Genomic DNA, 115343 nt, shown 5'->3' with positions numbered 1-115343 from the left:
CGAACTGCCGCGTCGCGACGAACCAGCCACGCGCGTTGCGCGCAACGGTGATCGGCGCCTCATGCGCATGGCCATTGGTCCAGCTATCGAGCATCGCCGCTGTGGCCATAGAGAGATGAGTGGTGGCAAGGACGCAGTAACGCCCGATTTCCGCCCCTGGCAGCGCTGGGAATTCGCCGTTCGAACTTCGCAGCTCTGGATGGGTTCCGGTTGAGGATGGAGAAGCTGACAATAAGGATGCCAGCCCGCGTGAGGAACGGGACATGGGAATTGCTCCGGATTTGAAGGGTCCGACACAGAGGTAGACGGCGGGACCGATCGCGGGAGATCGATCCATACTTCTCAGACCTGCCTGGCAACAGCGCGTCGCCGCAAATCAGGGATCAGCGCGTTATCATAGACGCTCTCGCCCGAGCGTTCGAGCGCATGCTGTTCGGCACGATACCAGTTCGGCGCGTCGATCGTGTAGAGCTCCATCCCATATTGCTCGTCGCCGCTCAGGAACTGGACTTCGACAATGAAGGTCTGGATTTGAGGGGAAGCGCCCATGGCGGTATCCTTTCGCAAGAGAAATTGCGGCCCCGGCGGGCGCCGGAGCCGAAGCGGATCGAAAAAGCGGATTTACGTCGGGCGCTCAGTGCGCCTTTTCGAGGAGCTTGCGCCCCTTGGCCTCGAGGTCGAGGCGATTGTCCTGATTGGATTTCGTCCGCGCGTGGGCGGTGATGCCCTGGACGAAATCGAAGAGACTGGCGGGCGGATGGCCTTCCTCGGCCAGCACCGTGGAAATGATCTTGCCGGTTTCGGCCTTCGAAAAACCCTGCTTACGCAGGAACGTTTCGCGATCCTCGTCGGTGCGCGCCACGATCCGCTCGCGCGCGGTGCGAATGCCATCGATAAAGCTTCGAGGGGAGGAATCCGCGAAATTTTCAAGCGCCGGCGCAGTTTCATGGGCGAAGCGATTGGCCGCGAATTTGGAGTGCCGGATCGAGATTTCCTCGAAATTCTCCGCGCCCCAAATGTTCCTGTTCATGCATACCGCGCGGAGGTAAAACGTCGCCATGCCAAGGGTTTTGGAGCCGACCTCCGAATTCCAGCAATAAAATCCCCGGAAAAAGAGATCTGGATCGCCATTGGCAAGACGGCCCGCCTCAATCGGATGGGTGTCGTCAACCAGGAACAGGAAGACATCGCGATCGGACGCATAGAGGGTCGTCGTGTCGCGGGTCACATCGACATAGGGGTTATAGTGCATGCTGCCCCAATCAAGTACGCCTGGAACTTTCCAACGCGTATCACCGACACCATTACCCGCGATCTTCATCACCGCGGAGACCAATTCATAATCCCAGATACGGCCGTAATCCGGCCCGGTAACGGCCCGAAGTTCCGTGCGCCCCTCTTCGGTCTGGAGCAGCTTCACCTGTTCACCGCGATGAGCGAGCAGGCCGTGCTGGAGATTGATGCCCGCTAGGGCCGCCGGCAGTGAGCGGAGATAGGAAGCCGGCGCGCCGACCAGGCTCGAAAGCTGGCCAAAAGACCAGTTGGTGGGCGCAACAGGGCGATCGTCACCGGGAACGAAAAGGCTGAGGCGCTCGGCATCTTCGGACCGCGCCTCGACCCGAACCGCCCTGCTTTCGACGATCCGGGTCGTGGCGCGATCGGCGCGGGCGCGGACGCTGTCATAAAGGTCGGTCAACGAGAGGAACTTCTCGTCATCGGGTCGCGAATACCATTCGGAGGAAACCCGGCCGATATTGCGGCCCCGTGAGATATCGACGCGATAGGCACCGCCAACTGGCGATGCATCACTGTGCTGGACGAGATTGGACATGGGATGATCTCCTCATTCGAGTTGGACCTCGGGCGCATCCACACCCGGTCCGCATCCATCCCACCCTCTTCCCTCCCGTTCCTGTCTCGCTGCCCGGCCTGCCCGGCCTTACAGTCCGCCCGGTTGCTCGGGCATGCTGATCGCATCGGCTTGACACTGATCGGTCGGGAGCCATTCATACAGGAGATGGGCATCAGGTTCATGTTCAGAGCCAATTGCGATGCGGATAAGCCTGCCATCGCAGGCAAAGGCGCCGGCGCGAGGGAAGTCCATGAAAGTGCGGCCTTCGAACACGAAATCTCGCGATCTGATGGCTGTGACGGTCCGCGTCGTGCCGAGCGCCCGATGCCCCTTTGGGCCGTACAGAAGCGTCATGCGATCACCGACCTTGAGTTGCTTGCGAAAGGCGGCAAGCGAGATGCGGCTGACAACGGGATTGGCAGCACCACGCCGGGCAGACAGGGCCGCCCAATAGGCCCTGCCGATCCTGATATCGGTATAGAAGGCGCAACTCATAAAGTCCTGAAGGAGGTTGGAACGGGTGAAGCCGAAGCGCTCGACCTGATCACGGATCATCACGATGAAAGCATGACGCGCTGGTGGGTCGGTGAGGTCCGCCGGCGCATCGAGCAACTCAACGATGATCTTGCGACCGCCGGTGAAGACCTGGCTGCTCACCGAGAAGCGGGCGCCTGCAATCAGCCCCAACAGATGCTGCTCGATACGATGACACAGCGCCGGCAGCGCTTCACCCTGCCGGTAGAGATCGCCCTCATAATGGAAATTGCCCCGGCTGTCGGGTTCTGTCTGACTGTAGGAAAGGATCGGCGCAGGGAGGATGTTTGGCGCTACGGACATGGACGCTTCCTTTTGCGGATTGAGGGGACGGACAGGCGGATGCGCAAACCCTTGCGACACGCGCGCCGCACAATGTCGCCACACCCACTTCCCTCCTCAGGCGAGGTTCCCCGATGCTGACTCGTGAGATTGCCAGAGGAGGCACGTCGGGTCGGTGCCAATATTCAGGCGAGGAGCGCAGGATCGATAGCTTCATCCTCCGCGAAGTCGGTCGTCCAGATTATGGCATCGACAAAAGCCATCCCACACTCGATGACTTCGACTTCAGAAAGAAGGATGATTTCGCCCTCGGCATTCTCAATGAGACAGAAGGGTTCACCATTTCCACGGGAGCGAACCATCGCCCGCTGCTGCATATGGGGAATGATCATGATCAGATTTTCCTTAGTAGCATCCAGATAGGATGCTCTTCCTTCTGGGCTGTTGCACCGTTCGACTTGGGATGATCAATTGCGACGGATATTACCTCACCCTATCGCCTTTCCTTTGACTCATTGAACTTAACGCGGCATGGTTTTACCGTTTCGCAACTGATCCGACTCCAGGGTCAATCCATTCTCAATATTCCAGGAAATGTCCTCATGGCCGACACCCAACAGCCCGACTACACGACTTTGACGGTTCAACTGCTGAGCGCTTTTGTTTCGAAGAACAGCGTCTCCAGCGATGAACTTGCTGGTCTCATCCATGCGACCCGGACGGCCTTGATGACTGATACAGCGCCTGTCGTCGAGGACGCGCCCCAATATGTTCCGGCTGTCAGCATTCGCAAAAGCCTTGCATCCCGCGAGCATATCATCAGCCTGATCGACGGACGTCCATACAAGACCCTCAAGCGGCATCTCGCGAGCCATGGTCTGACGCCGGACGAATATCGTGCCCGCTATGGTCTGCCCCAAAGCTATCCGCTCGTTGCACCGAGCTATTCCGATCAGCGCCGTGAAGTCGCGAACAAGCTGGGCCTGGGCCGGCTCCCCGCCACTGCCAAGGTGGCGGAGGCCGCACCGGCTGCAAAGGCAGCGGCGCCAGCTTCCAAGCCCGCCACCAGCAAGAAGGCAGACACCAAGGCCGCCGCCGCGCCCGCGAAGAATAATGCCACTGCCGAACCCGCCAAGACACCGGCAGTTGTGACAGTCAGCGATAAGGTTCCGGCCAAGGCAGCGCCGAAGGTGGTAGCGCCTTCGACTTCCAGCAAGGCTCCCGCCAAGACATCGAAGCCCAAGGCGCAAGCGAAGCCCGCAAAGGCGGCTCCTGAAAAGGCGGCAAAACCAGAGGTGAAGGCGAAGGCGAGCCCGGCCGCCGCGAAGACTGGCAAGAAGCTGGTTGCCGCCAAAGCAGTCCCTGATGCCAAGGCGACGACGCCTGCGGCGGACACAACCAAGTCGGCACCCAAAGCTGCGCGCAAAAAGCTTGGCATCAAGATTCCCTCGGACGAGCCGACATCATCGGCGAGCGGCGAACCGGCGGCAGCAGTAACCGAAACCGCATGAGGCTGAATGCCGCCTTCGGCTGTTTCAACGGGTCGAAGGCGGCATGATCGGGATGAAATCCGAGCGGCGGCTGTCAGGATCGTTCAACGATAATAGCGTTGAGGATTGTTTCCGCCTTCTCGGGTGGCAGAAATAATCTCGTCTTATACTGGATGATTTCACTGAACGCGCCGCGCGCCTTCAGCCATTCCCTGTCATGAGGCTGGAAGTCCCGTATCTCTATTCTGCGACTGCCGTTGACGATCGACGATATCAGTCTCGCCCCGCCAAGGCCGGGGACAAAAGCCCCCTCTCCATTTTGCGCCGCGGCAATCAATTCTTCAGCGCTCAGCTTCATGGCCCGTTCAAGCCCAAACGCCGATTGCAACTTGTCGAGGGCCGATGGCCTGATGATACGGCCCAGCACCGATAATCCCGTGCCATCGTCGATCCGCCAGACACGAACGTCGTCTTGCGGCAATTTGTGCCATACAGGTAACAGCAGACCGGTAGCGACGCTGATGGTTTCCACGTCGAGCCGTGCCTCGGTCTCAGCGACTTCAGCATCCCAGAGGTCCTTGAACGTCGGGCGGCTGATCACGGTCCAGTGGCTATGCCCAAGCGCTGCGATTTCCATGCGTGATGTACCGGTCGGCCGGACCAGCTGGCACATGGCAATGGGCCGCCCGTCCTCGTCCGTGATCGACCAGGATGGCACGCGCAAGGCGACGCGACCGGACCGACCGTTGCGCAGAAAGGCGATGTCGCGGGTCTCTTCCCAGAGATGCATGAGGCGGTTCCAACTGGTCGCGTGCGGACGCAAATGGAGTTCCAGGCGCATGAGCTTTGTTTCCGCGCCCGTCACCGGATCGGTCCGAAGGACCTGATCCGACAAGGTGACGATCTTCTCCGCACGGATCGTTTCGACGCCAAGATCCAAGGTGCCCGCCTCACGCGCAGCGTCCACGCGGGCCTGGATGAGGCCCATATATTCTTCGAAGATGGCGTTCTGGGTCGCGATCCGCAGAGCCAGGATGCGATTAAGCCAGCGCTGGATCGGCGGGAGCCGTTCGAGCAATGCGCCGCCATCGTCGACAAGCTTGAGACCGGTCATGTCCATGAAGTCGTTGAGGGTGACACTGGCGAGCTTTCCCGCGCCCAGCAGATGATACCATTGCGTCAGCGCTTCGCGCGCATAATCGCTTTCGAGATTGTCGGCCGGATCGAAGAGATTTTGTCCACCGGTCTGACGCTGGCCGCGCGTCAAAGCGCCCAGGCTGTCGAGGCGCCGGGCAATCGTGCTGATAAAACGCCGCTCGCCTTTGCAGTCGGTCGTCACCGGCCGGAACACCGGTGGAAACGCCTGGTTGGTACGGTGCGTGCGCCCCAGGCCCTGGATCGCAACGTCCGCGCGCCAGCCCGGTTCGAGCAGGAAATGAATGCGGCGCTTGTGCGCGCTCTTGCAGGCAAGATCGGCATGATAGGATCGGCCGGTCGACCCGGCGTCGCTGAAGACCAGGATCGACTTGATCCCATCCATGAAAGCCCGCGTTTCCGCAATATTGGCGCGGGCACTGCGGCGCTCGACCTTCTGGCGGCCATGGCTGTCGATGACTATGCGTCGTGAGCGGCCTGTTACCTCGGCGACCATATTGGTCCCGAAATGCGCGATCATGGCATCGAGCGCGGCGGGCACAGCCGGCAGGGAGCATAGTTCCTCGATCAGGGCTTCACGCGCCGCGATCGCCTCCTGGCAGTGAACCGGCCGCCCCTCGGAATCGGCCATAGGCTCCGATCGCATGCTGTCGTCGCTCGCGCGGAAGACCCGCATCTGGCGCGTGGGGAAGGCGGATGTGAGATAGTCGATAAGGATCTGAAGCGGTGACAAATCCAGATCCAGCGTAGCGCGTTCTTCCGCCGACAGGCCCGCAAGACGACGATCCAATATAGCTTCCGCAGTGGTGACGAGTTGGACGACGACCGCGTGCCCTGCGGCGATCTCGGCCTCGAACGCCTTGATCGCCGTGGGCATCTTCATGGAGATCAGCAGCTGCGAAAAGAAGCGTTGCTTGGCGCTCTCAAACCGGCTGAGCGCCGCCCCCTTGGCCTGGGCGTTGAGGGTCGCACCCGACATGCGGTCGACGATGTTGGAGGCTTCCAGGACTTTCTGGAGTCCGCGATGGACGATCGCCCAGCTATCCGCGTAAGCGTCGTAGATCGCAATCTGATCTGCGGTCAGCTTATGTTCGAGCGGCTCATATTCGACGCCGGCGAAACTCAATGCCCGGGCGGTATAATGCCCCATGGCTTTCAAGTCGCGGGCCACGATTTCCATGGCGGCAATGCCGCCGTCGTCCATGGCAGCCATGAAGGCATTGCGATCGGTAAAGGCGGTGCCCGGTCCCCACAGACCAAGCCGCGAGGCATAGCTCAGATTTTCAGGCTTGGTGGCGCCGGTCGCCGAGACATAGGCGATGCGTGCGCGGGGGAGCGCATTTTGGAGCCGGACGCCAGCCAGGCCCTGGTCCGAGCCCTTTGCGGTCCCGAAATCATTTTCGGTCCCGGCGGCATTGCCCATGGCGTGGGACTCATCGAACAGGATGACCCCCTCGAAATCCGATCCGGTCCATTGAAGGATCTGTTGCAGGCGGGTGGCGGTCTCATGGCGCGCGGAGCGCAACGTTGCATAGGTGAGGAAGAGAATGCCCGAAGCCATGCTGATCGGCTGCCCGATGGGGAAAGCGTCCAGGGGCTGGATATCGATGGGAAGGCCGCCAAGGGCGCTCCAGTCCCGGCGCGCATCCTCGAGCAGGGCTGCGCTCCGCGATATCCAGATGGCGCGGCGATTGCCCCTGTTCCACTGGTCGAGGATGCAGCCGGCACCCTCCCGGCCCTTGCCGACGCCCGTACCGTCGCCGATGAAATAGCCGGAGCGGTAGAACCGCCCCTGCGCATCCTCATGAAGCTGGTCGCCGGCGCTATTTGGGGTGAATGTGCCAGGCAGGTCCCTCGCAAAAGCTTCACCGGCGTGGATGATTGTTTCGAGCTGCGCCTCGGACAGCTGCGTCCGGGCGCTGCGCTGAAGCATCGGCCGCCAGTTCGGCGCGGGCGGCAGGACCGACGCCATGGCCATGGATTCGACAAGCTGGTCGGGATGCCGCGTTGCCCCCTCAATTGTCATCCGGGCAAGCCGCCAGGGCGTATAGAGCCCAACCGGCTCACCGGGCGGCACGGGCTCGTCCAGGATCTGATAATCTAAGGGTTCCGGATCATCCTTCTCGTCAGGCCATCGCGCCGGTGGAGCAAGGCGCGGCGATGCAAGCGCACTGAAAAGCGGCGACGGGGCAGCGCCGCGTGGCGGCCGAGGCCGGAATCTTGCCACGGGCGCGGATGGTTCAGGTAGTGAAGAGCCGTCCAGCCTTGGCGGCAGTGCCAGGACAGGGGCCAGCGCCGCGCGGATATCGGGCGCGCAATGACAGGTTGCAGACCCCGTCCAACCCTTGTCGAACAGGAGCAGGCGGACGGCGATGCTCGTCCCGTGTTTGGCATAGGGCGATCCCAATATCGTGATCTCGGCGCGGGGCGGCACTACCTCTGCCACCGAAGCATAAGCCGCCGCGCCGCTGCCATCGGCGGCAAAGGTTGAAGGCATGATCGCAACGCAGCGTCCACCTGGCGCCAGGCGCAATAGTGCCGAACGCAGATGGCGGGCGCCGCCATGTCGGTCCCGGCCCCTGCCCTCGCTGCGGCTGAAAGGCGGATTGATGAGGATGACGGAGGGACTGATGTCCACCGGCAAATGGTCATGGATGAATTCAGCGTCATGGGTGGTGACTGCCTGCCCCATGACAAGCGCGAGCAGCGCGGCGCGGGCCGGATCGCGTTCGTTGAGCGTGATTTGCGCTGGTGCCGCCCCGCAATGGGCCAGCAGCATGCCTGTGCCGGCCGAAGGCTCCAGGAGGCGATCATCGGTGCCGATCCGGGCCGCCTGGTTGACGAGCCAGGAGAGGGCAAGCGGCGTGCTGAACTGCTGCATCGCCACCTGATGTTCGGACCGATAGCTGTGGGTCGGAAGCCGGTCCTGGAGGAACAGCAGATCGTCAAATCGCGCTTCAGCCGTCCGGCTTTCCGCTTCGCTGGCCCCGCTCTCGCGAAGGAAAAGGACCTGAGCGGCTTCGAGTGCGTCATAGGCGTCACGCATCGACCAGTCGCCCCATGCATCGCTGGTTCCAAAGCTTTGCGTCATCAGCCGCTTGAGCGTCTGACGGCTGGGCGGCCGGGAGGCCGCCAGCAATGCGGACACGGCTTGGGCAACGTCGAATAGCTGCCGGACCTTTTGAGGCACATCTGCATCGGGCGCCTCGACGGGCGCGAAGAGTGGAAGGGTCATGAAATTTTCCTGGCTGGGGACCGGTTCGGTCGGTCGGCATCCACCTGCGCCGGACATGCGACCGGACAGGGCGGATGCAAAAAGGGGCCGCAGCGCAAGGCGACAGCCCCAAGGATGATCAATGCAGGCTGTCAGGCTGCCTGGGCGATGTCGTCGTTCTCAGCCGGGGGCAGCACTTGCGCATCCGCGGCAATATCTTCACCGCTTGCGCCCGGTTCGATGTCGTCTTCATCCGGCTCAACCGGCGGGCTGAAGCGCATTGCGTCGGGCAGCCAGGCCAACGCCTTTTCCTTGAGGTCAGCCTCGATGATCAGCGCGCCGGAGAAAAGCTTTTCGGCCGACAAGGCGAGATCATGCTTTTTCGAGGCGCTGTAACGGCTGCTGAGTTCAATCCCGCCAATCCCCTCGAACTCCGACAGGATCGACGCCTTGCTGATCCGGTCGAAATAGTTGTTCGCGGTGGGCCGCCACCATGAAGCGACGTCGATTTCCAGTTTCTGACCCAGGTGATCGATAAAGTGACTCCCGGATTGACCAGCAGGAACGGCCTGCATCGTACGGGCAATCAACCAGCCGAACCAGGCGGCTCGGGCTTCCTCAGCAAGCGCGCAAAAGGCGTCATAGCGTTCCCGCTCATCGGTAGGTTCGGTCCAGCTGCGATCAAGGCTGGCGTCGCACTTCATCCACTCCTCGGCTGCCGATGTCCCACTCTTATAGTCGGTGAGCCGGGAAAAAGGCGCATTGGCACGCAACTCGGTGGCAAGATCACTGGTCCGATATTTCCGGGTCGCAGCGTCAGCCATATAGAAGGTGGCGAGATCGAGCGCGAAGCGGGGATCGCTGGCGACATGGATACGGAGCAGCTCGGCCTTCATCTCAGCCAGTTCCTCGGCCAGACGCTGGCTGATGCGAGGCTTGGCCGAAACCTCTTCATCCGATGCGGCCTCTTCCTCCGCATCCTCGCCGGATGGCTCTTCCTCCTCATCGACAGGCTCGGCCGACGGGGCGATGTAGAGCTGCTCATGGATGCGCGGCTGCCCGTCCTGCCCGATCACAACATAGGCCAGAGCGGAGGCCTTCTGTTCTTCGGTCAGAATCGGCGCGCGTTGCTGGATCGCCTCATATTCCGCATTCAGCCGATCATAACGTGCCTCGGCCTCTTCCTCGCTTTCGTCGGTGTCGGCGGGATTTTCGAAGCCTTCAAGTTCCGTTTCGATGTCGGCCAGACGCTGTTCCTGCTCCTGCGTCAGCGGCGGTTGCTCACCATCGACAGGCTTCAGACCCCAGGTGGCGCTATAAGCGATATGGGTGGTCGGCACGACGCGGATTTCTCCAAAGCCTTCCCGTTCCTGGATCGCCTCGGCGGCCTGCGCCAACTTGTCACTCGCAATTTGGCTGAGCAGATCGCCATCGATCCACATCTCGGTGGCGTTGTCGGTGAAGAGATCGCTGTCGATCCGGCCACCAGCGGCGAGATAGGCCTCGCGTCCGACGAGTAGGGCTTTGGGATCGCTGCCCCGATAGCTGCCCTGTGCCAGCTGACGCCGAATCTCGCTCACATTGGCGCGGTAATAGCCCTGGCCCAGCTCTTCGAAGACGTTCGCTTGGCGCGCGGGATCGGGGCTACTGCCATAAGCCATGGCCACCTCGATGCTGATTTCACCATCGCGCAGTGCGTCAAACACGCAGGGCGCCAGATCAGCGAGGCGAAGCCGGCCAAGCACGAAACGCTCGGTCAACCCGAACCGTTTGGCGATCTCGGCCGGCGTCTTGCCCTCGGTCTGGACGATATCCTGAAAGGCCTGGCAGGTGTCCGCAGGCGACATGCTTAACTTGAAGAAATTCTCTTCAAGGCTGGTCGCGATCGCATCCTTGGCTTCGCGAAGGACGAGGACGGGAACCTGATAATCCGCCGCGAAGATGCCCTTTTCGATCAGGCGATGGACTGCGTCGAGGCGTCGGCCGCCCGCAGCGATGCGGTAATGGCCCTTCTTGCGGGAGACGGGCAGGCCGATGAGATTCTGCCTTATGCCCTTGGCAGCGATATTGGCTTCGAGCTGAGCATCGGCGACGGGGTCGCTGGCCTTGCGGACGTTAGACGGCGATTTGGTAAGGTTCGCTGCGGGAACGAGTATAGGAAGCTGGTTCATGGAATAGTTCTCCTGGCGAGGGAACCTGACCATCAGGCCCCCTCTCGCCACCAGTACCTCCCCCACTTCCCTTCCATCTTGTGGACATCGTTCCAGTCGTTCATGCCCATGGGCGGCCAGATCGTCTGTACCATTCGGCCAGGGTCTTGATAGGCGATAAGGGCTTTGGCCGCGCTCAATTGCCCGGCCCGATCATTGTCGGGAAGCAGGATGAGGCGCGTCACCCGAGAGGGCAGCGCGATATTATGGAGACGTTCGCTGCCCAGCGTTGCCCAGACGGGGATGTCGAGCAGGGCCATGGCCGAGATTGCAGTCTCGATGCCCTCTGCCAAGCCGAGCGTATCCGTCGCTGGAGCCAACATGACCGCCCCCTGTCGCGGTCCTCCTAGCATCTGCCGCGGATTGATCAGATCAGGTGCGAGACAGCCAGAATGCGGGTCGAGGAAAGTCCGGTGGACGGCAACGAAGCGGCTGCGGTCGTGCAGGGCTGTGATGATAGCCGGCCTGAATGTGCATGATTGTTCCCTGCCGAGGGGTGTTCGGGGATGGAACCGCAGGGAGCAGGGAGCCGCCTGGATTGCGCGGCTGCGGAGATAATTTTCCCCGATCGTTCCAGCGAGGGGCATGCTGGACTGCCAGAGATCATGCGCGCGCTGCAGATTCCAGGATGAGGGCCGCGACCGGGTCGGCGAAGGGATGGCTATCGATTGTAGGGTGCCGCGATCAATAGCCCGGACGATCCGCAGCACGTCTCTCGTGTCGCAGCCAGCGAAACATTTGAACAGAAGCGCTCTCTCGCCGACCCGCACGGATAGGCTGGGCGTATGGTCATCATGTGCGGGGCAGCGGCACATTCCACCTTGTGGTGTCCATATTCCACCCAGCTTCTCGACGATCCTGCGCCCTTGCGCGTCCAGCAGCGAAACCATCACAGGTCAGCCGGGAAAATCCATGCCCTCATGCGCAGACGACTGCGCAACGGTGCGGATCGCACGCCGCAGGTGCATGCGTATTTTCCAGCGAGGGATCGCAAATCGCTCGGTGATTGCATCGACTCCCATGCCATGATGCACCCGAAGAGCGAGTATCGCCGCAGTCAGCGGAGGCATGGCATCAACCGCCGACTTCAGCACTGGGTCCAAAGGCCGTTCTAATCCGGTTTCTTCCTTCACCCTCCGACACATTGGGTCGCTCCTAACGAATGGAAGGTCTTCGGGATCGTGGGCGCAGACTCGGTCACAGGGATCCGTCAGCACCGATCGCGGCCCATTTTGATCATGCCGATTGTGACTTGCGGCGGTTGCAAGATAGACCCTGATCGCCCGCGCTACCGCAGCGTCGCTACCAGAGCCGCGACGCCAGGGACGGACCGACATCAGACCACGCAATGCCTGAAAACCCAGCCACCATCTCATGGGAATCTCCGAGTTGAAGGAACGAGTGCAACCCAATGGCCGCATCACTCCCCCTCCCCCTTTCCTTCCCATGGCTGGGCGGTATCCAGATTCCTAGATCATGTCGGCCATCGGCCTCGCGTATCCCACACCATGGCGGAAGAATTTGGCAGGCCCGTTCTGCGCCCATTCTCCGTTGCTTTTGTGTTTCAGTTTCATGACACTGCAGCCATGCGACACCGACCGCGCATGGATGTCCGGGGCGAATTCGAGACGGTCAGGATGTGGAGGTAGTGACGAACATGCCGCTCGACCCTGACGCGATCGACTGGGAGCCTCATCGAGAGCAACTCGAACGCTTTAACAACCTTGAGCGCGAAGTGCTTAAAAGGTCCGGGCATGGATTTAGCGCGAAGCAAATCGCCAAGCAGGTCGGCACTAGCCAAAACATGGTCACCAAGGCGATCTTCACAGGACGCACGCGCCTGGGCGGCCAATATTCAAAAGCTGAAGCGGGACGCATTGTGATTGCCTGGGAAGCTGCCATGGAGGCGGCCAAGAAAGCGGCCGAAGAAGGGGTACATTCTTTATACCCCCAAAAATTATACCTTCCGCAGCGCGATGATTTCGGACCAGATGAACCCGCTGATGTCCAAGCGGATGCACAGATTCCACATGCAGAGCCACCGGCGTTGGAACAGGATGCTTTGTCCAGCTTCCTCCGCCGTCTGGCCCGTCGGAACATTTTGATGCTCCGCACAAGCGGGAGGCAAGATAATGACCTGAAGCTATTATTGACCCTGGCCGTCATTGCGGCCGTTGCCGTCCTCGCTCTTGTCATGGCAGGGTCGGCCGCTTCGCTGCTTACAGCGCTCAATAGCGCATATACTTAAGGCAGCCTTTTCCACATCGTCAAATGCAACGACCCGCTCCGTCCGGACGCGGGAAGGAGAAATCATGCGCTCACAACGTCAAACCATCGCCAAATCCGTGGCCGGAAAACTCTTTGCCGCCGAAGAGGCCATCGACATCGCGGCAGCCAGGATTGCAGAGCTCAACGCCGCCCTGCCGATTGCCAGGCTGGATGCCCGCTTTGCAGCAGCCATCGGCCAGAATGCGCTCGTCAGTTCGGCATCGGCTGTCATGCTGATCGCCCAGACGCGGCAGGAGATCATCACGACCCACGCCAATCTCAAACAGACCAACGACGATGTCGGGCTAGCAGAGGTGGGCTATGGCGACCTGTTCAAGGCCGAGCACAAGCAGCAGCCCCCAGAGGGTCGCCATCTGCGGGCGGCATGATCCCAGCGGGCGGCAGCGGTTGACGGGTGGAAGCAGTTATGTGCTTTTCATACTGTTATGACACGACAATCTGGATTTCTACTGCTGCTGATCCTGAGCTGCCTCTATGCAATGATGAGGGGCGGCCGACCCGAAAGGATCGGGGCGGCCACCCTCTTCGGCGGCGCCTGCCTATCCGTGATCGTCGTTGATCCGTTTGGCGGGCGGTTTCGTCACATTGAGCCGGGTCTGCTTTTGACGGACTTTGCAATGCTGGGCATTTTTCTATGGCTTTCAGTCCGAAGCACGAGATTCTGGCCGCTCGGAATCGCGGGATTGCTGCTGGCGGAAGTGATTGTTCATGCCGTGCGGGGAGCGATGCCGAACATCGTTCCCAAGGCCTATATCGATGCGGTCGGCTTCTGGAGCTGGTTCGCGCAATTATTTTTGGTGGTGGGGACATGGCGGCACGGAAAACGCATGAGACAGCGGAATGTCGACAAACCCTGGAAGAGCTGATCAGGCTTACCTGCCCGGGTCGCGCGAATGAACTGTCCAATCGGCTGGTGGATCGCTTCGGTTCGCTGGGCGACGCAGTAGCAGCGCGCACGGCAGACAGAACCGCAATCCTGGATGGCGTGCCCGAGGTGGAACGGACCATTCAATGCCTGCGAAAGGCCATGAACCAAATCCTGCACGGTCGAATCCAACAAAGGCGCGTCATGTCGAATGAGAGGGCGCTGCTCGATTATCTCCGCATGGCCATGGCGTTCGAACCGATCGAACAGTTTCGGGTCATATTTCTGAACGCAGCCAATGAGTTGCTGGCGGATGAGATACTGGGAATTGGAACCGTGTCCCGAGTCCATCTCTATCCGCGAGAGGTGATGAAGCGCTGCCTCGAAATTGGCGCCACGGCCATCATCCTGGTGCACAATCACCCAGCCGGAACCGCTGAGCCGTCACGGGCCGACCGGAATTTAACGCAACAGATGATGGCCGCGGCGCAACCGCTCGCCGTCACGGTTCATGACCATCTGGTGATCTGCCGAGATGGATATGTGAGCTTTCGTAAAGCTGGTCTGATGTAGGTTCCGGCGCCCTGGCTGGGTATCGCCCCAGCCCCACGCGGCACCATCAGCACGCACCAACAATTCGTCATGAAATGGGAATTCAGCTTCCACGGGAAGGGAGTGCGCAAATGACGCAGATGATGCCAATAAACCGCAGAACGGCGATGTGCCGCAGGCTTATCGATATGCGGAATGCCGTTGGCGACGCGCTCGGCTATGAATTTTGTCCCAGCCCGATCTGGGACATGCTCCTCGATCTGTATCTCGCGCGGCACGAAAATCGAGGCGTCTATCTTTGGTCCCTGTATATGGTCGCGCATGTTTCGCCGTCGACGGCGCAGCGCAGGGTTGTGGAAATGGAGCGGCAGGGCCTGCTCATGCGGGAGTTGTCCGACCGCGATCGCCGCTGCATCGGCGTCGAGATGACGGAAGGTGGCGTTGATAAGATGAACAGCCTGCTCGACCGGCTGATCGGCATCTGTCACACCTCGCCCTTATGACATGGCGGAGCGGCCCGGTCCGGTCAGCCCGTCCGACCAAAAGCGCCATGAACGCGGTGAAGGATTTTTGTTGGCCGCAATAGTGAGTTGCGGCATGCACGTTTTCGCCATGGCTCAGTCGTCGAGCGTGCGGGCGAAACGAACCACGCGGTCGATTTCCTCGGGCTTGCCTCTGATCAGGTCGATCCGGCGCCTGCCGTCGAATGCCGGTTCTCCCCCAACCAGAAACTGGAGGATCGCCCATCCACTTGATCGGGGCGCTGCAGCAAGAAGCTGTGGGATGGCGGGCCGAACGCTGTTGCCGTCGAATTGAAAGCTCGAGAACAGCTTCACACCCCCGTCGTCCAGCATGAGCAGGCGGCGCTCGCGCGCAGCCTTGTAAACCGCCTGGACGGTCTTGTGGCCGAGCAGCTTGCGGACCGACTCCGCGCTGAGGGCCTGTCCAGCCGCCTCCATCATCTGCCGCTTGAAAGTGATTGTCCGGCCGAGTTCCTCGACAATGTCCGGGTTATCGACCTGGGTGGCGGGAATGCCTCGCGCCAGGTTGAGGATGAATTCGGGCAGATCGACGCTTTCGATGGCGATCTTCTTGGCGGCGACCGGCATAACCTTCAGCAAACGTTCGGCGCTCGCCATGATGCGCGCGCGAAGCGCTTCATTCAGGTCGATAGAATTGCCGGTTGTCGGCCATACCATAGGATCACCTCGTTTAATGGAGATGATATTGCATGGAAAGGGGACGAATTCAACGAACGGCCAGAGACAGTCAACTCGGGATTACATCAGGATCGGCTCTTGCCCCTCCCGGTTTCCCGAAGCATAGCGGTGGCGATGAACGAAGAGCTGGCAAAAATTGTGCTGACAGTGCTGCAGCGGGCGCCCGAATGGATTCGGCACGATCTTGGCGCAAAGGACAACAGCCTGCGCGCGCGAGCCGAAGAGGTTTTGGCAGCGATGGTGGAAGCTGCGGTCCGGGAGCACGACTTAGCCTCGTAATCGATCGGGTTGCTCACCATGGAGTAGCAATTCTCCAACTGCTTCACGTGGTCCGGTATCATTGAGGCTCGTTGCGGCCACCCGGGGATGACAGGCACATGTGAGCGGGTGTGCAATCGCAGTTTGATATATCGATATTTTGCTAAGTCATACCTTCTAAAATGAATGATTTTCAAACTGGACTTCGGTTTAAAAATATTCCAAAATACCAAGTATGGCTTATCCTTCGAAAAGAAAGCTAAACCGCCTACAGCAGCTTCCCGAAAGCGTGCTGGTTGATGCCGCGTGGCTTGAACGCCACGGCTATTCGTCATCGCTGCGTAGCCAATATGTCAAACGGGGCTGGCTGCATCAACCAGCGCCGCGCGTTTATCGCCGAGCTTCCGGCCAGCCCACCTGGCAGCAGGTCGTCACATCCCTCCAATCGTTCATGGATTACCCTCTGACTGTGGGCGGCCGCACCGCGCTCGAGGAACAGGGCTATGCCCACTATCTGGGTGAACGGCGCGAAGTACACCTCTATGGTCCGCAAAAGGCTCCGGGCTGGCTTGAGGCACTGCCGCTCGACATCATGTTTCGCCGGCATAACAGTCGCCGGCTTTTCCCGGATAGTCCCGAACTGGCGCCGGCTTCGGCGCCCCCCGAAAACACGGATTCGCTACTGCCCGGCGGCTTCATGGCGACCGCTGGCACGATGCAATGGCCACTGCGCCTGTCCTCGCGTGAGCGCGCCATACTCGAATTGCTCGACGAGTTACCCACCCACGAAAGCTTCCATCAGGTCGATATGCTGATGGAGGGGCTCACCAACCTTAGCCCTCGCCACCTGCAGCCGCTTCTCGAAAGCTGCCAGAGCGTCAAGGTAAAGCGCCTGTTCTTTTTCTTTGCCGACCGTCACCGCCATGCATGGCTGGATGGCCTCGACAAGAAGGCCGTCGATTTGGGTTCCGGCAAACGCCTGCTGGTCAAGGGCGGCAAGCTTGATCCGACCTATCTCATCACCGTTCCGGGGGACCTCGATGGCCTATCTTGACCAGTATCGCGATCAGGTCGCCCTGCTCGTGCGCGCCATCCCGTTCGTTGCTACTGAAAATGATTTTGCGCTCAAGGGCGGCACGGCGATCAACCTGTTCGTAAAAGACTTGCCCCGCCTCTCGGTGGATATCGACCTTGCATATCTGCCGGTCGCCGATCGGGCCACATCGCTCGCGGCGATCGACACGGCCATGGCACGTATCGCCGATCGCATCGAAAAGGGCATCCGGGGCGCTCGCGTGACGCCGAGCCGGATGCGCGCGGAGAATGTGATCACCAAACTGGTCGTCAGGCTGGACAACGCGCAGATCAAGATCGAGGTGACACCCGTCTTGCGCGGCACGGTCTATGACCCCACCGAAACCTCCGTCACCTCTCCCGTCGAGGATGCATTCGGCTTTGCGCACATGCAGGTCGTTTCCCTCGCCGATCTCTATGCCGGGAAACTCGTCGCGGCGCTGGACCGCCAACACCCCCGCGACCTGTTCGATGTCCGCGAACTACTCGCGGGCGGCGGCGTCGACGATGCGCTACGCCGCGCATTCATCGTTTACGCCATCAGCCATGATCGCCCCCTGTCGGAAATCCTCGCTCCCACCCGGAAACCGCTCGAAGAAGAATTCGCGCGCGGCTTCGATGGAATGACGCGCGAACCGGTAGCACTCGACGCGCTCATCGAGGCGCGCGAGGCGATGATCGCCACCATGATCGCGGACATGCCCAATGCGCACCGGCATTTCCTGATCGGCTTCAAACAGGGGGAACCAGATTGGTCGTTACTAGACGTGTCCAACGCGTCGACTCTTCCCGCCGTGAACTGGAAAATGCACAATCTCGGCAAACTCTCCGCCGAACGGCGCAACGCCCTCGTGGAAAATCTGCGAAGCGTGCTGTTTTCCGAGTGAATGCCGTCCACAGCATATCGAAGAAGGGAGGAATTGGCGCCGGACGCAGTTCCATACAGCGCGCCCTTCAATCTTGTTTGAGCTCGTTTCGTTCGCCACGATGTGCCAACATTTCCCGAAGATAAAATGTTCTCGGTCTTTGATTGGCGAGTCGTGCGCATGACACCGGAAAATCGTCAGACAGTGCCTATTCTGCTGAGCGATCTCATCGACGCGCTCGAATTTGTCAGCACTTCCCAATATGACGAACATCACGCCTATATTTGCAGGCAATCGGGCCGCATCCTTTTTCTGGCCGACAGCGTCGACATGGACGATGCGGCGGAGCTGCCTGACGATCCGGAGGCCGCAGGCTATATCCTGGTGCCCCATCGACGCGACCTCGACCTTGGGAAAAAGCTGGCGCTCGCATTCGCCGCCGAGGAACTGCCAGAAGCACAGATGGACGTACGGGACATTTTCAGCCGGAAAGGCGCCTACAGGCGTTTCAAAAATCTGCTCGAGGCGAAGGCCGTGCTTGAAAGATGGTATGCCTATGAAGAACGCGCGGTCGAAGCGGCCATGTGCCGATGGTGCGACGATGTTGGCTTGACCTGGACCCGCGATACCCATCCAGATGAGACAGGCAGGAGTTGAGCGGAGAATGATGCCGCGCATATCATGCGACGAATGCCATAGCGGCGTTCCAGACTTCGAAATAACGCATTTCGGGAGCCTCGAGGCCGGTTACCGGGATCTTTGCAGCCGCTGCCATAACGAGGAGGTCGCCCGCCGGAACGGGCTGACCTTCACCCATATCGCCTTCCTGCCAATGGAATTGCTCGATGCGAACGGGGCCGGGCATCGGTTCCATTTTGTGCTGCGGCTCCTTGGCATGATGCTGTCGCTTGAGGCTGTCGAGGTCAAAGGCGGACAACGGGCAGGTTACGAATTCCAGGTGCATGGCGCTGCGAACGCGGATCCCTTTGATCTCATGACGCGCCTGCTCGAACGGATGCGGCATGATCTTGCCACGACCTACCTGGTCAAAGGCGATCTGGGGTTGGCCATTTCGGGAATGACAGTTCGAGGCCAATTCACCTGCGACCCTGAATCCGCCGATTATATGCCGCTGCTGGTCATCGATGGGCGGGAGGTGAGTTGGGAGCAATTTGGTCGCATGCTCATGACCTTTGAGGGATGGCGAATCCATCTCGAAATCCAGGACCCCAGCGAGGAAGTCTGAGAGTATCGGTCTTCAATGATCCAATTCCATGAACCGCAAATATCGTGCATGGTTGGGAACGATCAGGCAGCCGCTTTCAAATCGGAAAGCGGGATCATGAGCGTCATCTCGTTGGTGGGTGATTGCAGGAAACCGCACGCCAAGTAAAATTGCTTCGCGTCATCACTGATTGCATGGACGATCATGCCACGGACGCCGACAAGGTCAGCGGCGGCAATCACCCGGCGGCCGGCGTCGCGGATGAGAGCCCTTCCAAAACCTTTGCCGTGTATGGACTGGTCGATCGCCAAACGAGCCAGAGTTATAACCGGAATGGGATCTGGCATATTTCGGCGGAAGCGGCCTACGGCCTCCGCACAGGCGATCGAACTGGAGGCCAGCGAATAATAGGCGATGACGCGCGCGTCATCGCACAGGACGAAAGTTCTGCTGGCTCCGCTTTCATGATTGGCACGCGCGCGGCGCCTTAGCCAATCGTCAAGCGAAGCCGTGCCGGAGGTGAATTCGTCAAGCAGATGACCGTCATCGAGCGGCACCGGAGCGATGAGCGTCACTGGGACTCCCAGGGCGCGGGCGTCTGCATGGTTTTGCGAAGCTGCTCATTCGCTTGCGCGGGGCGGTCGAGCATGGCCAAAAACTCGCCATAGGCTTCGGGCGATACAGAAATGACACGTTGGTCGAGGATGGCATCCTCGGCAGCCTTCCTGGACGCAGCAATCATGAAGTCGGAGCGGGTGCGGCCAAGCATGTTTGCCGCCCGATCGATCAGGGACTGCGTGTCCTTTCGAACACGCAGATTGACGGCCTGAAGTGGCGTTTCCGAGGAGGCGGTGGTACGTGGCATGCCCTTGATCCTTTAAACCTCTCCCTACCATGAAAGATACACGGTGTGTATCTATTATTTTGGAATGCGGGATCGCAGACGAATTTCCGGATCGGGAATGGTAAATTTCGGCATTTAACGGCGATGAACGGCGCGTTGCCGAGCGGCCGGACTGATCCCCTTTGGAATGACATCACTCATACTCACGGTACTGGCGAAAAACAGGCTTAGCGGCGCTGCGCTAGCCACCGTGAGCAGAAATGGTGTATTATACACCACCCGACAAATTCGAGCTTGCTTCAAGGCGTTAATCGCGCAAACTAGGCCCGCTTCCGGGAAGAGAACGGAAGTGGGGCGTGGAAACCCCTTCACCTTGCTCGGTCACAGTTTTCTGGGGCCGGGTGGCATGCGCGCATGTCCAACCGGCAACGGTAAAGGCGTATGCGCCTGTGGTGAACAGGTTTCCAACATCCGGCTTAGGCCGTCGCCCCGAGTGGACATAGGTGCGACGAATGAGCCAGGGCCAATCACGACCGGCGCGGGACCGGTCTAATCCGGGAATATTTCCCTTTCACGACGACCGCTGCGGGAAGCCATTCCTGCGATGCGGTGCGCATATGATGAGAATGCCGTCATGAGCGTCTCTCCCCAACGACGCGCGTCCCTCGACGATGACGACGCAAATAGCGCAGCCCCTCCCACCCATGATTTTGCAGACGTGTACCGGCGGGAAAAGCCCCGTCTCCTTCGCTATTTCCTGCAAAAGCTGGGAAATCGCTCGGATGCTGACGATATGGCGCAGGAAGTAATGACCAGGTTCCTGGGCGCAACGCCTCCGGTCGCGGTGGTAACCCCGCGGGCCTATATCACCCGCATCGCCACGAACATGCTGCGGGATCGCGCCGAACGGGGATCGACGCGCCTGTCGCAGCTGTCGGTATCCCTCGACGAAGGATTGCACAAATCCAACGGCATCGACCCGCATCGCGAAGTCGAGGCGCGGCAGGAGATCCAGCGCTGGCGAGCGATCTTGCAGCAACTGCCGCCGCGCACCCTGGAAATTTTCCTTCTCAATCGTGTCGAAGGCTATAGCTATCGGGAGATAGCGACTGATCTGAGGCTCCCCTTGTGGAGGGTGCAAAAGCATATGTTGAAGGCCATCCGGCATATCGCCGCCAATATGGGAGGCGATCATGAATAAACTCTCATGGTGGGATCGCCGTACCGCTTCGCGATGGCTCATGAAAATGCAATGCGACCCTGACAGGCATCGCGCGGGTCTCCGCCGGTGGATGGCAGCCAAGGATGGCCGTCAACATTTCTATGAAAAATTGTCGGCCAGCGTCGGCGTCGCAGCCGGCGCCGCGGCCGTAGCGCCCATGCATGTCGAGAAGGGCGTCGCGCAAATGCCAGGATGGCGGCCTGCGCTTGCCGCGGCAACCGTCATGACCCTGATCACCGCCGCCCTGGTCATGATGTTCTTCTACGCCCCATTCGCGCGCACGGATGCTCTGGGCGGCGGCAAGCTCGCAACGAGGATCGGCGAAGTACGCGAAGTCCGGCTGGAGGATGGATCGACGCTCATCCTCGACACCGGAACGAGCATCAATGTCGATCTCTCGGCGGAGCAACGTGTTGTAAGCCTGGAACGCGGGCGGGCAAGGTTCAGGATCGCGCATGATGCCGCGCGACCGTTCATCGTGCGCTTCGGCCAGAATGAAATCCTGTCCCCCGGCACGATATTCGATGTGACCTATGGCCATCGTATCGCCATTCATCTCCTTGAAGGAAGCGCCGACGTGAAGGTGCATGGATGGCGTTCCAGTGCTCGCTCCGAGCGACTCTTTCGTCTCCATCCCGGGGAACAATTAGCCTTCCTTGATGGACAAGCCATGTCGCCTTCTGTCATGTCCGCAAAACCTACCGACGAGCAATGGGTCAGCGGCGTGAAAGATCTAGATGATGTTCCGATCAGCGAGGTAATCGCCGAAGCCAACAGTTACAGCACGACGCAGATCGTGCTCGCTGATCCAGGGCTTGGTAGCCGGGAGATATTCGGCTCGGTTCACATCCGCGACATTGACGCCGTGGCGGAGGCAATTGCCGCATTCCTGGAGGCGAGGATCGATCGTTCCCATCCAGGAAAATTGATCATCACCAAATAAATTTTAGCCAAGCCAGCTTCAACTTTTCCTTCCCCCGTCTTTTCCCGTTTGCCCTGTCCAAGAAGGGCGCAGCGAAAATGATGGGGGAAGCATCATGGGTTTCGGCAAGACGGGATTTCTGATTGGCGCAGCGACCGCCCTGGTCGCGATAAGTCCGCATGTCCTGGCTCAGGACAGCGAAAAGCGATCCTATGATCTTCCGGCGCAGGATCTGAAATATGCGCTTCGTGCCGTTGCCCGCAAGGACGGCTATCAACTGATAGCGGATTCAAGAGCACTTCGGGGCAAGCAGGCAAAAGCCCTCAAGGGCGCCTATACAGTCAGCGAGGCTGTCAGCCTCCTTGTCGAGGGCAGCGACCTCATAGCGGAAGTCCGCAACGGTTCGATCTTCGTTCGGGGGCGAGGCGAACCATCGCGGGAGGCGATAAACGGCACGGCGGAAAATAATATCATCGTCACCGGGTCGCGCATTCGCGGTGGCGCAAGCGCGTCGCCCGTGATGACCAGGACACAGGATGATATTCGCACAGCCGGACTTTCCAATCTCGGCGATTTCGCCCGCAGCCTGCCTCAAAGCTTTGCCGGCGGGCAAAATCCCGGGGTCACGGTCGGCGTGGGAGGTATCAGTAACGAGAATGTAAGCTCCGCTTCCAGCCTCAATCTTCGCGGACTTGGTCCCGATGCCACGCTGACACTACTGAATGGCCGACGCATCGCCTATAATGGCGTGGCGCAGGCCATCGATATTTCCTCCATTCCCCTGGGCGCGGTCGATCGCGTGGAAATCATCACCGATGGTGCTTCTGCCGTTTACGGTTCGGACGCGGTCGCTGGCGTCGCCAATATCATCCTCAAGCGCAGCTATGATGGAATGGAGGCATCCGCCCGATTGGGCGCGGCAACCGATGGCGGCGACGAGCAGCAGCAATATAGCGTGGTGGCGGGAAAGACCGGACGCAATCTCGGCTTCATGTTCACCTATAGCTATGACCGCAGCACGGCCATAAAGGCCGGCGACCGTTCATTCACCAACAACGCCTTTCCCAGCACGACCATTCTCCCGGCCATGAGACAGCATAGCATAGTGGCGACCGGATATTGGGAACCCACCGACCACCTCACCATCAGCACCGACGCGCTTTTCAGCAATCGTCATTCCATCACCATTCAGCCGCTTATCAGCAACGATTATCGGGATCGAGGATATCGCCGGACACCGCGGAACCAATCCTGGTCAATATCCCCAAAAATAGAATGGAAGCTGCCCGCCGACTGGCTCGCCACATTCATGGGTACCGCAGCACAGGACAAGCTTGAAATCAACTCGCGCCTCTACACAGCAGGTCTGCTGAATTTCGCCTCGGTCGGCAGCTATACCAACAAGTCCCGCATATTGGAGATGAACCTGGAGGGCGCACTCGTCGATCTGCCGGCTGGCGACTTGCGACTCGCCCTCGGTGGCGGCTACCGATCGAACAGGCTGATCGCCGATCTCCAGACGGAAAGAGCGACCGGGACAACGCCTACGGTACAATTTTCAAAAAATCGCAGCAGCTATTACCTCTTTGGCGAAGCCGCCATTCCGATCGTGGCGCCAGAGCAGGACATTGATTTCATTCATGCGCTGTCTCTCAGCGCCGCAGCGCGCTATGAAAGCTATTCGGGCGGAATGGGGCATGTCACGACGCCCAAATTGGGACTCGTCTACGCCCCGTCGAAAGATATCAATCTCAAATTTTCATGGGGCCGCTCGTTCAAGACACCGACGCTCTACCAACAGTTTCTCGATTATACGGCGCAGTTGGTGCCGATCAGTGATTTTGGCGGCAGTGCCTACCCCGCTTCAGCTACGGCGCTCTACATCTCTGGTGGCAATGCTGATCTCAGGCCCGAGCGGGCCACCACAATGGCCGCGACGTTTGAGATACATCCGGCCGCGCTGCCTGGGCTTAAGATGAGCACAAGCCTCTTCCACATCCGTTACAAGAACAGGATCGCCACGCCGATCGCCTCGACGACCGGTCTATTGTCCAACCCCGCCTATCAGTCCCTGGTCAACCTTAGTCCCACCGAGGCACTCATCGAAGCTTTCATATCGGGATCTCCCACAGGTCTTACGAACCTCACCGACGCGCCTTTCAATATCGACAATGTGGCGGCTATCGTCGACAGCCGATACGTCAATATCGCCCAGCAGACAGCGAAAGGGATCGATCTCGACATAAGCTATTCTGTCAGATTGGCCGCTGGGGATATGATCCATCTGACGGGAAATCTGACCTATCTCGAGAGCCGCCGGAAAGTCACGCCAGTTTCCGCCGCGGTCGATGCGGCCGGCACCTTGTTTTTCCCCCCGCATTGGCGCGCCCGAGGTGGCGCGGACTGGTCTCATGGCGGTTTCAGCCTGGGGATATTCGGCAATTATATCGGTGGGCTCAAGGATCAACGGCTGGCAGCCGCCTCATCGATCGACGGCATGACCACCGTCGACCTGTCCGCGCGATACCGCACCTCCGATGGCAGCGGCATCCTGAACGGGATCGAGATCAGCGCCTCAGCACTCAATATCTTCAACGACAAGCCGGATCGGATCCGGACCACAGCTCGCTACTATCCGACCTTCGACTCCACCAACTATTCCGCAGTGGGGCGCTTCATCAGCCTGACGGTGACGAAGAGGTTTCAATGATCCGCGCGATCAAGGGTCTGACGCTTTCGACAGCGGCGCTGGCCTTTGCCGCCGGCACGCCCGCCCTTGCCGGCGTGCCGGCGGATTGCAGCGATCTGAAACCGGACACCGTCTCCCACGGAACACGACAGGCTATCACGCCAGAGAAGCTGCTTCGACTGCGGGATGTGGGACTGCCCGCCGCCGCGGCCGTCTCCAGGCCCGGGGCGATAACCGTCTCGCCAGACGGGAAATTCGTCGCCTTTCAAATCCGTCGTGTCGATCGGACGGCGAGTGCCTATTGCCTCGGCATGTTCGTCACAGCCCTCAACGGCGCGCATAGACTGATCGCGGTGGACAGAGGCGGCGAACTCATCCGGATGACGATCGAGCGGACTGGCATTACCCGTTTCCCCACCGGGGTACCCCAACTCATCACGCCACACTGGTCGCCCGATAGTCGCTGGATTGCCTATCTCAAACGCATCGATGGCGTGACACAGATATGGCGCGCCCAGGCAGACGGCCAGGGGGCCGAGCAGCTTTCCTCGTCGCTGGACGATATAGAGGATCTTACGTGGTCGCCCGACGGAACGACGATCATTTTCGCGAGCCGGCCGGATTATCGTAAGATCCAGCAGCAGATCGACCAAGAGGGCGAGGCCGGTTTTCATTATGATGCCCGGTTCGTTCCCAAGGCAGGCTCCCGCCCCTTTCCTTATGCATCCATTGATCGCGTCTATCTCGCAATCGATGTCACATCCAGGATAGCCCGTCCCGCCACGCGCGAGGAAATCAATCTGCTCCAAATGCAGAACGGCAGGGCAAAACCGGTCGGCGCCAATCTCTTCGCGCACGGCCCAGACGGCGCACGCGCCTGGACCGCCATTCGGCCATCGAGCGGCTACATGCCCCAATTTGACCTCCATGTCGCGCTTGCATCGGGAGAGCAGTTCAGTTGTCGCTTTGACACTTGCGAGGGCATCCTGGGTCTATGGTGGCCAGTGGGCGGCACGAGCCTCCTTTTCCTGCGTCGGGAAGGCTGGGGTAACAGCCAGCTCGGTCTGTATCGATGGAAACCAGGTCCTTCCAGACGGCCGGTTCGGCTGTTCGCGACAGAGGATATGTTAGCAAGCTGCGAACTGGTGGGTGAGCGGCTGCTATGCCTTCATGAAGCCTCCAACCAGCCGAGTCGGCTGGTGTTCGCCGGTCTTGACGGGCATCTGGAGCCGGTGGTCGACCTCAATCCGGAGTTCAGGGCGTTGACTTTCGGACCCACCCGCCGCCTGAAATGGCGCAATGCCTTTGGCGTCGAAACCTTCGGCGATCTCGTCCTGCCGCCCGACTATGACGGGAAGCGACGGCTCCCCCTCATCATCGTCCAATATGACAGTCGCGGATTCCTGCGCGGCGGCACGGGCGACGAATATCCGATCCAGCCGCTCGCAGCGCGCGGTTTTGCAGTATTGAGTTTCGAACGACCGCGCTTCACCGGGTTCGGTCGCCCCGCGAAAGATGGTGATGAATTGTTCCGGCATAATCTGGAGGGATGGTCAGATTTGCGCAGTGTCCTCTCATCGCTTGAAACCATCACCGATCAGCTTGTGACGCAAGGGATTGCCGATCCCGCGAGAGTGGGCATTGCCGGCCTGAGCGACGGCACAAGAAACATCCAATATGCGTTGGTCAACAGCGACAGGTTCGCGGCAGCTTCAGTCAGCAGTTCCTTCGAGGAGCCGGGCACCTTCCTTCCTCTCGCCGGCCCGGCCGGTGCGAACAGCTATGTCGCGTCCGGCTATCCCAGGATGGAGGACATGGCGCCGGATTTCTGGAATTGCTATTCGCTGGTAAGGAATGCAGCGCGTCTTCGCACTCCGGTCCTCATGCAGCTTTCCGATGATGAATATCTGGGGGCCCTGGAACCTTTCGCCGCCTTGCAAGACAAGGGCATTCCCAGCACGCTCTACGTCTTTCCTGGCGAGCATCATGTCAAATGGCAACCGCGCCATCGTCTCGCCGTCTATTACAGGAACATCGCCTGGTTCGAACATTGGTTGATGCCGGATCATCCCTCTTCGCTTGCCGTCAAATGGCTACCAGGCGATGTCGCGCAATCGACTGTACTTTCTCGCGCAATGGGAGACGTCGCCGCACCGGCCCAATGCCGGGCCCAGGCCTCCGCATCCACGAGCGCCAGCAAGCGCAGATAGTCATCATCGCGCTGCGGCCCCTCATAGGCCAAATAGGCCGACACCGCTTCGCGATCGATCACATGATGCTGCGCCAGCAGACCATCCAGCAGCATTTCCCGATATTGGCTTCGGTAGGTATCGAGCAGTTCGACACAAAAAGCGGACGGACCGCCCTTGCGAACCCGGCGCATATTATCATCGCCAAGGATCCGGCGATAGGCCTGGCGTGCAACCGCTCGGTTGATCCCGCCCGAAATCCAGAGCCAGCTGGGAATAGAAAGGCAGAATTCGACAATGGGCTGAGACAATAGCGGACAGACCAGTTCCAGTTCATCGTCCCGCGCATAGCCTTCGGTGAAGCGCTGCACCCGCGTCGCCCATAGGCCATGGATGATGCGGCCTCGAGCAAGACCCGCCGGCGCATCAAACCAGGGATGAGCGTCGAACATTTCCCGCGTCGCGTCGCGCGCGACCAGGAAACGGTCCTCTATCTTCATGGCGAAGGCCACTGGCGAACTATCCCTCCTGCGGCGGAGGGCGGACAGCACCTGCGGAATGCTGCTGTCGGTCATGCGGCAAACATCGGCGAGGGTTTGCAGCAGGCCGCCGCGAGCGCCCCGCGTTTCCCAACGGTCCAGAATTGGCGTCACATTCTGCATGAAACAAAATACCGCATCACCGCCATTCCCACGAAACAAGGTCTTGCTTCCCACAGCTCGCGCAAGCTCGCGGATGACATGGTCATAGCTCTGGAGAAAGGGTTCGCCCGTGGGCCGCGCCTGATGCGGGGCACTGGGGCGCGCCGGATCGACATGCCGGGCAGCATAGAGTGCGCTGTCGAAGGGCAAGCCCAGCCTCACGCATACCCCGCGCGCATAGCTGCGTTCATCGCCATCGGGGTGACTGGTCGCAATGCTGATACCATGGGCGCCAAATTCGACCTCGCGCAGTGCCGCGGCGATGATCGATGAGTCGAGTCCGCCAGAGACACCGATCAATATAGGGCTTGCCGTGGATCGGCCCAAAGCTTTGATGCATTTGTCGGTGATGTCCCGCAAGCGAAGCGCCGCCTGATCCAGGCCCCCCTCAAATCTGCGGGCGGCATGCTTCCATGGTGACCATAAAGATGTTTCCGTGGCCATCGCTCCCTGCCAATCCAGCACGAACCCTGGCAACACTTCCCTTGCACCGACCAATGCTGTCGAGGGGGATCGCTGATTGGGATATCGGAACTGATGGAGAATATAGTCATAATTGACCGCGGGGCGCAGCAAACCGGCGACAACGAGCAATCCGACATCCGATGCCGCCGCGTGGCAGCCGTCCCCGCTCACATGGTAGCAGGGCAAGCCGCCTGAAGGATCGCGCAGGATCTGTGCGCCTTCGCGCCCATGCTTCACCGCGACATATTGCCCCCATCCCTGCTCGAGCAGATCGGACAGAGGGGATGTTCGCTCATTGCCGTCGGTCCATTTCGCGAGGTCCATCGGCCGGAAGTCCATTTGCGAAAAAATGCGCCCGATGCCGATGAAGTTCACCCCTTCGACAATCTGCACAGGTGTGTCGTTCGACAGGAAGAGCATGAGTTGGTCAGATTGCCAGGCAAGCTTCAGTCCCCGGCGACCAACAGACGCGGCAATGGCGCGCCGTCGGTCCGAACAATCGGTGCTGGCGATGAGATAACGCGCCGCCATCAGAGGCTCACTATCGGACTGAACGTCCGAATCCGCTCCACCCGATCGTTCAAAAGGAGATCCCCTCGCTGGACCCAGGCATGGGCGGAAAATGGGCTGGCCGTAACGCCAAGCACGAGCGAGGCTGCGATATTGCGACGGCGCAGCAGTCTTGCAAGGGCAAGAGAGCGAACGAGGCATTGGTCCGCCCCGGTCATGATGAAAGCCGATTGCACGAAAGCCCATCCCAGGCGGTTTGCGATTTCACCAGCCCTCAGAGGTTCACAGGCCTTCACCGGCGATGCGGCGACCTCCTTTGCGAGGCAATGCATGCCATGATGCCGCAAGTCCCGGCAAGCCTGCCACTGCGACCAGGCCACGCGCGCGGTCAAATAGCTGCTTGCTCGTTGGGGTCGCTCGTCGAGAAGGGATCTGATCGGCATTATGGGTACTGCGCGAAGGGATTCCTCCGCGGCTTTCTCCGATGGCTCGATTAGCCGGGCATCTCGCAGCCGCTGCACCTCGCGCAGGTTGATGGAGCCGTTCTCTCCCCGAACGATAGTACGAAATGCCCGATTCCAGGTCGAAGGAATCGTGAAATACCGGCCAGACGACACATCCAGAAAGATGATATGCTGACCAAGATCAGAAAAATGCAAATTCTCTCGCAAAGCGTAAGTCATCGCCACCTCGGATCGTGATGGGAGGGCACGCATAGCCTATGTGTGCCCTCCCGGGTCGGATCACTCGTCCAATATACCCATGCCGGTCAGGGGCGACTGGTCCACATCGCGCGCCTTGCCCTCGATCCCCTTGGTCTGCTCGACAGCCGATCCGAGGTCGATCAGCGCTTCATTCCGTTCGAAGTCACGTTCCATGATTGCTTCCTTCAGATACCGCTTGATTGCGGCCTGATGATTTTAGGGCAGGATGAAGAAACGGCCGACCATATACGTTCCCAATTTGACAACATATATGCTGGACATTGCAGAGTGATTGTGATTCTCGCCACGATAATAGCTGAATGATACGGATTTCCGTTCTCATTCTATGAATCCATTCTTCATCATGGCCGAAAAAATCGTCTCTACGTTCAACAAACGTCGGCGATGATAATGCCAAAGGGCCGTTCTGATGGAATGTTTGTTCCTCGAACGCACGAGATTCCATAGGGATTCCAACTCGGAAAGACACCGCGGCAGCACATTTTCATGGATCCGAATCAAGTGCAGCCGCGCTTCCAGGGCAAGGACAGCGTGGAGATGTTCCGGATTATGCGAACATGCCGCCAATGACGCGAAGAGCTCATCAGCCAGGTTCGCCAGATGATGATGTTCATCGCTTGTCTTACCTTGATCATAGACCGGAAACTCGCCGATCTCGATGGGGTCATTGATAGCGCGAACAATGATACGAAGAAGATCGCCGTGCCAGGCATAAAAACAGCTTATGCGGTCATGCGTGAGAGGAGGAACGGCAAATCCCCCTCCGCCTTGCATCTCGAGAAGACGTTCGCCGACCATGCGCAATATTGCGTCGCGTACCGGAGAGACACTGGTTCCAGCGCTATCAGCAATCTGGCTCAGTATAAGAACTGCTCCTGGGCGCAATTCTCCTACCATGATTTGCCGCTTCAATTCGCGATAGACGCGATCGGCCGTAACAGCATCGGGCGACATGGCGCTCAGGCCTCCCTGTCGATGCCCTCATCCGTAAGTGGAATCGGGATTGAACGGAGGAATGGTTTCAGACGATAGCTCGCAATAAACTCGATGCATCCAGCCTCCAGTTCATGCATGTCCTCATCGAAAATCTGTCGTGGAAAGTGCATCTGATGCTCCAGAAACAACATTGGCAAGAGGAGATGCGATGCCGACAATCCAAGACCGTGCGCGCACCGCAAATGGTCGTCGAGCCGGGACTTGGGACTTCCCGATTCGACTTCCCGGAGCCAGCGTTCACCCATCCCAACCTGGGCTGCCAGCTGCTTCTGCGTCATGCGCTTGTCCCGCCGCCTTTCCTCGATGCGGCGGCCCGAGATCTGTTTGACCTCGGCTAGAATAGCGGCGCGGCTACCCGGCCGCCTGCTCTGAGTCGACATCATCAGGTTCTCCCTGAATGTTCCTCAAAGCTTCCATGCACATTCCGACTGTTTCAACTTGTTGTGTGAAACCCTCGGTGCGTCAAATATTATCGTTCTCATTTTGGGAGCAATTACCGTCAGGCTCTTCGATGACCAAAGCCTGATCCTGCTCACTTATCTGCCAGAAGATCGCTCATTCGGCTATACGCCGCTCGCAGGGTCTTGTCCTCGCTGGCGGCCATGAGCGCGATACAGGCTGCATAAAGGGCGTTCTTTGTTGGCCGATCGCCAAGATGATCCGATCTTTCCAGGCGATCGCTGATCTTGCCCGCGATTCGCTGCAATCGATCGGACGCCCCGACAAAATGCTCCCTTTTCCCGATCAGCCGTCGCAAATGGGGGAGTTCGAGTTCGGCAGCAATCTCCGATGCATCCGACGCTTCCGCGATCAATATGGCTACATACAGTGTCGAGCCATAGGAAATCAGGCTGTTCGCGAGTTTTGCCAGACGTGCATGGCAAACCAGGAAGAGATCGGTGCCCTCAGGCGAAAGGCATAGTTTGTACGTTCTCGATTGGCGTTCTGTCATGATGTCTCCCTCATCCGATTCGAGGTTGGTACTCATGATGATGACGACCCGAACGGAGAATAAAGCCGATTTTTGACAAGGAAAGCGGCATTTATATGCCGCTTCCGGAAGATGAATGCCGCAATCGGCACAACAGTGCCCTGCCCCTTGCGCGCCTTTTCAAGCTGTGAACAACTCGTCTCACGGTCGATGACTGGGAAGCATGTTCCGGCAATTTGTACAGAGCTTCCGCCCACCGATCCCGCCCTCAAAAAAAGGCGTCCGAGAGGATTTGCCGCTTGCCTGGAGTACCGTCATGGTCCAATCTCCGCCTGTCCTTGGCGCCTGCCTGAGCCTGGCGCTCGCCGCAAACCCGGCGAGCGCAAAACCACTCCGCTTGGCTTCGACGGATCTGCCCGACCGACTGCGCATCATTCAGGCGAGCGACGCATTCCAGATCGTTGCCCTCCCAGCTGCCGAACCGGCATTCACGCCGCCCGGCAGCGCAATGGCCGTCGGCAGCAGCATCCGCATCGATGCCGATATTGCTCGCGCGATCACGCAGAACAGCGGAGGCACGCAATGAGCCGCCGGATGAGTTTCTCACAGGCGGCCGGCGCGGCCCTGCTCCTAGGCGTCAGCATCGGCGGCGCCCAAGCCCAGGCAAAGCCCGACGATGTGCAGCTGCTGCAAAAAGCGGCGCAGGACGCCGAGCAGAAGCTCCGCCAGAGCTTCACCAACCTTCAGTTCGAGGGGTTCGAGCCAGCGCCGGTCAAGGGGCCGATCTACCAGGCAAGCGCGGGCAGCCGCATGCTCTATTATGCTCCGGAGAGCGAGCATATCCTTTTCGCGACGGTCTATGACCGCAACGGCGTCAATGTGACGGCGCTGGCCCAGGATGCGCGAGCGCAGCGGCAGCTTGCCGCGATCGATCCCAAACAGGCGCTGGAGATTGGCCCAAAGGACGCGCCTTCGGTGATCGAATTCACCGATCCCGATTGTCCCTATTGCCGCGCGCTCGATCGCTTCTGGACGGCCAAGGCAGCGGAAGGAAAGCCCGTGCGGCGCCTTGTCTATTTCGTCTCAGGCATCCACCCCGAGGCCGCGACCAAGGCGGAACATATCCTCTGCGCGCCCGACAGGGAGGCTAGCTTCAAGGCCCTCTATGCCGGCGCGAAGCCCCCTGCCCTGCTGACATGCCCGGAAGGTCGCGCCAAGGTGGAAGCCGACGCGGCACTGGTGAAAAAGGTGGGCGTCAGCGGTACGCCGACCCTCATCGTGGGCGGCAAGATCATCTCGGGTTTCGACCAGGCGGAGATCGAGGCGTTTCTCGGACAAGCCTATGCGGCGAAGGCGTCCACCCATGCGCAGCGCTAACCCTTCCCCTTATCTGGCGGCTGCCTGGACCACGCGGCGTCCCGCGTGGACCATGCGGAACGGAATGCCGGCGATCGCGGCCCTCAGGAGCCGTCCGACACGATCATCGGCAGCCTACGAGGTCCCTCGCCGGCACATATCCCAAGCGGACGGCTCCTTCTTGCACATGGAGTATGACATGATCAAAGCCCTTGGACGACGCAGCCTTTCCGCTGCCGACTATTCGATCGCCGCTCTCCTGGCCATATTTGCGGCCACGGGGATCGCCCATGCTTTCACGGCGCCCGCCGCCGGCGACCTTGGCTACGACATTTACGACATCGTCGTGAACCAGGGCGTCAAGGGACCGCTGGGCTTTGTCGGCGGCGTCGCGGCCTTCCTGTTCGGCGTCTCGCGCCTCTTTTCCAACATCATGATCGGCATCCCGACGATCGTGGCGGCGGTCTGCCTCATCAAGGCGGATTCGATCCTCCAGACCTTCGGCATGACCATCTGAACTGATCGGCGCGGGTCGCCACACTCTCACGCAACCCACGCCCCCGAGCCTGGAAGCCAATGATGGCTCCCGGGAAACCCCGAGCTCATGCCGGGGAGATGAAGCAGGAGGAGAAGGGACAATGGACGAACGCCTGCCCCAGTATCTGCATCGGCCGGTCCAGATCCTATGGTTCGGATCGGACGAGTTCATCCTGGTGGTCTCGACCATCTTCGTCGCCGTCATCGTCGGCGGGCTGATCGGATGGGCGCTCGTCTTTGCCCTTCTCCTTTTCATCCCCTGGAAGCGCAGCACACCCCGCGGGTTTCTGGCCCATCTCGCCTGGCGCTGGGGCCTGCTTGGCTTCCGCCATTATCCAGGTCCAACCCAGACCCGCTTTTATGAGTGAGGCTTAAAGCCATGTCGCTCTTTTCAAACCGAACCGGCTCCGAGGTCGATCCGCTCCTGGGCAAACCAGCGAGCTTCGGCATCCACCGCTATCTCCAGGGCTCCTCCAATCTCTTCGAGGAGAACCGCCTGCTCAAATTCGCGATTGTGGGCCTGTTCGGCATCACGGCGGTGCTGGGCGCGGTGGTCTATTCGACCGACCAGAACCGGCGCACCGTGGTCGTGCCCTTTGGCACGGGCGGCGATCTCTATGTGACGGGCTCGAAACCCTCGACGGACTATCTGCGCACCATGACGCGCAACATCGTCGCGCTCTCGGGCACCTATTCCGCCTATTCGGCAGATCCGCAGTTCCAGGAGCTGCTCTCGATCGTCCATCCGAACGCCTATAACAGTATGCGCGACAGCCTCAACGCAGTGCTGGACGAGCTTTCCAAAAACCCGACCCTGTCGATCGCCACCTATATCCGTCCCGACCAGCCGGTCAGCTGGACCGACAGGGACATCATCGTTCCGGTCGAGAAGGTCCGCATCATCGGCGGCGTGATCCGCAAATTCCGGGGCACGCTGCGCATCGGCTACGGCGTCGAGAACGGCCGCTTCTGGATCACCCGCCTTTCGGAGGAAAAATTCGATGCCGAGCTTCGGTAAACCCCTGCGCGCGTCCGCCGCCCTGCTGGCCATGATCGCGTCGGCGCCGGTCTTCGCCCAGTCCATCGTCGCGCTGCCCGATCAGACCAGCACGATCCGGCTGTCGAACCGCGACGTCAATCATGTGATCTGTACAGGCGGCGAGATCGAGGACGTCAAATTCTCGGCGGAAAAGGCGATCGCGGTCGAGAAGGGCGGCGCGGACGCCTGGATCAAATTCCTGGTGAAGGAAGTCGATGACGCCGGTGCCGTCACGCGCAGCTATGTGACCGCGCCGTCCGAATTCTTCATTTCCTGCAATGGCGCCATCTATCCGCTCTATACCGAGCCCTCGGACATTCCCGCCCAGACCGTCACCCTGGTGCCGGGCAGCGCGCAGCGCGCCAAGGCCAATGACGAATTGCTGGGGCCGCTGGTCGAGGAGGAGCGCGCCGTCTCGATCACGCTCGCTATGCTCCAGGACCGTATCCCGGCGAGCTTCACCGCCGTCGCGCCCAAGGCCGAGCGGGTCGTGCTGCCCTCCCTTCCCGCCGCGCGAATCATCGAACGCCGACGGGTCGAGATAGAGGGTTCCGGTCTTTCGGCATCGGAATATCGGGTCGAAGCGGACGCGGACCTCGGCCTTGATGAGCGGCTGTTCCTCGACCGCGCCTTTGGTGCCCGCGTCTTTGCGGTCAGCGCCGATCGTCTTTCGCTCAAAGCCGGAGAGACCGCCCGCCTCATCATCGTACGGCGGGGAGCAAACCAATGAACGAGAAGAAGCAAGGCGGGAAAGAAACCCCGCAGGATCTTGGCGCCCCGATCAAAGGCTTTTCTCGCCCCCCGAAAGATCAAAATGAGGCCAGGGACGGAAAGCAAGGGCAAGCAAAGGATCAGGGCGCCGTTCGCGGCCCGGCCCTGCTCGACCTGAAAACCCACTGGCGCGCCATGTCGGCAAGACAGAAACTGCGCGCCAAGCAGGTGGGCGTGGGAGCAGCGGTCGCGATCCTGGGCTATGGTCTCTACACAGCGTCCAGCGGTTCCTCCGACGACAAGCCCGATCTGCCCGCAGCCTCGAAGCTGGACATGGGCGCGGGCCTGCGCGGTGATAGTCTGGAAACCAAGCTGCGCGGTGACCTGCAAAAGGTGCTCGACGGCCAATCCCTGCTGGGCGATCGCATCACCGCGATCGAGGAGGGCAAGGTCATGCCCGGCAGCAAGGTCGGCGGCACGTCGACCGATGGTGGCGATCTGCCGTCGGCCATGACGGGCACATTGCCGGCCTTCCCGCCGCCACCCAGCGACGCGGAGCTGGACAGCGCGATGGGGTCGATCCCGCCGCCTGTACCGCCGGTCGCTCCGGCCGCGCCGCCCGCGCCCCCAGTCGAGAAGACCGTCGGTTCGATTGGCGCTGCCACCAGCGCCATCATCCCCGCCGCAAACAAGGAGGGCGCCGGGTCCGGCAACGGAAAAAAGTCGCGGACCATCTATTTACCGCCTGGTTTCATGAAGGCACGGCTCCTGACCGGGATCGACGCACTGGCCAGCCGGGACGCGACCTCGAACCCGGAACCGCTGATCGCCCGCGTGCAGGCCCCCGCCGTGCTGCCCAATGATGTGAAAGCCAATCTTGCCGGCTGCTTTGTCATCGGCAATGCCACCGGCAGCCTCGCCAAGGAACGGGTCGAGGTCCAGCTGGTGTCGCTCTCCTGCGTCGATTTCGACGAGCGGTCCGTCGTCGATCAGCCCATCAAGGGCTTCTTCGTCGACACCGATGGAAAGAAGGGGCTTTCGGGCAAGGTCGTGACCCGCGCCGGCGCGGCGCTGGCCCGATCCTTCATCGCCGGGACCGTGAGCGGCTTTACCAGTTCAGTCGAAAACAGCTTCGGGGACCTCTCCACCTCCGCCCTGGGTTCGGTCCGCACGCTCGATGCGACCGATGCCGCAAAGAGCGGCATTGCCGGCGGCCTTTCCAAATCCTCCGACAAGCTCACCGATTTCTATCTCGACCTTGCGCGCCAGGCTGGCCCCATCGTCGAGGTCGGCGCCGCCAAGGAGGTGGTGGTGGTCATCCAGGAGGGCGTGACCCTCGACATCAAACCCAGCGCAGGGAGCAAATTCTGATGGCATATCGTCTTTTGAGGGGCATTCGCCCCATGCCTGACACGCCCGTTGGTGCTGCGCGCCGGGCTGGATCGCCAGCGCTGCTCGGCATGGCTCTGCTGCTCGCGGGCTGTTCCACCATTGGCTCGGTCATGTCGCCCTACAGCGAGAAGTTCAGCTGCAAGAATAGCGACCATGGGCAGTGCATCCATCCCGACAAGGCCTATGCCGATGCGGTGGCTGGCGTGCCATCCCGCTCCGATCCCGCGGTCACCCATGACAAGGCTCTTCTCAGCCAGGGAGACGGTACCGGGACAAGCAGTGCCACCAAGCGGGGCAAGACAGGCCCATCCCCCTATCTTGGCTATCGCGACAGCGTCTATCGGGAGTTGCAGGGCCTGGTCGATGCGCCGGTCACGCCGATGCTGCGCCCCGGCCGCACGGTGCGCACGCTGATCCTGCCCTATGCCGACCGCGAGCGGCCCGACCGGCTCTACATGCCGCGCTATGTCTATTCGATCCTCGAGAGGCCCCAATGGGTGGTGGGCGATTATCTGGTGAGCCCGGTCCAGTCCGCGACGGGCGTGCCGGTGCTGGAACAGGTGAGGGACAAGGGCGCGTCCGACCGCGCCGTCGAGGGCGAGCCCGCCGATATCCCCGCTACGCCTGAGGAGGCACGGCCATGATCGCGCTCGGTACCCGCCATGGCGGCGGCCTCACCCGGTCGGACCTGCATCGCGCCGTCGCGCGCGACGCCTATTCCGATTTTCTGCCGCTCGTCGCCTGGAACGAAGAGGAGGAAGCCTTTCTCTGCATCGACGATGGCTGGGGCCATGCCTGGGAGCTGATCCCGTCGGCCTATATGTTCGCTCATGTCCATCAGGCCTTGCTGGGCCTCCTCAACATCCATTTTCCCGATGGGACGGTGTTGCAGCTCCACGGTTTTGCCGATCCGCTGATCGACCATGCGCTCGATGCCTTCCTGGATATGAAGACCCGGCCCGATCCTCTGATCCAGGCATCGGCGCGGCGCACCGCCGATTATCTGCGCGCCGGAACCGAGGGGCTCGACGCGCTTCATGGCATCCCGGTGCGCAATTTTCGGCTGTTCCTCTCGATCAAGACGCGGGTGGAACTTGGCCATGACCTGCGCCGCCAGATCGAGGAACAGCTCGCCAAGCTTGGTATCCGCCGTCTGCCGCCCGAGGAACTGGTCAGCTTCTATCGCCGGATCTTCAACGGTCTCTTCGATGCCGCGCCAGGCGTGTTCGCCGATGGCAGTGACGGCCAGCCCGCCCCGCCTGTTCGCAAGCAGATCATCGATGCAGGCCCCGACCTGCTGTTCGACGGCCCGGAAGTGCATCTGGGCAATCAGGTGGCGCGCTGCCTGACGCCAAGGGCGCCGGCACGGCGCATCACCGCCGAGCGCGCCAATCGCCTGCTGGGCGGGATGCGCGGGGCGGCCGAGGACAGCGACCAGATTGGCGGCCCTTTTCTCTTCACGCTCAACATCCTGTTCGATCACAGCCAGTTCGAGATTCACAAGCGCGCCCAGATCCTCTCCGCGCAGAAGGCGGCGGGCAGCTTCGCGGTCGAGGTCGGCAAGCAGATCGAGGAAATCGGTTGGGTGCTCGATGAGGCGGGCAACAGCCGCTTCCTTTCGGTGATCCCGATGGTCTGGGTCTTCGGCCGCACCAGCGCCGACGCGCGGGAAATGGCGGCGCGCGCCAAGCGCCTGTGGGAGAGCGAGCCGCTCCCCTGGATGATGCAGGAGGAGAGCTATCTCAATCCGGTCCTGTTGCCGATGAGCCTCCCCTTCGGGCTCTATCCCGAAAAACGCACGATGCGGATGCTGGAACGCGATTTCCGCATGCCGGTCAAAGCCGCCGTGCTGCTGGCGCCGGTGCAGACCGACTTTCGCGGCGGCGGTCGCCCGGCCCTTCTTTATACCGGCCGCAAGGGCCAGCTCATCACGCTCGATCTTTTCGATCCGCGCATCAACAATTATAATTTCATCGTCTCGGCCGAGAGCGGCGCGGGGAAGAGCTTCCTCCTCAACAATCTCTGTCAGCAATATTATGCGCAAGGGTCGCTTATCCGCATCATCGATATTGGCGGCAGCTATCGCAAACTCTGCACCCTGTGCTCGGGCCGCTATATCGATATTGGCGAAGAGAAGCTCGTGCTCAATCCGTTCGACATGGGCTTCGCGCTTGATGGCGATGATCGCCAGTCCGCGATCTCCATGGCGGTCGCGATCGTCGCGGAAATGGCCAATGCCGCAACGCGCAAGGGCGTCACGACGTCGGAATGGAATCTGCTCAAGTCCGCTGTGCAGTGGACGATCGACGAAGGTCATGCCGAGGAAGGGATAGACAGCGTCCGGGCCTGGCTCGGCGCCTATCCGCAATTTGCAGCGTCCGATCTCGACCGGGTCGACCATCTGGTGCCGGCCGCGCGGGAACTCGCCTTCAACCTGCGCGATTTCGGCAGTGACGGCGCCTATGGCCATTTCTTCAACGGTCCCTCGACCTTCGACATCAGCAACGACGAGTTTGTCGTGCTGGAGCTTGAGCGGCTCAAAGCCATGCCGGACCTGTTCAACGTCATCGTCATGGTCGTGGTGAACGCGGTCACCCAGGAACTCTATCTGTCCGCGCGCGACCGGCCGCGCTTTGTCCTGTGCGATGAAGCCGCGCAGTTCATGACCCGGAGCGAGGGCCAGGACTTGTCGCGGCTCGCCGAAGCTTTCGGCCAGGGCTATCGCCGCGCGCGCAAATATCAGGGCAGTTTCGGTGTTGTCCTCCAGAGCATGAACGACCTTCTGCTCTTCGGCGGCACCGGACAGGTGATCCTCGAAAATGCAGCGACGCGGTTCCTGCTTCAGGGTTCGACCTATGCCCAGGCGGTCGAGAACAAGATCCTCGACTATTCCGGATTTGTCCTCGATCTGTTGAAATCCGTCCGTAACGCCAAACCCCATTATAGCGAGATCTTCATCGACTCTCCCCTGGGACTGGGCGTGGCCCGGCTGGTGGTGGACCCCTTTTCCTATTGGATCAACACCAGCGCGCCGCAGGAGGTGGCGGCCTTCGAGGCGCTGATCCGCGCCGGGCGCAGTCCACTCGAAGCCGTGTGCGAGCTGGCCGGGGTCGATCCCGCCGAAATCCTGCCTGCAATGCAAGATGGAGGGGCAGCATGATGCGCAAGCCTTCCACCCATCCCGATCAATTGCCCCTGGGGTTCGGCAAGGATGCCGAGATCGAGCGGATCATCGAGGCCCGGGTCGCGATCCGCGCGGAGGCCGAAGCCATACGATGGCGCTTCCGGCTGATGGTGATCGAAACCATCCTGCTGACCAGCCTGGTGATTGTGACCGGCCTGATGCTGCACCAGCCACCGATGCTGATCGCGCGCGGCGCGCTGCTGATCGGCGCTACCTGCCTCAACACAGGCCTTCTGCTCATCCTGCTCACCGGCTTGACGGGGAAATGCCTCGCAGCGTTGCGCAGCTGGAAAGCCAGGCGCTCCAATCTTCTCGCTGCCTGGAAACGGCCATGACCGGCCTCTTTTCATCCCGTCCTGGACAGCCCGCCATACGCATGATTGTCGGCACGCATCTGCTGCTGACGATCCAGGCGGGGCTGGTGCTGTGGTCGGCGACGGAACTGGACATGGGATTGCGGTGCATCGTCGGTGCTGCTGGCCTACTGGGGCTCGCCGCCATCATCACGGCGATCCGCGGTGGAGATGAGGAGGAAGGCCGGGTCTGGCGGCCCTATCGGCTGCGCAATCATGCGTGGCGTGGAGGCGGGCGGTCATGATCCACCGCACCCTCATTGCAGGCATGGCGATAGGCTGTTGTGTGCTGGTTGTTCCTGCGGCCATCGCGGACACCGCGACGATCGGGCGGACTTGGCCCATAGCCGAGCCTGACGCGCTCGCGGAGATCGAAGCGCGGGCCGCGCGACAACCTACCAATATGGCGGCTCAATTTGGTCCGCGCGCGAACTGGTCAGCGCTACGCGCTGCGTCGCTCGGAAACGCCCGACAGGACCGGACCCGCTTCGTCGTGCCCTTCTACACCCTGCCCGACGAAATCCGCCTGCCTGACGGCAAGCTGCTTTATCCCAAGGGTTTCACCTTCAACCCGCTCGACTATGTCTCGTTGCCGCAGCGTCTCGTCATCGTCCATCCGCGAAACCTTGGCTGGGCGCTCGACCATGCCCGGCTCACCGATTTCATCCTGCTGACGGGGGGCGACGCGCTCGAACTTTCCGAGCGAACCGGGCGGGCGCTGTTCATTCTTGAGGAGCGCGTGAAGGAGCGGCTGGGCCTGACCGTGGCGCCCGTCATCGTCTCCCAGGTCGGCAAGAAGCTCGAACTCCACGAATTTGAGGCCGTCGACCAGCGAAAAGGGGAGCGGCAATGATTCGTTCCAACATGCCCACCGCGCAATTGGCCGAATGCCGTCCAGTCTGCACGCGGTGTAGCGAACGGCTCAAAGCGCGTCTCCCGCGCCGCAACCTATGGGATGTTCAGCAATGCGTGGATCTTTGCGACAGGAAGGTGGAGGCGCAGAGGCACGTCGGGCAAGGGCTGGAACCCATAACGCATATAGAGCTGCTTGCGCTTCTCGACCTTCGCCGGATCGCCACAGTCGAGAATGTCGAGGAGCACAAGGGCGATTCCGACATCCATCGCGGCGCGTCCGATCCTCTTGAGAGCGTCGGCAAGCAAGAGGCCTCCAAATCCCTTGCCCTGGAAACGGGCATCGACCCCGATCATCGATATGAACGCAGCGGGTATCTGACCATGCCCCGGCCGGTTACGCGTAAAAGAAGCGGGCAGGTGGGAATAATCGACACTGTGCGCGTTCAACGTGTAAAAGCCCAAAAGCTCCCCTTCGGGAGACAGAAGGACAAACGCCCGCACATTGTCCGCTCGGGCCAGCTTGCTTGCCGTCTTGCGCAAATAATTGTCGACTTGATCAATCCCGGACGAAAAAGCCGCCCGGTCGTGCCGCACCGGATCAAGCGGCTCGATGATCATCCCCTTATCAGTCACGAAACCTCGCTCTTATCGGCTTTCGATCATCTGGTCATGCCGGGCGAAGGCTTCGCGCAGAGCATCCGAGGGCGGACCCGGATTCTCGAAGGCATTGAGAATCGATTCATAATCCTTCCGGCTCAAAATCGTACGCTCGTGCGTCTGGATCGTCTCCAGTGCCGCCTTATACGCGGCGTTCATAACGAATACGGAATCATCGACACCACACCACGCCGCAGCCTGCTGAATCGCCTGCTTGATATGCGGCTTGGTACGAAAATTCATACGCACCGTGCTCCGCTCGTTGATTGCACCCGCTGCGTCATCACACGCTTGCATCGCCAAAGCCTCATCTTCACTGTTCCGCATATCATGTACGCCTTGCGGGCGCACATTTCAAGATCGATCGACTTCATAGCGACTCGTCCGATGAAGCAGATGCTGTGCCTTGGCATGGGGGGTCTGGCTATGCTGGTATCGACGCCGGCCCATGCCTCCAAATGCGAGGCGGGAACGATCTTCAATCCCATCACCAAGGTGCGCTGGACCTGCATCTTCCCCATCACCATCGGGGGCGTCCGGGTCGGCAGCTTCGACAAGCTCGATAAGGAACTGGACGCCCAGTCCGCCTCCAAGCCGCTCTGCGCCTGTCGGAAGGGCACCACCTTCTGGTTCGGCGTGAAAGTGAGCTTCTGGTCGCCCAACCGGATGATCGACGTCGTTACAGAACCCGGTTGCATGATGGCGCTGGGCGCCGACCTCATGCCCACCGGCGGCAAGCTCCAGGGGAGCCAGAGCAGCATCGCCGACGGCACCAACACGCGCAAGATGTTCGCGCAGATGCATTATTATATTTCCCCGGTCTGGAAGATGCTGGACATGTTCACGGACCTCCCCTGCATCGAGGATGACGGCTTCGACGTCGCCATGATCACCGAGGTGCTGCCGACCTGGCAGTCGGGGACTTTGGGCGCGATCATCCAGCCCGAGGGCATCTTGTTCGGCAATCCCGCCGCAGGGCTGGCCTGCATGGCCGATAGCGCGGCGGCTGCCGCCGGCAAGGTCATCGATCCCCTTTTCTGGTGCATGGGAAGCTGGGGCGCGACCTATCCGGTCGCGGGCGACATCCATTTCGATGACTCGGTCGAAGCCTGGGCCGGCATCGCGGCGCGCGGCACCTTCATGATGGGGCGGCTCGGTGCGCTGACCATTTCTTCCGCCGATGGCTGCTCGTTCAAGCCCCAGCCGATCTGGACCAAGAGCCGCTACAAGCTCCAGATCATGGAGCCGGTCAAGGGCGGCAAATGCGTCAATATCGGCCGCCCCGGTGCGCTCTGGTCTTCGGGCAAACATGCGCCCGGCAAGGACAACGCCCAGTTCATGGCTTTTGAAAAGGTGATCTGCTGCGCGGGAGTTTCGACCCCGTGAGCCGGTCCCTTCCCCCATCCCTCGCACCGATGCGGGCTTTTGCCTGCTCTGCCCGCCACAGCCATGGTGGCTGTCCCGCGCGGCGCGAGGACGGAGCGATGCCGCGGTCCCCCTGCGGCATCGCTCCACCTATGGTCAGCACGGCCGCCGAACCCCTGTCGGCGGTGGGCAAAACCCCTCTCCGGCCCGCCGTCGTGGTGGCCGTGCTGACCACCATAGGAGGCCAGGCCGCCTTTCGCGTACTGGGTGACGTCGGGGCATCGGGCGTGTCCCACTGCTTCCGACTGCGCCGCATGTCGCGCGCCGCCCCGGATGCCGCGTCATGAAGTGTCACGCGCTCCTCCTCTCAGCGGGCATCGCCATCTGCCTTCCCGCCGTCACCCAGGCGCAGACGATGGAGGAGCGCGCACGCAGCGCGGCCACCGCATCGCGAACGAAGACCGGCGACAGCGATGCCCTGCAAAGCAATTATCTCACCCCCAGTCTTGCCGGCCAGCCGGTCAGCACCATCGACAACAGCAAGAGCTTCGCGCCGAATATCGCCTGCCAGAAGACCGCGACGCTGCTCGAACTGCTCGCCCAACCCGCCTCGACCGGCGATATCGGCACGCTGCGCATCTCGCGCGACAAGGATCTCGACGGCTCGTTCGACGAAACGCTGAACGTGCCCGTACCCGTATCGGGCATCTGCGCCAATGGCATCATCTCCTGTGCGCCGGGCAGTTGGAACCAATGCCGCCCGTTTCAATGGGAGGTCGGCAGCAGCGGCAATCTCAAGCTTGGCGAGGTCGATCTCACGGCCCTTGCCGGCTGCTATTGCGTCAACAACAGCTGCGGCGCCAATCTCTCCTGGGGCAATATGGCCTCGATCCTCAAGGATCTGGGTGGCGGCGTTGTCGGGGCGCTCACCACCGCCGATCCCCGTATCGGCGTAGCCCAGGCTTCCATCGATGGTCCACTGATCCGCTATACTGGAGCGCAGACCACGGCCTGCACGGCTCAGCCCCAGCTTTCGGCGACCAGTTATCGGAGCAACCCCACCGCGATCCAGGGCGACGCCTATTCCGTCTCGCAGGCAAGCAGCGTCTTCCAGACCCTGGCCGGTTCCGCGGCCGGCAACGGTAAAGCGCAGCAGACCCGCAACTGCGCGATCGAGCGCGACATCACGGTCAAGGCATGGGGCTTCGACGATATCCTCGCGGTGCGTGGTTCGATCGCCGCGGTCACCAGCTGCGGAACCGGCTGCCGGCGTTATGAAATTCGCGGCTCCGGCACATGTGGCAGCGTGCCCCCAATCTACAGCGCGACTTTCGATCCCCTGGCTCCGGCGCGGATACGCTCCGCGCGCATCGTTGAAATGGGCGCGGACGACTGGGTCCAGGCAAGGGTCAACGGCCAGATCGTGGGTTATGCGGGAAAGCGCCCCTGGCTGGGGGAGGCCTTGCCCTCGGGCGACTGCCGTATCAGCGACGATCCCTGGTACAACAGGTCCGCCATCGACATCACCTCCCAGCTGCGCAGCGGCGCGACAATAGTCGGCGCGCGGGTGCGGGGTGGCGGCGACGGCAATTGGGGCTATGTCACTCTCGAAGTGCAGGTCGACACGTCCTGCGAGGTCAGCGAGCGGCTGGTCGATCTATGCTCGGGCTATGCCGCCGATCCCGCCTGTCATCTTGTGAGCGAGACGGTCGATGGTGTCGTGACCTTCAGGAATGGCGTCAACACCGGCATCAAGCCCCTGCCCTCCACCCGTCTGTTCGGCACGGGGGCATGCAGTTTCCAATATACGCGCGACTTCTTCGAACGCGCACGCCAATATGCATGCGTCATCGACCAGGCAGACGCCGGCGCACCGGACCTCAGCCGCGGCGCGTATATCATCGACCACTCGACCGAAACGCTGCTGGCGGACCGGACGACCGATGCCAGCGGCATGGTTTCGGCCTCGACCCGTCCCTTCTCCATGCCCGAACGGGGTTCCGTTACCGCCTGCGAGCCCATCTGCAAGACCCGAGCGCCCAAGGCCAATAGCGATGTGGCGATAGACGGTGTCGTCGGCGTCAGGCAAAATGACCCGGCCGGCTGGGACATATTTTACCACAGCTGCTCAGCGGACAATGTCTGCCCACTTGGGCAGGGGGAAGAGCTGGTTTCGGCCTGCGGCTGTCTCGACGATTTTCCCGAAGCCGTCGTCATGATGCAGACCGTGCGCCTGGCCGGCGCTGACCTCGCCTGCACGGCGGAGACACGCTGATGCGGTGGCGCCTTTCCTTGTTGGCCACCTTGCTGCTGGCGTCCAGCCTTGCGCTCACGATGACGCCGGCCCAGGCGCAGCCACTCTGCGCCGCCGACCTCGATGGCAGCGGCGATGCCGAGACCCCGGGGGAAACCGCCCAATGTTCCGAGATGACCGACGGCAGCTATCTCTGTCCGATCCAGCAGGCCGCCTGTGTCGCCGATGCGGTCGGCGCCTATAGCTGTCCGCTGGGCAGCCAATATCCGTGCGCAACACCCATTGGCGGAGGAACGCCCAGTTGCTCGCCCCATGCCTGCACATCGGTGATCGGCGGCGGCATCGAGGAGGAGGATCCGGTCGTCGACGATCCCGGCGCCCCCAATGACGGTCCCGTCGATGCCGATGGCAACTGCCTCGGGGCGATCGAGATCTTTGCCGGGCGCGCTGTTCGTTGCCGTCCGGCGGGCCTCAAGACCACATTCTCCAACTGCTGCAAGGATCGCGGCGAGATCGTGAAGGACGGGATGGGCTCATCCATTTCCTCGATCGGCACCAAGATCGCCATCGCCAAGGGCGTCTGGACCGGCATGAAAGCCGCCTACACCGCGTTCAAGGCGGGGGCGACTGCCTCCCAAGCGGCGAGCGCCGGTGCCAATGCGATCATCGTCGGCATCGATCCGACGTCGATCGCGATCAGCCTCGCCATCAACTTCATGATGGATTTTCTCCTTTCGGGCTGTGACCAACAGGATATGGAAGTGGGCATGCTCCGTGGTTCGGGCATGTGCCATGAGGTCGGCACCTACTGCGCGTCGACTATTCTTGGCGTCTGCGTGCAGAAGGCCAAGAGCCATTGCTGCTTCAACACCAAACTCGGCCGGATCATCCAGGAACAGGGCCGACCCCAGCTTGCCAGCTTCAACGCCGTGGGGTGGGGCACGGCGAAGAAGCCCTATTGCCGCGGGTTCACCGCTGAAGAGTTCCAGGCGCTGGATTTCAGCAAAATGGATCTCTCCGAATATTATTCCGACATCGAGGCGCGGGTCCAGTCGGACATCCAAATCGATATGAAGGACAGGATCGATGCCTATATGGAGACGGTCAATCCCTAGCCGCGCGCTTCTTGCAGCGGCGATACTGGTCGCCTCACCCTGCCAGGCGCAGAGTGAAGGGGACGCGGGCAATGCCCGGCAACGCGCGCAGGCGCAGGGCGACAGCGCCTTGCAGCACCTCAAGGGAGCGGTTGCGGGCGAGAAGGATCGTGCCGAGGCGCGCGGGCCTGATCGGCTTCCCGATCTTCCAGAGGCGACACGGCGCCGCGCGTTCGAGGGCCTGCGCAACCGCAAGCCGGACCCTGTCATGGATGCACGCGCCCGGTCGGCACTGACCTCCGGTCAGGACAACCTCGCAGCCCAGCGGGAGGTCATGGCAAAGCGCCTCGGTCAGGCCCTGGGACTGGAGGCGCCGGATATCACGGGACTGGCGGGTGCCACGCCACCCTCGGCGCAACATGGCTGGGTGCCGTTGCTTTTTGTCTCATCCTCCATGCCCATCCCGATTTTGCGGACCTATGCGGCACAGCTCGAAAAAGCCGGCGGCGTCATGGCCTTTCGCGGCGTGCCGGGCGGGATGACGAAGATCGGTCCGATGGCCAGGCTGTCAGCGCAAGTGCTGCGGATCGATCCAGGCTGCGACGGCCCGGCCTGCGCGATGCGCAATGTCCAGCTGATCGTCGACCCGCTGGTCTTCCGGCAGCACGGGGTCGCGCGTGTACCGGCGCTCGGCCTGATACCGGGCGATCCGACCCAGCCCTATTGCGAGCGGGACGATAATAGCCCGGCGAGCCGCCACATCATCTTTGGCGACGCTGCCCTGTCCGGTCTGCTCGAAGAATATGCCCGTCTCGGCGGCACGAAGGAGGTGGCCGATGCTCAGGCTCGCCTGGACCGCCGCTAGGGCGGCATGGCCCGAAATCAGGGCCACCCCGCGCAAAGCAGCCATGGCATTGGGAGCGGGCGGTCCCAACACCGCGCCACAACCGCGTCGTTTCTGGCAGGCCTGCGCGATCATCCTGCCGATCAGCGCCGTCGCCTGCTCAGCCTTGCCGCGGTTCACGCTGGTCATGTCGCCCTCGATCGACGCCTGGTTGGTCCACAAGGCGCCGGGCACCATTCGGCGCGGTGACCTTGTGTCGTTCAAGCTGCGGCATCCCCTTGCCGGCCCTGCCCCGGTCGATGTCACCAAATATGTACTCTGCATGCCGGGAGACAGGATCGAGATGATTGAGAAACCCTCGATGACGCCGGGCGCGAGGGATGGCTGGTATCGGTGCAATGGTAAGCTCATCGGGATCAGCAAGCCTGTCGGGCGGAAGGGGCAGCGCCTTCGTCATTGGCGGCCCACCGAGCCACATATCCCCGCCGGCATGGTCTATGTCGGTTCCTCTTATGCGGGTGGATTCGACAGCCGCTATTTTGGTCCCGTGCCCCTGCATCGCCTCACGCGGATGGAGAAGCTGCTATGAGCTGGCATCTTCCTGCCGCTCTTGGGGCAATCTCGCTGATCTCGTCACCGACAGCCGCGCAGACCGGTTCGCCGGGATCGGAACCAAAGCAAGGCTATTGGTGGTACGCGGCGCCAAAGCCGCAACCCCGAGACGAAGCCGCTGACCCGGACAGGCTGGCGAAGCCGGTGATCCCGCCCATGACCGAGCTTGCGGCATGGACGCCGCCCAAGATCCGCAAGCTGATCGAGCAACAGCGCGATTATGCCGCCACCGTGTTGACGGTCGATGCGGTCGCCAATTTCTGGCGGTTGCAGGATTTTGCCCGGCGCAAGGCGCGGGCCTTTGCCGGCGTGACGCAGCTCGCCATGCTCCAGCATCCCGAACTGAATTCCAAGTCGGCCAATCCGATGGTGGGCGACGCACGCGACCAACTGCTGGGCCAAAAGGATGCGGTCCGCCGCACCTATTTGCGCACACACGCCGGCGAGTTCGCGCTCGTCATGTTCTCGCGGACGAGTTGCGGCTATTGCCGCGTGCAGTGGCCGATCGTCCAGCGCTTCCAGGACGAGATGGGTTGGCAGGTGTCCCAAATCGACCTCGACCACCGGCCCGAGGTTGCGCAGCGCTTCGGTGTCGATGTGACGCCCACGACAATGGTGATCCGACGGAACAGTCCGCAACGCATGGTGATCGCTACGGGCGTGGAGGCCTATCCCAACCTCGCCCAGACCGCTTATCAGGCTGTCCGCCTGCTGTCCGGCGATATCCGGCCCGAGCAGTTCCTGACCGGAGCGGGTGAGGAAGACGGTTTCTTCGACGCGCTCGCCAATGGTCCCGTGGCCGCGGCTGATCCATTGGCGGACGGGCCGCAGGATGCCAACCCATGAGATTCTGGATGATCCTTCCATTCCTGGCGCCTTCGCTTGCCATGTCGGGCGCAATGGCGAGGCCCATCACGCGCGCGGATGCCATGCGCGCTGCGATCCACCCCGTTGCGACAAACGCGGATATGCAAAGATGGCTGTCCCGCGTGCCCGTAACCAAGGATTTTCCTCCGGATTTCGCTGCGACATTGGGAGGTGAGGCCTCGCTCTTCATCATCGAGATGACGACGGCGCCCGGATGTCTGCCCTGCGCGGACCTCTGGGCAAAGTTGGCGCAATATTCCCGGCATTATCATTGGCAGGTCCGCACCATCGGCGGCGACGAGGCCTTGCTGCGTTCCGGCCGGCTCGGCCTCCCCTGGGTCGGGCATCCGGTAGCATGGATCCGTCCCGTCGCCGATGCTGATCGCATCATCCCGATCGCGATCGGCACCGACCACGGCGTCAACCTGGCGCGCAATGCCTATCTCGCGGCCAAGATGCTGACGGGCGTGCGTCCGGCGGTCGGGCTTCGCGCGATGGCCAGGTTCACCGGCATCGTTGGAGCAGTTGATCGCGTTGGCGCGACAGTGAGGTCTTCCAGATGATCGGCAGCACGCACGCATCAAACTCCAGACATTCCCAGGCGGAAGCAACCCGACCGCCTGTCCATCAACCTCGCAATTTCGGATCATTGATCCAAATTTGCGAGGTTATTTCCCACGTCCGACCATCCTTGAAAATGCCGCGCATGGCGGGCCGGCATCTTCGCCTTCTCATTCCAAGAGGAAGCCCGCCATGCCTTCGCTCCGTCCTCGCTGTGCGCTGATCGCGCTCGGCCTGCTCGCCACCTGCGGCACGACCACGCCTGCATACGCCCAGGGCTGGGCGGAAAGCTGGTTCGACAATGTGACCTATACCTCGCCCGGCTCCTTCGAGGACCAGACGCGCGGCTATGTGACGGCGGGCGGCATGTCCGGGCGGGTAGATGTCCATGACGATTATCTGATGTCGCTCACCCTCCCCAAGGTGAAAGCCGGATGCGGCGGTATCGATATGTTCCTTGGGGGCATGTCGTTCCTCGACCCGGACTATCTGGTCCAGAAGTTGGAGAGCATCCTTCAGGCCGCGCCTGCGGTCGCATTCCAATATTTGCTCGAAACCCTCGACGAGAAAATGGGCAATATCATCTCGAAGATGGAAGCGGCGACCAATTACCTGAACTCCATCCAGGTCAATGACTGCCGTCTTTCCAATCGAATGGTGCAGATCGCCAAGGGCGACGACAATATGTCGGGCATCATCGAGGAGATGACCGGCTACAAGTCGGTGAAGGAAGGTTTCGCGAAAAGCTACCAGCAGAGCCGCGAGAAGATCCAGGCGAACCAGAATAATCCGACCGAGGATCTGAAGGACGCGCTCGCCAACTGCCCGGCCGAGGTGACCGATATCTTCCGTACCGGCTCGCTTCTCTCCCATGCCGCGACGCGGGTGGGCGCGGGCGATTGGGCGGGCGTGATGCGCGCCCGGGTGGGCGACGTCTATATGCGCTGGGACGCGACCGACAAGGTGCCGATCTTCTCGGCCATCCCCGCCTGCCCGCATCAGGACAGCGACAGTCCGCAGGATTTTCTCGCAGGCAAGGTCCAGAGCCGTTCGCTCAACATACCGCCGTCTGCCGCGGACTGCGTCCCGGACGGCGGCAAAGGGGCACTGGAACTTGCCCGGACACGGATGCAGTCGATCGCCACCAAGATCCGCACGCGCGCCGCGTTGACGGCCGAAGAGCGCCAATTTGTCGCCAATGTCCGCACGCTGCCGGTCTATCGCATGCTGGAATGGGGGGTGCGTGAGGGCGTGCCCGATTCCGTGATCGCCGACACCGACGAACTGGTGGCGCTCACCCTCGCCTATCAGATGCTCAACGATCTCACCCGATCGATCGATTTTGCGGTTTCCAATGCCGAACGGGGCGCGAGCGCCGCAGGCGCGGCCGATGCCGGCAACGCCAATATCTGCCAGACCCGCATTCTCTCCAAGGGCATCGAGCAGCTGAGGGATTTGCGCGAGGAGGTGCTGCGTCAGCGCGCGCAGATGCGGCAGAGCTATATGGCCGCGCTCAATCAGGCCAACCTTTCCGCCAATTATGCCGGGCTGCTGCGCACGCGGGATCGCGATGCGCGCGACACCGCCGGCACCGCTTCGAACAACAATCGATGAACCCTTTGGAGGCACCGCCCATGCGCCGCCTGTTTCGCTCGGCCCTTGCCCTGCCGCTCGCTTTGGCGGCAACGCCCGCGCGGGCTCTGGAGTCCAGTTTTCACACCTATGACGGCTTTGCCGAAACGGTGGATGCGTTCCGCCTGGTCTCGATGATCTTCGGCGATCCGCGCTATGAAACGCTGGTGCTGATCTGCGCGGTCGTGGGGATCGCGCTCGGCGTTGTGATCGCTTCGTTCCGGGGCCAGGGCATGGGGCTGGTTGCGTTCGGGTTCCAGATGCTGATCGGCATTGGCCTCTTCGTCGGCCTGGTCGCGACCACAGGTACGGTCCATGTCTATGACCGGGTCCGCAATGCCTATCAGCCGGTCGGCGATGTCCCCAATCTCATCGTGCTGGTGGCAGGTGTCACCAACCTCATGGAGCGGGCGCTCGCCGAGACGATCGACGACAACACCACCGACCCCAACGCCAAGCTGGAATTTGGCGCGGGCGGCCATGCCTTTGATCTCTTTCTGAACGCCGTTTCCCCACGCGGCCCGATGACCGACACCTTCCTCGACGCGACCATCAAGGACTATGTCCGGCAATGCTATCCGGTCGCCCGCGTCTCGCCAGCCTATGGCGTCGATGATGATCAGCTGTTCCGGGGTACGACGGACCTGCCCGCCTCCTTTGCGGCCATGGCCGGACCGGCGACCTTCAGCACCGTCTTCACCTCGGCCGATAAGGGCGGCACGACGATGAGCTGCCAGGAGGCCTGGGATCATATACAGTCCCGCCTCAGCGATCCGACGCTGTTCGACAACTATGCCCGCCAAGTCTGCCAGAGCAGCGGCTATGATGTCGCCGATGGTAACCAGCTGGCGCGGTGCCGCACGCGTCTTGGGCAGCTCGGCGACGGGATGATGGGTACGCCCCTCACCCTTCAGGCCTTCTTTGCCGATGTGCTGCTGGGCAGCAGCGTCGGCGATGTGCTGTTCGAGGATAGTCCGGCGACAGCGGCACGGGTGATGGCGAACCGGGCGGTGGTGTCGAGCGGGCTGTCCACCATGTCAGTGGCCAATCAATGGATGCCCACGATCCGCGCCACGGTGTTCGGGATCATGCTGTTCATGATGCCGATCGCCCTGCTGTTCATCCTGACGCCCATCAATCTGCGCGTTGCCAGTTTCGCCCTTGGCCTGTTCGTGTTCGTGGCGCTCTGGGGCGTCATCGATGCGGGCATCTATCAGCTGACCCTAGGCCGGGCGATGGCGGTGCTGGCCGAAATGCGATCCAATCATGTCGCCGCCAATGCGTGGATGCTGGCGCCGTCCGCCGCGCTGAAGGCCCTTGCGATCTTTGGATCGTTCCGGACCGCGGCCGCTGGGCTGGCTGGCGCGTTCGTGTTCACCGTGTTCCGCTTCTCCGGCAATGTGTTCTCGTCCTTCACCGGCGGCGCGCTTCAGGCGCAGGGCCAGGGCACGGCGGCAGCGACGCCCCTGATGACGCGGGAAGGCTTTGCCTCGGCGCTCGAAGCCCAGGCATCGGCCTCCGGCACGATGGCCCGCAGGGGCATGGCGTCGAACTTTGGAGATTTTGGGGAGCGCACGACGTTCAGCAGCAATCGGGCGTTCGGCGCGGCCGGAACCGTCTTGGGCGAGCATAGTGGCGGCCTCGCGGGCGGCAGCGCCTTCGCGCTGGGTGGCATCGACGCCGCGCGAGAACTGGGCGGCATCTCCCCTGCCCTAGTCGGGCGCGATCTCAGCAATCCGGCAACCGCTCAAGCGGTCCGGGCGAATGCGACGACGGGCGCCATCCATAATTTTGCCGAGAAGGATGCGTTGCGGGCACTCGGCACGACCTATTTTGGCGAGGGGCAATCGGGTGAGCGAGCCTTTGCGGCGTTCGCTCAGAATATGGTGCAATGGAAGGCGTTCGGTGACCAGCGCGCCTATGACATGATGCTGTCTGGCACGCAGCGGCATTTTGAGCGCAGCGGCTATGATGCCAGGGACGCGGCGCTCAAGGCGTCGACGCTCATCGGTCAGGCTTCGGCCGATCCAACCTTCGCCAAGATCACCGCCAACGCCTTCGATCAGGAGCAGATGTTGCGGAACGATCTGACGGGCGCGCAGGTGCAGGTCGGGGCGATGGAGGGCCGCCGGGATTATGCCGGTGATCATGTGGCAGCGACCGAGCGTAGCAATGTCGCCACCGAGCAGGCCTGGCGCACGGGCAACAATGCCGGTCACCGCAGCGCCGCCTCGATGCTCGGCCTGTCGCTCGATGAAACCAGCCGCCGTATCGGGTTCATCAATGCCTTGTCTGGCGAAGCGCGCTCCACGGCCATTACGCAGCTCTCCCGCGCGACTGGGCGCAATGAGGCGCAGGTGATGCGGGCGCTTGAAAGCTATAATGCCGCGACCCAGGTCGGGACCGCCGATGGCGCGACGGCCGAAGCGGCGCGCGAGGGCACCAGCGTCTATGGCCGTACCCGCGAGGCCGCCGGATATGATTTTGCCGAGCGGTCGGGCAAGCTCGACGCGCAGCGCGAGGTCGGGCTGGATGGAACGCGGTCTGCGGCCAGGATCGGCGAACAGCGCCGGGAAGCTGAGAATTTCGGATTTGCGCAAGGCGCTGCGGCCGCCGGCGCAACGGTGCGGGAAGCGGCGCGTCTCGACAGCTTTATCCAGGCCTTGAGCCGCACGGCGGGCAATCAGGTCGATATGGCCGAAGGTGGCGCGGAAGGCGTTGCCGATCGGGCGCGCAATGAGCGGCTCACCGGCATTGTCGACAAGGAGCGTCTCACCCGCATGCAAGGCCTTCTCCGTGAGAACGGCATTGGCCTCTCGAAGCGGCAGATTGCGATGGACCAGAATGGCGATCTCAACCTTAATCTGACGCCTGATACTGCCGCGCAGATGTGGCGGGCTGGACTGATCAATGAAAGCCAGCTGGGTGCGATTGCCGGTGGCGGGCGGGCGCGGTTCAGCTTTGCCCATAATGATCTGCTGGTCTCGAGCAGCACCGGGTTCAGCCGATCGGCGCGGTCCGACACCAGCACGCGGTTCGAAGCGGGCAAGCAGGCCGGGCCAGATACGGTCGAGCATTTTCTGGGCGGGGGTGCAGAGGGGCATGCCATGATGGCCAATTGGCTCAAGGGCGGGTTCGAGATGGACCGGAAGGGCAACTGGCGCCTCAAACCGCAGGTGGCTGACACGCTCCAGCGGGACGTCCAGGCGATCATGGTGCAGACAGGATGGACACGATCGCTATCCCGAAGCGCGAGTCATCAGGTGAGCAACCGGTCATCTTTTGGCACCAACATTGGAGGATCGGTGGAAAGTACAAGCGGCGCGAACCGTAGCATGCGACAGACACGCGGTAGTGTCGGTGGCCAGGTCGGGTTTGAAACATCTGACGCAGGCACTGGGGTCACTGACGCTCGAGCGAGCACTGACATTGTGAATTACGATGTACGTGAAGCGATCGCTGCGGCCGAACGCGCGGTTTCCCGATCATCTCGACCGGCTGACGAGTTTACTCGAGAATTGGGCCACCAAATCCTTGGCAACGAGGGTCTCCGTAACCGCTATCTCATTCAAGCTGATGCGGCTCGGGGAACACTGGATCTAACGGCACCTCTAACGTCCGTCGAACAGCATCAGATTTTAAAGAGTGGACGCTTCAGCGCTGATCGCCAGTCGGGAATGGGCGACGGCGATCCTGACTTCAAAGCCCGCTAATGGATCCCTCTCACATGTTCATTTCGCCAAGCTTCGCTCATTGGATTGCCTGGGTGCCAGTAGTAACTCGAATCGGTAGGATCGGTTGGGTCCATTTTTCGAAACGGATATCCACTCCGGCCAAAGTTGCTGAAGGAATCTTGCTCCGTCCCATCACTATCACCCGCAGCAAAATTGTGGTGAATCCATTCCTTGAAAAAGCCGAAACCCAGTACCGGTACGATCACAAACGGATGAAGTAATGCGCCGACCGGCACGACAATCGCGCCTGGAAGCAGATAGCCGGGCACCGCAAGGATTACAGCCCAGAATATCGCCGCTAATCCCAACCAGAGTTTGGCGTACCATGGATGCCAAAACCAATCCCTCGCCCGGGGTGACGCGTTTCTGGGATGACCATTTTCCGCGTTCGAATGGGGCGCATTCTGCTCTGCCATGGGTTCCTCGCTTCGCCACCACGATAGCATATCAAGTCATTCAGATCACACACAATCGTTCCCAAATTCGTGCCAATCCACTCCTCCTTCCTCCTGCTCACCTTCCAACACCGGGCGGCTAGCAACCCGTTTCCGAATACAGAGAGTGACGCAGCGATCTCGCCATTGCCTGGCCAGATTGGCTTGGTCCATGGCCCGTGTCATTGCCGCGTGTGCCGCGCGCTTCTATGAGAGAAGCTGCTTTAATAATTTATTCGAGGCGAGGGGATCATGCCGACACTCCGCTTCCCGCTTTTGCAGGGGGATAATGACCGGACCGCCTTGATCGATGGTGAGCGCCGCGTGACTTATGGTGCGCTCCACGGCCTTGCGGACCGCCTTGCTACCGGATTGCTGGAGGGAAAAGTAGATCTGGAGGAAGAACGCATTGCCTTCTTCCTGCCCGCCAGCACCGACTATGCGGCTGTGATGCACGGCGTCTGGCGCGCGGGCGGGATCGCCGTTCCCTTGAATGTCGGCGCGACCATTGCCGAACTGGATCATTATCTTAGCTGCGCGCGGGTGACCCGGCTGATCGCCCAAACCGAGCATCATGCCATGCTGGGCGAATTGTGCGCGAAACTGGACATCCGTCTATTGCAGCCGGCCGAACTCATGGCCGGTGAAGCAGGCGTCCTGCCGGCTATTGCCGATGAGCGCCGCGCGATGATGGTCTTCACCAGCGGCACCACCAGCAAGCCCAAGGGCGTGGTGACGACCCATGGCAATATCCGGGCGCAGATCACCGTGCTTCTGGACGCCTGGGGCTGGTCGGACAGCGATACTATCCCCCTGTTCCTGCCGCTGCATCATGTCCATGGCATCATCAACGTACTGAGCTGCGGCCTATGGGCGGGCGGGACGGTGCATCTCTTCCCTCGGTTCGACGCGCCCGCCGTCGCCGCCCATGTCGCGGCGGGCGACTATTCGGTATTCATGGCGGTGCCGACCATCTATGTGAAGCTGCTCGACCATCTCGACAGCCTGGAAGAGGGTGAGGCGAAAAGGGTCTGCGACGGCTTTGCCGCCATGCGCCTGAACGTGTCCGGCTCAGCGGCCTGTCCGGTTCCATTGTTCGAGCAGTGGCGGGCACGCACCGGCCAGGTGCTGCTCGAACGCTACGGCATGACCGAGATCGGCATGGCCCTGTCCAACCCCCTTCATGGCGAACGGCGGGCGGGGCATGTCGGCCAGCCCTTGCCGGGAGTCGAGGTGCGTCTCTACGGTGAGAATGAGCAGCCCATCGCGGAAGAGGGGCAGCCGGGCGAGATTCGCGTCAAAGGACCCAATGTCTTCCTCGAATATTGGGACAATGAACGATCCACACGGGACAGCTTCCGTGACGGCTGGTTCTGCACCGGCGACATGGCGGTAATCGAGCGGGACTATTACCGGATCATGGGACGGACCTCGATCGATATCATCAAGTCGGGCGGCTATAAATTATCGGCGCTTGAAATCGAGGCGGTGTTGCTCGCCCATCCCGCCGTTGCCGAGGTCGCCGTTATCGGGACCGAGGATGCGACCTGGGGCGAAGTCGTGGCAGCCTTCATCGTGCCACGGCCGGGTCACAAAGCGGACGCCGAGGAGATCATTGGCTGGTCCACGGGGCAATTGTCTGCCTACAAGATCCCGCGACTCATCCATTTCGTCGACAGCCTGCCCCGCAATGCCATGGGCAAGGTTACCAAGCCGGACCTGAAGACGATACTCAGGGCCGCTTCAGCGCGAGCTTCCTAGGATGGGCCAACTTCTTGATGGAGGCGATTGCGGCATCATGCGGACGGGCCGTTTTCCGGCAAAGGCTGGGACATTCGCGACTGTCCGGTTCGGAGCAATCCTCTGGAGAATGCCGACATTCTTGGTGCTTCTATGATAACCGCTGCCGCTGACAAGCAGACCTTTCGCGATCCCAACTGATTTGCATATGCCACATCGTGGTCGTGAGGCCCTCGCATCATGATTTATTTCCGGTAGAGTGAGGAAATGTACTCCGCTGATTCATCTTTCTCATCTTCGGACTTTGCGCTGCGCCTGCCCAACACCGACAGGGGTAAGGCCTGGCTGGCTCAATTTGACGCGGACGACCAGGAAAATGCGGCACGCTTGCTCGGCGCGCTCACACTCGTTTCGCATTCCGCGTTTGAGAGAGCGGTGACGTCACTCATTTTGTCGGAAGCAGCAAGATTCTGCGGGCCTGTCGCGCTCTACGCGACGCGGGAGCTGGGAGATGACCTCAGCTACTATGAGGCTATGGCCAATCCTAACGACGCAATGGCCCCGCTGGATGCAGTGGGCAGAGGCGCGGATCTCGGCAGTGAAGCACGCATCGCCGCGATCATTCGAAACCTTTGCAAGGGCGATCCTGAAAAGCTGTTGAACCACCCATCCCTCGAAATGCTTCGCGCAACGAAAGCAAAGGCGATCATCGTCGTGGATGACATTGTGGGGTCGGGAAAAAGGACGGCTGGATTTATCAGGGCGATGTGGCGTTCAGAAAGCGTTATGTCTTGGCATAGCCGGCATCAGATCAAATTCGTCGCGCTGGCTTACACCGCGACGCGTATGGGCAAGGGGCTAGTCAGCGGCCTGAAATGCAAGCCCAAGGTTGCTCTGGTTCGCGAGTGTCCCACGTTCGGCGAAATTCCCTGGCATGGCGATATCGAAGCGGCGATCACCGCCTTATGCAATCGCTATGGCCGCCGAACGTCCCGCCGTGGGATGCGTTTCGGCTTCAAGAAAACCATGGCCGCTCTTGTCTTTGAGCATGGCTGTCCAAACAATGCGCCGTCTATCCTCTGGGCGCCCGTCGGCGAGGACAGTGACTGGCAGCCCATGTTTCCTGATCGGACCGTGCTGTTTGAAGAAGCGTCGGCATTTCCTCCGGATATCACGGCGCGCGATCCCGTCGCTATGCTCACCGAGCTCGCAGGTGACGCGGAGCCGGAGCTTCCTCCTGCGATCCTCGGTGAGTCCGTACTCGGCTTGACCACGACGATGGTCCTTGCACTTGTCGCCAGCGGCATTCGCAGTCGCGCAGCGCTCAGCTATGCGACGGGTTATGATGCACTTGAATGTGCCTCGCTGCTCGACCGATGCGTTGCACGGGGTTATCTGACGGCAACGCTTCGCTTGACCTCCGAAGGTCGTGCCGAACTGAAAGAAGAAATCCGACCGGCAGAGCGCTCGAAGTGGGTTCCCCAGCGCGGAGAAGATAGTTATTATCCGCAGCAGTTGAGGGGGCCGCCTTGAGGCTAGTGCGCGTCCAGTTGGACGCATAGACACTTGCTCAACAGGCTTGTGTCGGGGCGCGGATTTCAGTTGCCCTAAGAATAAGCCGGCGCTTGACAGGAGGTTGCATACGACCTTCTTTCACGAGCGCTTGTCTCCTAGAAGGCCGCATGCATCCGCCTGCGGCGGACATCAAAGTAGTCCTGAATGTGGTCTCCTCAACACTATCTTGAGGCCGGGCAGCAGCTCGGCCTGGACGATCAACTGGTTCAGCGGGCGGCGACGGCGATCGAGGATTTCCTTGACCGGCATCCTAAGCTACCGCCGATCCTTACGTTGAAGCATCTCGCGAGCCGAACCGGCATTGCTTGGTATCACCTGCGTAAGATAGCCATCGGTCCGCGCGCGAATGATCGGCCCCCACCGAGTGGTCCGGGTTGATTGTTAGTGCATTGTCGCCTCCGGCGCCATGGCCGGCCGCAGGTGGAGCGAAGCGGAACCGGAGGGCGGCGATGGCGCCGTCGCCGTTTCCGGGGCCGGTGGTCTATAGCCCAGCGAGCTATGCGGCCTGACGGTGTTGTAGTGCCGCCGCCAGGCTTCGATCAGGATACGGGCTTCGGCCAGCGTGTAGAAGATCTCGCCGTTGAGCAACTCGTCGCGCATCGAGCCGTTGAAGGACTCGCAGTAGCCATTCTCCCACGGGCTGCCGGGTGTGATATAGAGCGTCTTCACGCCGATCTTCGCCAACCACTGCTGGACGGCTGTGGCGATAAATTCAGGGCCATTGTCCGACCGTATGTGTGCCGGCGGGCCCCGCGTGACGAACAGCTCGGCCAGCGCCGCCAGCACGTCCTCGCTCCTGAGCCGCCGTGCCACCGGCAGGGCCAGGCACTCCCGGCTGGCTTCGTCGATGATCGACAGGATGCGGAACTTGCGGCCATCGTGAGTGCGACCCTCGACGAAGTCGTACGACCATACGTGCCCCGGATACTCAGGTCGCAGCCGGATACACGATCCGTCATTGAGCCAGAGACGGCCGCGCTTCGGCTGCTTTTGCGGCACCTTGAGCCCCTCGCGCCGCCAGATGCGCTCGACCCGTTTCCTGTTCACATGCCAGCCGGCATCGCGCAGCAAGGCGGTCAGCCCATCGCCCTCGACCATGTATTTGAGCAGCGCGGCAAAGCCGCGCTTGCGCTTCGAAATCTTGTCGCCGTAACGATCCATGACCGCCAGTTCGAGCGCAATGAGCGCGGCGAGTTCCGCAGCCTTGATCAATTCGCAATCGATCCAGCCGAGCAGGTAAAGGGTTTGCGCACGTTCGTACTTGGCACGAACTATATCGGGGATGCGGGGATCGACATCGAGACTGCCGACTAAGGCGCGCCAATCTTCGGCCTTGGTAATCTCGATGAATCCGCCGGGATTGTCCACTAGCGGCCAAGGTAGCAACAGCGGCGCCGCGCGATCTTCGAGGCAAATATAATCGGTGTTGCGCATCGACCGAACTCCTATCCTAACGGCAGGACTGAATCGGGCAGGACCACCGCCTCTAGCGACGCACCGACCCACTTGCCTTCGAACTGGTGCTCTGGACGATAATAGTGAAGTTCGCCCGCTCCGTCGGCTTTCGTCTTGCCGATCCGCACCGACATAGCATCATCCAGTGGATCGCCGGCCAGGATGAAGTCGGCCCCAATGCCGCCGGGGAGATGGTAAGTGCGGCGCTTGCGCAGAGTACGCTTCACTCGCTTCGCCCGCAGCCGTGAAAGTTCGAATGGCCCTTGCAGGAACAGGCTCGACCAGCGCTCGGACGAATACCAATGGCCGCCTGAGCTATGTTGATCGCCATCCGCGAACCAAGAAGTCGGATTTCGGTAAAGCATGCAGTCGTCAAGCCGACCGCGCCACATGCCGCGCGCCACTGGGTCATAATACCAAAGCCCACCTTGTAGATCGTGGACCCATAATTGCCATGGTGGCGCCGAGAAATGGCTGACATAGAGGATGTTTGTGCCGGCGATACGCTGAACCTTCCCGATGCGCTTTCGGATGAGAATCGGTACCCAGATCACAGCGACATCGGCGCTGAGGTAGGCGCTCGTTCGCTTTTCCAACGAAGTATAGTCGAGAGAGCTGTTCTGAACCTCGAGGGCGACGCGATAGGCGTCGTCAGGCGCGTGCAGCAACACGTCGGCACGCCGGTCGCCATCAATTGACAGCACCTCGGCCTCAACGTCGCACTTGAGGCCGCGACTGCGGTATGACGTTGCGAAATCCTCCTTCGCCTGTTGATGTTCCCACGTTTCCAATGCGGCATAAGAGCATACCTCGCCGGGCCGGTGCCCGAAATAGGGTCGACGAATACGGCCCTTCGCCAGCGTCACCGCCGTATTGCACCCCGGGCACCCATAGGACGGCCCCTTTACCGCGTGGCCAGCTTCGACGCGACTATTGTCAGCATTGTTGAGCGCGACTAGCATGGGGGCGTCAGGAGACCGCTGAAATCCCCGGCCTTCGCGATCTCTCCGATCAGTCCGGCAAGCCGTGGCTCCTTTTTCTCGGCGCGACGGAAATCTTCGGCTGTCCGCTTATCGACATAGAGTACGTCGCAATAGGCCGCGAGCACGGCGAGATGGCTGTCGTGCAGATCGCTTCCCGGCCGAAGCGTTCGGGCCTGACCATGTTTCCGAAGCGCTTCGGCGATCACCCAACTTGGCAGCACGTCCATGGGAACCCGCTTGAGCGCCTCGAAGGAATGGCCGGTCTCCGAGGCGATCACCCGAAGTTGGCTGCGGAACACACCCAACCGACTGAGGTCGGCCAGTACGCATTCATCGCGCACCTCGGCTTCGTCCAGACCCTGATCGACCAACGACGAGACCAATAGATCACGGACAGTTGTATCCGGCGGCGGAAGCATTTCGAGCACCCGTTCGAGAAACTCGTCAGCCATCGCCCGCGCCCGAACAGTGTCTCCGCCCGTGCTTTGCGTTGCTTCCTGAAGCGCCTTGGCATGAATTTTTCCGAGTTGCGTCCGCATGCCTTGCGGCGAATTGATCGTACCTTTTGAAAGTTCACCGATTGTGCGGCTTTCGTCGAAGGTGCGCAGCGGCCCCAAAGCTGCAACCATGTCAGATTCAGGCTTGCGGGCACGAAGCATGGGACGAACCGCTTCCCAGACCCAAGCCTCCTCACCGATGGCCTGGCTGCCGGTGCCAATTTTCAGGAGCAGTTCTCCGGCTCGATCACGGATGGCGATCAGGTCATTCAGCCCCTCGCTCGCGGCGATCACCTCGGCCGCTCGCACATGTGCGGCGGATCCCAGACCAACCTCGTCTTTCGCCAACCGTATCCATGCGATAAGGGGGAGCGAAATTAGCAACGAAATACGCGTGCGCGCTTTGGCGGCATCGTCTCCACCGAGCAATTCTTCGAGATGGTGCCAACACAGGAGGGGAATACGACCTTGTGAGAGGAGCTGATCGTGCAGCGATAGAGCCTGCCCGCGTCGGACGTGGTCCTCTGCGGACATCGCGTCGAGCCACTTGGCCCAATGCGAACTGTCAGGCGAGATGATCGTGGAGCTGATGAGGGCCAACTACCTTGTTCCTAATCTCTCGCTTCGTCGATTACATCTGCCTTGTTACCATCGAGCGGCGGAAACAGGCCCATGCGTCCATCGCCCCGGACGCCGGTAAACAAATGGATCGTGACATCCTGCGCAACTGTTGCCGGTGGGTCGCTATTCTCGAGGATGATGAACTGCGCGCGATCTGCCAGACTCGCAAGATGTCGATAGAAATGCTCTTGCAGTGTTGTTGCGGCCAGTGCGCGTTCGTCAGCTGCTAACTCACCATGCCGTGGAACCTGCACTGGCTCGCGATATGTAAGGAGTGGCGTGTCGAGCACCAATATACCTGGGTGTGGCAGCTTTCGCTCTTGGCATAAGAGCATTACGGCGACCTTGAACGCCGAGTGCAGGACAGCGCGAACGCCCTTGCCGTTGGCGCGACGATCCTTGCCGGCGAGACGAATGTCTTGGGATTGAGAATCGAACGAAATTGCTGGCGCGCCCGGAAATTTCCAGGCATCAAGCACGGCGTGGATTTTCACCGACAAGGCATGGCCGGTCGGTCCGTCGATGCCAACCAACAACTTCTGCTTGGGCTCGGACTTTGCGCCAGTGACTTGGGAGAGCTGCACGACGAGCCGGTCGCGATTTTCGAACAGCTTGAGATGGTCGCGCAGTTCGTCCCGCTTCTCAATGCGAGTCTCGTAGGTCTCGCGTAAACCCGATTCATGAGGTCGCAAGAAAGCCAAAAGCCGCTCTGCTGCAGCGATACGGGTTCGATGCTTCCGGAGTTGAATCCGGTGCTCGCCGCCGTCGCTTTCGAGCAGGGCTATCGTGCTGAACAGATCCTCTCGTTCTCGCTCGATGCGCGCAATTTCGGCGCGGGCAGCCATGCGGGCACGTTCCACGTCGCGTTTACCATCGTTATGATGATGCTCGGCTATAGCGCCGCAAAGCGGACAAGGCCGGTCGAGCCGAGCAAGCAGAAGATGCCCACCCTGCTCCAAAGCTCCGAGCCTCGCAATGTCCGACTCATACACTTCCATGAGCCGGCCGAAACGCGCGAGCGTCAGCTCAATCTCCCGCGCCTGCGCCGTGGTCTTGTCGCGCGCATCCAATGCTCGTCGTCGCTCTTGGGTCGCGTGATCGATGCGCCCTTGGCGCCGCATCAGATCTGCGTGCAGGGCGTTCAGCCCATCTTCCAGCCGTTTGACCTGCTCGGCGATCTGTTCGCGTGTAAGGCCCACGGCATCGATCTGCTTGTCGATTTCCGCCATCCACTGTTCGAGCAACTCGAGCTGTCCGTCCCGGCGGGCCTTCTTAATTTTCGGCGGGACCACCGCGACTACTGCTGAATCGTCTTGGCCAGTGAGCAGCAGCTTGAGGGCATTCTTCTCAGGCGTTGCACCGACAACCTGTCCACTCAGGATCGGGCTGCGCGCATCGATGATGGCGCCTTCGTCTACGAACATGAACGGATCGAGATATCGCAGGCTGAAATTATACTTCTCGCCATTCTCGTTGCGGACGATCTTCTTTCCGTCGAGACCAAGGCCCATGAGTATGAGCCGCGAGAGATTATCCTCGCGCGCGGCATCATGCTCAGGCGCAAGGGCCCGCGCCTCAACACCTTCTGGCACATCGAGATGAAGGCCGGGATATAAGCGAATGCCGCCGCCACCTATCCCCCGATACAGCGTCGTCTTGCCCGGTCCTGGAATGTCGATGCCAAGCAGGACGCCAGTATAACCTTCCATCTGTTCGATTACAGGCAGGGGCGTTGAGGCTCCAAGAACGAATTTGAGAGCAGCGAGGGTAAATGACTTGCCAGTATTGGAAGCGCCGTACACGACATTAACGCCGGCCTCGAAAGTCAGCTGTGCAGGCGCTTTGCCTTCGCCGACGAAGCTGAGATGACGGAAAATCAAACGATTGGTCATGCCGCGGGCTCGTGCAAGGTTTCTTCACCTTGGAATTCGAGAGTCCAACGACCAAGCCTCCGGTGGACGACATCGCGGATCGCCGCTTCGGGCAGCGCGCCCAGATGGTCCGCAAGCCAGTGTGCCCGGTTCTTGAGTGTCTGTGCATAGGGCACCGCTAGTAGATCGAGAAAGGAAGGAGCCTCCTCGCCGGCCTGGTATCGCATCCCTTCCTCGTCATCGACGACATTGACGAGCTCCGCCTGGAGCAGGAGGCGAACGCCTTCGTCCACGAGCCGCCGCCGCACGAGCAGTTCGCCTGTGCGCGAGGGCAGATCGGGGTGAAGGCTATCGGGCCCTTCCAGATCGGAGGTGTGTACCACTAGATGATCGAACCAGACCAACTCGCTCGTCGAGCAGGCCCTGGGATGAAGGGCGTCGAGCACCACCAAAGCCCGCAGCCCGGTTTCGAGGGCGCTATTGAATAGGGGTATTGCGCTCGTGGAATCTGGAATCATTTCACCCATGGCAGCCGTCCGCTGTTCGCAAAATGATGACAGGTTCCCTGTTTGACCGGCACACGCGCGTAGCGACCGAGCACGCCGGCGACGGCGACATTCTTGGCCTCAACCATCACAGCGGCGATCTTGGCTAGCGCGTCGGGATGCGAAAGCTGGTGGGTATCGAACACACCGTGGAAGATATCCTTTTCGAAAGCTTCAAGAACTTGAGGTTCAGTGCTGTCCCGGTAGTAGCGCTTAAAGGCCGCCGCATCGAAAAAACGCTCGCGCTGAACGCGAAAATGCTCGCCGTGTTCAGGATGTGCCAGCGCGTCGTTGCCACAAGTCAAAGCCATCGCGCCGCGCTGGCGATAAGCGGCAAGCAGTTGATCGATATAGCCCGTCTCCTCTGGCTGAAGATCCGACGGAGCCTCGCCGATCGGCGCCTCCCCAGGATCCGCCGAGAACCATTTCACCAGGACCGGCTTCATCGCGTCGTCCCGCACTAGCTTGCCTGCCTCCATCAAGGCGACATTCTCGAACGAGAAGCTGTCGATCGCCGCGCATACTTTGTCCGACAAAGGATGAACTTGCCCTTCCACCAGATGGGTCGCGCAGCAGTCGTCCCACTTCTCGATGAGCCGAGGGGCGATCTTGCTGGGCTGGGAGATCAGGGTCCGGACGGCGCGGACCGCTCCCTTTGGCGCGATAAACACATAGCTACTAGGCATGGGGAAATTACCTGCAGCCGCATGAAAGAAAATCTTGCCGAGCTCGCGCAGCATCTCGGATTCTCCGAGCGCCTTGCGCAACTGTTTGCATTGATAATTGTCCCACGCACCATCAAAGCGCAGCTTGGTGTGGTAACCAACCACGTCGCGGCCCATGTCGCCCGCGCCTGAGAAACGATCGCTGTCGGGATAGCGCGATCTCATCGATGCTACCCAATCGTCGATCAGGCGCTCTAGATCTGCATCGTCCAGCGCATAGATTTGCGCTGCATAATCAATCAAGCTTTCCCCCATCGTATCTCGCTGAGAAGCATGCACAATAGGCGAGCCCCGTGCAACAAATTGTAACTTAGATCGCACGATTTCAACATGTTTGCGGCGCCGGTTACCTGCCGGTCTGTACGATCAGTTGGAAGGCTCAAGCGCTCAGTATCGCGAACAGCTTCTCCCACCGGCCGACATAGGCCGACGGCACCGCCGATATTCCCTTCGTCAGCAGAGACTGCTTGATCTTCTTTGAAAGTTCCACCTTCCAACCCTGTTCAAGCGTGACACCCTGCCCACTGGCCCAGGCCTCGATTTGGCCGATGATGGGTGTATCAGACTTGGCGACGTCAGCGAACTCGACCTCGGCATCCCGATAAAGACGGTCTATGACGCCTGCGGTGACTTCGACCGGGATCAGGTCCTCGATTTCGGATCCGGGAATTCCCGTATGGTCGTCGATGACGATGACCCGATCCGTCGCCTCCTTGTAGAGGCTGGAGCTGATCTCTTTCGCCAGCTTCTTGCCCATTTCGTCACCGTCCAGGACGATGAGGGGCAAGGTCTCGTCCCGACCGGTGAGGATGCTCGCAACCATGCGCGTATTCTTCGTGCCCCCGGCTGGCGGGAAGACCAGTTCGCGGGCAGGCTTCAGCTTCCCCGAGGAGATGAGGAGAGTCTTGATCGTTGTGAGATAGTGCTGATCGGAACTGCCCTCCACGATGACAGGCTGGCAGCCAAGCATGAGGCTGTCTGCGACGCTCAATCCAAGGGCCGAGTGAACGGCATAGGCCGCTCCCTGCTGGCCCTCCGATCCCTTGCGCAGGTCTGACGTGGCCTTCGTCGTGCCCTGCTGGTCGACATAGACCTTTCTTGCGCGGTCGAGACGGTCGGCATGCACAAGGAATGGCGAATGAGTCGTGTAGATCAGCTGGTTGGTGGTCGAGAGGCTGTCGAAAAACTGCGAAAGATCGAACTGCGCCAGTGGATGAAGCGACAGTCCGGGCTCGTCCAGCAGGAGAACGGAATTGTTGTGGTCCCCGTCGGCCTCGCTTTCCACGAGGAAGACCAGGTAGAAGCTGAGGAACCACTGGAGGCCAGTGCTGCGACCTTCGAGTTCGACCTCCGCCGGCCGCCTGTCGTCAGCCACCCAGATGCGGAAATGATTTCCGTCAGCCTCGAAGCGGAACCTATAGTCGCCCTGCTTCCACCATTCCTTGAATTTGGAGGTGAGGGTCGTGCCTGCCGACTGGAGAAGGATCGAGCGTTCGCGCTTGTTCTCGGCAACGGCGGCGATCTCTTCCTCTGTGGGGCGTCCGGTATTGGGATTCACGGTCTCGTCACGACCGAGTTCGAGTATCTCGTTTGGAGAGAGACGGACGAAGCTGAAAAGCACGCGCAGCGTCCGCGCCTTGGCGGCTTCCTTCTCACCGAGATCGTTGCGCGCGAGATTCTCGACGACGTGCGGCAGGTAGATTTCGGAATCGAGGTTCCCATAGTTCGAGTAATAAACGAACCGGGGCATGCGACCGAGGACGTCGTCCCGGACGGTCTCGAGGTCGCCAGGGTCGGGGGCGGAGGTCTTCGCCTGTAGCTCATCGATCTGAGTTGCAAGTGCCTCCAGTCGAGGGAATATGCTGCTGGACTTCGCAACCGCTTCCGGCGCCAGTGAGCGAAGGCTCACGGCCAGACCTTCCAAATCCGTCGCCTCGAGCGGCTCTTTTGAAACTTCAAGGATCATCCGCTCTAGTTCGGCGACCAATTCAGACTTCTGAACTTCCTCCTTTACTAGCGCACTCATGCCTTTGATTTCCTGCACGGCGTCGCTGATAAAGCCGGTGACGTCCGCCGAAGGAACGCTGGTCAAATGCACATGGTCCGGGAAGCGCACCAAATACCGATTGTCGTAGTAGCGCTCGACCCTGACGGTCTTCGTCTCCTCGGGAGATATGCCGGCAGCGGCGGCGAGCTTGCCTCCCAGAGCCTCGGTCGAGAAGTCGGCGGTGATGAAGCAGTAGTCCTGAGGACGTTCACGGATCTCCGCGAACATCGTCTTGGGGAAGTCGGATGTCGCCCTGATGTCCCCCTCCCGTGCCGGTTTGAGCTTCCAGAGCGGCAGGAGGAGATTCGACTTACCGGATTCGTTGACGCCTATGAGCGCTGTGACGTCGTTCGCCTCGATCCATCCGCTATCAGTCACCGACCTGAAATTCGTCACACGATACTGCAGCAGCCTCATTGCACGCTCCCCTTTCCCTGATCTCAACCCTTACCAGCCGCCATGTTATGGCGCTACCGTTCGCGTTCCATATCTGTTCGTTTTATTCCGTCTAAATGGCACATCCCGACTTTCACCCTGTTTCGATTATTTGGCCAGCATGTTCAACAACATGCCGCACTCGACACCGTTCTAGGATCGCACACGCCAATGAAGCCAGCTAACGGACGGCAGAGCGCTCAGTGCTGCAATGGCCGCTTTAGGCGCGAGCGGCCGTTCTCGCCGGCTGATGGATTTGGTCGGGAGCTGCCGGAGAACCGGACCGTCCGCAGCTGGGAACGGACAAATCGCCGTTGAACGGCTGTAAAGGGTCGTTAAAACCCAATCTCGCCCAGGCAGGCCGATGCCTGCCTGACATAGCTGTCGCCGAACAAGCGGGCGTGCACGAGCAGCGGCCATAAGCGATATATGGGTTGCCGCTCACGCCACCCTTCTTCGAGACCACAGGCTTCGTAGAATGCGACCGGAGGATTGTCGAACAAGCTGAGCATCGCCAAATCGACTTCCCGGTGGCCGTAATAGGCTGCCGGATCGATCAAGCCGGATATGCTGACGTCGCTGACCAGAATGTTTCCGCCCCAAAGATCGCCATGAAGCAAGGCGGCCGGCGGATGGTCCGGCAGGAACTCGCCCAACCGCCGGACCAGTTCCTCAAGGCGATCCCCCAAATGGCGATCAATATGGGGAAGATGGCAGCGCAGCCGGTTGTCGCCCCAGAATTCGATCCAGCTGCTTTTCCGACCGTTCAGAATGGCCACGGTTTCGAAGGAATAATCAGAGTCCCAACCATAGGCGCCGGCGGTTGGCAGATGCAGATGATCGAGAATGTCCGCAAGGTTTGCCCATGCACGGGCAAGCTGCCCCGCAGCGGGCAGATCCTCCAGGATCAGCAATTCGGCTTCCATCGCGAGGATCGTCGGCGTCGGCACGCCCCTTCCGCGCAGCGCCTCCAGCATCGTGGCTTCGACGGCCACCAGCGAGCCGGTCTTCGCGATCGCCGTCCCCCCACCGACCAAACCAAGCCGGCTGACCGACGAAAGGCTGCCGCCGGAAATTTGCGTCACGCTTTCGACACGAGCCCCCAGCAAATGGCCCGCCCGCACAAATATCGACCTCACACAGCGATCCCTTATTATCTCCGGTCAGTGATAGGCGCTTTGCGCTGTCAGGCATAGCGACGACGGACGGCCCAAACCGTGCCAGGACGCTTCTCCCATGCGCCGACCGGCCCTTGATTGGCGATTGTAAAAGCGGCACAATATGGGCGCGGGCAGACCGGGACAGGAGCTTGGTTTGCTATGGACGATATGAGTGAGCAATTTCTGCGCCTCAGGGCGGTGATCCAGAAAACCGGGAAGCCCAAGGCTTCCATCTATCGCGACATCCATCTGGGCACGTTTCCCGCGCCCGAAAAAATAGGCGCCAGGGCAGTGGCCTGGCGCCTGTCGCGGATCATGCGATGGATGCGATCTCCCGCCAATTACCAGGACGACTGAAACCAGCCCAGCGCTTCGACCGGCTTCTTCTTCGGGGTCTTGTCCTCGATGACGATAGCCTTCGAAGCGCGCTCGGCGTCATCGAGATAGTCCGCCCACCATTTCATCATCTTCCGGCGGGGATCGAGATAGAGCGCGGCGTTGTAAACGCTCCGCACCCCTTGCGGCACATGGGCAAGCTGCATCTCGATCCAGTCGGCGTTAAAGAGCGTCGATTCATTCAATATGGTGCTGGCGACCGAACGGAAGCCATGGACGGTCGCCTTGTCCCCGACGCCCAAACGCCGCAGTAGGACCAGCATGCGGCTCGAACTGATCGTGTCATCGTTGTTGCCGATGACCGGGAAAAGATATTGCCCGAACCGCTCGTTGCCGAACTTTCCGTAGACATTGAGTTCCCTGAGTTCGCGGAGCAGCTCGACGGCCTGTGGCGGCAGCGGCACCAGATGCTCCAGTTGCATCTTCATGCGCTCGGCGGGAATGCGCCACAGCGGCTTGGGTCCGCCCAGGCCTTCGAACTCGCTCCATTGGGCGTGGCGGGTTTCCTGCGTGCGCACCATGGTGAGAATGGTCCACCGCAGGGCAAGATGGCTGAGCCGTGAGCCGGAATCGGCGTTGAGCGCCGCATAGAAGCGCGGCAGTTCCGAGATCGGAACCTTGGAGCGATGCTTGACCCGCGCCCGCTTGCGCATCACTGAGCCGAGGTCGGTACAGGGATCGGACATGACGCGGCCGCTGGGGATGCCATAGCGGAAAATCTCGCTGCAATAGCCCCGGACGCGATGGGCCATTTCGAGCGCGCCGCGATCCTGGATCTGCTGCAAGGCTTCGAGCATCATCTGCGGGATGATCGCCCGGACCTTCTTCTTGCCGATGACGGGGAAGATATCCGCCTCAAGCCGCCGCTCGATGACGCCGGCATAGCGGGCAGACCACCCTTCCCGTTTCACGGCGAGCCATTCCTCGGCCAGTTGCTGGAAGGTCGTGTTCTCGGCCTTCACCTCATATTTCTTCAGGAGGCGGATGTGGGCCGGGTCTTTCCCCTCGGCGAGGAGCGCCTTCATCTCCTCGCGCCATACCCGCGCGCGGTCGATGCTGACCTCGGGATAGGTGCCGCCCTTGAGCGTCTTCTGCCTGTAGTCGAAGCGGTAGGAAAGGCGCCACTGGGCCTTGCCGTTGGGCAGGACGCAGATGTGCAGGCCGCCGCCATCGGCTTTCTTGACGGGGCGTTCGGAGGGTAAAATCGATTGAATGAGACTGTTGGTCAGCACCGGTCAGGACTCCTGAAAACGGTGCGTGGGATTTGAAATCCTGTTCCAAAGACCAACAAAAAGACCAACAAATCCCATGCAAACCACCTGAGCGGTCATGATCCCATAGGAGACCATGTTACATGAGATAACTGCTTGAAAACAGCAGTTTTTTCGGCGATCTTTTGAGGCTTTGTTGGTCCATTTGGACCAAATTTTGGTTGCGGGGGCAGGATTCGAACCTGCGCTTGGCGGTACCAAAAACCGTCAGGTTAAAAATCCGCCGAATATCAATCAGCCGAAAATCGCAGATTTGTGCGGCTACAGGGAGCACGCCCGCTTCCCGCGCTTTGGCACGCATCTCCTGGACGAGCGCATCGCTTGGCCCATGGCTGTCGCGGCGCGGGTCGCGTTCATAGGGGATGATAATGTCGCGAACGAACGCCTCGACGCGATCAGCGATCTCCATCGCCCGGTCCATGCCGATGCCGTTCATGCCAATGCCTCTTCATATTCTGCTTCGGTCAGATCCCGTACCTCCTGCGCGGTGATCCCAGGCGCCAGGCGGCGCAACAGAAAGGCCGATTGCCGGTCAGGACGTTCGAAAATGGCCAGATTGGTGATGATCATGTCGACAACATTGGCCCCCGTCAGCGGCAGCGTGCAGCTCCTGCGGAACTTGGCCGTGCCCTGCTTGTCGACATGATCCATCAGCACGATGATCCGCCGCACGCCCGCGACCAGATCCATTGCTCCGCCCGGGCCCTTCACCATCTTGCCGGGCACCATCCAGTTGGCGAGATCGCCATTTTCGGCAACCTCCATCGCGCCGAGCACCGACAGTTGGATATGGCCTCCGCGGATCATGCCGAAGCTGTCCGCCGAGGAGACGTAGCTGGTCCGGTCAAGTTCGGTGATCGTCTGCTTGCCGGCGTTGATGATGTCGGCGTCCACCTCGGCCTCCGTCGGGAAGGGGCCGAGGCCGAGCATCCCGTTCTCAGACTGCAGGGTCACGTCGATGCCGGGCGCGATATGGTTGGCGACCAGCGTGGGTATGCCGATACCCAGATTGACGTAGAAGCCGTCCTGCAACTCGGCGGCGGCGAGCGCCGCCATTTCATCCCTCGTCCAGGGCATTATTGGGCCTCCTTGCGGATGGTGCGTTGTTCGATGCGCTTTTCATTATGCGTCGCGAGGATCAGCCGCTGCACGAACACGCCCGGCGTATGGATCTGGTCGGGCTCCAACTCGCCCGGTCCGACAAGCTCCTCCACCTCGGCGACCGTCACCCGGCCGCAGGTCGCGGCCATCGGGTTGAAGTTGCGCGCCGATTTGCGGAAGACGAGATTGCCGTAGGGGTCGCCCTTCCACGCTTTGACGATCGCCAGATCGGCGACGATGCCGCGTTCGAGCACGAAGGTCTCGCCGTCGAAAACCTTCGTCTCCTTACCCTCCGCGATCAGCGTGCCGACGCCGGTGCGCGTGTAGAAGCCGGGGATACCGGCCCCGCCCGCGCGCATCCGTTCGGCCAGCGTGCCCTGCGGACAAAATTCGATCTCCAGCTCCCCGGCCAGATATTGCCGTTCGAACTCCTTATTCTCCCCGACATAGGAGCTGACCATCTTGGCAATCTGACGCGTGCGCAGCAGCTTGCCGAGGCCGAAATCATCGACCCCGGCATTGTTCGAAACAGCGGTAATGCCGGTGGTGCCGCTGTCGACCAGCGCCTGGATCAGCGTTTCGGGAATGCCGCAAAGGCCGAAGCCGCCCGCCGCGATGGTCATGCCGTCGAACAGCAGACCGGCAAGCGCGGACGGCGCATCTGGATGGATTTTCTGTACCATGATGTCCTCAGAGTGAGCTGACGAGATGGCCGCCGTCGACCTCGATCACCGATCCGGTCATATAGGCGGACAGGTCGGAAGCGAGCAGCAACAGCGGGCCGTCAAGATCCTCAAGCTGGCCAAGGCGGCGCTGGGGAATGCGCTTCATCATCGCCCGGCCTGCGTCGCTTTCCCAGAACTCGCCGTTAAGCTCGGTCGCGAGATAGCCGGGGGCCAGCGCATTGACGCGGATGCCGAAGCGCGCGAGTTCCAGCGCAAGCGACTTGGTCAACTGGATCGCGCCGGACTTGGATACGGCATAGGGCAGCACCGCCCCCGCCTGCCGCAGGCCCAGGATCGAGGCGATGTTGATGATCGACCCACCCGCACCGCGGGCGCGCAGAGCCCTTGCCACGGCCTGGGACATCAGGAACATGCCCTTGAGGTTGGTGTCGATCACCGCGTCCCAGTCGCCTTCGCTCTGGTCGAGCGCCGCGCCATTGCGGACGACGCCAGCATTGTTGACCAGAATGTCGACCCGGTCGAGGACCGGCTGGATCGCGGCGATGCTGGCCGCGTCGGCAACATCCAGCGCCACCGTCTCGCATCGCCCTCCTGCAGCACGGATATCGTCAGCCACAGACTTCATCGCATCCTCGCGGCGCGCGCCGATCACGACCTCGGCTCCGGCCGACGCCAGCACCTGCGCGAAATAAGCGCCGATCCCGCCCGAGGCGCCCGTCACCAGAGCCACCTTCCCGTCAAGCCGCCACCGATTCATCGCATCCGTCCCTTTTTGTTTCATTATCTAATAGGACATTATTGTATAACAATCAATGGGGCATAGATCGAGGATCGGGATTAATCTCCAGCCCGGCGTAACCGCGCGATCCACGCTTGCAAGAGCGGTCGATTGTGCTAACAATAAATCTGTTGTACAATTTCGTAACATGAAAATGGCCGAAACACGACTGCCGACGAATATCCTAGCCTCAGGGTGGCAAATGTATCTTCAGAAAGCCGATCTCCCGGAAATCGACGATGACACGGTCAGTTCCTCCGACCGCGTCGTCGATGCCATCATCCGTGGTATATGGTCGGCTCGATATGTGCCCGGTCAGAAGTTGATCGAAGCGGGCCTTACCGACGCCGTAGGCGTCAGTCGCGGCCCCGTGCGCGAGGCGCTCAAGCGATTGGCGGCGGAGGGAGTGATCACGCTGACGCGGCATCGTGGCGCCTATATCCGCGCCTATGGCCGTCTGGACGCCGACGAAATGCTGGAAGTGCTCGAAGTGCTGACATGTCTGATGGCCCGTCTGGCAGCCGAAGCCGCGAACAGGGACCAGAATGCCAAGCTCATGCGGGACGCCTATGAAATCCTTGGCGGTCAAGGCAATCGGCATGGCGAAGATGCCCTGTTCATCGGGCAGCGCCATCACTTCTACGACACGCTCCTGGCCATAGCGGGCAATATTCAACTGGCGCGCCTTCTGCCGACAACACAGATTCAGTTGCTGCGCCTTCAGATCATGCCCTATCTCACTGCGCAGGACCGGCAGGCGCAACTCGACGAATATGCCGCGATTACCAAAGCAGTTCTTGCGGGTGAACCCAAGACTGCCGAGAGCGCCATGCGGCGGCACATGCGCCGTTCACGGGAACGCTTCGCCAGAGCCCCCGATGAAGCTTTTGCCGCTCTCGTCTGATTTGGCGTTGGCTGCCGATCGGGTGCTTTCCGATTTACTGACCATCGGTCCGTCACCCCACTCCGCTGAACCTTGAAACTGACCAGCTTGGAATGAAGAATGGATAGCGACCAGATGGATTTCGAACCCTTGCACGTGGCCGAGCGCCAGATTCCGCTGCCCATGTCGGTAAGTAGTCAGGCCAGGGAAATGCTGGCGGCCTTTGCGCGCGGCGAAACGACTGCTTATCCGGCCAGCGACGATCTCGCTTCGTGGAAGGCGATGATAAAGGCCAGCGACGAGGGCATGAGCGCGATGATATTCACGGCGGCGCACAACGACGCCAGCCAGGCCGAACCGGTCGATCTGGGCGGCGTCCCGTCCTACCGCGCAGTGCCGCGCAGTGCCGCAAATGGAACCCCCGACATCCTGTTCGATCTGCATGGCGGAGGATTGATCCTGGGCGGGGGCGATCTCGTGCGGCGGTTCGCGCTGAAGGCGGCGACGGAATATGGCGTGGAGGTCTTCGCGCCCGATTACCGCATGCCACCGGATTTCCCCTATCCGACGCCGCTCGACGATTGTGTGGCGGCCTTCCTCGCGCTTCTTGAGCTGCACCCCGCCGAGCGGATCATTGTCCAAGGAGCCTCGGCCGGCGGCAATCTGGCCGCGGCGCTGATGCTGCGCCTGCGCGAGATGGGCGCGCCCTTCCCCGCCGGTCTGATCCTCCAGACCCCGGAAATCGACCTGACCGAGTCAGGCGACAGCTTCCAGACCAATCGCGGCGTGGATGTGGTGCTGCGCGACAGCCTGATGCCCATCAACATCCTCTATGCGAACGGCCACGACCTGCGCGATCCGATGTTGTCGCCGCTCTTTGCCGATTTCTCGAAGGGCTTCCCGCCGACGATAATCTCGACCGGAACCCGCGACCTGTTCCTTTCCAATGCGGTCCGCTTTCACCATACACTCCACCGTGCGGGCGTGCCGAGCGAACTGATAGTCATGGAAGCCATGCCTCATGGCGGTTTCATGGGTGCGCCGGAAGATGCGGAATTGCTCGGCGATCTGCGCGGCTGGGCCCAGCGGATCTGGCGTAAAGCGTCCCCGTCCTGAGCCAGGCATGGCCGGGATTTTGACGCGGGATCGATAGCCCAGCGGCCATCACCATGATAGGAACCCTCCCATCATGGCGATACCGATAGTGCGTCAGCCCAGATCCCAGCCTGCGGGCTTCGGCCAACCGCCCTCGCGCGCCATCATTTCCGCTTCTTCCCGTGACAGCACGTCAGCATTGCCGCCGCTGCGTGCCGGATCGGTACCCCGGTATCGCGCCATTTCCAGCCTCGCAATCTGATTGCGGTGCACCTCGTCCGGGCCGTCGGCCAGACGCAGCAGACGTGCGGTGGCAAGTGCCGCCGCCAGATAATGATCATTATTGGTGCCGCCACCGCCGAATATCTGGATGGCCCAGTCCACGATCTGCTGCGCCATCAGGGGCGCGACGACCTTGATCATGGCGATTTCCTGACGCGCCGCCTTGTTTCCGACGGTGTCCATCATCCAGGCCGCCTTCATCGTCAGCAGCCGCGCCTGCTCAATCCTGATGCGCGCCTCGGCGATGCGTTCCAGCGTCACCGTCTGCTCGGAAAGCGCACGGCCGAACGGAAAGCGCTGCTCCGCCCGTCGGCACATCCGCTCCAGCACCCGCTCGCACAGGCCGATGAGCCGCATGCAGTGATGGATGCGCCCCGGCCCCAGCCGCCCCTGTGCGATCTCGAAACCGCGCCCTTCTCCCAGCAGGATATTGGTCGTCGGCACACGGACATTGTCGAAAAACACCTCCGCCGCCTTGTCCGGCACTCCATAGGAGCCGAGGACCGGCAGCGCACGCACGACCCGAACGCCCGGCGTATCCTTCGGCACCAGGATCATGGACTGACGGCGATAGGCGTCTTCCCCTTCAGGATCGGATTTGCCCATGACGATAAGGATCTTGCAGCGCGGATCGGTGGCGCCGGTGGTGTACCATTTGCGTCCGTTTATGACATATTCGTCGCCATCGCGCATGATGGAGGTGCCGATGTTGGTGGCGTCGGACGAGGCCACTTCAGGTTCGGTCATGGCGAAAGAGGAACGGATATCGCCCGCCAGCAGCGGCTTCAGCCAGCGGTCCTTCTGCTCCTGCGTGCCGTAACGCAGGATGGTTTCCATATTCCCGGTATCGGGCGCCGAACAGTTGAAGATTTCGGGCGCGAAAAGCGATCGTCCCATGATTTCGCACAGAGGCGCATAGTCCACATTGCTCAACCCTTCCTCGCACTCGTGCACCGGCAGGAACAGGTTCCACAGCCCGGCATCGCGGGCCAGCGGTTTCAGCTTTTCCACGATGGGATAGACGGCCCATGGACCGAGCCGTTCCGCCTCCAGATAATATTGGCGCTCATTGGGATAGACATGTTCCGCCATGAAATCCTTCAGGCGTTCTCCCAACTCCACACTTTTCTTGCTCGGATTAATATCCATCGATCCTGTTCCTTGTTCGACAACCGTCGCGCCGCCCTGATGCCGGCAATCTTTCCTGTATGACGATCAGATCCGCTCGATCACCATGGCAATACCCTGACCGCCGCCGATGCACATCGTCACAAGCCCATAGCGCCCGCCGATACGCTTCAGCTCGTAGATCGCCTTTACGGTGATGATAGCTCCGGTAGCGCCCACCGGATGACCCAGCGAGATGCCGCTTCCATTGGGATTGGTCCGCTCGGGATCGAGGCCCAGCTCGCTGGCAACCGCGCAGGCCTGCGCCGCGAAGGCCTCATTGCTTTCGATCACATCGATATCGGAAAGCGCCAGCCCGGCGCTTTTCAGCGCGAGCGGCACCGCCTTCACAGGGCCAAGCCCCATCACCTCCGGATCGACGCCGGCATGCCCCCAGCCCAGAATGCGCGCCATCGGCTGCACGGATTTCCGTGCCGCCTCCTCGCCGCTCATCAGCACCAGGGCGGCCGCACCGTCGTTCAGGCCGGAGGCATTGCCGGCCGTGACGGTGCCATTCTCCTTCAAAAAGGCGGGCTTCAACTGGCTCATGCTGTCGAGATCGGCGTCGGCGCGTACATGCTCATCGGTGCGGAACAAGGTTGTCCCCTTGCGCGTACGTATCTCGACCGGCAGTATCTGTTCCTCGAACCGGCCTTCTGCGATGGCGCGCGCGGCGCGGCGATGGCTCTCCACCGCCGCTTCATCCTGCGTCCGTCGGCTGATGGCGTGGCGTTGTGCCACATTTTCGGCGGTCACGCCCATATGACCATGGCCGAATGGATCGTGCAGCGCCTCCAGCATCGCGTCGAGCATCGGCGCTTCGCCCATCCGCTTTCCCCAGCGCATGGCCGGTACGATATGAGGCGCCCGGCTCATGCTTTCCGCTCCCCCCGCCACCGCTGTCTGGCATTCGCCCAGACGAATCATCTGGGCCGCAGAGACGATCGCCTGCACCCCCGACCCGCAGAGCCGGTTCAGCGTCAGGGCCGGAGCGCTCGTCGGAATGCCCGCCTTTACCGCCGCTATGCGCGCCAGAAATATGTCCTTCGGATCGCTCTGGATGACCTGTCCCATGACGATATGCTGGATATCGGCGGGCAGCAGGCCCGCGCGATGCACAGCCTCCTGGATCACCAGCCGGCCGAGTTCGGAGGGGGATATATCCTTCAGACTTCCGCCGAAGTCTCCGATGGCCGTGCGAACCGCCGACACGATAACAACGTCACTGAACATGGAATGGGCCTCCCAACCTCGCGCGCCCGCGCTCGACAAGCGTCTCTGCCGCGATCCGCCCGAAACTATCACCTCAGGCCGAAAGGTCAAGATTTAAAGCATTTTTGTCCTACAATATTGAGCCATAAATCGGAATGCCGGCTTGACTTATTTCCAATAATGTAGGACATAGATGTATGATAAAATCCCGTTACAGGGTGTGAAGGAGGGTTATGAGCAGGATTTTGGACGCCAAGGGCTTTGAGGGCATTTGGGAAATGGACACCGAAAGATCCAAGATCTGGTCCTACGAGACCGGCCAATGGGTGCCGGAACCATGGCTGAGCCAGACAATCTCGATGCAGCATTTCGGCAATGTGATGGCCTACACGCACAAGAATGAGAGTCAGCCGGGCATTTTCGCCTATATGGGTTATCAGTGCGCCTACGATCAGGCGGATTGGGTGCCTTACGTGCTCGATCGGGTAGAGGGCGATCTCTCGACGCCTGAAGGTCAGAATACGTGGATCGAGATCAACGGTTTCAAACCCGGGCTAGCCGTCGGGATGGTCAAGCAGATATATGTGGACAATCGATCGCATTATCGCCTGAGCCTCGATATGAACGGCGTCATGAACTACACCATGCTTCGTCGCCTGAGCGAAGATGGATCGAGGATGGTCTCGCATGTGTATGACCCTGAGGGTCATCCGATGATCCAGAAGCACTTCAGGAAGGTATCGGCGGTCGCCTGACGACTTGCCCCCGGGCGTCGATGTCGCCCCGCTGCGACTAGAACATGCTCCGACCGGATTGAGTCGGAGCATGTTCTATTTCGGGTTACCGATCGTCCCGCACGCGACGACCAGCCCAGCATGGCGACGCTCGTCACGGGAAGCGGGAGACGGGCCGCGCACCATGCCGGCCTGAGGTTAAAGCTTCGGAAAAACCTCTACAGGCGCCCCGATTCCGAGCGGAGCCTGTACCGCAAGAAGGGCGGAGCGAAATGCCTCGTCCACCAGTTCGGCTGTCCAGACCGGCTGGTTCAGAACGGGCGCCATGACCTGGGGATGGGTGTAGAGCGACAGTTCGAGCCCGCTGATCCTCACCACCTGTCCATTCACTTCCCTCGACGCGTCGGAAAGCAGATATTCATAGACCGGCGTATTCAGGAACGGCGATTCCGGACGGTTTTCGCCTGCGGGCATACCGTGCGAAGACCGGAAGGAACTGGATATGTTCCGCATCTGGGTACCCGCGCGAGGCGAAACCGCATTAACCCTTACCGAACTTCCCTTCACTTCAGCCGCCATCGCATAGGTAAAGGATGCCACTGCCCCCTTGGTCGCCCCATAGGCCGCCATGCCGACCATGCCGGATTGAGCGCCCGATACAGTGTTGATGATCGAACCGCCGCCAGCCGCCCGCATGAAGCGCAGGGCGTGATGACTGCACCCGATGGTGCCCAGGACGTTTACTTCCCACAAGGTGGCGAGATCGCGAGGATTGAGTTCCTCAACCATTTCCATGCGGAAAATTCCGGCATTATTGATCAATCCGCTTATCGAGCCGAATTCCTTCACGCAGCGCTCAATCAAGCCGCCCGCAGCGTCCCAGTTGCCGATATTCGCTTCGTGGGCGATGGCTATTCCGCCGCTCGCGCCAATTTCGGAGACAAGCTTGTCCAGTTCATCGCCGTTAATATCATTGACTATTATTTTCGCGCCGCGCGAAGCGATCGCCACGGCGCAGGCGCGGCCAATTCCCGCCGCAGCCCCGGTAATCACGACGCATTTTCCGTTCAGGTCAATCACCACATCTCTCCCCGATCCGGCTACGCCTCACGGCGTAGCCTCGTCCATTTCCGATTTCCTAGCCTGCGCCCGCAGAAGGTGCGCTGCCCGACCTGCATTCTGCATCGGCCTCACATTCCCGCACCCGGTGCGGTCCCGACAGCCCGGGCTGTCAATTCACAGGTTCTGCGATATGGCTTCAGCGCGAGCAGGGTCAGAATGAACCCCGCTATGAAGGCGGGCAGCGCCACCAGAATCACAGACTGTCTGAGCATCGTTGGATCATGAAAGACATTGTCCGTCACAAGCGCCACCGCCGTTGGCGCGAAACCGATCCCCACCATGGTACCAATGAGCAGGAAGAGGGTCGTGACCTGTCCTCGCATCTCGTTCGGGACCATCAGCGTCAAGGCCGGATAGGTGGCGCCCGCGATGATGTTGCCCAGCAGCGGGGCGCTCACGGTGAAGACCAGAATCGCATAAAAGGGGCCATCCAGGAACCACCAGCTGAACTGGAGCAGCGCCAGCAAAGGATAAGCGATCAGCAAAGGACCAAGGCGGCCGATCGCCGGATATCGACGGCTTAACCAATCTCCCAGCGCGCCGCCGATGGGCGGCGTAATCACGCCGACCGACAGCAGCACGGCGCCTATGATCGTCCCCATCTGCGCAGGCGGCATGTGATGGATGCGCATGAGGATCACAGGCAGCCAAGCGACGAACCCATTTAGCGCAAACATGTTGGCCGTAAGGGCTGCGAGGGTCAGCCCGAACCCCGAAGGCTGTTGCCGGACGAATTTGAAGAACGCCTTGTTGTCAATGACCGCCCTGGCCTTTTCCAGCCGCACAGGCTCCCGCACCGCCAGCAGGAGCAGGGCGACCAATAGTCCGGGCGCGCCCACAACAATGAATACAAGTTGCCAGCTCGATACCGCGCCCAATATCGGCAAGTTCAAGACGCCATGTAGACCGAAGACTTGCAGCAACAGCCCGCCGATGAAAACCGACCCGGCATTGCCAAGCGCCGTTCCGCCAACCATTATCCCCATTACGGCTCCACGACGCTTTGGCGGAATCAGATCGGAAACGATCGAGAAGGAAGCAGGCGCGAGACAGGCCTCTCCGATACCAACAGCCAGTCGAGACGCGAAAAGCTGCCAGAAGTTTTCGGACAGGCCGCAGGCAATGGTTGCCAGACTCCAGCATGAAATCCCGAAAAGAAGGACGTTACGCCGGTTGGTTCGATCCACCAGACGACCGATGGGTATTCCCGCGACGACGAAGAACAGGGCGAAGGCCATCCCCTGCACCAGGCTCAACTGCGTGTCGCTCAGCGACAGCGATTGGCGCATTGGCTCGATAAGGACGCTGATGATGTAGCGATCAAGATAGGCCATGACCCAGCCGGCCGAGAGGATCCCCATGGTGTACCACACCATGCCGCCGTGGGGATAAACGCTCCCGGCTTGAGTTATACCGATATCGTCCTGCCCGGCATAATTCATCAGATGATCACTCCCCGCGGTCCTGTTTTCACTTCGATTATTCGCTGATCCCACGGGTGGAAACCAGCACCCCGGATTACGGCATCAGAGGTGCTTTATTGGAAACAATCTGCCGATACTCAAGCATTCGGAATTGTTTCGCGTTTCCGATATGTGACCCGCATTTCGCCCTTATCCCACCTTTTCGGCATATTTGGCGATGGCCATGTCCTGGGCCTGACGGAATTGACTGCCCACCGCGTCGCGATCGCCGTACATATTCAGCCATGAGGCAAGGGGGCGCCGCATCGAGCCCTGGAACTCAGGCATGACCTGGCGGGCGAACAATTCCAGCGACCGCAATGTCGCCGCGGGATCGGCGATATCCGTCATTCGGATCAGAAGGCACCCGAATCCACCCGACTTGTCCCACAAACGCTGTATCTGCTTGCGGGCCATTTCCGGCGTGCCGATGACCGAATAGCCGCGGGCGTTCGATTCATGGATCAACGTCTCGTGATCGGTATTGGCAAGGATATCCTCAATGTCGGGCGCCCCTTCGATCCGGAAGGGACCGGTCGATTCGAAGCGGCGCTGATTGGCATATCCATATCTGACGTCCTCGATCGCCTGCTCCAGCGTGGGAGCGATATGCATCGGGGCGATGAGACGCCAGCTACGGCGATCCGCGGATTGCCCATATTCGGCGGCCGCGGATTCCACCTCTTGCCAGGTATTGGCCAGATACTCAAAGCCGCCCCGATCATCGGTTGCGGCGACGCCAAGGAGACCGGCGCCATAACGGCCCGCGAGACGTGGCCCGGTCGGCGAACGCACCGCCGCCACGGCAAGTTCGATGCCGGAAGGGTTGAAGGGAGAAAGTTGCAGCCGCGCGTCGCAAAGCTTGAACCAATCGGTTTCCATCGTGAGGGGTTCGTCATTGGTGAGCAGATGCGCGATCGCTCCCACGCCCTCCTCCAGCCGCCGCCGCTGGATGTTGTAATCCATGCCCAACATACGCGCGTCGGTCACAAGCGACCCCGGCCCCATGCCGAACATGACGCGGCCCCGGGTAATATGATCGAGCAGGACCATCCGGTCGGCGAGGATGAGCGGATGATGATAAGGCACGGACGCGACCCCGGTGCCGAACCTCAGCCGCTGCGTACGCTGGGAAGCGGCGGCGATGAACACTTCGGGCGAACTGATGAGTTCGAACCCGCCGGAATGGTGTTCACCGATCCATGCTTCCTCGAAACCGAGCGCGTCCAACGCCTCCATCATCTGCAAGTCGCGCTGGATCGCCAAGGTCGGATTTTGTCCGGGCCCGTGATAGGGCGAAAGAAAGACGCCGAAGTTCATGCGCATAATGATTTCCTTAGATGATCCTGAACGTATCATATATAAGACAAGCGTTCTGCATATAATATCCTGTCAGACACATCGAGAACTGTCAATTTGATTGTTCGCTCCTGCTACTCTTGGTCCGCATGGGCTCATGAGCGATCGAACTTCGGTTTTCTTTTTTCCTTCAAGGCCGCGACACCTACCTCATGATCCTCCGTCAGGAAGGTGAGGGTCTCCAGGCCGAGGGACATGTCCATATGCGTGGAGGCCTGCTGCCGCAGGGAGGCGTTGAGCGCCCGCTTGGTCATCGCGACGGCGGAAGAGGCCGCGCCCATCATCCGCTCCACCCAGTGATCCGTGCGCGCATCGAGATCGGCTTCCGGGACCGCTTCGGTGATGAGGCCGATCTCCGCAGCCTCCCGGCCGGTCAACAGGTCGCCCGTCAGCAGGAAGCGTTTCGACCGCATCAAACCGACCAGATTGGGCCACAGCAGCGAACCCCCATCGCCGGCGGCCAGCCCCACCTTGACATGGGTATCCCCGATTTTCGCGCCCTCCGCCATGACGGTGATGTCGCAGCACAGCGCGATCGAACAACCTTTGCCGACCGCATGTCCGTTGATCCTGCCGATCACCGGCTTGTCGCAGTCCAATATGGTGAGGATAAGCTCGCGGGCCTGCCGCATGCCCTTGACCCAATAGGCGTTTCGCTCGCGCTGGTCCCTGGGCGCCGCCGATCCGCCGCCGCCGACGCAGAATATCCGCTCGACCGCCCCCGTTAGCACCACGACCCGGACATCCGGATCGGCACTGGCCTGACGGAATATATGGATGAGGTCCGCATTGAGTTGCGGCGTATCGACCAGATTGATCCAAAGCGCGGATTTCCGAAGGTCGACCTTGAGCGAATTATCCTTATACATTCATCCCACCTATATCATATATGAGCCGATCATTTCATCAGTAATAAATGGGACAGCGCGCGGCGGGTGTCAAATCGGTTATCGACGGTCCGGCAACGCTGGCCCTCTTAAATCCAGCAAAGATCGGCCATGCCGTGGGGCTGGCATAGCGTCATGCGTTACTCCCCCTGGCGACAGGGGCGCCAAAACCCCGAAAATCCGATGAGCAATTGGCTTCGGCCAGTTCCATGAAATGCGGCCGATGACCATCGCGAATATCAGGCTGCCGACTTCAGGGGCGATGACGAGTTGATGTACCAGGAAGAAATCGAGGCCCTGAGCGACAGCATGGCCCGTGTGCTGACGGATGAATGCGACAGCCTCGCCCTGCATGCCTATATGGACGGCAAATCCGATCTCGACGATCAGGTCTGGAAGCGGGCGTCGGAACTCGGCTGGATGGCCGCGGCGTTGCCGGAAAGATTTGGCGGCATGAATGTAGGGCCTTATGGGCTGGAGGCGCTGCACACCGCATTGGGGCGCCGCGCCGCGCCCGGCCCCTTCATCGCGACATTAAGCGCCGCCCAGTGGCTTTCCGAGATTGGGTCGGAGGAGCTTCAGGCCGAACATCTGCCCCTGATCGCGAGCGGGCAGCTCAAGGTGGCCATCCCGGTCGCCGTCGGCTCCGGACCCATATTGAGCCACACCGGCTCCACCCTTTCGGGGCAACTGGATGTGCTCGGCTCGGCGGACTCGGGATTGATCATCGCACCTGTCGGATCGGGACAAACGGTCGAGGCCTGGGCTCTGCTGAAGCCCGCGACAGCCTGTGTGACACTCAGTCCCCAGGAAATCTGGGATCCCACGCGCGAGATTTGCGTCCTGCATTGCGCCAGCGCGTCCATGATCGCGCTCCTGCCCGATCCGGACGGAAATATCGGGCGGCGGCTTCAGCGCCATGTGGCGCTGGCGCTGGCGGCCGACAGCCTGGGCGCGGCGTCGAACATATCGGCGCAGACCATCGATTATCTCAAGACCCGGGTACAGTTCGGCCGGCCGATAGCCTCCTTCCAGGCGATCAAGCATCGCGCGGTCGATATGATCGCGAGCATTGCGATGCAACGGCACCTGCTTGCGCAGGGTGTCGAGAGCGCCGCCGCCGATTCCCCCGATGCCGACATGTGGGCCGCGCTGGCCAAGGCGGGCGCGACGGAAGCTTTCGCATTCGTATCCGGCGACTGCATCCAACTGCATGGCGGCGTCGGCCATACCTGGGAGTTCGATCCGCACATCTATGCGAAGCGGGCGAGACTGAACGAGGCGTTGGTCGCAGACAATCGCGCCCTTCGCGACTTCGCGGCGACTGCCCTCGCCGCCATCACGCGACAGGGACACAGTACGACGGAACTCGGGATTTGATCGGCAACGCCGATCCCGAAGCACAGGTGAAGGGACACAGGACCAGATGAATTTGTCGTACTCGAAGGAATACGATGATTATCGGGAGGAGCTTCGCGCCTTTCTGGCGGCGAACTGGCCCCTCCCGGACTCTCTTGGCGACCTCCGGGAACGGACCGCCGAATTCCATCGCCGCGCCGCGAAAGCGGGATACATCTTCCGTCATATCCCCGTGAAATATGGCGGCGGCGAGCAGCCGCTCGATTTCCTGCAAAGCGAGATCATCAAGGAAGAGTTCCGCAGGGCGGGTGCGCCCAGGGAGCCCGAAGTCATCGGCATCAACCGGGTCATCCCGGTCCTGTTGCAATGGGGCACGGAGGAGCAGAAGGACTTCTTCATCCCGCGCACGATGAGCCGGGAATTTCTCTGGTCCCAGGGATATAGCGAACCCAATGCGGGCAGCGATCTGGCAGCATTGCGCACGTGCGCTGAACTGGTCGGTGACAAGTGGATCATCAATGGCCAGAAGGTCTGGAGCTCCAACGCGTACAAATGCCAATATATGAATGCGCTGGTGCGGACGGAATCCGCTCCACGGCATCTGGGAATCTCCTATCTTCTGATCGACCTCCATCAGCCCGGCATCGAGATTCGCCGGATCAAGCAGATCACAGGGGAATCGGAATTTTGTGAGGTCTTCTTCAACAACGCAGAGGCGCCAGCCGACTGGGTTGTGGGAGGGCGCGGCAATGGATGGGCCGTATCGCGCACGACCCTGCGGCACGAGCGGTCCGGCTTCCGCAGCGTGAACTGGCTGGACACCATCCTGCGCCGCATCGTGAAGCTCGCCCGCGAGACGATACGCGACGGAAAGCCCGCCATAGAAGAGCCGCATCTGCGCCGGGAGATCGCGCGTGTCCAGGCCCGGCTCTATGCCATGCGCTATTCGACCTACCGCGATCTTTCCATGGAAGCGGCCGGAGAGCCTTCAGGCGATTATCTGCTCACCCAGAAACTGTACCTGACGGACACGATCCATCTGGTCGAGCGGCTGACACGCGACCTGCTGGCGGACGATTACCTTCTCATGAGCCCCGGCGAAGGAAGGGACGGCCTGAAAGGCAATGCCAAGTGGATCTACAATTCCTTTCACAGCCTGAAGATCGCCATTGCAGGCGGCTCGTCAAATATTCAGCGCAATGTCGTGGGTGAGCGCGTTCTGGGCCTGCCCCGGGACAATGCCGGCGTCGGCGGACGCGAAGCTTCTGGGATGGACCAATGAACTTCAAACTCTCGGAAGAGCAGCATCAGCTGCAGGACGCAGTAAGGCGCATCGTTTCGGCTGCCGGCTATCACGAGCGCCTCAGGGCCGTGGTCGACGGTCAGCTATCGTGGGATGAAGGGTCATGGCGCGATCTGGTCGAATTCGGGGTGCCGGGCATCGCCGTGCCCGACCGATTTGGCGGCATCGGACTGACGATGATCGAGCTTGCGCTGGTAGCCGAGGCGCTTGGCTATGCCGGTGCGGCTACGCCGTTCCTGGGACATGTGCTGGCGACGATCGCGATTGCCGAAGGCGGCAGTGAGCAACAGCGGGAAAAATGGCTTCCCCTGCTCGCGAGCGGCGAGAAGATCGCCTCGGTCGCCCTTTCCGATCAAAATGACGGCTGGGCTCCGAACGATTGGAGTCTCGCGCCGAATGGATCGCGTATCAGCGGCCGCAAGATCAATGTCCCCGCCGGTCAGATCGCAGACATATTCGTCGTCGGTCTCGCGGGCGGCCAACTGGCTGTGGTGGAGGCTCTGACGCCGACGGTGACGGCGGAAGCGATGGATGGCATTGATGTGACCCGTCCCCTCGCCGCCGTCGAATTTTCCGACGCGGAGGCGGAACTGCTGGAAAATGGCCCGGCCGGCGCCGCGCGAATGCACGATGCCGCGCTGGTGCTGCTCGCCGCGGATGCTTTTGGTGGAGCCTCCCGCATTCTCGACATGACCAGGGACTATTCGTTGGTGCGCGAGGCGTTCGGTGCCAAGCTTGCCCAGTTCCAGGCCTATAAACATCAACTCGCCAACCTCGCCGTCGAAGTGATCCCGACAAGAGGGCTCTACTGGTTCGCGGCCTATGCCTTCGAAAATTATGTCGAGCGCTCCAGCCATGCCGCCTGTCTGGCAAAGGCGCATTCCGCCGAACTGTTTTTACAAACCGCCCGTCTGGGCACCGAGCTTCTTGGGGGCATCGGCTTTACGTGGGAATATGATTCCCAAATCTGGCTGAAACGGGCGATGTTCGACTTCGCGTGGGGAGGCAGGCCCGAGCGTCTGTTCGCCAAAGCCGCCGATCTCGCCGGATGGTGATGGCAGCCCTTCGCCTCGACGAGAGCGCTGCGACGCCGTGCGACATGGCGACGCGGAGCGCGATCCCTTTCAATCTTCTGGAGCCATAGACCGATGATCGTCCCTCTTCGCACCCCCCGGCATGCATTCCTGTCCCCGATCGAGGAGATCATCGACGAGGCAAAGAACGGCCGCATGTTCATCCTCGTCGACGATGAGGATCGTGAGAATGAGGGCGATCTCATCATCCCCGCGCAGATGGCGACGCCAATGGCCATCAACTTCATGGCGACCCACGGCAAGGGGCTGATTTGTCTGGCCATGACCAAGACCCGCGTCGATCAGCTAGGCCTTCGGTTGATGAGCCCGGCCAACGGCACGCGGCACGAAACGGCCTTCACCGTTTCGATCGAGGCGCGGGACGGTGTGTCCACGGGCATCTCGGCAGGCGACCGCGCCAGAACGATCGCAGTCGCGATCAACGGGTCCATGGGATCCGAGCATATCGTGACGCCGGGTCATGTGTTCCCGCTCATCGCTAACCCCGGCGGTGTGCTGGTGCGCGCCGGGCATACCGAAGCAGCGGTGGATGTCGCGCGCCTGGCCGGTCTCAATCCGTCAGGCGTGATCTGCGAGATCATGAAAGCCGACGGGTCGATGGCACGACTCGACGATCTCGTCAGCTTCGCGGAGCTTCACGGCCTCAAGATCGGCACGATCCGGGATCTCATCGCCTACCGCCGGCGGCATGATCACAATTTTGAGCGGGTCGCCGAGACGAAGTTCGAAAGTGACTGGGGCGGCGACTGGACGGCGGTGACCTTTCGCAACAAGTCGATCGATACCGAAACCATGGCCATCATCAAGGGCAAGGTCGATCCCGCCAAGCCGACACTGGTCCGCATGCATTCCCTGGGGCTTTTCGCCGATGCTCTCGCCTTGACGGGCGAGCGCAAGGGCCTGCTCAGAAAGGCGATGGAGACGATCGCGGCGGAAGGAGTCGGCGTCATCATCCTGCTGAACCAGCAGATGAAACTATCGCAGGAAGCCAATGCCATCGCGACCGAAAAATTCACCGAAGTCCATCAACTACGGGACTATGGCGTCGGCGCGCAAATTCTGGCCGAACTCGGCATCCACGACATGATCCTGCTGACCAACTCCCACCACACGCTGGTGGCGCTTGACGGCTATGGCCTGAACATTGTCGCGGAGCGCCCGCTCTGAGACGAGTTCCGCAAAATCCACGCTAGCGGCTGAAGAAAGATAAAACAGACGAACGCACGGAAAAATTGGGCAAAGAAGGAGAGGAAAGATGAAGGCCTTGGTGATGCACGGCAAAGGCGATCTTCGTTATGAAGATGTATCGGACGCCAAGATCGAGCAGGACGAGGACATCATCGTCAAGATGAACCTCTGCGGAATTTGCGGCAGTGACCTGCATCTTTTCCAAGGCAAAACGCCTTCTGCACGGCCTGTCTATTGCATCGGGCACGAGGCAGTTGGCGAGGTGGTGGAAACCGGACGCGCAGTATCCTCCCTGCGGGTTGGCGACCGGGTCATGCTCTCCGCTGCGACAGGGTGTGGCGCCTGTCGGCCCTGCCTTTCCGGGGAGATAAAGCGTTGCGAAAGGGCGCCGGCGGAAGTCTATGGCATCGGCGGCCCGCTCGAAGGATGCCAGGCCGAAGCCATCCGCGTGCCGGTCGGCGAGTTCAATGCCACTCGGATTCCTGAAGGATTGACCGACGAGCAGGCAGTTCTTCTAACCGACAATGTGCCGACGGCCTATGCCGCCTGTGTTGGCGCACAGGTGGGCCCCGGCCGCAGCGTGGCGGTGATCGGCCTCGGCCCAATCGGCCTCATGGCCGTCGAACTCGCGCTCGTGATGGGCGCGTCCGTCGTCTATGCTATCGATCCGATCGAGGACCGTCGGGAACGCGCACGCAAATTGGGTGCGGTGGCGCTACCGCCCGATAATCTCGTCGACATCATCGCCGAAATGACATCGGGCCGCATGATAGACAGCGTGATCGAAGCCGTGGGCGGCACAAATACCGTGAATCTTGCCTTGTCGCTGGTGGGGACCGGGCGCAACCTCAACGTGCTTGGGGTCGACAGCAATCTGGATTTCCGTATCCCGATAATGGCCTGCGTCCGGGGCATCACGATCCGCGCCAGTATGATGACCGAAGTCAGTCGCTATTGGGGAGAGCTGGTGCCAATGATGCAATCGGGACGCATCCGTCCTGAAAGACTCATCACGACGACCGCAGCGCTGCGCGACGGTCTCGATACTTATGAACGTTGCCTCGAACGGAGCGGTGACGTGCTGAAGGTGATGATGAAACCATAGACACAGACCCCAACCGCCTCGGGACTTACAGGACTTCCCACATCCGCAGCTGTTGCGACGCACCTCGCAGTTTCATCATCCTGCGGCGTCGAACTCGTGACAGGCTGTGGCTTTCAATGAAGCGCCTGTCCGGCCGGATGCGAGTTGGAGAAGTTGGGCATGCCGCGCCGGACATTCACCGTTGATATGACTGCTACCTCGATAGCGGCCAGGAATCGCTGGAAGACCAGCCCTCGACGTTGAGCCCGGTGGCCCCGACCGCGACCTCTTCGCTTACAGCCGGCTCTTCCCTCGGGTCCTTTCGGCGCGATCGGGGTCGAAGCGCGGGCGGTCGATGCTGAACTGGTCGCTGGTGCGCGCATACCAGCCCGCGCCATGCGTGCGCCCGACAAGCTTCATCGCGGGCGTATCGAAATAGAGCTTCGCGGGATCGGCGATGAACTCGTCCTTGACGTGCGCGACCAGTATCTCCCCGATCACCACGGTCTGCAACCTGCCGATGTCGAGCATCTCGATCTTGCGGCACTCAAAGCTGACCGGCGCCGTGACGATTCTCGGCGGCGCGACCTTTTCCGAGGGCACGGTTTCGATCCCGGCATAGTCGATCTCGCCGATGTCGCGCGGCGCATCGACGCTCGAAAGATTCATCGCCTCCATGTCGGCTTCCCCGACAAGATTGACCACAAACTCTCCGCTCGCGGCGATATTGGTTGCCGTGTCCTTGTACGAGCCGGTCTTCATGTCCTTGAGCAGGCCGAGCATCACCAGCGGCGGCTCAATCCCGCAGGCGTTGAAGAAGCTGTAGGGCGCGGCGTTGACCAGCCCGCCCTCCCCCACCGTGGTAATCCAGGCGATGGGTCGCGGCGTGATCGTCGAATTGACGATCTTGTAGCGCGCGCCAAGATCGAGCTCGGCCATGTCGAATTGCACTATGGTCAACCCTTCTTCCACGTGGCCGCAGCGGCAAAAAGCGCCACCCTGACCCGTACCAATATTATTTCGAACGCTCCCTGATGCGGGCCGCTGCATCGGCCATCATGTTCGCGCCTCGCTCCGCCAGCGCCAGGTCTGGTGTGGGAAGGATCACCGGCCCGCCGGCTTTCGACGGCAGAATGACCACGGCCCTGCCGGTGCAGGAGATTTCTTCGCGCTGGTTCGTCCCTTCAAGGTCTAGTTCCACGACATGGTGGATACCCTCGATCCGCTTGTCCACCACGCTTCCGGTGATGACCGTCGTGTCGCCATGGAAATTGAACATCCGAACGTCGGTCTGCATCGACATGATCCAGGCCTCATCGCCCATCCAGTTGGTGAGAGCGTGGGTAAGCCAGTTGGAGCGCATCTGGCCGTAGTCATAGGGCGCCGGCAGTCCGAGATCCTGCGCGCGCTCCGGATCCCAGTGCACGCGCATCATGGACCCGGGAACGCCATATCGGTCCTCGCTGTAGAAGGCCGGGATTTTCTGGCGGATCTTCCAGCCATAGCGCAAGGGGCCGCCGCCATAGGTCGCGCCCAGACCCCAGCCCATATGCGCCCCGATGACCTCCACCATGCCCAGCGGCCCCTTGGCCACCGGCACGATCTGGTCCCCGACCGAAACGTCGTCCCACCATCTCGGCTCAGCGCCGCGCCTTTCCTCCGCCGCGTACAGGCGGTCGATCGCGTCGATCTCTTCCTTCGTATAGACGTGCCGTTTGGTGTCGGCGTGACGGCCGACCTTTTTCGACCCGCCCCGTTCGGCATTGACGAAGCTTTCGTAGCGCACGGCCACAGGCTCGCCATCCATGTTCACATAGAGGTGCCGATAGGTTTCAAGCACGGTACGCGCGCCCGAGAAGGACGATGTCTCCTTGACCTGAACATCATCGACACTCAGGTCGTGATAGAGCTGGTCGCCGGGGCGCATCGGCTTGAACAGCAGCCACCGGGTCCCGACATTGTAACGGCCGACGCCTTTATAGAGCCCTTTGAACAGCGCCTTCATCTCGGGCGTCGCCGGAGGCGGCGTTTCATTCAGGCCCGTCGTGGTGGCGAACAGGGGCGGCGCGATCTGGCCGCGCCAACGGGTCGTCCGGGCGTAATCGGGCTCATGCCACAGCGGATTGTCATCGCCGATAAAGCCGAAGGCGAAGTGCCTGATCCCGTCTTCGGAGACGATCCGGTTATAGGGCAGGCCATGCGTCGATTGAGGCACGCCCATCTGGCGCCGCTGCCGGTCGATATCCTCATCCTTGATCCGGGCGTCGATGGCCTTGGGCGCCGCATGCTCTGCTGTGTCTGACAAGATTTCCTCCATGCCTGGTCGTTGAGCGGCGTCAGGGGATCGCCGTACTCTTCTATTATTGTCGCCAGTCCCGGCGGCGGGGTCGGCTAATTCATCGCCAGTGCAAGCAATTCGGACCGGATGATCTTCATCGAAACAGTCCTTGGAAGCTTGTCCACGAATTTGACGGCCACCGGGACCTGATAGGGCGTGAGATGCTCCCTCGCGAAGGCCTTCACGGCGCCCTCATCCGGGACGCGCTCGCCGTCCCGAAGCTCGATCACCGCCACCGGCACATGACCCAGACGGGCATCGGGAACGCCGACGACAGCAGCATCCTCGACGCCGGGAAAGCGGCGAAGCACGTTGGCGACCTCTTCCGGCAGAACCTTGAACCCGCCCCGGACAATGGCGTCGTCCGCCCTGCCATGTATGAAGAGGAAGCCATCCTCATCGATGCGGGCGAGGTCGTTGGTGCCGACCCAGCCGCTTGTCTTCTTGTCGACCTGCACCTCCAGCAAACCGACGCCACCGTCGAGAATCTGCTCGCCTGTCACAGGGTCCATCACGCGAATCTGCGCGCCAACTATCGGCCGGCCGGCGCTGCCACGCTTTTCCCTGGAATAGCGTTTATGGTCGGCCAGCGACCAGCCAGCCACGCCGCCAAATTCCGTGGCGCCATAGTCGCAAAGAATGGGAACCCCGTACTTGTCCTCAAAAGCCTGCTGGAGGTCGGAATCCAGCGGCGCGGTGCCGGTTCTTATCGCAATGAGGCTGGAGAGAAGCTCCGGGGGAACCTGCGCATCCCAGATCATCCTGATCATCGCCGGCACCAGCGAGAGCACCTTGGGGCGGTATCGTCCGATCGCGTCGACCGTCCGTTCGATGTCGAACTTCTCGTGCAGCGAGATCGGTCGGCCGGAATAAAGGGCAAGCAGCACCGCGAACGAACCAGAGTGCGCGAGCGGGCGAATGACGAGTGCCGGGGACTGGCTCAGCCGGGGCGGTCCTTCGTCAACTCCTGCTTCCTTCCGCTGGCCGAGCGACAGGGAGGCAAGGACCGCCTCCTCGCGCTGGGGGGTCCGCTTCGGCGGCCCCGTGGTGCCGCTGCTCACCCGCTCGATCACAAAGCCCGGCATGGGATCACGGTGGGACTCCGGACCAACAAACTCCAGTCCCGGATAAGGTTCGATCGATGTCGTGAGGCCTGACCAGCTCGCAACAATCCCCGCGCTGCCCGATGCCCGGGCGGCTTCGACCACGCCCGGGATCGCCCAGAATTGCGGGTCGCCGATGATCAGCGGGAAGCGTTGCGTTCGTATCTCGTCCGCCAGAACCTGCGGGGCCATATGGGGGTTCAGCACGCAGGCGCAATGTCCGGAAAGCACAAGCCCCGTCAGGGACGCCACGGAGGAAGGCACGTTCTGCGCCGCCCATCCCACGACGTCATGCTCCTTCAAGCCCGCCGCCCGCAAGGCCGCCGCAATCGTCAGGGCAACGCCGCTCAGCTCCTCCCAGGACCATCGATGCCCCTCGAACTCCAGCGCCCAGGATTGAGGGTTTATGGCGAAGATAGTTTGTAGACGCTTGGCGAGTTGCATCGTTACCTCAATGAGACCTGACGGAGCTGTCCTGAATTGCCGTCCCGGCGCTTCTGTATGAAGATTGTCATGTCACGCCCCAACCAGCAGCGGACCCCTGCGAAATGCCGGGCAAACCCGTTAAAGCTCCACCTTCATCCTTCGCGAGCGCGGGAGCCAAATCCAAGGAGAGTATAGCATCCGGGCAGGTCAATGACGCATTGACGGCAAGGGGGCGGCACATTTCCCAGGGGATTATCCGCGCGGCATGGCCAGACCACGCTCAGCGATCAGGTTCCGCTGAATCTCGTTCGCACCCGCCGAAATCGTGGAGCCGTAGGAGTCCAGATAGTCATACATGGGAACGGGCAGCACCGTGTTCTGCGGACCGATCTTCTGCCCTTCCATGCCCGCGATACGCAGTTGCAGCTCCGCAAGACGCGTGCGCAAGGATGAGCTCAGGAGCTTCACCAGCGAAGGGGTCATCGACCAGACGCCCGGCTCCCTCGTTTCGCGCAGCAGCGCCCGGATCTGCCGGCGCACCGCATGCTGTTCGGCGAAAAGGCGCATGAACTCCCGCCGAAGCTGATCGTCTTTCAGCCAGGCCGCATCGCTGGCAAGTTCACGCTCATAATATCTCTGCAACGTGGCGCGTTCACGCTCCAGCCGATCGAACGCGAGCACGCCGCGTTCCGCCGAAAGCGTCGCCTGCGCAACAGCCCAGCCCTCATTTTCCTCGCCGACACGATCCTCGATCGGGATACGCACGTCGGTCAGGAACAACTCCGCGAAATTGGACGCGCCGGTCGATTTGCGGATGGGCCGCACTTCCACCCCTGGCGCCTTCATGTCGAGGATGAAGTAGCTGATCCCGGCTTGCTTGCGCGCCTCCGGATCGGTGCGCGCCAACAAAATGGCCCAGCTCGCATACATGGAATGCGACGACCAGATCTTCTGGCCGTTGATGACATAGTGGTCGCCGTCCCTCACCGCACGCGTTTGCAGCGCCGCCAGATCCGATCCCGCGCCCGGTTCCGAAAATCCCTGGCACCAGACCGTGCCCTGCGCGACGGTGGGAAGATATTTCCGCTTCTGATGCTCGGTGCCATAGGGGATGAGCGTCGCCGGTATATGGTTCATCGCCACCGTGAAGGCGGACGTTTCCGGCGCATCGGCTCTGGCGAATTCATCGGCGATGATGATCTGATGCTCAAGATTGAGGCCCGCGCCCCCATATTCCTCGGGCCAGTGGGGCGTCGCGAGTCCGACCTTGTTGCGCTCGCGCATCCACCATCTCTGGACCTCGACCTGAGCGGCCCCCTTTGCCTGCTGCCAGCGATGCGCCTGTTCGGGAGGGGCCACCTTCCTGACCCACGCCCGCACGCCCTCCCGGAATGCCTGAAGATCGTGACGCAAGTCCGTGATCGAGCTGTCCCGCGGACCATCGAAGCAGGCCGGATCCATGTCATTCCCACCTGCCGGATTTTCTCGCGAACGATATGAATCGGTGCTCATCGGCTCTCATATTCCCTGAAACTGGCTCTATGGCCGATTTCAGCGTTCCTCGAGCCCGTTGGCCAAGGGTAGGAAGTCATGACGGAATGTGAGACTGTCTTTCCCGACGTTCTTCATCCGCTTCCCAGAACGGGCAGCACATTCGCCGGGGTGAAGGGAAAACGCCGCAGGATCTTGCCCGTGGCGTCATGGATCGCGGCGGCGATCGCCGGGGCCGCCAGGACATTCCCGCCTTCCGATCCCCCGCCATAGCAGCCGACTTCCGGCCGATTGAGAAGCACGACCTTTATCTCCGGCATCTCCGCCATGGTCAGGATCGGATATCCGGCCCAGTCGGTGGCGGTGACGCCGCTCTGGTCGAACATCACCTCTTCCTTCAGCGCCTGGCTGAGCCCCATGGTCACGCCGCCCTCGACCTGACGCTGGAGTTGCTTCGGATTGATGACGATGCCCGGATCGACCGCCACGACGCAGCGTTCCACCGTGACGACGCCCGTCGACGGGACAAGCGAAATCTCGCAGACGCTGGCCCAATAACTGTCCAGCCGGTACAGCATCGACACCCCCCGGCCGCGCACCGGCCTGTCGCCGTCCGAGGCATGGTCAGGGGCTGGGGACGGGCGAGGCTGCCATCCGGCGGCGTCACGAACCGCCTCCAGGACGCCGACGACACGCGGATCGGTCGCATGCCGGATGCGGAACTCCAGGGGATCGGCACCGGCAAGGGCGGCCGCTTCGCTGATCGCCAGTTCGCGCGCGAAATTCTGCTGGAACTGGCCGGGCGAGCGCATGCTGTGGTCGCGCAGGCCGATGGCCAGGGGCGAGGCGTCCTGCCCGATTTGACGCGTGCCGTGCGCCCGCTCCATGATCTCGGTCGTGCCCTCATAGGTCCAACGGTCCCACAGGAGGTTCAGCGTGGACTTGCCGTACACGGGCGGCTTCTCGGTCGGCGGCGGGAGCGTCGGCAGACCGGCGAGCACCGCGCCGATGAGCCGATTGTCGTTCATCGCCGGCATATGGTGATCGACCTGAAAGGCGATCATCCGACCCTTCGCGTCAAGGCCGATCTCGATGTCGGAGAAGGCGGCGGGCGACTGGGTCGACCATTGCATATCCTCCGCGCGCGTCCACTGGACGCGGACCGGCCGGCCCAGCTCCTTCGAGAGGATCACGGCCTCGTCCTCGGCCCCCGCATTCCCGCCATTGGAGCGTCCATAATGGCCCGGCCCGGCGAAAGTGCGGATGACCACTTCGTCCAGCCCCACGCCGAGCATCTGCGCGATCTGCCGGCGCAACATCTGCGCGTTCTGCGTATGGGTGTAGACCGTGGTGACATCGTCGCGCACATCCGCGACCGCCATGGTGGGCCCGATCGGCGCATGTTTCATATAGGGCACCTGATAGGTCGCCTTCAGGGTCCGGGCGGCGCCGTCCAGCAGCGGACGGATGCCTTCCTTGCTGCTCTTTCCCTTTTGCACTGGCGTCGAAGCCCAATCGGCTTTGCGCATCGTCTCATAGAGGCCGGCATTGGTCGGCAATCCCTGCCACTCCGTCCATTTGGTGTCGCCGGCGACCTGCAGCGCGGCCTGACTCGCTTCCCACTCGTCGGGCGAGACCACGGCGACCAGGTCGCCCTTCACGACAATCCTGGCGGCGGGAAACGCTTTCGAGTCCACTGCGCCGGCCGAGACCAGCTTCGAACCCAGGGTCGCCGGTCGGACGATCCGCGCATGCCACATTTCCGGAAGCCGGACATCGGTGACCCATTGCTCGGTGGCCGAGACTTTCGACTTTATGGCGCTGTTGTCGATGGACTTGCCGATGATCTTATACTGGCTGACCGGCTTGGTCGGCGGGTCCCCGACGATCCTCATTCCCGCGGGCCAGCGCTCCTGGACAGAAATGGTCAGCGTCAAGTCGCGTCCCTTGACCAGATCGCCATAGGTGACTCTCCTGCCTCCCACCGAAAAGGCGCCGTCTTCGCCCAAAAGCTTCTCGCGTGGCACGCCCAGCCGCTCGGCGCCAAGGTCCAACAGCGCCTGATATGTGTAGGCGGCGGCCTTGCGGACGTTCGGCGATCCGGCCTCCAGGAATCCGTAGGAGCCGCCGCCATCGGGCGTCCGGTCCGTATCGCCCGTGACGATCGTGGTGATCGCCTCGATCGACATGTTCAGTTCTTCCGCGACAATCTGGCGGTAGGCGGTGAACACCGTGCCCTGACCGAAATCACTGTTCCCGGTGCGCAACAGGACGGTGTTGTCCGGGCGGATCTCGATCCAGGAGTTCAGCATCGCCGGATTCAGCGAGCGGCCGACCGGGCCAGCCGCCTGCAGGCGGTACAGTGCGACGCCCACCATCAGGACGCCCCCGCCCTGCAGAAGTCTGCGGCGGGTGAGCACCGGCAGGCGGGCACTATCCGCAGGGGGTACGGACATCGGTCAGCCCTCTCGCATGATGGCCGAAGCGCGATGCACGGCCTCGATTATGGCGGTGTAGCTGCCGCAACGGCACAGGTGCGGCGAGGGGCCGGATGTCGTGAACGCCTCCTTGATCTGCGCGGTGGTTGGCTCGGGCGTATGTTCCAGAAGCTCCGTGGCCTTGATCATCATGCCGCTCTGGCAGAATCCGCAAAGCGGCGTCTGTTCCTCGATCCAGGCCTGCTGAACGGGATGCAGGGGCAGCACGCCGCCCTGACCGGGGGCGCCACGGCTGCGCGCCCACCGGCCGGGCAAGCCCTCCAGGGTGGTGATTGCCTTGCCAACCGCCTCAGCCAGCGGAAGGACACAGGAACGAACCTCCTCGTCTCCCAACAGGACCGAACAGGCACCGCACTGCGCAAGGCCGCAGCCAAACTGCGGTCCAGTCAGGCCCAGCTCGTTGCGCAGAACATGAAGCAGGGGCGTGTCCGGCGACGACCTGACCGGAGTTTCGGCACCGTTGACGACGATCGTAACCATCAAATCCAACCTATCCCAATTCGAAGATTTCAGCCATCTGTTGTTGCGGTAGCGGCAACTTCATATCGACAGCGCATCCCCAGTTCACGACGCCAGCCGAAGCACCCGATCGGCCGGTCGATACTCCTCCTCCTTTTGCGTCGCCAGCTCCTCTCCAAGACGCCAAAGGCGATCCATCGCCGGGGATGTTATGCCCTTGCGCTTGACCAGATAGAGATTGGCGCGCGGCTTCGGCCCGTGAATGGGACGCCGCACAAAGCGCGGAGGATTCTTCTCTCCGGGCGCCAGGTTGATGAAGAACAACCTCTCGCGCTCGGCGGCATCGGCCATGAACGCATGTCCTTCAGGGACCATCACCGGTACGGCGCCCACCCTGTCGACCCATCCGTAGATAAAGTCGCGCCGGGCCTCATTCGATACCGGCGTGACTGCGACCCTGCGACCGCGCAGATCCGAGAGCGCTACCGATTCAGCCGCCGCCAGGGGATCTTCTTCCGGGATCGACAATGTCGTGTGGCCGCGTTCAATGCACAATTCTTCCATATCCGCTTCACCGACGGGACCCATCACAAGACCGACGTCGACGGTCCAGCTGCGCAACATGTCCAGCACGCCCTCGGTCGTCTCCGTGGCGGTGAGGTCCAGGTTCACGCCCGATCGGACGGCCTTATATTCCTCCAGAAGAATGTTTCTCGCCTGAAACCAGTAGGTGAAACGCGCCACACCGATCCGCAGATTCAGCCTGCGCCGACGTTGCATCTCCTCTGCCTTGCGTGTGGTGGACTCGCTGATCTCGGCCAGCTTTTCAGCATAAGCCAGGAATTCCTCGCCATCCGGCGTCAGATAGATGCGGCTGGCTTCCCGCTTGAACAGCGCAAACCCAAGCCGGCCTTCCAACTGCATGATCTGCCGCGATAACCACGGCTGGTCCGTACACAACCGGTCGGCAGCCCGCGTAAAAGATAATTCCTGGGCGACGACGGCGAACTTCAGGACTCGATCAAAATCTAACCTCATGACTGCACCGTTCCATTTACTCTGAGCCCGGGATGAACGCGGCGATACTGCCCCGCTTACCCTGCTCCCTGCAGCTAAACCCTTTCAAACGCCGATATTTCTTCCCATCTCGCCTTGCCCGGGAGGCTGACTCGCCACCCTCTCCGACCCACGAAATCGAACCGTCGGAACGATATCCGCCGGGCTTTGTCGAAGCCGAAACTATCAAGCGTTACCGCGAATATAGAGGCGCGCTGGCCGGTAGAGGTCGGGCGGGCCGACTTGCCGCCGGTCCAGCGATGGCGCGAGGGAAAGGCATGAAAATTCATGCGCATATGCCGATGCTCCTGCTCCTATTGTCTCATATACGGTCTTCATGTTCCGTTATTGGTCCAATGTCGCAGAGATATGGGCGGGTGTCAACTCGTCCTGAGCTTCGTTCCGGACCTGCGCTTTAATGGGCGCGCAGATGCGCAGCCGCTGCTCATGGAAGCGGCTGTCGGAATAGCCCTGACGCACGGATTCACGGATCGATGGCGTACAATTGCAGGCCCAGCCGGGCGTCGCCGCCGCTATCGAAGCCAGCGAAGAGGGCCGTTCCGCGATCGAGCAAACAGGCGGATGGCGAACCTAACGAGCGCCTACTGCTCCGCGCTTGAGCAGCATGGCAGTCGACTCGACGGGCCGTGCAAAGATGGGCGGTTTTTCCTTACGGCGCCCGCACACATCGATTCTTGATGTCGCCCACCAAATGCGCGGCGACGCCCGGATCGTCCAGACTATCAAGATCCCATCCCTCTGGATTGAATGTTGACCGCATCACTTCGACCTCAGGGAAGAGCCCGATTTCGCCGCCCTGCACGTAGAATTCGCGTCCGCTCACATGGGCGGTGGCGTCGGTACACAGCCAGACCGCCAGGGCGGCCGCATGCTCTGGCCGGGACGGTATCACCGACTTGGTCGTGCGATTCCAGATTCCCGACATTCCCAATTCGACGGATTCAGCCATCAACTGTTGCAGCAGTGGCAATTTCATATTGGTGATCGACGAAGAGGGACGAACGGCGTTGCAGCGAACGCCGAATTGCCCAAGGTCTCGGGCGACAGAGCGCGTCAGACCTATGACCCCCTCCTTGGCGGCGCTGTAGGCCGACATGCCATAATGCCCCAGACCTGACGCCGAACTTGTGTTGACTATGACGCCGCCGGTGCGCTGTTCGATGAATATGCGGGCCGCAGCGCGGATCGTCGCGAAATAGCCCTTCAGATTGACGTCATGCACAATGTCCCAATCTTCTTCCGACAGATCCTGGACCTTGGAAGGTCGAAGAATCCCGGCATTGTTGATCAGAATATCCAGTCGTCCAAAATTGTCGAGCGCGGCGTCGATCACCGCCTGCCCCCCCTGCATGCTGGCGATGCTGGAGGTTTCGGCCACCGCCACGCCACCGGCGGCGATGATTTCGCTCACGACATTGTCCGCGAACGACCTGTCGCCGCCGCCGCCGGTCGGCGCTCCGCCCAGATCGTTGACGACCACCTTCGCGCCATTGGCCGCAAGGAGCAAAGCTTCCGCACGACCGATCCCGCGGCCGGCGCCCGTCACGACGGCAACCTTGTTTTCGAGGCGAAGCTTGGGTGTCACGGGGTCATTCTCCAAATCTGTAAGGCCAAATCCGTCAGGGACGCGCTCATCGAAGGGGACATTCGGGATTATCAGGCAACACGCCTCAAGCCGAGTGCCCCTGTGGCTGCAACAAGGCCCGCAGGTCGGTCTTTTTTACTTTGCCTCGCGGCGTGCGGGGAAAATCCTCAACGACCTCAAGCTGTTCCGGCATTTTCTGTTTGGCCAGCCCGAGTTCAGCGAAATGGGCCTGCACCGCCTCAAGGCTTATGGATTGACCAGCCCGCAAGGAGACAAAGGCGCAGACCTTTTCGCCATATAAGGGGTCAGGCATACCGATCGCAGCGGCTTCCGAGATCGCGGGATGGCCGCACAGGGCATCTTCAATCTCCTTCGAGGAAAGATTTTCGCCACCCCTGATGATGATGTCCTTCTTCCGGTCGACGACGGTGAGATATCCCTCCGCGTCCCGCACGACGATGTCGCCCGTGCGAAACCACCCGCCGGGCAGGAAAGCGTCGAGATCCAGCGCCTCATCGAGATAACCCACGAAGAGATCCGGCCCGCGCACCAGCAATTCGCCGGATTTTCCATCGGCAACGTCATTGTCTTCGTCATCCACGATGCGAACCTCGACACCCGGCAGAAGCCGACCCTCGGTATAGGCGCGCTTCTCGATCGGATCTTCCTTGCGGCCCGCGCAGATCGTGGGCATTTCCGTGGCCCCGTAAGTCCGCAGGCCTGTAATTCCCGCTTCTTCAAGTCGCAATATTTGCGAAGGGCTGATCGACGTGCCGCCCATTGTGAAATATTTCAGGCTGCTGATGTCGCCAAGGCCCTTGTCCACCAGGTCGAACAGGGTGAGCATGAAAAAGGGCACGCCGTTACTGGTGCATGGTTTGAGCCGGGTGATCAGGTCCAGACAGGCCTGCGCGTCCCATCGGTCGCGCGTGACATTGCTGTTTCCCGTCAACGATCCCCTGATCAGTTCCAGCGCGCTGCCGATATGACCGAAAGGCCCCGCCGACAGGAACAGCGGGTTCTCCGGATCGGCGGGACGGTAAAGAGGAAAGGTCTTCGTCTCTGCGATCAGCGTATTGTGGGTATGTCTGACGCCCTTGGGCGCGGATGTCGTTCCCGATGTGAACATCAACAGGCAAATGCTGTCGGGAGAAATATCGGCCATTTTCAATGGCGGCGGCTCAATTGCGAGGAACTGATCCCAGTTCATGGCCCCGCGACGGACTTCTTCGCCGACAATCAGGATATGCTCCAGATCAGGCAGGGAGCCGAGCGATTCCAGGCGTTCCAGAAAGTCGATATTGCGCGTCCGCTGGGGTACGATCAACATCTTTGCCCTGGCGGTCGCCAGGATATATTGCAGGTCGCCCGTCCCATAAATGGGTATGATGGGCAATAGAACCGCGCCCACCATGATGATCGCCTGGCTCAGGATCACGGCTTCCCACCAGTTGGGCATCTGGACCGCGACGACGTCCCCCGGCCCGATGCCCAGCGCCTGCAAACGGGCGACATAGGTCAGGCTCAGATGGTAGCTTTCGTGCAAGGTGAACACGCGCTCCGGCCTTTCGGCGGAGTAGAAGTGGCGCTTCGCGTCGGGATAGGTTTGCGCGCCGATCCGCAGAATATCGCCGATGGTTTCCTTTCCATAGAAACCTTCAGCATGCCAGCGCAGCCGAAGCCGTTCCCGGTCCTCCCGGATTTGCGTGAGCGTAACCTCCTGGGAGGCGCGCGACCGTGGATCGAGAGCGTCTTTACGCATGGCCGGTATTTGTTGTCCTTCTGAACTTATTGTCATCGGTGGATAGGGCTGATCGCCGGAAACGTCCCGATCATCGTCCACCAGCCGGCAAGCTACCGCCGCCGGGTCGATGCTTCCATAGCTAATCCGCTGGCCCCAATGCGCAACCCGCATCGGACCAGTTTGAACTCCCCTGGCCATGGACGCCGCGCCCCGATGACCGGGGCCAGGATCCCGCACAATCGCGCGGGATCCTCGCTCACCTCATAGCCGCCCTTCAACCTTCAGGGCGCTCTTCCGTCTTCCGTCAAAAGTCGAACCGCAGTTCAGCGCCATACATGCGCGGATCTCCATAGGCGACGCTGTTGAACCCAAGAGCAGCGGCCAGCGGATTCCCCTGCTGCATGTACTTGGTGTTGAATATATTGGTGCCAAAGAAGGCGACGGATAACGGCTTGCCGCCAATATTCGACCATTCGGCCCGCAAATTCACCAGGGCATAACCGGGCGCGCGCGATTCAGGATTGTTGAAATTCAGATCCCAAAAATATTGATGACTCTGGTGATAATAGCTCGCCCGGAAACTCAGACTGCCATAGTCGCCCGCCAGAGGAGCCGTGATCTCGGCCGTTGCTCCAAGCTTGGTCTTGGGTGTATTGGCGAATTCCGATGCTGTCGCATCCCCCTCCGGCGAGGGAAAGGATTTGTAGAAGGCGTCCGTGTAGGAATAGAAGGCCGACAGATTGAGCCAGGATGTCGGACGAATGCTCGTTTCGAAATCCGCGCCCCTGATCGTACCGCTCGCCGCGTTCAACGTCGCTGTCAGAAGCTTGCCATTGACCGGAATAGCCTCATTCTTCTGAATATCGCTGTAATTTCCGGTATATACACTGATGTTCGTTCGGCCCGCCATGCCTTGGAAATGCCAATCCGCTTTCAGACCGGCCTCATAGTCCGTTATATATTCCGGCTGAAAGGCCGTCAGCTCCGGCGTGGGCGCATGGGCGTTAAAGCCACCGCTCTTGTAGCCGCGACGCGTGGCGACGTAGACCAGAACGCCGGGATCGATGCGATAATCCAGGCTGAAATTATAGGTGGGAGCCTTGAATTTCGCGGTCAGGTCCGGCGTTCCGTCAAGCAGGTCGAGCTTTCGGATATCCCAAGTGTAGCGGCCACCGGCGGTAAACTTCAGACCGGGCAGGATACCGCTCAGATCATAGGTTGCCTGTCCATATATGGCCTTGCTGCCGTCGCGGCGCTGGTTCGACGCGACGCCGTTGGGATTGCCGAATATCTGCGCATGTATCGCAATGATCCCGGTCGGCGACAATTGCTCATAATATAGACCGCCGATGAAGGAGAGGTTGCCATTCAGCGCCTTACCGGACAGCTGAAACTCATCCGTCACGAGCTTGGTATGTACGGATTGCGGAAACCACAGAATATTGAACGAACTGCCATCCTGATCGGTAACGAAATTCTGATCGAACCGTTGATAGCCGAAAATATTCTTCAAGGATAAATCAGAGGAAACTTGATAGGTGGTTTCATTGACAATGACGAGCTGTTTGCTCTCGTTGAATGTATTGACATCAGACTCGATTACACGCGGACCGCGCGCATTCTGCGTCTGAACATATTGCAATGTATCCGGGTAAATCCGGGCGACGAGGGAATTGGGCCGTACCGCATTCATCATGAACGACCCGCCGCTGTCGTTCACTCTCGAATATTCCGCGACCAGATAATTCGAGAAACCCCCGGATGGCGTAAAAAGCACACTGCCGCGATAGGCCTGGCTGTTGACGTTGTCGCGATATGTGCCATTCGTGAGGTTGAGCGTGTAGCCATCCCGCTTGATCCTCTGAGCGTTGAGGCGCACCGCCAGCACATCGGATACGATCGGAACGTTCAGCGCGCCTTCGGCATGTCTGAGGTTGTAATTCCCCAGTTTCGCCATGGCATAGCCGCCAAATTCGCTGTTGGGCCGCTGCGGAGCGAACAGGACCGCGCCACCGGTGGTGTTGCGACCAAACAGTGTTCCCTGCGGCCCCTTCAACACCTGGACGTTCTGAAGATCCAGGAACGATGCGGTTGCTTGGCTGATGATCGGTATATCGGCGAAATAGGAAGCGACGCCTGCAAAAGCACCCCCATATGTCTGCGTTTGGCCGCGCATCGCGAAATTTGTCTGGGTACGGCTCCCCCCCGCCCCGACGGTTGTCAGCCCCGGCGTGTGAAATTGCAGATCGATAACGTTCCTCACACCTTCGGCGGCAAGCGTTTGACCTGAAATCGCCGTGACTGACACCGGAACAGATTGCAGGGATTCTGCTCGTCTGCGGGCCGTTACCACGATGTCCTCCAACTCAATCGGAGTCTTGCCCGGGTCATGAGCGTGAGTTCCTTCCGGCGCCGCCGCACGTTCCTGTGGGCTTTCCTCCGCAAAAGCCGGCGTTGCCGCCGTGTAGATCAAGACTAACGGCAAAGCGCTTGCACCCAAGCACTTCAGACCTTTGGAAAACTGCATAGTGAATCCCCTCTCCTATTATCTTGTTATCGCGTCCTGCCCGGTAATTTCGGCTCGTGAACCCCTCTCGAGGTTTCATGCCCCGGCGTCCCTGTATTGAAGAGATGCGAATAATAGAGAGGATGCTCAGCTATAATATTTCAGGCAGCAAATGCGTGACCGACATCGGCATATGCGTTTTATTTCTCTCCAGGAAACTTTGAACGACGCCCCCGCCTGACGGAACAATATTTCTACATGGAGGAGATCATGGATAGCGCAACAGGAAGATGCCCTCATGGCGGGTTCCGCCATGAGGGCATTGAGAGATCATCTGCTATGGACTTGTCCGTCCCGAGCATGAGTACCCGGGGCGCGACCAACCCGTTTCAGGGGATTTTCCCCTTCACTGGTTCAATATTTGTCGATCCACCTATCTTATTTGCGATATTGCTGGATCATTTTATCTTGAGCACCACGAAACTCCGAGGAAACTTTGTCCCTGTCACCATATAGGTCATCCCAGGCGGCCTGGGGACGGTGCAGCGACCCTTGAAACTCAGGCATGACTTCACGCGCGAACAATTCGAGCGAGCGCACAGTCGCGGCCGGATCGGCCACCTCCGTCAACAGGAGGCACAATGTTCCAAAGCCTCCGGACTTGTTCCAAAGCCGTTCGATCTGCGCCTTGGCCATTTCCGGCGTTCCATATACCGCATAGCCGCTGTCATTGGCCTGCCGGCAAAGGGTTTCGTGATCCGTCGTTGCCAGGACCTCTTCAATATCCTTCGCGCCCGGGATCCGGAACGGTCCGGTCGAGGAAAAACGCAATTCATTGGCGTAACCGTACTTCATTTCCTCGATCGCCTGATCGAGGGTCGGCGCCAGATGCATCGGCGCCACCAGACGCCACGAACTGCGATCCACCTTCTGCCCCGACACGGCGGCGGACTCTTCGACGACGCTCCACGTATCGCTCAAATAGTCAAAGCCTCCCAGATCGTCGGTGGCGGAAACGCCCAGCAGGCCGGTTCCATATTGCCCGGCCAGACGCGGCCCGGTCGGTGAGCGCACGGCGGCGACCGTCAGCTCGAAACAAGGCTTGGTATAGGGCGAAAGTTGCAGTCGCGCATTCTCAAGCCTGAACCAGTCCGTCTCCATCGTCAGCGGTTCGTCGTTGCGAAGAAGATGGGTGATCGCGGCGACCCCCTCTTCCATCCGCCGGCGCTGCTGCGAATAGTCCATGCCCATCATGCGCGAGTCGGTCACGAGCGATCCCGGACCCATGCCCAGCATGGCGCGACCGCGCGTCAGATGGTCAAGCAGAACCATCCTGTCCGCCAATATCAGGGGATGATGATAAGGGAGCGACGCCACCCCGGCCCCAAGCTTGATATGCTGCGTCCGCTCGGCTGCCGTGGCGATGAAAACTTCCGGCGAACCGATAATTTCATATCCGCCCGAATGATGCTCTCCGATCCAGACCTCATCATAACCAAGTCGATCCAGATGCTGGATCAACTCGAGATCATGATGCAGGGCACGGGTCGGATTCTGACCCGGCGCATGCCACGGCGGCATCATCGCGCCAAATTTCATCTGCATCTTTCTTTTATCCACCGAATGCTCTCCCAAAGCGCTGAACATCCCGACTCTCGAGGAATTCCACTCTCGAGGCAAGATAGCTGCCCTAAAACTGAGCCAGCGTCGCCTGCCGCCCGGCAATTAGCAAAGGCGCGAAAGACATGGCGGCATGTGGGCGCCCCTCTTCCGCGAAAAAAATGGCTGCCTAATCTTGGCAGAATTTTGGAGTTCGATGAAGAGGGGCGGGCGGATTATGCGTATAATGGGCATGGATGAGGAGCAGCATGGTCGGCTGAATGATGGACTGGAAGCTATCGCCAGCCCCCTGACCGGCGAAGCACCTGTCGCCACGGGTCCCGCGGCGGCGCTGACCGTGGCGGTCCCGAAACAGGCCCTGCCCTTGACCTCGAACCTTCGGGGCGCGGCCTGGATGTTGGCCTCCGCCCTGGTCTTCACCGTCCTGATGGTGCTGGTGCGCTATCTGGGGACCAGCTTTCCCGCGCCGGTGCAGACTTTCTACCGTCAACTCGCCAGCTTCCTCGTGCTGATGCCCCTCATCCTGAAGCGGGGACCGGCGGCCTTCACCGCCAGCCGCCCCTGGATCCTGTGCCTTCTTTCCGGCTTCGGGACTGCGGCGCTGGGGCTGTCCTTCTACGGCTTCCAGAAAATGTCCCTGGCGGAGGCCAACGCCTTGTCCTTCACCCGCGCCCTATGGCTCGTACCGCTGGCGGCCATCGTGGTACGCGAGCGGGTGGGCGTCATGCGGATCGTGGCATTGTTCGCCGGCTTCGGCGGCGTGCTGATGATGATCCGCCCGGCCGAGGGCCTGCACTTCACCATAGACGCGCCGACCCTGGCGATGCTGGCCTCCGCTTTCCTGCTGGCGATGACGGTCGTCAGCCTGAAGCTGTTGACCCGGGATCATTCGCCGACGGTGATTCTGGTCTGGGGCGCCGCGCTGGGCGTGCTCTTCACGCTGCCGCCGGCGCTTCTCGTCTGGCGCTGGCCCCATGGCGTGGATTTGGTTCTGCTGACGCTGCTTGGGGTACTCGCCACCGTTCAGCAGGCCTTCTTCGTGAAGGGAATCCAGCTGGGCGACGCCGCCATCATGGGCTCGATGGACTACAGCCGGCTGCTCTTTGGCGCGGTCGCCGGCTACTGGCTGTACCATGAGGTGCCCGGCCCCTGGACGCTGGGCGGCGCGGTGGTCATTGTCGCCTCCACCCTGTTCATCACCCTGCACGAACGGAGGCTCGCGCTGGACGGCAAGGTCTAGGACTGAGGCTTTGGATAGATCAGGAGAAAGCGATGCCGATAATTCGGCATTGTTAGCTGAGCCCAGGAACGAAGCCGATAGATTCTGCCTGTTCTAGTAGACGATCCCTATCCTTAAGGGTGTCGTCATAAGGTCGCCTAACTTGACGTTGCGCAAGTTTTGGCGGCCTTTGCCTTTCGCCCCGCAAGGGCCCTTTGTATTGCTGCCTGTATCGCCGCCAGACCACCGAAAATGATGACGCCCGCGGCAATCCCCAGAAAAACTTCAGTTGGCTTCGTCGAATTGACGATCTGCGGAATGGTCGCCACGGTCAGGAAGGCCATCGTCGCTGGATTGATGAAAAGTCCAGCCATTTCACGAATCAGTAGGAAAACAGCGACAAGGACTGCGAACAGCATCACGGCCAAGGCTGCACCAGCGCCAAGAAGCGGCGTCAGCCAAGTCGGCAGCGAAGCAATCGCGACGCCCGTCAGCGCCCCCAGCGCAGATCGCGGCAATCGATTGAGCTTCATACCTTCCATCATGCTCCACTGGAACAGGAACAGAAATCCGGCCCAATGTTCACGTACACCGACCGCACCGGTCAGGACGAAGAAAATGGCGATCAGGATGATCGCGGCGCCCAATGTTCCGATCGCCTTGGTCGTCGACATGCCCGTCTCCTTATATAAAGGGCTCGCGATAGCCAAGGTCCCGCACGGTCGCGAGATCTTGGCCATTCTTCATCATTGCCCCCGATATTTCAGGAGGGCTCTTCCATATCCATCAAAATTCGAACCGCAATTCGGCTCCATACATGCGAGGATCGCCATAGGCGACGCTGTTAAACCCTAACACGGTGGCCAGAGGATTTCCCTGCTGCACATATTTTGCGTTCAATATGTTGGAGCCAAAGAGAGCGAGCGATAACGGCTTTCCGCCGATACGCGACCATTCGGCACGCAAATTGACGAGATCATAGCCTGGCGCGCGAGATTCAGGATTGTTGAAATTCAGATCCCACAAATATTGATGACTCTGATGATAATAGCTCGCCCGGAAGCTTACGGCGCTATCCTCGTCGGACAAGGGAGCCTTGATTTCACCGGTCAATCCAATCTTGGTCTTCGGCGTATTGGAAAATTCGGAGTCTACGGCATTTCCTTCCGAGGAGGGGAATTTCTTATAGAAGGCATCCGTATAAGAGTAGAATGCCGAGAGATTCAACCAGGTCGTCGGGTTGACCGTAGTTTCGAAATCCACGCCTCTCACCGTACCTTTCGCGGCGTTCAACGTCGCGCCTACAAGCTCTCCATTGACGGACACCGTCTGCGATTTCTGTACATCGGTATAATTTCCGGTATAAAGGGTGAGATTTGTCCGGCCCGCCACGTCGGCAATTCGCCAGTCCGCCTTAACACCGACCTCATAGTCCGTTATATATTCCGGCTGAAACTTGGCGAGCTCCGGAACGGGCGAGGTGGGATTGAACCCGCCGCTCTTATAACCGCGGCGTGTGGCGGCGTAGACGAACAGATTAGGGTTGATGCGGTAGTCGAGACTGAAATTATAGGTCGGAGCTGTGAACCGCGCGGTCAGAGGCGGCGTGCCGGCCAGCAGATCGGCATATTGGCGATAATCCCATGTGTACCGGCCACCGGCGGTCAGCTTCAGGCCCGACAGGAGGTCGCCCAGATCATAGGTCGCCTGCCCGTATATCGCCTTGCTGGTTTCATGGCGGCTGGCTGATGAGGGAAATGGCCCGCCGAATACCCGCGCCTGCGATGAATTCGATCCGGATGGCGATGATTTTTCATAATAAAAACCGGCGATGATATTAAGCTTGCCATCCAGAGCCGTCCCCAAGGCCTGAATTTCGTTCGTAATCAGCTTGGTATGCACCTGCAAAGGAAACCAAAGAATATTGAACGGGCTTCCATCCTGATCCGTGACAAGCTTCTGGCTGAAGCGTTGATATCCGAAAATATCCTTTATTGAGAAGTTCGGCGTAAATTCATAAGTGGCGGTATTAACGACGATCAGCTGATGTTGCCTATTGGATGTCGTGACATCGGATTCTATGATGCGCGGCCCGCGCGCATTTTGGGTTTGCACATATTGCACGATATCCGGATAGACGAGGGCGACGATCGAATTGGGCCGCACCGCGTTCATCATGAACGTCCCGCCGCTATCGTCAGCTCCGGAACCATCCACGACCAGATAATCGGAGAAGCCCCCGGACGGCGTGAAAAGCACACTGCCGCGATAGGCGTAGCTGTTGACATTGTCGCGATGCTTGCCGGTTGTGAGATTAAGCGTGTAGCCGTCGCGCTTGATCCTCTGGCCCGCGAACCGCACGGCCAGAACATCGGGAACAATCGGAATGTTCACCGCCCCTTCGGCGTGCCTCAGATTGTAATTTCCCGCTTTGAGCATAAGGTAGCCGTCCAGTTCGCTGGTTGGCCGCTGCGGCGCGAAGAGCACCGCCCCGCCGGTGGTGTTGCGACCGAATAGCGTTCCCTGCGGCCCTTTCAGCACCTGAACATTCTGAAGATCAAGGAACGGCGGGCTCGCCTGATTGATGATCGGCATATCCGCAAAATAGGAAGCAACGCCGGGCAACGCGCCCCCATAGGCCTGGGTTTGCCCACGCATCGCGTAGGTTACCTGGTTCCGGTTTCCGCCGCCTCCCACGACCGTCAGCTCAGGCGTGTGGAATTGCAGGTCGATGATGTTCTTGACGCCTTCTGCGACCAGCGTCTCCGCTGAAATCGCCGTGACCGACAACGGCACGGTCTGCAGGGATTCCGCCCGCCTGCGGGCCGTCACCACAATGTCCTCCAACACAATCGCAGCCTTGCCGCGTGCAGAATCAGAGGATTTTTCCGATGCCCCGGCCCGAGCCTGGGTGTTTTCCTCCGCGACCGCCGGTGACGCCGCCATGCAAATCAAGACTAGCGGCAAAGCGCTCACACCTAAGCGCATCAAACTCTTGGACCCCTGCATATTGCCTCCCCCTATTACCACTTTTTCTTGGTAGTTCCTCGCGAATTGCTCTTGAGGCTCTGTGCTCAAGCGCCCTGCGATTGAAGGGATGCGTGAGCATCGAGAATGCTCAGCCATAGTGTTCCGGGCTGCCAATGCGTGACCGACATTGGCTTATGTGTTTATCGCTACGCCCAGGTGATCTTGAGCGTTATTCATCTGCCGGGATTACCGGAGAAGTTGAGGATTCGAGGTCGAGGCTCGATCATTCCGGTGAGCTTCGTGCCAACGGCGGCCGTCCGGGCAGCGTCTTCAGATCAGCAGCGTCTTCAGATCAAGAGCTTGCCTGAGACAAGGTCACAGCGCTCTGGGCATTCTTCCGCCCAGCACCTCGGTAAGCTTGTCCGCCTTCTTCTTCACGATTTCCCCAATATGGGGCAAGCCATTGGGCTGAACCTGCGCAAGCAGGGATATGACGCAAAGTTGCAACTGGGTCTCGCCGTTGATGTCGAAGATCGGCGCGGCAATGCCCAGGGTCGGAACCTGGTAGACACGTGTGGCGGTGGTCGTCTTTCTCGCTTCGGTGAATCTCAGAATTTCGTCGAGCTGCGCTTCCCGCGCCTGTTCCGACGATCGCCCTATGCCCAGCGATCCGGCTTCCTTGAGCCAACCCTTGATCTGGTCGAGATTCGCGCTTGCATTGTCACCCGCTGATATCGCCCAGGTATATCCATGGGAACGGACCCAGCGGATATCCTCCTCCAGTTCAGGCGTGAATTCCTCGGGAACCCTGCCTCCATTTCCCTGCGAGCCGGCTTTGCTGCTCCACGCGATCTGCAGAAGGTTGACCAGCGGAAAATGGGGCAGTCTCGATCCGACGGAGCGGTTGATGGCGACCGGCCCAGGGCCTGCACAAGTGGCAATGCAGATGACCTGAGCATCGGGCATCACCTGAAATGCCTCAGCGTTCATCCCGGATTCATTGGCCAGCTCGCTCAGAGCATTTCGCACCAGTTGAAGGACAGGCCCCTCGCCAGCCGAAGCTGCGCCGAGCGCAATCAGGGCCGATCCCAGCGTGTAGGTCAGGTCTTCCGGATTCCGCATGACGAAATGTCCCGCCAAAAGGGCGAGCAGGAACCGGTGCGTGCTCGCTTTCGACAAATCGCACCGACGCGCGATCTCCGAAGCGTTCAGCCAGCGAGGAGATTCCTCCAGCAAAAGTCCCAAAATCTTGACGACACTCGTCACCGCGGGTGCGGGCGAAGGGGCAGTAGGTTGAACAATCAAATTGACAGCTCCTGATGGGTCTGACAGATATTATATGCAGAACACGTGTCTTATATATGATCCACCCAAGATCGTCCAGAGGAACTTATCATGCGCATGACCTTCGGCGTTTTTTCGCCCTGCCACGGGCCAAAAGCGCCGGTTACTGCGGATTTTCCTTCAGATCCCAAAGAGCTAGGCCGTAGATTCAGACACCACCGAACGCACGACAAGATGAGCGATGCTTCAAAATGACGCCCCTTGAACACACCCTCCCTATCGATTCGCACAAACGCCATCCTCATACTGCAGCAGGCGCACTTTTGCGACAGAGCCATCCTTGCGTGCCAGGATTGCGGCGACCGGCGAAGCGATTACCGGTTCAGGTAATGCCTGCCACCCAGTTTCATCGGTCCCGAATTGCCCAAGCGGAGATGCGCTGATCTCCTGCAACCCATGATTTGATGTCGATAGATATTGGCGTTTCGAGGATCGATTTTTTCAGGATCCAGCATTCCGCAAAAGAGATATTCATGTATAATTTAATCTCTGATCTGTCGATAATAGAGGCGTCGTCTTTCGTCGCATCGCCTTCGGCCGGTCTTTATTGCGCACAAATGGGTGCCGAGGTGATCCGGGTCGACCAGATCGGTGGCGGCCCCGATTTTCGCCGCTGGCCGGTGACTGACAACAATGATTCCCTCTATTGGGAAAATCTCAATCGCGCGAAGAAATCCGTCGCACTTGATCTGGGCAAGCCGGAGGGGCGCGAATTGCTGCAGGAACTGGTGCGCGCAACGGGCCAGTTCATCACCAATTTCCCATCCGAGGGCTTTCTCTCCCACCCGACATTGGCTGAAGGCCGCCCCGACCTCATCACCGTGCGCGTGATGGGCTGGCCCGATGGCTCGCCCGCGCTGGATTATACGGTGAACAATGCCGTCGGCTATCCGATGATGACCGGACCGGGACCCGAGCCAGTGAATCATGTGCTCCCCGCGTGGGATCTGCTGACGGGCGCTTACGCCGCCTTCGCGCTCTTGGCGGCGATCAGGCGGCGCGAGACGGACGGTTCAGGGTGCGAAATACGGATACCGTTGTCGGACGTCGCCATCGGCACGGTCGCCAATCTCGGCGGCGTTGCCGAGATGATCTACGAGGACGCCAACCGCCCGCGCCTGGGCAATGCCGTCTATGGTCTGTTCGGGCGCGATTTCGTCACCGCCGATGGCAAGCGGACGATGATCGTCGTGGTCACGCCGCGCCAGTGGACGAATCTTGTCGCGGCGCTGGATATCGGTGAGGCAGTGGCAAACGTCGAGGCAGAGCGAGGCGTGTCCTTCGCGAAGGACGATGGCCTTCGCTTTGCCCATCGCGACGCGTTGTTTCCGATTTTCGACGAGGCCGTCGCCGCGCGCAACCATGCCGATCTTGCCACCGCCTTGGATGCTGGCGGCGTGGTGCATTCCGCCTATCGCACCATGCTGGAAGCCGTGAACGACACCGCGCTGGTCGGTGACAATCCCATATTCGGCGCCGCGCCCAATCCCAGCAAGCTCATTTATCCCGCCGCGGGCGCCTTCGCTTCGGTGCCGCAGCAGGAGCGCGGCGCGCCCAGCTCCGCCCCGCGTAACGGCCAGCATAGCGTGGAAGTGCTCAGCCAGCGCCTCAACCTCCCCTCGGGCACCATCGCCCGTCTCATTGACGCCGGAATCGTAGGAACAAGCCAATGACCCAGCTTCGTCGTGCCGCAATCGTCGCCCCCATCCGCACCGCCGTCGGCAAGTTCGGCGGCGCGCTGTCCACCATCGCCGCAGGAGACCTTGGCGCGGTGATCATCAAAGCGCTGGTCGAGCGGACGGGCATCGATCCCGGACGGGTCGATGACGTCGTCTTCGCCCAGGGCTATGGCAATGGCGAAGCGCCGGCCATCGGCCGATGGTCGTGGCTGGCGGCGGGTTATCCGATCGAGGTTCCCGGTTACCAGCTTGACCGCCGTTGCGGTTCCGGGCTTCAGGCGGTCATCGATGCCGCCATGATGGTGCAGACCGGCGCCTCCGACGTGGTGCTGGCGGGCGGCGTTGAATCGATGTCGAATGTCGAACATTACACCACCCAGATCCGCAAGGGCGTCAAGTCCGGCGGCCTCGACCTGCATGACCGGCTGACCCGCGGCCGAGTAATGAGCCAGCCGATCGCGCGTTTCGGCGTCATCAGCGGCATGATCGAGACGGCGGAAAATTGCGCCAGGGACTATGGCATCACCCGCGATCAGTGCGACGCCTATGCCGTGCGCAGCCACCAGCGCGCCACCGCCGCCTGGGCAAACGGTCTCTTCGCCGATGAACTCGTGCCCGTGCCTGTGCCGCAGCGGCGCGGCGATCCCGTGACATTCGATCATGACGAGGGGTATCGCGCCGATGCCAGCATGGAAACGCTCGGCGCGCTCCGGCCCATCGAAGGCGGCGTGGTGACGGCGGGCAACGCCAGCCAACAGAATGACGCGGCGGCCGCCTGTCTGGTGGTGGCGGAGGACAAGCTCGATGAACTTGGGCTGGAACCCATTGCCTGGTTCCATGGCTGGGCGGCGGCCGGTTGCGAACCGAGCCGCATGGGCATCGGCCCGGTCCCGGCGGTCGAAAGGCTGTTTCGCCGCACGGGGCTTGGCTGGGATGATCTGGGCGTGATCGAACTCAATGAAGCCTTCGCGCCGCAGGTGCTCGCCGTGCTCAAGGGCTGGGGCTGGAGCGAGGATGACAGCCGCAACGACATACTCAACGTCAATGGCTCGGGCATTTCGCTGGGCCATCCGATCGGGGCGACCGGCGGACGCATACTCGCCAATCTCGTGCGCGAGATGCAGCGCCGCGATGCGCGCTATGGCCTGGAAACGATGTGCATCGGTGGCGGACAGGGCCTTGCCGCGATTTTCGAAAGGGCAGCGTGATGGCGGAACTGGCAAAGACTCTGGAAGGCGCGCGCGCCTATCGCGAAGCGGCTCTCTCCGCGTTGCGCAAACGACTTGAGGCCCGCAGCATCGATGCCGAACAGCGCGCCGCGCATGGCTTCGCCTGGGTCGCGACATCGGTTGCCGCGCTGGAGGCGATCCATGGCTGGCTCGCGGCAAATGGCAAGGCCAACCCGCTCGACGAAAAGATTGCGCATCTCGCTTTCGCCGAAACCGTCTCGCAACTGATCGGCGGCCTGCCGATGGGCCAGAACGAGATTTTCCGTCCCGCCGATCTGGACCTTGGCGAAGCGGCATCCGCGCTGCGCGAGGCCTCGCTCGGCGTGATCCACGGCGATCTTGCGACGCTGCGCGCCGAAGTCGCGGCCATGCTGGCTGAAGGCCATTGGCCGTCCGAGACCTTCCACGACAGCGATCTTGACGCGATCCGCGACCAGTATCGTCGGTTCACCGATACCGAAATCATCCCCAATGCCCACCAATGGCATCTGGCCAATGCACTGATTCCCGATGAAACCGTGCGGCATATGGCCGAACTCGGCACCTTCGGCGTCTGCATCCCGGAGGAGTTTGGCGGGCTGGGCCTCGGCAAGCTGGTTATGTGCCTCGTCACGGAGGAATTGTCGCGCGGGTGGATCGGCACCGGCTCGCTCGGCACGCGTTCGGAAATCGCGGGCGAACTGATCGTGCTGGGCGGAACGGACGCCCAGAAGGCGCATTGGCTGCCCCTGATCGCCAGCGGCGAAATATTGCCGACCGCCGTGTTCACGGAACCCGATGTCGGCTCCGACCTTGGCAGCCTGACCACGCGAGCGCGGCAGGATGGGAACGGCGAATGGGTGATCGAGGGGGCCAAGACGTGGATCACCCACGCCAGCCGGTCGGACCTGATGACCATGCTCACCCGCACCCTACCCGATGCGAAGGGCTATGCCGGCCTGTCGATGCTGCTGGTGCCCAAGCCGCGAGGCACCGAAGACGACCCCTTCCCCGCCGATGGCATGGCCGGCAGCGAGATCGAGGTGCTCGGCTATCGCGGCATGCGCGAATATGCGCTGTCGTTCGACGGCATGCCCGCGCCTGCCGATGCGCTGCTGGGCGGAGAGGAAGGACAGGGCTTCAAGCAGCTCATGCGCACCTTCGAGGGCGCGCGTATCCAGACCGCCGCCCGCGCCG

The 115343-nt window shown here is 61.0% G+C and carries 104 protein-coding genes and 3 pseudogenes (2 of these 107 only partly in view); 52 read left to right on the top strand and 55 right to left on the bottom strand.

Features of this window, described 5'->3' with window-relative positions; translation table 11 throughout:
* The 5 genes from HHL26_RS01490 to HHL26_RS01470 all read right to left on the bottom strand — a co-directional run.
* On the bottom strand, positions 1-109 hold the start of the coding sequence (locus HHL26_RS01490) for a hypothetical protein (protein WP_066563183.1). 134 nt of this gene lie to the left of the window's left edge; only the first 109 of its 243 coding nucleotides appear in the window; its start codon is at positions 107-109; the stop codon falls past the left edge of the window.
* A gap of 233 nt (positions 110-342) precedes the next feature.
* Positions 343-549: a hypothetical protein gene (locus HHL26_RS01485; RefSeq protein WP_066563186.1), complete on the bottom strand. Its 207-nt coding sequence runs from the start codon at positions 547-549 to the stop codon at positions 343-345.
* Positions 550-634: 85 nt separating this feature from the next.
* Positions 635-1831: a hypothetical protein gene (locus HHL26_RS01480; RefSeq protein WP_066563187.1), complete on the bottom strand. Its 1197-nt coding sequence runs from the start codon at positions 1829-1831 to the stop codon at positions 635-637.
* A gap of 108 nt (positions 1832-1939) precedes the next feature.
* Complete coding sequence (locus HHL26_RS01475) at positions 1940-2689, bottom strand: hypothetical protein (protein ID WP_066563961.1); 750 nt, start codon at positions 2687-2689, stop codon at positions 1940-1942.
* Positions 2690-2853: 164 nt separating this feature from the next.
* Positions 2854-3060 carry a hypothetical protein gene (locus tag HHL26_RS01470; protein ID WP_066563192.1) on the bottom strand — a complete coding sequence of 69 codons (207 nt, stop codon included), beginning with the start codon at positions 3058-3060 and terminating at the stop codon, positions 2854-2856.
* A 210-nt stretch (positions 3061-3270) separates the two neighbouring features.
* Between HHL26_RS01470 and HHL26_RS01465 the strand changes: the two genes are divergently transcribed.
* A complete protein-coding gene (locus HHL26_RS01465) occupies positions 3271-4179 on the top strand; it encodes a MucR family transcriptional regulator (protein ID WP_082749147.1) in 909 nt (302 codons plus the stop codon).
* A 73-nt stretch (positions 4180-4252) separates the two neighbouring features.
* Here HHL26_RS01465 and HHL26_RS01460 read toward each other — a convergent pair whose 3' ends face one another.
* The 4 genes from HHL26_RS01460 to HHL26_RS01445 all read right to left on the bottom strand — a co-directional run bounded on the left by HHL26_RS01460 (position 4253) and on the right by HHL26_RS01445 (position 11870).
* Positions 4253-8548 carry a strawberry notch-like NTP hydrolase domain-containing protein gene (locus HHL26_RS01460; protein ID WP_240962261.1) on the bottom strand — a complete coding sequence of 1432 codons (4296 nt, stop codon included), beginning with the start codon at positions 8546-8548 and terminating at the stop codon, positions 4253-4255.
* A 131-nt stretch (positions 8549-8679) separates the two neighbouring features.
* Entirely contained in the window at positions 8680-10698 is a 2019-nt protein-coding gene (locus HHL26_RS01455) for a ParB/RepB/Spo0J family partition protein (RefSeq protein WP_066563202.1), read from the bottom strand.
* A gap of 32 nt (positions 10699-10730) precedes the next feature.
* Positions 10731-11060 (bottom strand): toprim domain-containing protein, encoded by a 330-nt coding sequence (locus HHL26_RS24160; protein WP_237230108.1) that lies wholly within the window; start codon positions 11058-11060, stop codon positions 10731-10733.
* Between the two features lie 573 nt (positions 11061-11633).
* The gene (locus HHL26_RS01445) at positions 11634-11870 is read right to left on the bottom strand and encodes a sigma-70 family RNA polymerase sigma factor (RefSeq protein ID WP_145907674.1); all 237 of its coding nucleotides are present in this window, start codon (positions 11868-11870) and stop codon (positions 11634-11636) included.
* A gap of 515 nt (positions 11871-12385) precedes the next feature.
* Between HHL26_RS01445 and HHL26_RS01440 the strand changes: the two genes are divergently transcribed.
* The 5 genes from HHL26_RS01440 (at position 12386) to HHL26_RS01420 (ending at position 14946) form a co-directional block, all read left to right on the top strand.
* Complete coding sequence (locus HHL26_RS01440; RefSeq protein ID WP_145907677.1) at positions 12386-12985, top strand: sigma-70 family RNA polymerase sigma factor; 600 nt, start codon at positions 12386-12388, stop codon at positions 12983-12985.
* Positions 12986-13049: 64 nt separating this feature from the next.
* Positions 13050-13394, top strand: a complete 345-nt coding sequence (locus HHL26_RS01435) for a hypothetical protein (protein WP_066563214.1) — start codon at positions 13050-13052, stop codon at positions 13392-13394.
* Positions 13395-13571: 177 nt separating this feature from the next.
* The gene (locus HHL26_RS01430) at positions 13572-13892 is read left to right on the top strand and encodes a hypothetical protein (RefSeq protein ID WP_237230110.1); all 321 of its coding nucleotides are present in this window, start codon (positions 13572-13574) and stop codon (positions 13890-13892) included.
* Complete coding sequence (gene radC / locus HHL26_RS01425) at positions 13835-14464, top strand: DNA repair protein RadC (protein WP_082749149.1); 630 nt, start codon at positions 13835-13837, stop codon at positions 14462-14464. Before HHL26_RS01430 ends, radC begins: the two co-directional genes overlap by 58 nt.
* Before the next feature lie 110 nt (positions 14465-14574).
* Entirely contained in the window at positions 14575-14946 is a 372-nt protein-coding gene (locus tag HHL26_RS01420; RefSeq protein WP_145907680.1) for a MarR family transcriptional regulator, read from the top strand.
* Positions 14947-15060: 114 nt separating this feature from the next.
* On the opposite strand, the gene HHL26_RS01415 is transcribed toward HHL26_RS01420, so the two are convergent.
* Positions 15061-15582 carry a hypothetical protein gene (locus tag HHL26_RS01415; RefSeq protein WP_082749195.1) on the bottom strand — a complete coding sequence of 174 codons (522 nt, stop codon included), beginning with the start codon at positions 15580-15582 and terminating at the stop codon, positions 15061-15063.
* 195 nt (positions 15583-15777) lie between these two features.
* On the opposite strand from HHL26_RS01415, the gene HHL26_RS01410 reads away from it, so the two are divergent.
* The 4 genes from HHL26_RS01410 to HHL26_RS01395 all read left to right on the top strand — a co-directional run bounded on the left by HHL26_RS01410 (position 15778) and on the right by HHL26_RS01395 (position 18518).
* The gene (locus tag HHL26_RS01410; RefSeq protein WP_169575789.1) at positions 15778-15942 is read left to right on the top strand and encodes a DUF6771 family protein; all 165 of its coding nucleotides are present in this window, start codon (positions 15778-15780) and stop codon (positions 15940-15942) included.
* Positions 15943-16156: 214 nt separating this feature from the next.
* Complete coding sequence (locus HHL26_RS01405) at positions 16157-16975, top strand: type IV toxin-antitoxin system AbiEi family antitoxin domain-containing protein (protein WP_169575788.1); 819 nt, start codon at positions 16157-16159, stop codon at positions 16973-16975.
* Entirely contained in the window at positions 16962-17882 is a 921-nt protein-coding gene (locus HHL26_RS01400; protein WP_169575787.1) for a nucleotidyl transferase AbiEii/AbiGii toxin family protein, read from the top strand. The genes HHL26_RS01405 and HHL26_RS01400 overlap by 14 nt, the downstream gene beginning before the upstream one ends.
* 102 nt (positions 17883-17984) lie before the next feature.
* Positions 17985-18518 (top strand): UPF0158 family protein, encoded by a 534-nt coding sequence (locus tag HHL26_RS01395; protein WP_169575786.1) that lies wholly within the window; start codon positions 17985-17987, stop codon positions 18516-18518.
* A 22-nt stretch (positions 18519-18540) separates the two neighbouring features.
* On the opposite strand, the gene HHL26_RS01390 is transcribed toward HHL26_RS01395, so the two are convergent.
* Complete coding sequence (locus HHL26_RS01390; protein ID WP_169575785.1) at positions 18541-18735, bottom strand: hypothetical protein; 195 nt, start codon at positions 18733-18735, stop codon at positions 18541-18543.
* A gap of 21 nt (positions 18736-18756) precedes the next feature.
* On the opposite strand from HHL26_RS01390, the gene HHL26_RS01385 reads away from it, so the two are divergent.
* On the top strand, positions 18757-19107 hold the full coding sequence (locus tag HHL26_RS01385; protein WP_169575784.1) for a hypothetical protein: 351 nt from the start codon (positions 18757-18759) through the stop codon (positions 19105-19107).
* 62 nt (positions 19108-19169) lie between these two features.
* On the opposite strand, the gene HHL26_RS01380 is transcribed toward HHL26_RS01385, so the two are convergent.
* Both HHL26_RS01380 and HHL26_RS01375 read right to left on the bottom strand, forming a co-directional pair.
* The gene (locus HHL26_RS01380; RefSeq protein ID WP_066563237.1) at positions 19170-19661 is read right to left on the bottom strand and encodes a GNAT family N-acetyltransferase; all 492 of its coding nucleotides are present in this window, start codon (positions 19659-19661) and stop codon (positions 19170-19172) included.
* Complete coding sequence (locus HHL26_RS01375) at positions 19658-19951, bottom strand: DUF1778 domain-containing protein (protein ID WP_169575783.1); 294 nt, start codon at positions 19949-19951, stop codon at positions 19658-19660. The genes HHL26_RS01380 and HHL26_RS01375 overlap by 4 nt, the downstream gene beginning before the upstream one ends.
* Positions 19952-20534: 583 nt before the next feature.
* Between HHL26_RS01375 and HHL26_RS01370 the strand changes: the two genes are divergently transcribed.
* The 4 genes and pseudogenes from HHL26_RS01370 to HHL26_RS01355 form a co-directional block, all read left to right on the top strand.
* Positions 20535-21131, top strand: a complete 597-nt coding sequence (locus tag HHL26_RS01370) for an RNA polymerase sigma factor (protein WP_346765554.1) — start codon at positions 20535-20537, stop codon at positions 21129-21131.
* Between the two features lie 91 nt (positions 21132-21222).
* Complete coding sequence (locus tag HHL26_RS01365) at positions 21223-22095, top strand: FecR domain-containing protein (protein WP_066563242.1); 873 nt, start codon at positions 21223-21225, stop codon at positions 22093-22095.
* 94 nt (positions 22096-22189) lie between these two features.
* Positions 22190-24784: a TonB-dependent receptor gene (locus HHL26_RS01360; RefSeq protein WP_169575781.1), complete on the top strand. Its 2595-nt coding sequence runs from the start codon at positions 22190-22192 to the stop codon at positions 24782-24784.
* Positions 24781-26811: pseudogene (locus HHL26_RS01355) on the top strand (Atxe2 family lasso peptide isopeptidase); the annotation flags it as partial. The gene HHL26_RS01360 and the pseudogene HHL26_RS01355, both read left to right, overlap by 4 nt.
* A gap of 17 nt (positions 26812-26828) precedes the next feature.
* Here HHL26_RS01355 and HHL26_RS24155 read toward each other — a convergent pair.
* The 6 genes from HHL26_RS24155 to HHL26_RS01330 all read right to left on the bottom strand — a co-directional run bounded on the left by HHL26_RS24155 (position 26829) and on the right by HHL26_RS01330 (position 31301).
* Positions 26829-28649 (bottom strand): asparagine synthase-related protein, encoded by a 1821-nt coding sequence (locus HHL26_RS24155; protein WP_240962258.1) that lies wholly within the window; start codon positions 28647-28649, stop codon positions 26829-26831.
* Positions 28649-29311 (bottom strand): lasso peptide biosynthesis B2 protein, encoded by a 663-nt coding sequence (locus HHL26_RS01350; RefSeq protein ID WP_169575779.1) that lies wholly within the window; start codon positions 29309-29311, stop codon positions 28649-28651. Before HHL26_RS01350 ends, HHL26_RS24155 begins: the two co-directional genes overlap by 1 nt.
* A 60-nt stretch (positions 29312-29371) precedes the next feature.
* Positions 29372-29506 carry a benenodin family lasso peptide gene (locus HHL26_RS01345; RefSeq protein WP_140404536.1) on the bottom strand — a complete coding sequence of 45 codons (135 nt, stop codon included), beginning with the start codon at positions 29504-29506 and terminating at the stop codon, positions 29372-29374.
* Between the two features lie 165 nt (positions 29507-29671).
* Positions 29672-30307, bottom strand: a complete 636-nt coding sequence (locus tag HHL26_RS01340; RefSeq protein ID WP_082749158.1) for a GntR family transcriptional regulator — start codon at positions 30305-30307, stop codon at positions 29672-29674.
* A 5-nt stretch (positions 30308-30312) separates the two neighbouring features.
* Positions 30313-30732 (bottom strand): helix-turn-helix domain-containing protein, encoded by a 420-nt coding sequence (locus HHL26_RS01335; RefSeq protein WP_066563261.1) that lies wholly within the window; start codon positions 30730-30732, stop codon positions 30313-30315.
* A 149-nt stretch (positions 30733-30881) separates the two neighbouring features.
* Complete coding sequence (locus HHL26_RS01330; protein ID WP_066563972.1) at positions 30882-31301, bottom strand: hypothetical protein; 420 nt, start codon at positions 31299-31301, stop codon at positions 30882-30884.
* A 202-nt stretch (positions 31302-31503) separates the two neighbouring features.
* Between HHL26_RS01330 and HHL26_RS01325 the strand changes: the two genes are divergently transcribed.
* The 12 genes from HHL26_RS01325 (at position 31504) to HHL26_RS01270 (ending at position 40705) form a co-directional block, all read left to right on the top strand.
* Entirely contained in the window at positions 31504-31866 is a 363-nt protein-coding gene (locus tag HHL26_RS01325; RefSeq protein WP_169575778.1) for a hypothetical protein, read from the top strand.
* 8 nt (positions 31867-31874) lie between these two features.
* Positions 31875-32657 (top strand): DsbC family protein, encoded by a 783-nt coding sequence (locus tag HHL26_RS01320; RefSeq protein ID WP_082749197.1) that lies wholly within the window; start codon positions 31875-31877, stop codon positions 32655-32657.
* A 178-nt stretch (positions 32658-32835) separates the two neighbouring features.
* Positions 32836-33153 (top strand): hypothetical protein, encoded by a 318-nt coding sequence (locus HHL26_RS01315; RefSeq protein ID WP_066563974.1) that lies wholly within the window; start codon positions 32836-32838, stop codon positions 33151-33153.
* Positions 33154-33274: 121 nt separating this feature from the next.
* A complete protein-coding gene (locus tag HHL26_RS01310; RefSeq protein WP_169575777.1) occupies positions 33275-33541 on the top strand; it encodes a type IV conjugative transfer system protein TraL in 267 nt (88 codons plus the stop codon).
* Between the two features lie 11 nt (positions 33542-33552).
* Entirely contained in the window at positions 33553-34191 is a 639-nt protein-coding gene (locus tag HHL26_RS01305; protein ID WP_169575776.1) for a TraE/TraK family type IV conjugative transfer system protein, read from the top strand.
* Positions 34175-34942 (top strand): type-F conjugative transfer system secretin TraK, encoded by a 768-nt coding sequence (locus tag HHL26_RS01300; protein ID WP_066563279.1) that lies wholly within the window; start codon positions 34175-34177, stop codon positions 34940-34942. The genes HHL26_RS01305 and HHL26_RS01300 overlap by 17 nt, the downstream gene beginning before the upstream one ends.
* On the top strand, positions 34939-36294 hold the full coding sequence (locus tag HHL26_RS01295) for a TraB/VirB10 family protein (protein ID WP_169575775.1): 1356 nt from the start codon (positions 34939-34941) through the stop codon (positions 36292-36294). Before HHL26_RS01300 ends, HHL26_RS01295 begins: the two co-directional genes overlap by 4 nt.
* A 32-nt stretch (positions 36295-36326) precedes the next feature.
* On the top strand, positions 36327-36959 hold the full coding sequence (locus HHL26_RS01290) for a TraV family lipoprotein (protein WP_066563280.1): 633 nt from the start codon (positions 36327-36329) through the stop codon (positions 36957-36959).
* Complete coding sequence (locus tag HHL26_RS01285) at positions 36956-39475, top strand: TraC family protein (RefSeq protein ID WP_169575774.1); 2520 nt, start codon at positions 36956-36958, stop codon at positions 39473-39475. The genes HHL26_RS01290 and HHL26_RS01285 overlap by 4 nt, the downstream gene beginning before the upstream one ends.
* On the top strand, positions 39472-39834 hold the full coding sequence (locus HHL26_RS01280; protein ID WP_327752431.1) for a hypothetical protein: 363 nt from the start codon (positions 39472-39474) through the stop codon (positions 39832-39834). Before HHL26_RS01285 ends, HHL26_RS01280 begins: the two co-directional genes overlap by 4 nt.
* Positions 39831-40097 carry a hypothetical protein gene (locus HHL26_RS01275; RefSeq protein ID WP_176392533.1) on the top strand — a complete coding sequence of 89 codons (267 nt, stop codon included), beginning with the start codon at positions 39831-39833 and terminating at the stop codon, positions 40095-40097. Before HHL26_RS01280 ends, HHL26_RS01275 begins: the two co-directional genes overlap by 4 nt.
* Entirely contained in the window at positions 40094-40705 is a 612-nt protein-coding gene (locus tag HHL26_RS01270; RefSeq protein ID WP_206377301.1) for a conjugal transfer protein TraW, read from the top strand. The genes HHL26_RS01275 and HHL26_RS01270 overlap by 4 nt, the downstream gene beginning before the upstream one ends.
* A gap of 95 nt (positions 40706-40800) precedes the next feature.
* On the opposite strand, the gene HHL26_RS01265 is transcribed toward HHL26_RS01270, so the two are convergent.
* Together HHL26_RS01265 and HHL26_RS01260 are read right to left on the bottom strand one after the other, a co-directional pair.
* Positions 40801-41340: a GNAT family N-acetyltransferase gene (locus tag HHL26_RS01265; protein ID WP_327752430.1), complete on the bottom strand. Its 540-nt coding sequence runs from the start codon at positions 41338-41340 to the stop codon at positions 40801-40803.
* 12 nt (positions 41341-41352) lie between these two features.
* Complete coding sequence (locus HHL26_RS01260) at positions 41353-41691, bottom strand: DUF1778 domain-containing protein (protein ID WP_240962257.1); 339 nt, start codon at positions 41689-41691, stop codon at positions 41353-41355.
* 69 nt (positions 41692-41760) lie between these two features.
* Here HHL26_RS01260 and HHL26_RS01255 point away from each other — a divergent pair, with 69 nt between their 5' ends.
* The 10 genes from HHL26_RS01255 to HHL26_RS01210 all read left to right on the top strand — a co-directional run bounded on the left by HHL26_RS01255 (position 41761) and on the right by HHL26_RS01210 (position 54306).
* Positions 41761-42750: a TraU family protein gene (locus HHL26_RS01255; protein WP_176598887.1), complete on the top strand. Its 990-nt coding sequence runs from the start codon at positions 41761-41763 to the stop codon at positions 42748-42750.
* 98 nt (positions 42751-42848) lie between these two features.
* A complete protein-coding gene (locus HHL26_RS01250) occupies positions 42849-43076 on the top strand; it encodes a hypothetical protein (RefSeq protein ID WP_140404698.1) in 228 nt (75 codons plus the stop codon).
* The gene (locus HHL26_RS01245) at positions 43073-45004 is read left to right on the top strand and encodes a hypothetical protein (protein WP_169575772.1); all 1932 of its coding nucleotides are present in this window, start codon (positions 43073-43075) and stop codon (positions 45002-45004) included. The genes HHL26_RS01250 and HHL26_RS01245 overlap by 4 nt, the downstream gene beginning before the upstream one ends.
* A gap of 59 nt (positions 45005-45063) precedes the next feature.
* Positions 45064-46098: a conjugal transfer protein TraN gene (traN, locus tag HHL26_RS01240; protein ID WP_240962298.1), complete on the top strand. Its 1035-nt coding sequence runs from the start codon at positions 45064-45066 to the stop codon at positions 46096-46098.
* On the top strand, positions 46070-46942 hold the full coding sequence (locus HHL26_RS01235; protein WP_169575770.1) for a type-F conjugative transfer system pilin assembly protein TrbC: 873 nt from the start codon (positions 46070-46072) through the stop codon (positions 46940-46942). Before traN ends, HHL26_RS01235 begins: the two co-directional genes overlap by 29 nt.
* Positions 46914-47510 carry a S26 family signal peptidase gene (locus tag HHL26_RS01230; RefSeq protein ID WP_087576248.1) on the top strand — a complete coding sequence of 199 codons (597 nt, stop codon included), beginning with the start codon at positions 46914-46916 and terminating at the stop codon, positions 47508-47510. Before HHL26_RS01235 ends, HHL26_RS01230 begins: the two co-directional genes overlap by 29 nt.
* Positions 47507-48379: a conjugal transfer protein TraF gene (locus HHL26_RS01225; RefSeq protein WP_169575769.1), complete on the top strand. Its 873-nt coding sequence runs from the start codon at positions 47507-47509 to the stop codon at positions 48377-48379. The genes HHL26_RS01230 and HHL26_RS01225 overlap by 4 nt, the downstream gene beginning before the upstream one ends.
* A gap of 8 nt (positions 48380-48387) precedes the next feature.
* Positions 48388-48963: a hypothetical protein gene (locus HHL26_RS01220; protein WP_240962256.1), complete on the top strand. Its 576-nt coding sequence runs from the start codon at positions 48388-48390 to the stop codon at positions 48961-48963.
* A gap of 190 nt (positions 48964-49153) precedes the next feature.
* Positions 49154-50575, top strand: a complete 1422-nt coding sequence (locus tag HHL26_RS01215) for a conjugal transfer protein TraH (RefSeq protein ID WP_169575768.1) — start codon at positions 49154-49156, stop codon at positions 50573-50575.
* 20 nt (positions 50576-50595) lie between these two features.
* Positions 50596-54306, top strand: coding sequence for a conjugal transfer protein TraG N-terminal domain-containing protein (locus tag HHL26_RS01210; protein WP_087575904.1), 3711 nt, complete (start codon positions 50596-50598; stop codon positions 54304-54306).
* Here the strand turns inward: HHL26_RS01210 and HHL26_RS01205 are convergent.
* A complete protein-coding gene (locus HHL26_RS01205) occupies positions 54303-54743 on the bottom strand; it encodes a PrgI family protein (RefSeq protein ID WP_140404647.1) in 441 nt (146 codons plus the stop codon). The two genes, HHL26_RS01210 and HHL26_RS01205, sit on opposite strands and share 4 nt — an antisense overlap.
* A 270-nt stretch (positions 54744-55013) precedes the next feature.
* Here HHL26_RS01205 and HHL26_RS01200 point away from each other — a divergent pair, with 270 nt between their 5' ends.
* Both HHL26_RS01200 and HHL26_RS01195 read left to right on the top strand, forming a co-directional pair.
* On the top strand, positions 55014-56522 hold the full coding sequence (locus HHL26_RS01200; protein WP_087575905.1) for an acyl-CoA synthetase: 1509 nt from the start codon (positions 55014-55016) through the stop codon (positions 56520-56522).
* A gap of 246 nt (positions 56523-56768) precedes the next feature.
* Entirely contained in the window at positions 56769-58034 is a 1266-nt protein-coding gene (locus tag HHL26_RS01195) for a hypothetical protein (protein ID WP_240962255.1), read from the top strand.
* 423 nt (positions 58035-58457) lie between these two features.
* Here the strand turns inward: HHL26_RS01195 and HHL26_RS01190 are convergent.
* The 8 genes and pseudogenes from HHL26_RS01190 to HHL26_RS01155 form a co-directional block, all read right to left on the bottom strand.
* Positions 58458-59156, bottom strand: a pseudogene (locus tag HHL26_RS01190) (IS3 family transposase); the annotation flags it as partial.
* Positions 59157-59521: 365 nt separating this feature from the next.
* On the bottom strand, positions 59522-60493 hold the full coding sequence (locus HHL26_RS01185; protein ID WP_169575767.1) for a competence protein CoiA family protein: 972 nt from the start codon (positions 60491-60493) through the stop codon (positions 59522-59524).
* Entirely contained in the window at positions 60487-61611 is a 1125-nt protein-coding gene (locus tag HHL26_RS01180; protein WP_240962254.1) for a hypothetical protein, read from the bottom strand. The genes HHL26_RS01185 and HHL26_RS01180 overlap by 7 nt, the downstream gene beginning before the upstream one ends.
* Before the next feature lie 11 nt (positions 61612-61622).
* Positions 61623-63524 (bottom strand): hypothetical protein, encoded by a 1902-nt coding sequence (locus tag HHL26_RS01175; RefSeq protein WP_169575766.1) that lies wholly within the window; start codon positions 63522-63524, stop codon positions 61623-61625.
* The gene (locus HHL26_RS01170) at positions 63521-64030 is read right to left on the bottom strand and encodes an ABC-three component system middle component 2 (RefSeq protein WP_169575765.1); all 510 of its coding nucleotides are present in this window, start codon (positions 64028-64030) and stop codon (positions 63521-63523) included. Before HHL26_RS01170 ends, HHL26_RS01175 begins: the two co-directional genes overlap by 4 nt.
* Positions 64018-65016 (bottom strand): ABC-three component system protein, encoded by a 999-nt coding sequence (locus HHL26_RS01165; protein ID WP_169575764.1) that lies wholly within the window; start codon positions 65014-65016, stop codon positions 64018-64020. The genes HHL26_RS01170 and HHL26_RS01165 overlap by 13 nt, the downstream gene beginning before the upstream one ends.
* 136 nt (positions 65017-65152) lie before the next feature.
* Positions 65153-67237 (bottom strand): AAA family ATPase, encoded by a 2085-nt coding sequence (locus HHL26_RS01160; protein ID WP_169575763.1) that lies wholly within the window; start codon positions 67235-67237, stop codon positions 65153-65155.
* Between the two features lie 353 nt (positions 67238-67590).
* The gene (locus HHL26_RS01155; RefSeq protein WP_169575762.1) at positions 67591-68394 is read right to left on the bottom strand and encodes a fructosamine kinase family protein; all 804 of its coding nucleotides are present in this window, start codon (positions 68392-68394) and stop codon (positions 67591-67593) included.
* Between the two features lie 180 nt (positions 68395-68574).
* Between HHL26_RS01155 and HHL26_RS01150 the strand changes: the two genes are divergently transcribed.
* On the top strand, positions 68575-68772 hold the full coding sequence (locus HHL26_RS01150; RefSeq protein ID WP_066563399.1) for an AlpA family phage regulatory protein: 198 nt from the start codon (positions 68575-68577) through the stop codon (positions 68770-68772).
* Here the strand turns inward: HHL26_RS01150 and HHL26_RS01145 are convergent.
* The 5 genes and pseudogenes from HHL26_RS01145 to HHL26_RS01125 form a co-directional block, all read right to left on the bottom strand.
* On the bottom strand, positions 68757-70043 hold the full coding sequence (locus HHL26_RS01145) for an integrase arm-type DNA-binding domain-containing protein (protein WP_169575761.1): 1287 nt from the start codon (positions 70041-70043) through the stop codon (positions 68757-68759). The two genes, HHL26_RS01150 and HHL26_RS01145, sit on opposite strands and share 16 nt — an antisense overlap.
* A gap of 310 nt (positions 70044-70353) precedes the next feature.
* A pseudogene (locus HHL26_RS01140) lies at positions 70354-70503 on the bottom strand (acyl-CoA dehydrogenase); the annotation flags it as partial.
* A gap of 11 nt (positions 70504-70514) precedes the next feature.
* Positions 70515-71159 carry a 3-oxoacid CoA-transferase subunit B gene (locus HHL26_RS01135; RefSeq protein WP_169575760.1) on the bottom strand — a complete coding sequence of 215 codons (645 nt, stop codon included), beginning with the start codon at positions 71157-71159 and terminating at the stop codon, positions 70515-70517.
* Complete coding sequence (locus HHL26_RS01130) at positions 71159-71866, bottom strand: CoA transferase subunit A (protein ID WP_087574670.1); 708 nt, start codon at positions 71864-71866, stop codon at positions 71159-71161. The genes HHL26_RS01135 and HHL26_RS01130 overlap by 1 nt, the downstream gene beginning before the upstream one ends.
* A gap of 7 nt (positions 71867-71873) precedes the next feature.
* Entirely contained in the window at positions 71874-72626 is a 753-nt protein-coding gene (locus HHL26_RS01125; RefSeq protein ID WP_169575759.1) for an SDR family oxidoreductase, read from the bottom strand.
* A 223-nt stretch (positions 72627-72849) separates the two neighbouring features.
* Between HHL26_RS01125 and HHL26_RS01120 the strand changes: the two genes are divergently transcribed.
* Both HHL26_RS01120 and HHL26_RS01115 read left to right on the top strand, forming a co-directional pair.
* Complete coding sequence (locus tag HHL26_RS01120; protein ID WP_169575758.1) at positions 72850-73551, top strand: GntR family transcriptional regulator; 702 nt, start codon at positions 72850-72852, stop codon at positions 73549-73551.
* A gap of 99 nt (positions 73552-73650) precedes the next feature.
* Entirely contained in the window at positions 73651-74646 is a 996-nt protein-coding gene (locus tag HHL26_RS01115; protein WP_240962253.1) for an alpha/beta hydrolase, read from the top strand.
* 93 nt (positions 74647-74739) lie between these two features.
* Here HHL26_RS01115 and HHL26_RS01110 read toward each other — a convergent pair whose 3' ends face one another.
* Positions 74740-76056 carry an acyl-CoA dehydrogenase family protein gene (locus HHL26_RS01110; RefSeq protein ID WP_169575757.1) on the bottom strand — a complete coding sequence of 439 codons (1317 nt, stop codon included), beginning with the start codon at positions 76054-76056 and terminating at the stop codon, positions 74740-74742.
* A gap of 66 nt (positions 76057-76122) precedes the next feature.
* Positions 76123-77307 (bottom strand): beta-ketothiolase BktB, encoded by a 1185-nt coding sequence (gene bktB / locus HHL26_RS01105; RefSeq protein ID WP_087575829.1) that lies wholly within the window; start codon positions 77305-77307, stop codon positions 76123-76125.
* A gap of 224 nt (positions 77308-77531) precedes the next feature.
* Here bktB and HHL26_RS01100 point away from each other — a divergent pair, with 224 nt between their 5' ends.
* Complete coding sequence (locus HHL26_RS01100) at positions 77532-78041, top strand: hypothetical protein (RefSeq protein ID WP_169575756.1); 510 nt, start codon at positions 77532-77534, stop codon at positions 78039-78041.
* Between the two features lie 177 nt (positions 78042-78218).
* Here HHL26_RS01100 and HHL26_RS01095 read toward each other — a convergent pair whose 3' ends face one another.
* The 4 genes from HHL26_RS01095 to HHL26_RS01080 all read right to left on the bottom strand — a co-directional run bounded on the left by HHL26_RS01095 (position 78219) and on the right by HHL26_RS01080 (position 82833).
* Entirely contained in the window at positions 78219-79073 is an 855-nt protein-coding gene (locus HHL26_RS01095) for an SDR family oxidoreductase (RefSeq protein WP_346765556.1), read from the bottom strand.
* A 137-nt stretch (positions 79074-79210) separates the two neighbouring features.
* A complete protein-coding gene (locus HHL26_RS01090) occupies positions 79211-80584 on the bottom strand; it encodes an MFS transporter (RefSeq protein ID WP_169575754.1) in 1374 nt (457 codons plus the stop codon).
* 171 nt (positions 80585-80755) lie between these two features.
* On the bottom strand, positions 80756-81931 hold the full coding sequence (locus tag HHL26_RS01085; RefSeq protein ID WP_169575753.1) for an LLM class flavin-dependent oxidoreductase: 1176 nt from the start codon (positions 81929-81931) through the stop codon (positions 80756-80758).
* A gap of 128 nt (positions 81932-82059) precedes the next feature.
* The gene (locus HHL26_RS01080) at positions 82060-82833 is read right to left on the bottom strand and encodes an enoyl-CoA hydratase-related protein (protein WP_169575752.1); all 774 of its coding nucleotides are present in this window, start codon (positions 82831-82833) and stop codon (positions 82060-82062) included.
* A gap of 291 nt (positions 82834-83124) precedes the next feature.
* Here HHL26_RS01080 and HHL26_RS01075 point away from each other — a divergent pair, with 291 nt between their 5' ends.
* The 5 genes from HHL26_RS01075 (at position 83125) to HHL26_RS01055 (ending at position 88900) form a co-directional block, all read left to right on the top strand.
* A complete protein-coding gene (locus tag HHL26_RS01075) occupies positions 83125-84231 on the top strand; it encodes an acyl-CoA dehydrogenase family protein (protein ID WP_169575751.1) in 1107 nt (368 codons plus the stop codon).
* A gap of 46 nt (positions 84232-84277) precedes the next feature.
* Positions 84278-85492, top strand: a complete 1215-nt coding sequence (locus HHL26_RS01070; RefSeq protein WP_169575750.1) for an acyl-CoA dehydrogenase family protein — start codon at positions 84278-84280, stop codon at positions 85490-85492.
* On the top strand, positions 85489-86568 hold the full coding sequence (locus HHL26_RS01065) for an acyl-CoA dehydrogenase family protein (RefSeq protein ID WP_169575749.1): 1080 nt from the start codon (positions 85489-85491) through the stop codon (positions 86566-86568). Before HHL26_RS01070 ends, HHL26_RS01065 begins: the two co-directional genes overlap by 4 nt.
* Positions 86569-86661: 93 nt before the next feature.
* Entirely contained in the window at positions 86662-87774 is a 1113-nt protein-coding gene (gene ribB, locus HHL26_RS01060; RefSeq protein ID WP_169575748.1) for a 3,4-dihydroxy-2-butanone-4-phosphate synthase, read from the top strand.
* Positions 87775-87862: 88 nt separating this feature from the next.
* Positions 87863-88900, top strand: coding sequence for an alcohol dehydrogenase catalytic domain-containing protein (locus HHL26_RS01055; protein ID WP_169575747.1), 1038 nt, complete (start codon positions 87863-87865; stop codon positions 88898-88900).
* Positions 88901-89173: 273 nt separating this feature from the next.
* On the opposite strand, the gene HHL26_RS01050 is transcribed toward HHL26_RS01055, so the two are convergent.
* From HHL26_RS01050 to HHL26_RS01000, 11 genes are all read right to left on the bottom strand, one after another.
* Positions 89174-89830, bottom strand: coding sequence for a flavin reductase family protein (locus HHL26_RS01050; protein ID WP_169575816.1), 657 nt, complete (start codon positions 89828-89830; stop codon positions 89174-89176).
* 64 nt (positions 89831-89894) lie between these two features.
* Complete coding sequence (locus HHL26_RS01045) at positions 89895-91184, bottom strand: MaoC family dehydratase N-terminal domain-containing protein (protein ID WP_206377300.1); 1290 nt, start codon at positions 91182-91184, stop codon at positions 89895-89897.
* 86 nt (positions 91185-91270) lie between these two features.
* Complete coding sequence (locus HHL26_RS01040; RefSeq protein WP_169575745.1) at positions 91271-92764, bottom strand: class I adenylate-forming enzyme family protein; 1494 nt, start codon at positions 92762-92764, stop codon at positions 91271-91273.
* A 234-nt stretch (positions 92765-92998) separates the two neighbouring features.
* A complete protein-coding gene (locus tag HHL26_RS01035; RefSeq protein ID WP_169575744.1) occupies positions 92999-94258 on the bottom strand; it encodes an acyl-CoA dehydrogenase family protein in 1260 nt (419 codons plus the stop codon).
* 113 nt (positions 94259-94371) lie between these two features.
* Complete coding sequence (locus tag HHL26_RS01030; RefSeq protein ID WP_169575743.1) at positions 94372-96693, bottom strand: molybdopterin cofactor-binding domain-containing protein; 2322 nt, start codon at positions 96691-96693, stop codon at positions 94372-94374.
* Between the two features lie 3 nt (positions 96694-96696).
* On the bottom strand, positions 96697-97215 hold the full coding sequence (locus HHL26_RS01025) for a (2Fe-2S)-binding protein (protein ID WP_169575742.1): 519 nt from the start codon (positions 97213-97215) through the stop codon (positions 96697-96699).
* A gap of 84 nt (positions 97216-97299) precedes the next feature.
* On the bottom strand, positions 97300-98232 hold the full coding sequence (locus tag HHL26_RS01020; RefSeq protein ID WP_169575741.1) for a LysR family transcriptional regulator: 933 nt from the start codon (positions 98230-98232) through the stop codon (positions 97300-97302).
* Positions 98233-98920: 688 nt separating this feature from the next.
* Complete coding sequence (locus HHL26_RS01015; RefSeq protein WP_087574893.1) at positions 98921-99856, bottom strand: SDR family NAD(P)-dependent oxidoreductase; 936 nt, start codon at positions 99854-99856, stop codon at positions 98921-98923.
* Between the two features lie 85 nt (positions 99857-99941).
* Complete coding sequence (locus HHL26_RS01010) at positions 99942-101618, bottom strand: AMP-binding protein (RefSeq protein ID WP_169575740.1); 1677 nt, start codon at positions 101616-101618, stop codon at positions 99942-99944.
* A 286-nt stretch (positions 101619-101904) separates the two neighbouring features.
* Complete coding sequence (locus tag HHL26_RS01005) at positions 101905-104127, bottom strand: TonB-dependent receptor plug domain-containing protein (protein WP_169575739.1); 2223 nt, start codon at positions 104125-104127, stop codon at positions 101905-101907.
* Positions 104128-104544: 417 nt separating this feature from the next.
* A complete protein-coding gene (locus HHL26_RS01000) occupies positions 104545-105711 on the bottom strand; it encodes an LLM class flavin-dependent oxidoreductase (RefSeq protein ID WP_169575738.1) in 1167 nt (388 codons plus the stop codon).
* A 232-nt stretch (positions 105712-105943) separates the two neighbouring features.
* Here HHL26_RS01000 and HHL26_RS00995 point away from each other — a divergent pair, with 232 nt between their 5' ends.
* The gene (locus tag HHL26_RS00995) at positions 105944-106966 is read left to right on the top strand and encodes a DMT family transporter (protein ID WP_206377298.1); all 1023 of its coding nucleotides are present in this window, start codon (positions 105944-105946) and stop codon (positions 106964-106966) included.
* A 137-nt stretch (positions 106967-107103) separates the two neighbouring features.
* On the opposite strand, the gene HHL26_RS00990 is transcribed toward HHL26_RS00995, so the two are convergent.
* From HHL26_RS00990 to HHL26_RS00980, 3 genes are all read right to left on the bottom strand, one after another.
* The gene (locus HHL26_RS00990) at positions 107104-107619 is read right to left on the bottom strand and encodes a hypothetical protein (protein ID WP_169575737.1); all 516 of its coding nucleotides are present in this window, start codon (positions 107617-107619) and stop codon (positions 107104-107106) included.
* Positions 107620-107731: 112 nt separating this feature from the next.
* Positions 107732-109954 (bottom strand): TonB-dependent receptor, encoded by a 2223-nt coding sequence (locus HHL26_RS00985; RefSeq protein ID WP_169575736.1) that lies wholly within the window; start codon positions 109952-109954, stop codon positions 107732-107734.
* Between the two features lie 336 nt (positions 109955-110290).
* Entirely contained in the window at positions 110291-111037 is a 747-nt protein-coding gene (locus HHL26_RS00980; protein ID WP_240962252.1) for a hypothetical protein, read from the bottom strand.
* Between the two features lie 695 nt (positions 111038-111732).
* Here HHL26_RS00980 and HHL26_RS00975 point away from each other — a divergent pair.
* The 3 genes in view from HHL26_RS00975 to HHL26_RS00965 are tightly spaced (each overlapping or abutting the next) and all read left to right on the top strand, a layout consistent with a single transcriptional unit that may run on beyond the window.
* Positions 111733-112932: a CoA transferase gene (locus HHL26_RS00975; RefSeq protein WP_169575734.1), complete on the top strand. Its 1200-nt coding sequence runs from the start codon at positions 111733-111735 to the stop codon at positions 112930-112932.
* Positions 112929-114146 carry an acetyl-CoA C-acetyltransferase gene (locus tag HHL26_RS00970; RefSeq protein WP_169575733.1) on the top strand — a complete coding sequence of 406 codons (1218 nt, stop codon included), beginning with the start codon at positions 112929-112931 and terminating at the stop codon, positions 114144-114146. Before HHL26_RS00975 ends, HHL26_RS00970 begins: the two co-directional genes overlap by 4 nt.
* A protein-coding gene (locus tag HHL26_RS00965) for an acyl-CoA dehydrogenase family protein (RefSeq protein ID WP_169575732.1) crosses the window boundary here: on the top strand, positions 114146-115343 show its 5' portion. It continues 398 nt past the right edge of the window; only the first 1198 of its 1596 coding nucleotides appear in the window; the start codon lies at positions 114146-114148; its stop codon lies beyond the right edge, outside the window. The genes HHL26_RS00970 and HHL26_RS00965 overlap by 1 nt, the downstream gene beginning before the upstream one ends.

The organism is Sphingobium sp. TB-6 (genome assembly GCF_012927365.1).
GTDB lineage: Bacteria > Pseudomonadota > Alphaproteobacteria > Sphingomonadales > Sphingomonadaceae > Sphingobium.
This window is presented reverse-complemented; position numbering and strand designations above follow the sequence as displayed.

Coding starts and splice junctions, on each gene's coding strand:
- HHL26_RS01485 (WP_066563186.1), bottom strand. CDS start 549: ATGGGCGCTTCCCCTCAAATCCAGACCTTCATTGTCGAAGTCCAGTTC.
- HHL26_RS01480 (WP_066563187.1), bottom strand. CDS start 1,831: ATGTCCAATCTCGTCCAGCACAGTGATGCATCGCCAGTTGGCGGTGCC.
- HHL26_RS01475 (WP_066563961.1), bottom strand. CDS start 2,689: ATGTCCGTAGCGCCAAACATCCTCCCTGCGCCGATCCTTTCCTACAGT.
- HHL26_RS01470 (WP_066563192.1), bottom strand. CDS start 3,060: ATGATCATTCCCCATATGCAGCAGCGGGCGATGGTTCGCTCCCGTGGA.
- HHL26_RS01465 (WP_082749147.1), top strand. CDS start 3,271: ATGGCCGACACCCAACAGCCCGACTACACGACTTTGACGGTTCAACTG.
- HHL26_RS01460 (WP_240962261.1), bottom strand. CDS start 8,548: ATGACCCTTCCACTCTTCGCGCCCGTCGAGGCGCCCGATGCAGATGTG.
- HHL26_RS01455 (WP_066563202.1), bottom strand. CDS start 10,698: ATGAACCAGCTTCCTATACTCGTTCCCGCAGCGAACCTTACCAAATCG.
- HHL26_RS24160 (WP_237230108.1), bottom strand. CDS start 11,060: ATGTTGGCTCCAGCGACGGATACGCTCGGCTTGGCAGAGGGCATCGAG.
- HHL26_RS01435 (WP_066563214.1), top strand. CDS start 13,050: ATGCGCTCACAACGTCAAACCATCGCCAAATCCGTGGCCGGAAAACTC.
- radC (WP_082749149.1), top strand. CDS start 13,835: ATGGCGGCACGGAAAACGCATGAGACAGCGGAATGTCGACAAACCCTG.
- HHL26_RS01420 (WP_145907680.1), top strand. CDS start 14,575: ATGACGCAGATGATGCCAATAAACCGCAGAACGGCGATGTGCCGCAGG.
- HHL26_RS01415 (WP_082749195.1), bottom strand. CDS start 15,582: ATGGCGAGCGCCGAACGTTTGCTGAAGGTTATGCCGGTCGCCGCCAAG.
- HHL26_RS01410 (WP_169575789.1), top strand. CDS start 15,778: ATGAACGAAGAGCTGGCAAAAATTGTGCTGACAGTGCTGCAGCGGGCG.
- HHL26_RS01405 (WP_169575788.1), top strand. CDS start 16,157: ATGGCTTATCCTTCGAAAAGAAAGCTAAACCGCCTACAGCAGCTTCCC.
- HHL26_RS01400 (WP_169575787.1), top strand. CDS start 16,962: ATGGCCTATCTTGACCAGTATCGCGATCAGGTCGCCCTGCTCGTGCGC.
- HHL26_RS01390 (WP_169575785.1), bottom strand. CDS start 18,735: ATGGAACCGATGCCCGGCCCCGTTCGCATCGAGCAATTCCATTGGCAG.
- HHL26_RS01385 (WP_169575784.1), top strand. CDS start 18,757: ATGATGCTGTCGCTTGAGGCTGTCGAGGTCAAAGGCGGACAACGGGCA.
- HHL26_RS01375 (WP_169575783.1), bottom strand. CDS start 19,951: ATGCCACGTACCACCGCCTCCTCGGAAACGCCACTTCAGGCCGTCAAT.
- HHL26_RS01370 (WP_346765554.1), top strand. CDS start 20,535: ATGCGGTGCGCATATGATGAGAATGCCGTCATGAGCGTCTCTCCCCAA.
- HHL26_RS01365 (WP_066563242.1), top strand. CDS start 21,223: ATGGCAGCCAAGGATGGCCGTCAACATTTCTATGAAAAATTGTCGGCC.
- HHL26_RS01360 (WP_169575781.1), top strand. CDS start 22,190: ATGGGTTTCGGCAAGACGGGATTTCTGATTGGCGCAGCGACCGCCCTG.
- HHL26_RS24155 (WP_240962258.1), bottom strand. CDS start 28,649: ATGGCGGCGCGTTATCTCATCGCCAGCACCGATTGTTCGGACCGACGG.
- HHL26_RS01350 (WP_169575779.1), bottom strand. CDS start 29,311: ATGACTTACGCTTTGCGAGAGAATTTGCATTTTTCTGATCTTGGTCAG.
- HHL26_RS01345 (WP_140404536.1), bottom strand. CDS start 29,506: ATGGAACGTGACTTCGAACGGAATGAAGCGCTGATCGACCTCGGATCG.
- HHL26_RS01340 (WP_082749158.1), bottom strand. CDS start 30,307: ATGTCGCCCGATGCTGTTACGGCCGATCGCGTCTATCGCGAATTGAAG.
- HHL26_RS01335 (WP_066563261.1), bottom strand. CDS start 30,732: ATGATGTCGACTCAGAGCAGGCGGCCGGGTAGCCGCGCCGCTATTCTA.
- HHL26_RS01330 (WP_066563972.1), bottom strand. CDS start 31,301: ATGACAGAACGCCAATCGAGAACGTACAAACTATGCCTTTCGCCTGAG.
- HHL26_RS01325 (WP_169575778.1), top strand. CDS start 31,504: ATGTTCCGGCAATTTGTACAGAGCTTCCGCCCACCGATCCCGCCCTCA.
- HHL26_RS01320 (WP_082749197.1), top strand. CDS start 31,875: ATGAGTTTCTCACAGGCGGCCGGCGCGGCCCTGCTCCTAGGCGTCAGC.
- HHL26_RS01315 (WP_066563974.1), top strand. CDS start 32,836: ATGATCAAAGCCCTTGGACGACGCAGCCTTTCCGCTGCCGACTATTCG.
- HHL26_RS01310 (WP_169575777.1), top strand. CDS start 33,275: ATGGACGAACGCCTGCCCCAGTATCTGCATCGGCCGGTCCAGATCCTA.
- HHL26_RS01305 (WP_169575776.1), top strand. CDS start 33,553: ATGTCGCTCTTTTCAAACCGAACCGGCTCCGAGGTCGATCCGCTCCTG.
- HHL26_RS01300 (WP_066563279.1), top strand. CDS start 34,175: ATGCCGAGCTTCGGTAAACCCCTGCGCGCGTCCGCCGCCCTGCTGGCC.
- HHL26_RS01295 (WP_169575775.1), top strand. CDS start 34,939: ATGAACGAGAAGAAGCAAGGCGGGAAAGAAACCCCGCAGGATCTTGGC.
- HHL26_RS01290 (WP_066563280.1), top strand. CDS start 36,327: ATGCCTGACACGCCCGTTGGTGCTGCGCGCCGGGCTGGATCGCCAGCG.
- HHL26_RS01285 (WP_169575774.1), top strand. CDS start 36,956: ATGATCGCGCTCGGTACCCGCCATGGCGGCGGCCTCACCCGGTCGGAC.
- HHL26_RS01280 (WP_327752431.1), top strand. CDS start 39,472: ATGATGCGCAAGCCTTCCACCCATCCCGATCAATTGCCCCTGGGGTTC.
- HHL26_RS01275 (WP_176392533.1), top strand. CDS start 39,831: ATGACCGGCCTCTTTTCATCCCGTCCTGGACAGCCCGCCATACGCATG.
- HHL26_RS01270 (WP_206377301.1), top strand. CDS start 40,094: ATGATCCACCGCACCCTCATTGCAGGCATGGCGATAGGCTGTTGTGTG.
- HHL26_RS01260 (WP_240962257.1), bottom strand. CDS start 41,691: ATGCGGAACAGTGAAGATGAGGCTTTGGCGATGCAAGCGTGTGATGAC.
- HHL26_RS01255 (WP_176598887.1), top strand. CDS start 41,761: ATGCTGTGCCTTGGCATGGGGGGTCTGGCTATGCTGGTATCGACGCCG.
- HHL26_RS01250 (WP_140404698.1), top strand. CDS start 42,849: ATGCCGCGGTCCCCCTGCGGCATCGCTCCACCTATGGTCAGCACGGCC.
- HHL26_RS01245 (WP_169575772.1), top strand. CDS start 43,073: ATGAAGTGTCACGCGCTCCTCCTCTCAGCGGGCATCGCCATCTGCCTT.
- traN (WP_240962298.1), top strand. CDS start 45,064: ATGACGCCGGCCCAGGCGCAGCCACTCTGCGCCGCCGACCTCGATGGC.
- HHL26_RS01235 (WP_169575770.1), top strand. CDS start 46,070: ATGCCTATATGGAGACGGTCAATCCCTAGCCGCGCGCTTCTTGCAGCG.
- HHL26_RS01230 (WP_087576248.1), top strand. CDS start 46,914: ATGCTCAGGCTCGCCTGGACCGCCGCTAGGGCGGCATGGCCCGAAATC.
- HHL26_RS01225 (WP_169575769.1), top strand. CDS start 47,507: ATGAGCTGGCATCTTCCTGCCGCTCTTGGGGCAATCTCGCTGATCTCG.
- HHL26_RS01220 (WP_240962256.1), top strand. CDS start 48,388: ATGATCCTTCCATTCCTGGCGCCTTCGCTTGCCATGTCGGGCGCAATG.
- HHL26_RS01215 (WP_169575768.1), top strand. CDS start 49,154: ATGCCTTCGCTCCGTCCTCGCTGTGCGCTGATCGCGCTCGGCCTGCTC.
- HHL26_RS01210 (WP_087575904.1), top strand. CDS start 50,596: ATGCGCCGCCTGTTTCGCTCGGCCCTTGCCCTGCCGCTCGCTTTGGCG.
- HHL26_RS01205 (WP_140404647.1), bottom strand. CDS start 54,743: ATGGCAGAGCAGAATGCGCCCCATTCGAACGCGGAAAATGGTCATCCC.
- HHL26_RS01200 (WP_087575905.1), top strand. CDS start 55,014: ATGCCGACACTCCGCTTCCCGCTTTTGCAGGGGGATAATGACCGGACC.
- HHL26_RS01195 (WP_240962255.1), top strand. CDS start 56,769: ATGTACTCCGCTGATTCATCTTTCTCATCTTCGGACTTTGCGCTGCGC.
- HHL26_RS01185 (WP_169575767.1), bottom strand. CDS start 60,493: ATGCTAGTCGCGCTCAACAATGCTGACAATAGTCGCGTCGAAGCTGGC.
- HHL26_RS01175 (WP_169575766.1), bottom strand. CDS start 63,524: ATGACCAATCGTTTGATTTTCCGTCATCTCAGCTTCGTCGGCGAAGGC.
- HHL26_RS01170 (WP_169575765.1), bottom strand. CDS start 64,030: ATGGGTGAAATGATTCCAGATTCCACGAGCGCAATACCCCTATTCAAT.
- HHL26_RS01160 (WP_169575763.1), bottom strand. CDS start 67,237: ATGAGGCTGCTGCAGTATCGTGTGACGAATTTCAGGTCGGTGACTGAT.
- HHL26_RS01150 (WP_066563399.1), top strand. CDS start 68,575: ATGGACGATATGAGTGAGCAATTTCTGCGCCTCAGGGCGGTGATCCAG.
- HHL26_RS01135 (WP_169575760.1), bottom strand. CDS start 71,159: ATGCCCTGGACGAGGGATGAAATGGCGGCGCTCGCCGCCGCCGAGTTG.
- HHL26_RS01130 (WP_087574670.1), bottom strand. CDS start 71,866: ATGGTACAGAAAATCCATCCAGATGCGCCGTCCGCGCTTGCCGGTCTG.
- HHL26_RS01125 (WP_169575759.1), bottom strand. CDS start 72,626: ATGAATCGGTGGCGGCTTGACGGGAAGGTGGCTCTGGTGACGGGCGCC.
- HHL26_RS01120 (WP_169575758.1), top strand. CDS start 72,850: ATGTATCTTCAGAAAGCCGATCTCCCGGAAATCGACGATGACACGGTC.
- HHL26_RS01115 (WP_240962253.1), top strand. CDS start 73,651: ATGGATAGCGACCAGATGGATTTCGAACCCTTGCACGTGGCCGAGCGC.
- HHL26_RS01110 (WP_169575757.1), bottom strand. CDS start 76,056: ATGGATATTAATCCGAGCAAGAAAAGTGTGGAGTTGGGAGAACGCCTG.
- bktB (WP_087575829.1), bottom strand. CDS start 77,307: ATGTTCAGTGACGTTGTTATCGTGTCGGCGGTTCGCACGGCCATCGGA.
- HHL26_RS01090 (WP_169575754.1), bottom strand. CDS start 80,584: ATGAATTATGCCGGGCAGGACGATATCGGTATAACTCAAGCCGGGAGC.
- HHL26_RS01085 (WP_169575753.1), bottom strand. CDS start 81,931: ATGCGCATGAACTTCGGCGTCTTTCTTTCGCCCTATCACGGGCCCGGA.
- HHL26_RS01080 (WP_169575752.1), bottom strand. CDS start 82,833: ATGTATAAGGATAATTCGCTCAAGGTCGACCTTCGGAAATCCGCGCTT.
- HHL26_RS01075 (WP_169575751.1), top strand. CDS start 83,125: ATGTACCAGGAAGAAATCGAGGCCCTGAGCGACAGCATGGCCCGTGTG.
- HHL26_RS01070 (WP_169575750.1), top strand. CDS start 84,278: ATGAATTTGTCGTACTCGAAGGAATACGATGATTATCGGGAGGAGCTT.
- HHL26_RS01065 (WP_169575749.1), top strand. CDS start 85,489: ATGAACTTCAAACTCTCGGAAGAGCAGCATCAGCTGCAGGACGCAGTA.
- ribB (WP_169575748.1), top strand. CDS start 86,662: ATGATCGTCCCTCTTCGCACCCCCCGGCATGCATTCCTGTCCCCGATC.
- HHL26_RS01055 (WP_169575747.1), top strand. CDS start 87,863: ATGAAGGCCTTGGTGATGCACGGCAAAGGCGATCTTCGTTATGAAGAT.
- HHL26_RS01040 (WP_169575745.1), bottom strand. CDS start 92,764: ATGCAACTCGCCAAGCGTCTACAAACTATCTTCGCCATAAACCCTCAA.
- HHL26_RS01035 (WP_169575744.1), bottom strand. CDS start 94,258: ATGAGCACCGATTCATATCGTTCGCGAGAAAATCCGGCAGGTGGGAAT.
- HHL26_RS01030 (WP_169575743.1), bottom strand. CDS start 96,693: ATGTCCGTACCCCCTGCGGATAGTGCCCGCCTGCCGGTGCTCACCCGC.
- HHL26_RS01025 (WP_169575742.1), bottom strand. CDS start 97,215: ATGGTTACGATCGTCGTCAACGGTGCCGAAACTCCGGTCAGGTCGTCG.
- HHL26_RS01020 (WP_169575741.1), bottom strand. CDS start 98,232: ATGAGGTTAGATTTTGATCGAGTCCTGAAGTTCGCCGTCGTCGCCCAG.
- HHL26_RS01010 (WP_169575740.1), bottom strand. CDS start 101,618: ATGCGTAAAGACGCTCTCGATCCACGGTCGCGCGCCTCCCAGGAGGTT.
- HHL26_RS01005 (WP_169575739.1), bottom strand. CDS start 104,127: ATGCAGTTTTCCAAAGGTCTGAAGTGCTTGGGTGCAAGCGCTTTGCCG.
- HHL26_RS01000 (WP_169575738.1), bottom strand. CDS start 105,711: ATGCAGATGAAATTTGGCGCGATGATGCCGCCGTGGCATGCGCCGGGT.
- HHL26_RS00995 (WP_206377298.1), top strand. CDS start 105,944: ATGCGTATAATGGGCATGGATGAGGAGCAGCATGGTCGGCTGAATGAT.
- HHL26_RS00990 (WP_169575737.1), bottom strand. CDS start 107,619: ATGTCGACGACCAAGGCGATCGGAACATTGGGCGCCGCGATCATCCTG.
- HHL26_RS00985 (WP_169575736.1), bottom strand. CDS start 109,954: ATGCAGGGGTCCAAGAGTTTGATGCGCTTAGGTGTGAGCGCTTTGCCG.
- HHL26_RS00980 (WP_240962252.1), bottom strand. CDS start 111,037: ATGCGGAATCCGGAAGACCTGACCTACACGCTGGGATCGGCCCTGATT.
- HHL26_RS00975 (WP_169575734.1), top strand. CDS start 111,733: ATGTATAATTTAATCTCTGATCTGTCGATAATAGAGGCGTCGTCTTTC.
- HHL26_RS00970 (WP_169575733.1), top strand. CDS start 112,929: ATGACCCAGCTTCGTCGTGCCGCAATCGTCGCCCCCATCCGCACCGCC.